Source organism: Pseudomonas sp. PDM22, assembly GCF_014851965.1.
Taxonomy (GTDB): Bacteria; Pseudomonadota; Gammaproteobacteria; order Pseudomonadales; family Pseudomonadaceae; genus Pseudomonas.
Genome location: NZ_JACVAR010000001.1, coordinates 665,853 through 777,889, shown reverse-complemented (window position 1 = coordinate 777,889; position 112,037 = coordinate 665,853). Strand labels below are relative to the sequence as shown.

Below are 112,037 nucleotides of genomic sequence, written 5' to 3'. Positions count from 1 at the left end.
CGTTCGTACCACCCGTGGCGACGATATCGATGCCGCCTGTGGTCAGCTGGTAGGCCAGGTGATGGACCGCACCCGCCGCAGCGAACGTTATATTGCCGTACGTCAGCTGGCGGCCGATGCCGACCAGACCGCGCCAGCTACCAACCGAAACTGAACTAGGGAGGATTCCGATGACCCTGCGCGCCGCGCTGTGCTTACTGTTGGCAACCGTGCTGACGGGTTGCGTGACGACTGGTAAACAGGATCCTCTGAAAACCGAGAAGGGCCGGGACGAGGCGCGTGACGCCTATATCCAGCTCGGTATCGGTTACCTGCAGATGGGCAACACCGAGCAGGCCAAGGTGCCGCTCCGCCAGGCCCTGGATCTCGACTCCTCCAGCGCCGATGCCCACGCTGCCCTGGCCGTGGTCTATCAGGTCGAGAAAGAGCCCAAGCTCGCCGAGAGCGAGTTTCGCAAGGCGTTGTCCTCGCGCTCGGGCGATGCGCGCATCCTGAACAACTACGCGGGCTTCCTGTTCGAGCAGAAGCGTTATCAGGAAGCCTACGACACCTACATGAAGGCCACCGAAGACGGCCTCTATTCCGAGCGTTCGCGCATCTTCGAGAACCTCGGCCTGGTGAGCATGAAGCTCAACAACCGCGCTCAGGCCAAGGAATACTTCGAGAAGGCCATTCGCCTGAACCGCAATTCGACGGGTGCGCTGCTCGAACTGGCTGACCTGACCTACCAGGACCGCGAGTACGTGCCGGCTCGCAGCTACTACGAGGAATACCTCAAGCGGGGCCCGCAGACTGCGCGCAGCCTGCTGCTGGGGATTCGACTGGCAAAGATCTACGACGACCGGGATACCGCTGCCAGCTACGGGCTGCAACTCAAGCGCCTGTATCCCGCTTCTCCTGAATACCAGGCATACCAGGCGGATAAATGATGAATACGTCGCAGTCCGATGTCATCGGCACGACCCGCGCCAACCCTGGCGAAACCCTGCGCCAGGCGCGCGAGAACAAGGGCTGGAGCACCGCTCAGGTCGCCGGCCAGCTGAACCTGACCGAGAACGCCCTGCGTTCGCTGGAGCAGGGCTCGTTCGAGCAGTTGCCGGGTCACACCTTCGCCCGTGGTTACATCCGTGCCTACGCCAAGCTGCTGGGTATGGACCAGGCCCAGATGGTCACCGCCTTCGATCAGTATACCGGCACCGACGCCACCGGCAGCAACGTCCAGGCACTCGGTCGCGTGGTCGAGCCGGTACGCCTGTCGCGCAACCTGCTGCGCCTGTTCAGTCTGGCGCTGCTGGCCGTGCTCATCGGGTTCGGCTACTTCTGGTGGCAGGAGCGTTCTGCGCGCCCGGCCGAGACCGGCAGCCTGAACATGGAGCACGTCGAGGTCGAGAGCGCCGACGGCACCACCGAAATCCATACCCTCGACGAGCCGGAAGACCAGGCTGTTGCCGAGGACCAGGCCAATACTCCGGCGCTTCCCAGCGAGCCCGCCGGCGACAACGGCAGCGCCGAGGCTCCGGCCGAAGGCACTCCACCGGTCGCTGCCAACCCGTCAGAACCGGGCTCCCCGGCCGTTGCCGAAACCGCTCCGGCCCAGGCTCCTGCAGTTCCGGCTCAGCAACCGGCTGCACAGCAGCCCGTCGCTCCGGCCAGCCCGGTTGCTCCGGTTGCCCCTGTGGCTCCGACCGAGGCGCCTGCCGCTCCGGTGGTCGCTTCTGCAGGGCAGGGCGTGGTCAAGGTTCAATTCAGCGCCGATTGCTGGACCCAGGTGACCGATGCCGACGGCAAGGTCGTCCTCGAGGGTCTCAAGCGCAAGGGTGATTCGCTGGAAGTCGCCGCCAAGGCGCCGGTCCAGCTGCGCCTGGGCTTCGCCCAGGGCGCCCAGGTCAGCTACAACGGCCAGCCGGTCGAAGTCACGCCGGCGCGCGGTGGCACCGCTCGCCTGAAGTTGGGTGGACAGTAAGATGCATTGCGACTCTCCGATCAAACGTCGCCTTTCCCGCAAGATCTGGGTAGGTAACGTGCCGGTGGGTGGGGATGCCCCCATCGCCGTGCAGAGCATGACCAACACCGATACCCTCGATGTGGCCGCCACCGTCGCCCAGATTCGTCGTCTGGAAGACGCAGGCGCGGACATTGTCCGTGTCTCCGTGCCGGACATGGACGCCGCCGAGGCGTTCGGCAAGATCAAGCAGCAGGTCAAGGTGCCGCTGGTTGCCGACATCCACTTCGACTACAAGATCGCCCTGCGCGTGGCCGAACTGGGCGTCGACTGCCTGCGCATCAACCCGGGCAACATAGGTCGTGAAGACCGCGTGAAGGCCGTGGTGGATGCCGCCCGCGAGCGCAATATCCCGATCCGCATCGGCGTCAACGCCGGTTCGCTGGAGAAGGACCTGCAGAAGAAGTACGGCGAGCCGACCCCTGAGGCGCTGCTGGAATCGGCCATGCGTCACGTCGATCACCTCGACCGCCTGGACTTCCAGAACTTCAAGGTCAGCGTGAAGGCCTCCGACGTGTTCATGGCCGTCGCCGCCTACCGCCTGCTGGCCAAGCAGATCGAACAACCCCTGCACCTGGGCATCACCGAAGCCGGTGGCCTGCGTTCGGGCACCGTGAAGTCGGCCGTCGGCCTGGGCATGCTGCTCGCCGAGGGCATCGGCGACACCATTCGCATCTCGCTGGCCGCCGACCCGGTGGAAGAGATCAAGGTCGGCTTCGACATCCTCAAGTCGCTGCGCCTGCGCTCCCGTGGCATCAACTTCATCGCCTGCCCGAGCTGCTCGCGGCAGAACTTCGATGTGGTCAAGACCATGAACGAGCTGGAGGGCCGCCTGGAGGACCTGCTGGTGCCGCTGGACGTTGCCGTGATCGGCTGCGTGGTCAACGGCCCGGGCGAAGCCAAGGAGGCCCACATCGGCCTCACCGGCGGCACGCCGAGCAACCTGATCTACATCGACGGCAAGCCGGCGCAGAAGCTGCAGAACGATAACCTGGTGGATGAGCTGGAACGGCTGATCCGCGAAAAAGCGGCCGAGAAGGCCGAGGCCGACGCCGCACTCATCGTGCGCGGCTGACCGCAACAAGGATCCTAAGTGAGCAAGTCCCTGCAAGCCATCCGTGGCATGAACGACATCCTGCCGGACCAGACCCCGGCCTGGCGCTATCTGGAACGCACCTTCGCCGGCCTGCTGGACCGCTACGGCTACAGCGAGATCCGCCTGCCGATCCTCGAGTTCACCGAACTCTTCGCCCGCGGCATCGGCGAAGGCACCGACGTGGTCGACAAGGAGATGTACACCTTCCTCGACCGCAACGGCGAATCCCTGACCATGCGTCCGGAAGGCACTGCGGGCTGCGTGCGCGCCGTGCTGGAGCATGGCCTGTCGGGCGGTGGCCAGGTACAGAAGCTGTGGTACACCGGCCCGATGTTCCGCTACGAGAAGCCGCAGAAAGGCCGCTACCGCCAGTTCCACCAGATCGGCGTTGAAGTCTTCAACCTGCCCGGCCCGGATATCGACGCCGAGCTGATCATCCTCACCTGGCGCCTGTGGCAGAAACTGGGCATGGCCGACGCCGTGACCCTGCAGCTGAACACCCTGGGTTCCAGTGAAGCCCGCGCGCGCTATCGCGACGACCTGGTGGCCTACCTGCAGGAACGCTTCGAGCAGCTGGACGAAGACAGCCAGCGCCGCATGACCACCAACCCGCTGCGCATTCTCGACAGCAAGGTCGAGAGCACCCAGGCCCTGCTGGTCGGCGCGCCGAGCCTGCACGACTACCTGGACGAAGAGTCGATCGCCCACTTCGAGGGCCTGAAGGCCCGCCTGGATGCGGTCGGCCTGCGCTACGAGATCAACCAGAAGCTGGTGCGTGGCCTGGACTACTACTGCCGCACCGCTTTCGAGTGGGTCACCGACAAGCTCGGCGCCCAGGGCACCGTCTGCGGTGGGGGCCGCTACGACGGCCTGGTCAGCCAGTTCGGCGGCAAGCCGACTCCGGGCGTGGGCTTCGCCATGGGCGTGGAACGCCTGGTGCTGCTGCTGGAAACCCTGGGTGTGGTGCCTGCCGAGCTTAACCGCCCGGCCGATCTCTACGTCTGCGCCTTCGGCGAGCCGGCGGAGCTGGCTGCGCTGACCCTGGCCGAACAGCTGCGCGAGGCCATTCCGGGCCTGCGCCTGCTGGTCAATGCCGGCGCCGGCAGCTTCAAGAGCCAGTTCAAGAAGGCCGACAAGAGCGGCGCACAGTTCGCAATGATTCTGGGTGACGACGAACTGGCCAACCGCGTGGTAGGTTTCAAGCCCCTGCGTGGCGAGGGCGAACAACAGAATATCGCCTGGGATGCTCTGCCCGAGCACCTGGCTGCCTGCCTCAAGCAGGCCTGAATCGAGCGGATAGGAGTATTGGGGTGAGTAACCGTACCGAAGAAGAACAGATCGCTGACATCAAGGACTGGTGGCAGCGTAACGGCATGCCCCTGCTGACCGGCGCCGCTCTGGCGCTGATCGTGGTGTTTGGCTGGCAGGCCTGGAAAAAGTATCAGAACAACCAGTCTCAGGGCGCCTCTATCATTTACCAGGCCCTGCTGGAAACCGCGCTGAACCCGGCCGGCAAGCCCGACACCGCCAAGGTCGCCGAGCTCGCTGGCAAGCTGAACACCGACTTCGCCGGCACTCCGTACGCCCAGTACGGCCGCCTGTTCGTCGCCAAGGTTGCGGTGGACAGCGGCAAGCTGGATGACGCCGTCCTCGAGCTCAAGGCCGTGGTCGACAAGCCGGTTGACGCCACCCTCGGCGAGCTGGCGCGCCAGCGCCTGGCACGTGTTCTGGCTGCCCAGGGCAAGGCCGAAGACGGTCTGAAGCTGCTCGACGGCAACGTCGACAAGGCCTACGTCGCCACTCGCGAAGAACTGCGCGGCGACCTGCTGCTGCAGCTCAAGCGCAACGATGACGCCCGTGTCGCCTACGAAAAGGCCAAGGCTGCCCTGCCGGAAGACGCCGCCGTTGGCGCCCTGCAGATGAAACTCGACGACCTGGCCAAGGGAGACGCCTGAGATGTTGCGTTGGAAACACGTTGCACTGCTGGCACTGACCCTGATGGCTGTGGGTTGCAGCAGCAATAGCAAGAAAGAACTGCCACCGGCCGAGCTGACCGATTTCAAGGAAGAGGTCCGCCTGGAGAAACAGTGGAGCCGTTCGGTCGGTGACGGCCAGGGCGACCTGTACAACCTGCTCGAGCCCGCCGTGGATGGCCAGACCATCTACGCCGCGTCTGCCGAAGGCCGCGTCATGGCCATGCAGCGCGAAACCGGCGAAGTGCTGTGGAAGAAAGACCTCGATCTGCCGATCTCCGGCGCCGTCGGTGTGGGCAGCGGCATGGTCCTGCTGGGTACCCTGCGTGGCGACGTGATCGCCCTGGATTCCGGTTCGGGCGAGCAAAAATGGCGCGCCAAGGTCACCAGCGAAGTGCTGGCTGCCCCGGCCACCAACGGTGACGTGGTGGTGGTGCAGACCCAGGACGACAAGCTGATCGGCTTCGACGCCTCCACCGGCAACCAGCGCTGGATCTACGAAGGCACCGTTCCGGTGCTGACCCTGCGCGGCACTGGCGCTCCGCTGATCGCGGGCCGTCTGGCCCTGGCCGGTCTGGCCAGCGGCAAGGTCGTTGCGGTGGACGTGGAGCGTGGCCTGCCGGTCTGGGAAGCGCGCGTTGCGATTCCTCAGGGCCGTTCCGAGCTGGACCGCGTCGTCGATATCGACGGCGGCCTGCTGCTGGTCGACAACGTTCTCTATGTCGCCAGCTACCAGGGCCGCGCTGCGGCGCTGGACGTAGGCACCGGCCGCGTACTCTGGCAGCGTGAAGCTTCCAGCTACGTCGGCGTCGCCGAAGGTACCGGCAGTGTGTTCATCAGCCAGTCCAGCGGCACCGTCGAAAGTCTCGATTCCCGTGGTTCGTCCTCGCTGTGGAGCAACGACGCCCTGGCTCGCCGCCAGCTGTCCGCTCCGGCCGTGCTGTCGAGCAACGTGGTCGTTGGTGACCTGGAAGGTTACGTGCACCTGCTGAGCCAGGTGGACGGTCGTTTCGTTGGCCGCGAGAAGGTCGACGGTGACGGCGTGCGGGTTCGCCCGCTGGTAGTCGGCAGCTGGATGTACGTGTTCGGCAACAGCGGTAAGCTGGCCGCCTACACGATTCGCTAAGCTGAGTGTTACTGCCGGCCGCTGCCGTGAAAAACGGCAGCGGCCGTCGTGTTTTCTGAAAATCAAATTTCCTGGAGAGCCGCATGGTTCCCGTAATAGCCCTGGTGGGCCGCCCGAACGTCGGCAAGTCCACCCTGTTCAACCGCCTGACCCGCACCCGCGACGCCATCGTCGCCGAGTACGCAGGTCTGACCCGAGACCGCCAGTACGGCGAGGCCAAGTGGCAGGGCAAGAAATTCATCGTCATCGATACCGGTGGAATTTCCGGTGACGAAGAGGGTATCGACGCCAAGATGGCCGAGCAGTCGCTGCAGGCCATCGAAGAGGCCGATGCCGTCCTGTTCATGGTCGACTCCCGCGCCGGCCTCACCGCCGCCGACGAGATGATCGGCGAGCACCTGCGCAAGAAGAACAAGCGTACCTACCTGGTGGCCAACAAGGTCGACACCGTCGATCCGGACATCGCCCGCGCCGAGTTCAGCCCGCTGGCCCTGGGGCATGCGATCCCGATCGCCGCCGCCCACGGCCGCGGCATCACCCAGATGCTCCAGGAAGCCCTGGGCGAGATGTTCGCTCCCGAGCCGGAAGCGCCGGAAGACAACGACCTGCCCGGCGAGATGGAAGAAGTCGCCGAAGGCGAGGAAGCCAAGCGCATTCCCGGCCCGAGCGAGAAGGATGGCATCAAGATCGCCATCATCGGTCGCCCCAACGTCGGCAAGTCCACGCTGGTGAACCGCATGCTCGGTGAAGAGCGGGTGATCGTCTACGACCAGGCCGGCACCACCCGCGACAGCATCTACATCCCCTTCGAGCGCAACGAAGAGAAGTACACCCTCATCGACACCGCCGGCGTGCGCCGCCGCGGCAAGATATTCGAGGCGGTGGAAAAGTTCTCCGTGGTGAAGACCCTGCAGGCGATCCAGGACGCCAACGTGGTCATCTTCGTCATGGACGCCCGCGAAGGTGTGGTCGAACACGACCTCAACCTGCTCGGCTTCGTGCTGGAGACCGGCCGCGCGCTGGTCATCGCGCTGAACAAGTGGGACGGCATGGAATCGGCCGAGCGCGACTACGTGAAGACCGAGCTCGAGCGCCGGCTGATGTTCGCCGACTTCGCCGACATCCACTTCATCTCCGCGCTGCACGGCACCGGCGTCGGCCACCTGTACAAGTCGGTGCAGGACTCCTTCCGTTCCGCCGTGACCCGCTGGCCCACCAGCAAGCTCACGCAGATCCTCGAGGACGCCATCCAGGTCCACCAGCCGCCGATGGTCAACGGCCGCCGCATCAAGCTGCGCTACGCGCACCTGGGTGGCGCCAACCCGCCGCTGATCGTGATCCACGGCAACCAGGTGGATGCGGTGCCCAAGGCCTATACCCGCTACCTGGAGAAGACCTTCCGTCGCGTGTTGAAGCTGGTCGGTACGCCGATCCGCATCGAGTACAAGGGCGGTGACAACCCGTTCGAGGGCAAGAAGACCCAGCTCACCGATCGCCAGGTCAACAAGAAGCGCCGCCTGATGTCGCACCACAAGAAGGCGGAGAAGAAGAAGAAGGACAAACGTAAATAACGTCTGTCAGGCTTTAGACCGCAAGCCGCAGGCGATAGAGTAGGGACTTCCTCTCATCGCCTGCAGCCTGTAGTCACGCCATGCTTACCAGCAAACTGCCGAATGTCGGCACCACCATCTTCACCCGCATGTCCCAGCTCGCCGCGCAAAGCGGAGCGCTGAATCTCTCCCAGGGCTTCCCGGACTTCCCCGGCCCCGCACCGCTGCTCGAAGCGGTCGTCCGCCATGTCATGGACGGGCATAACCAGTACAGCCCGATGACCGGCCTGCCGGCGCTGCGCGAACAGGTCGCGATCAAGGTCGCGAGCCTCTATGGCCGCAACGTCAGCGCCGACGCCGAAGTGACTATCGTCCCCGGCGCGACCGAAGGGATTTTCTGTGCGGTACAGGCGCTGATCCGCGCTGGCGACGAAGCCATCGTCCTCGACCCCTGCTACGACAGCTACGAGCCTTCGGTCGAACTGGCCGGCGGTCGTTGCGTACACGTCGCGCTGAGCCAGCCGGACTTCCGCATCGACTGGCAGCGCCTGGCCGATGCCATCACCCCGCGCACGCGCCTGATCTTCCTCAACAGCCCGCACAACCCCAGCGGTGCGCTGATCGACCGTGCCGACCTGGATCGCCTCGCCGAGCTGATCCGCGATCGCGAGATCTACGTGATCAGCGACGAGGTCTACGAGCACCTGATCTATGACGGCGTGCAGCACGCCAGCGTGCTGGCCCATGACGAACTGTATCCGCGCGCCTTCGTCATCAGCTCCTTTGGCAAGACTTACCATGTCACTGGCTGGAAGACCGGCTACGTGGTCGCGCCGCCGGCGCTGTCGGCGGAGATGCGCAAGATTCACCAGTACGTGAACTTCTGTGGCGTGACGCCGCTGCAATGGGCGCTGGCCGACTTCATGGCCGCGCATCCCGAGCACCTGCGCGAGCTGCCGGGTTTCTACCAGGCCAAGCGCGACCTGTTCTGCGACCTGCTGGAAGGCTCGCGTTTCACCTTCCAGCGTGCCGCCGGAACCTACTTCCAGGTGGTCGATTACTCGGCGATTCGCCCGGACCTTGATGATGTTGCCATGTCCGAATGGCTGACCACCGAACACGGCGTCGCCGCGATTCCGGTCTCGGTGTTCTACCAGCAGGCTCCGGCGGACGCGCGTCTGGTGCGCTTCTGCTTCGCCAAGAAAGAGGAGACGCTGCGCCAGGCAGCGGAACGACTATGCGCGATCTGACTCAACTGGCCGACCTCAAGCTCGCCCTCGTGCAGACCACCCTGGTCTGGCACGACGCCAAGGCCAACCGCGAGCGCTTCGAGGCGTTGCTGGAAAGCGCCCGTGGCGCAGACGTGGTGATCCTCCCGGAGATGTTCACCACCGGCTTTTCCATGGATTCCGAGGCGCTGGCCGAGGCGGAGGAGGGCGCGACCTACGCCTGGCTGCGCGAGCAGGCGGCCCGGCTCGATGCCGTGGTCTGTGGCAGCGTAATTATCCGCACCGCTGACGGAAGTCATCGCAACCGTTTGCTCTGGGCACGCCCGGACGGCGAGATGCAGCATTACGACAAGCGCCACCTGTTCCGCATGGCTGGCGAGCACAAGCACTACACGCCGGGCGACCAGCAGGTGCTGCTGGAATGGAAGGGCTGGCGGATTCGCCCGCTGGTCTGCTACGACCTGCGCTTCCCGGTCTGGAGCCGCGACGCGCAGGACACCGACCTGCTGCTCTATACCGCCAACTGGCCGGCTGCGCGCCGCCAGCATTGGAATCGCCTGCTGCCGGCCCGGGCTATCGAGAACCTCTGTTATGTCGCGGCGGTCAATCGCGTCGGTGAAGATGGCAAGGGCCACGCCTATTCCGGCGATAGCCAGGTGCTCGATTTCCAGGGAGACAACCTGCTGGCCGCCGGCAATGCCGACGGGGTCTTCCAGATTGCCCTGAGCGCAGCGGAGCTTGCGGCCTACCGCGAGCGATTCCCGGCAAACCTCGACGCCGACGAGTTCGATATCCGGGCGTAACGGATTTCCCTGGAGGGCGGGCTTTGGCGCGCTCCTGCAGGGAGTCTCCAAGTAGGATGGTGTGGAGCGAAGCGATACCCATCAATTGCAGCGCTGACAGCATGGGCATCGCTGCGCTCCACCCATCCTACGGTCAGTTTTCCCGTGACTTCCTCAGTAGGCGCTGGCGGTATCCAACCGCTGGATCGCCTCGTCACCGAGCTTCAGCTCCACCGCTGCGATCAGGTCGGGCAACTGCTCCAGCTTCGACGCACTGGCAATCGGCGCGGTGATGCTCGGGCGGGCCATCAGCCAGGCGAGTGCGACCTGGGTTGGCGTGGCATTCAGTTCGCCGGCCACTTCCTCCAGTGCATCGAGGATCGCGAAGCCGCGCTCGTTCATGAAGTTCTTCACCTTGTAGCCGCGTACGCTGCTCTTGCCCAGGTCGTCCTCGCGGCGGTACTTGCCGGTGAGGAAGCCGGCGGCCAGGGAGTAGAAATTGATCACGCCCAGGCCCAGTTGCTGCACCGTCGGCTCCAGCTGCGTCTCGTAGTTGGCGCGGTCGTAGAGGTTGTAGTTGGGCTGCAGGCTCTGGTACTGCGGCAGCTTCAAGCGGGTGCAGAGCTCGTGGGCTTCGCGCAGGCGCTTGGCGTCGAAGTTGGAGGCGCCGATCACCCGTACCTTGCCGCGCTCCACCGCCTCGGCGAAGGCACCCATGGTTTCCTCCAGCGAAGTGTGCGGGTCGTCGCAGTGGGACTGGTAGAGGTCGATGTAGTCGGTCTGCAGGCGCTTGAGCGAGCGCTCCAGTGCCTGCTCGATGTACACCGCCGACAGTCCCTTGTGGCCGTTGCCCATGTCCATGCCGACCTTGGTCGCGATGATCACCTGGTTGCGCTTGCCGGTCTTCTTCAGCCACTTGCCGATCAGGGTTTCCGACTCGCCGCCCTCGTGGCCTGGCACCCAGCGCGAGTAAACGTCGGCGGTGTCGATGCAGTTGAGCCCGGCGTCGAGCAGCGCGTCCAGCAAGCGAAACGAGGTCGCCTCGTCGGAGGACCAGCCGAACACATTGCCGCCGAAGACCAGCGCAGGAATCTTCAGGCCCGATTGTCCGAGTTCGCGTGTACGCATCTGCTTTGACTCCTCAGCGGGTGTGCGGGAACCCTCAGTGTAGACGTGCTGCCCGCCGCCGCGGGGCGGATTGGCCGGCAGCGGTACGCCAGCTGGTCTATCATGGCGGCCAGCCCAATTGCCGAGTGCCCGTCATGACCACGACTCCCTATCTGCTGGACCAGCTGGAAACCGCCGACATGCTGTTGATCGACGGTCTGCACGCCTGGCAGTTCGAGCTCAACGAGGCATTGCTGGACCAGGCCGACGCCGCTGCCCACGCCGACCAGCCCTTCGCCAGCGAAGACGTGGTGCTGCAGATCGAGTCCATCGATGGCCGCGACCGCCGCGAGTGGCGCTTCAGCTACAACCAGGTGATGGAGGCCAGCTATCAGGCCGAAGACGAGACCTGGCTGCTGCAGGCCGGCGACCAGCAGCACCGACTGTGCTGCCTTGGCGCAGTCGCCGCCAGCGGCGACGATGAGTAAGCGTCTCCTGACAACGAAGAAGGCCCCGCGAGGGGCCTTTTTCATTTCGGGTTTCAGAACGCCAGCGGGTAGCTGGTGATGAAGCGCACTTCGTCGTAGTCGCTGGCGTAGCTGCTGCGGACCGTGGAGGTGCGCACAAGGAACGACAGCGTCTTCAGCGGGCCGCTCTGAATGGTGTAGCCCACATCGGTATCGCGCTCGTATTCGTGGCCGTCGCTCTGGCCCGGTCGCGAGATGTCGGTGCCCTTGGTGTAGCGCGTCATCAGGGTCAGGCCCGGCACGCCGAGGCTGGCGAAGTCATAGTCGTAGCGCAGCTGGTAGGAGCGCTCCTGCGCCCAGAAGAAACCGCCATTGGTGACCCAGTTGACCAGGTACGGCTGTGGTGTGTTGCCCAGCAGCATGGGGAACATGTCTTCGCCAAGCATGCGCTGGTAGGTGGCCGAAAGCATGTGGCCGCCGTGCTTCACGCCGAGTCGCGCGCCATAGGCGCGGTTGTCGATGCGCCCGGCCAGCGCCTGCCCGGATTCCTCGTTGTGGAAGTAGCTCAGGGTGCCGAGCAGCGCAGTATTTTCGCCCACCGGCTGCTTGAAGTTGGCGCCGACGTAGTGCTGGTCGTAGATATCCTCGAGCTGGGCGAAGTAGTAACTGGTAGACAGGCCGGGCGTCCACTGCGCATCGACGCCGCCCAGATTCAGCTTGTTGCTGTCCTGGCTGGCGGGGCGGGTGGCCAGGTAGAACGACTCGCGGTCACTGGAGGCGCGGGTGCTGGTGTTCCAGAGTTGCGCGGCGGTGAACTTGAAGCGATCCGACTCCTTCGACTCCAGCATCACGCCCTGGAACGTCTGCGGCAGCACGCGCACGTCATCCTGGAAGATCACCGGCAGGCGCGGCTCCAGCAGGCCGACCTTCAGCGTGGTCTTCGAATAGCGCAGCTTGAGCGTGGCGCCGCCACGGCTGAAGTCATCCACCGGCTCACCCGTCGTGCGGTCGTAGGGCAGGTTGCTGTCGTTGCTGGTGCCGGCGCCGCCGTCGAGCTTCAGGGCGTAGAAACCGGTGAAGTCCACGCCGACACCGATGGTGCCTTCGCTGAAGCCGGAGCTGAAGCGCGCCAGCACGGCCTGGGACCAACTGCCGGCCTGGGATTGCGGGGCATTGTCCTGGCGATAGTCGCGCAGCATGTAGAAGTTGCGCAGGGTGGTGTCCAGGCGGCTGTCGTCGATCAGGTCGGCCTGCGCGCAGAGGGGCATCAGCGCGCTGCACAGCAGAGCACCGGTAATGCGATTACGGAACATCGTCATCTCCTGGGCGCCGTCCGCCGGGGCGCGTGGCTCCACGCCGGCGAACGGGCGTACGTCTTGTCGAGGCGGGCGCGATCAGTTCGCGGTGGCGGCGCTATCCAGCGGCACGGTTTCAGGCTGGGCCGTCTGCTCCTGGCCCAGGCTGCGACGGAAGTGCTTGCGCCCGTTGCCGAGCAGCCACAGGCAGAGCAGGCCAGCGAGGGTGACGATGATGCCGATGGACGAGCCGACGGCCTTCGGGTCCTTGAAGTAGTGGTCGGTAAGCAGCGCCACCAGGGTGGTGCCGACACCCAGGCCGATCAGGTTGGAGACCAGCAGGAACAGCGCCGACACCTGCGCGCGCAGGCGGTTGGGCGTGAGCACCTGCATGGCGGCCGCCGAGGTGGAGATGCAGAAGGCGCAGAAGAACATCGCCGGGCCCATCAGCAGCACCGACAGCTGCAGGCTGCTCGCTGTCACCGAACCGATGACGAAGGGAATGGTGCAGGCCACGCCGAGCATGCCGCTGATCATCGCGGCGTCGCTGCGCCCGCGCTTCTGCAGCACATCCACCAGCCAGCCGGCGCAGAACACCCCGGCGGTGTTGAGCACCAGCAGGATGCCGCCGAGGATGTAGCCCACCTCCAGCGGCGTCAGACCGTACTGGCGGATGTACATGGCCGGCGCCCAGCCCATCAGCGCGTACTGGCACATGGCGAAGAACGAGAAGCCGAGGTAGTGGCAGGTGAAGGTTGCGCGGTGGCGGCGCAGGAAGCGCAGGCCGTCGCCGATGGTCGCCTTGTGCTGCGGGTTCACCTCCTTGCGCGCCGGGTCGCGGATGGTCAGCGCGATCAGCAGCGCCACCAGCACGCCGGGCAGGCCGACGATGAAGAAGGCGATCTGCCAGGAGCGCACCTGGCCCAGCCAGCCCAGGTCGATGGCCGGCACGTCGCGCAGCGCCTCGATCACATAGCCGCCGACCAGGAAGGCCAGGCCGCCGCCGAGGAACGCCCCCATCGAGTACAGCCCCAGCGCGCGGCCGAGTTTCTCCCTGGGGAACAGGTCGGCGAGCATCGAGTAGGTTGCCGGCGTCAGCGCCGCTTCACCGACGCCCACGCTCATGCGCGCCAGGAACATCTGCAGGAAGTTCTTCGATAGCCCGCACGCGGCGGTGGCGATGCTCCAGAAGGCCACGCCGATGGCGATGATCTTCACCCGCGAGGAGCGGTCGGCGAGATAGGCGATGGGCAGGCCCATGAAGGCGTAGAACAGCGAGAAGGCCAGCCCGCTGAGCAGGCTGAACTGGGTATCGCTGATCTGCAGGTCGGCCTTGATCGGCTCGATCATCAGCGAAAGGATCTGCCGGTCAACGAACGAAAAGATGTACGCCACCATGCACAGCACGACGACATACCAGGAATAACGCGAATTACGGGCGGATTTCGGGTGGGATTGCGGGTTCACGGTTACTGGCTCCTGAAGCGGGTGAAGGCAGATGGCCAAGCACGTCGAGCTCGTTGTTGTTGTAGGTAACCAGGCGCCTCTGTACGCAAGGCAGGGGCAGCCGAATGTGTCTGATTGCGTGACACGGTTTTTTGTTTGCCTGCCGTTTTCACGGCAGTGCACGCAAGACTAGGGAAGGGGCGAGGCAGGGGTAATCGGGGCGAGTACCAGCATTGCGGAGACTGCCCCCTAGGGGACTAGGGGGAATCTTTAGGCGGGAATCAGAGCTCTACGCCCAGGACGTAGACCAGGAAGAACGAGACGACGAGGATCACCGCGACGACGGCAAGCAGGAACAGCAGGCTGATGCCGAATGCGCGCCAGTTCGAGCGCCACTGGCCGCCAGCAGCGAGGTGGCGCTCCACGGCGACGCCGAAGGTCTGCTTGGCGAGGTAGTACATGCCGACGACGCTGCCGACAGCGATGGGCGTACCGGATGTGTTTTCCGGCAGGAAGTAGCCGATGACGAAGATGGCGAGGGTCAAGCCGATGCCCATCAGCCAGATGTTGCGGGATTCGTGGCTGCGGCCGAGCGCCTTGAGGTTCTGCACAATGACCCAGGCGCCGGCCAGGGGCGTGCCAAAGAAGGTGGCGATGCCGACGGCGGCCAGGCGGTAGAGCGGCTCGCCCGTGGCGGTAGTTGCCGCGTCCTGGAGAACGGCAGCGGGAGTCTGGAAGGGGTTTTCCTGCGGCATGTCGCTCATGTTTTCGCTCCTTGAAAGAAACTGCCCCGGACGCGTGAGCGGCCGGGGCAGCGAGAGTTGCAGCTTAGCAGTGCGATCGCGGCTTACGCGGCTTTCGCGTGGCCCAGCGTCACGGCGCGGTTCAGGGCGCTGAACAGCGCACGGAAGCTCGCGGTGGTGATGTTTTCATCGATGCCGATGCCGTGCAGCGAACGACCACCCTCGACGCGCAGTTCGATATAGGCGGCCGCGCGGGCATTGGTGCCGGCGCCAATGGCGTGCTCGTTGTAGTCCATGATCTCGACGTCCACCGGCAGCGAGGCGACCAGGGCTTCCAGGGTGCCCTTGCCCTTGCCGTGCCAGCGATGCTGCTCGCCCTTGTGGGTCACGTCGATGTCGATGGCGCAGACACCGTTCTCTTCCTGCAGACGGTAGTTCTTCAGGCCGAACGGGGAGACGGCCTGCAGGTACTCGGTCTGCAGCAGGGTGTAGATCTGCTCGGCGGTCATCTCCAGGCCGAGACGGTCGGTCTCGTTCTGCACCACCTGGCTGAACTCGATCTGCATGCGACGCGGCAGGCTGATGCCGTACTCCTGCTCGAGCAGGAAGGTGATGCCGCCCTTGCCGGACTGGCTGTTCACACGGATCACCGCTTCGTAGCTGCGGCCGATGTCCGCCGGGTCGATCGGCAGGTACGGCACTTCCCACACGGCATCGTCCTTCTGCTGGGCGAAGCCCTTGCGGATGGCGTCCTGGTGGGAGCCGGAGAAGGCGGTGTGGACCAGGTCGCCGACGTAGGGGTGACGCGGGTGCACCGGAATCTGGTTGCACTCTTCCACCACCTTGCGCACGGCGTCGATGTCGGAGAAGTCCAGCTCGGGGTCGATGCCCTGGGTGTACATGTTCAGCGCCATGGTCACCAGGCAGAGGTTGCCGGTGCGCTCGCCGTTGCCGAACAGGCAGCCTTCGACGCGGTCGGCGCCGGCCATCAGGGCCAGTTCCGAAGCAGCCACGCCAGTACCACGGTCGTTGTGGGTGTGCAGGCTGAGCAATACGCTGTCGCGCTTGTTGATCTGGCGGCCGAACCACTCGATCTGGTCGGCGTAGTTGTTCGGGGTGGCGCACTCGACGGTGGCGGGCAGGTTGAGGATCAGGCGGTTGGCCGGGGTCGGCTGGAACACGTCGATCACCGCATTGCACACCTCGACGGCGAAATCGGTCTCGGTGGAGCTGAACACTTCCGGTGAGTACTCGAAGCCCCACTGGGTTTCCGGCGCGGCTTCGGCCAGGCGCTTGATGGTCTGGCCGGCGGCCACGGCGATGGCTTTCACGCCAGCCTTGTCCTGGTTGAAGACGATCTTGCGGAAGCTCGGTGCGCAGGCGTTGTAGTAGTGGACGATGGCCTTCTTCGCGCCCTTGAGGGACTCGAAGGTGCGCTCGATGAGGTCGTCGCGGGCCTGGGTCAGCACCTGGATGGTGACGTCATCGGGAATGTGGTCGTTCTCGATCAGCTCACGAACGAAGTCGAAGTCGGTCTGCGAGGCGGACGGGAAGCCCACTTCGATTTCCTTCAGGCCGACCTGAACCAGGCACTTGAAGAAGCGCATCTTCTTCTCGGCGTCCATCGGCTCGATCAGGGACTGGTTGCCGTCGCGCAGGTCGGTGGACAGCCAGATCGGCGCCTTGTCGATGATCTTGTCCGGCCAGGTGCGGTCGGGCAGGGTGATCTGGGTGAAGGCGCGGTATTTCTTCGACGGGTCTTTCAACATGCTCATGAGCGGAATCCTTGTTCTCTGCGGCCTGCGGGGCCTGCGCATAAAAATCTGAATGAGGCGGAACCGGGGGAGGGGGGCTCAGCCACGCAGTCGCGGGCTGACCAGGCGCAGGCAGGCGTGTTGGCGAAGCAGAATGAGGGTGTGTGCGGTTTTCATGAGTGCCAAGCTAAAGGCCTGGGAGACCAATGGCAAGCATTTGGAAAAATTTGGTAGGAATAGTCTTTCAAGGCTTTTTATCGATAATTAATTGTCGAGAATTGGCGTTTTAAGCAATTTATCCTGAGGCTTATCGCTGTGCTTAACTGATTCTGCGTCTTCGTGCCGCAGCGAAGCTTTATCACTCCGTGCGATCATTGCGCACCCGCCCCAGGTGGGAACTCTCCATCCGCAAGGACATTTCGTGACCCGTCGTACACGACAAGGCGTAGGCACCTGGCTGGCGTTGTTCGCCATGCTGATGATCTATGTCGGCCCACTGGTCTCCCAGTCGATGCCGATGGATCACGCCATGCCCATGGATCACGCCGTGTCCATGAGTGCTATGCCGATGGAGCATGGGAAGGCCATGTCCCACGACATGGCCGGCATGGAGGACATGCACTGCTCCGACAGCCAGCGTGCTGCGGACCATCATGCCGCCCCGGTTTCCCACGGCGAGCAGCCGCTCACCGCCGACGCCTTCATGGAGAAGTGCGGCTACTGCAGCCTGCTGATCCACAGCCCGCCGCTGACGCCGCCGCCGGTCGTGATCGACCACGGCCTGCCCGCCATCGGCGCGCCCGCCGCCCAGTTCGTCTCGTCCCGCATTCCCGCCTCGCCGGTCTTCCCCGGCGCCCGCTCCCGCGCACCCCCGTTCCTGATCGGCTGACCCGCAATCCCGATTCCCCGACCCCGGCGCGGATGCCTGCATTCGCTTGCGCGCCGTGCGAGTACGCGTGGAACGGGCGTCATCACCGATCATGGAATTCATGGAATGACCCGCATGCCCCTGCGCCGTCGGCAAACTGCCGTCGGCCTGCGCGCCCTGTGCGCGCTGACCGCCCTTGGCGGTTTCACTGCCGTCCCTGTGCTGGCCGAGGAAGAAGATCACTCGGCGCACGCCACCAATGCGTCGGTTACCGAACTGGCCCCCAGCGTCATCACCGCCGTGGCGCAGAGTTCGCCGCTGACCGTGGTCACCGACCCCAAGCAGCCACGCCAGCCGATCCCCGCCAGCGACGGCGCCGATTACCTCAAGACCATCCCTGGCTTCTCCGCCATCCGTAACGGCGGCACCAACGGCGACCCGGTGCTGCGCGGCATGTTCGGCTCGCGCCTGAACATCCTCACCAACGGCAGCACCATGCTCGGTGCCTGCCCGGCACGGATGGACGCGCCCACCTCCTATATCTCCCCGGAAACCTACGACAAGCTCACCGTGGTCAAGGGCCCGGAGACCGTGATCTGGGGCCCCGGTGCCTCGGCCGGGACCATCCGTTTCGACCGTGAGCCGGAGCGCTTCGGCGAGCTGGGCATGCGCGTCAACGGTAGCCTCACCGCCGGCTCCAACGGCCGCTTCGACCGCGTGCTGGACGCCGCCGCCGGTGGCCCCGAGGGCTACCTGCGTTTCACCGGCAACAAGTCGCAGTCCGATGACTACGAAGACGGCAGCGGCAACACCGTGCCCTCGCGCTGGAACAAGTGGAACGGCGACGTGGCCGTGGGCTGGACGCCGGACGCCGACACCCTGGTCGAACTCACCGCCGGCAAGGGCGATGGCGAGGCGCGCTACGCCGGGCGTGGCATGGACGGCTCGCAGTTCAAGCGCGAAAGCCTTGGCCTGCGCTTCGAGAAGTCCAACATCGGTGGCGTGCTCGACAAGCTGGAGGCGCAGGTCTACTACAACTACGCCGACCACGTGATGGACAACTACAGCCTGCGCACGCCCTCGGGCACCGGCATGATGGCCGGCCCCATGGCCTCCAACGTCGACCGCCGCACCCTCGGTGGACGCCTGGCCGCCACCTGGCGCTGGGACGACTTCAAGCTGATCACCGGCGTCGATGCACAGACCAACGAACACCGCGAACGCAGTGGCATGGGCATCAACACCTATGACGAGCAGCCGTGGGACAAGGACGCCGTGTTCCACAACTACGGCGCCTTCGGCGAGCTGACCTGGTACGCCGCCGACCGCGACCGGGTGATCACCGGCGCACGCCTGGACCGCGCCTCGGTCAAGGATTACCGGCAGAGCACCGGCTCGGGGATGATGGCGATGCCCAATCCCACCGCCGACGACACCCGCGCCGATACCCTGCCCAGCGGCTTCGCCCGCTACGAGCACGACCTGGCCGACACGCCGACCACCCTTTACGTCGGTCTGGGCCATGTGCAGCGCTTCCCTGACTACTGGGAGCTGTTCTCCCCGGACAAGGGCCCGACCGGCTCGGTCAACGCCTTCGACAGCATCAAGCCGGAGAAGACCACCCAGCTGGACTTTGGCGCGCAGTACGAGGACGAGAAGCTCAAGGCCTGGGCCTCGGGCTACGTCGGGGTGATCCGCGACTACATCCTGTTCGACTACATGCCCGGCGGCATGATGGGCCGCACCTCCCAGGCGCGGAACGTCGATGCCCGCATCATGGGTGGCGAACTGGGCGCAGCCTACGCGCTGACCAGCAACTGGACCGCTGACGGCACCCTGGCCTACGCCTGGGGCAAGAACACCACCGACGACACTGCGCTGCCGCAGATGCCGCCGCTGGAAGCGCGTTTCGGCCTGACCTACGAGGAAGGCGACTGGAGCGCCGGCGGACTCTGGCGCGTGGTCGCGCACCAGGGCCGGATCGCCGAGAACCAGGGCAACGTGGTCGGTTACGACTTCGATGAAAGCCCCGGCTTCGCCGTTTTCTCGCTCAATGGCGCATACAAGCTGAGCAAGAACCTCAAGGTCAGCACCGGCGTCGACAACCTGTTCGACAAGGACTACGCCGAGCACCTGAACCTGGCGGGCAACGCCGGCTTCGGTTACCCGGCCAACGATCCCGAATCGATCCACGAACCGGGACGTACGTTCTGGACCAAAGTGGACTTCTCGTTCTGAAGCCCGACCGGCCCCCGCCAGTCGGGGGCCTCCTTGCGTGAGGAGACCAACGAATGCAGAAGAAGACATTCGATTTCTACAACCTGGCCTGGCGCTGGCACTTCTATGCCGGGCTGTTCGTCGCGCCGTTCATGATCCTGCTGTCGATCACCGGGATCATCTACCTGTTCAAGCCGCAGCTCGACCCGCTGATGTACAGCGACCTGCTGCAGGTGAAGCCGGGTGAGGTGCGGCTGTCTGCCGACGAGCAACTGATGCACCTGCATCACCAGAACCCGCAGTTGCAGGTCAGCCAGTACCTGCCGGCGCCGGCCGCCGACCGCAGCGCGCAGTTCGTCGCGCAGCTGGATGGACGCGAGGTGAACGCCTTCGTCGATCCCTATAGCGGCAAGCTGCTCGGCGTGCAGGACGGCAAGTCCAACCTGCAGGCGATGGCCCGCGCGCTGCACGGCGAGCTGATGATCGGCACCGTCGGTGACCGGTTGATCGAGCTGGCTGCCGGCTGGGGCATCGTGCTGGTGGTGTCCGGCCTGTACCTGTGGTGGCCGCGCCAGCGTTCGCTGCGGGTGCTGCTGTGGCCGGACCTGTCGCGTCGCGGCCGCGCGCTGTGGCGCGAGGTGCACGTGGTGGTCGGCTTCTGGGGTTCGCTGCTGATGCTGTTCATGCTGCTCACCGGGATGACCTGGACCGGCTTCTGGGGCAAGACCTTCGCCGACGTGTGGAACCGCTTTCCGGCACCCATGTGGAACGAGGTGCCCAAGTCGGACCTGGAGGCGCGCACGCTCAATGACGCGCATCGCCAGACCATCCCCTGGGCCATGGAAAACACCCCGATGCCGATGTCCGGCGGCGCCCACGCCGAGCACATGGCTCACGGCTCCGGCGGTATGGCGATGCCGCAGATCAGTCTGCAGCAGGTGGTCGATACCGCCGACCAGGCTGGTGTGACGCCGGGCTACGCCATCGCCCTGCCCAAGGGCGAGCAGGGCGTGTTCACCGTTTCGGTGTTCGCTGACGACTCGCGCAACGACGCCACCCTGCACATCGACCAGTACACCGGCAAGGTACTCGCCGACGTGCGCTGGAAGGACTACGGGCTGGTGGCCAAGGGTGTCGAATCCGGCGTGATGCTGCACGAAGGCAAGATGTTCGGTCTGTTCAACCAGCTGCTCATGCTCGCTGTCTGCCTGATGATCCTGCTCAGCGCCGTCAGCGGCCTGTGGATCTGGTGGAAGCGCCGCCCGCAGGGTCGCCTTGGTGTGCCGCCGATGCCCCATGCGTTGCCGGTTTGGAAGGGCGGGGTGGCGATCATGGTCATCCTCGGCGTCGCCTTCCCGCTGGTGGGTGCGTCGCTGTTGCTGGTTTGGGCGCTGGACTGGGCGGTGCTGTCGCGGATCAAGCCGCGCAGCCCGGCCTTGAGTTGAGAGTTGCGGGTGGAACGTGCTTCCACCCTGACGCCTGCCGCGAGGCAGGCTATGCTGCGGCGCGATCATTGCGCCCGCGGCCCGATGGATTCCCGCCGCTGCGGCGGACCTGATCACAAGCCAACTGGAGTCTCGAACATGCGTAAAACCCTGCTTGCTTTCGCTGTCCTGCTGGGCTTCTCCGGCGCCGCCATGGCCCATGAATACGAGGCCGGCAACCTGCACATCGACCACCCCTGGTCGCTGCTGCTGCCGGCCAACTCGGTGAACGGCGCCGCCTACTTCATCGTGCAGAACCACGGCAAGGAGGCGGACCGCCTGCTCGGTGCCGACACCGACCGTGCTGCCAGCGCCGAGGTGCACCAGCACGTGGAGAAGGACGGCATGATGAAGATGGTGAAGGTCGAGGGCGTGGACATTCCCGCCGGCGGCAAGATCGTCTTCGCGCCCGGCCAGTACCACCTGATGCTGTTCGGCCTGAAGAAGCCGCTGGCCGACGACGAGCGCTTCCCGCTGACCCTGCATTTCCAGAAGGCCGGCGACGTGAAGGTCGAGGTCGCGGTGCAGAAGGAAGCTCCACTCTCTAAAGGAGCAGAGGGGGGCACCGACATGGGCCACGACATGCACGGCATGCAGATGAACTGATGAGCGACCGGCTCCTGCGCCCGCTGGTGTGGGCGCAAGACGGCGAGTGGCTGCTGGGTTTCGACGGCAGCTACTCGAGCGACTCTATCCTGCGGATCGAGAGCGCCGCCGATGGTTTCATCCTGCGCGAGGAGCGTCTGGCCGAGACGCAGACCAAGCGCTATCCCTTCGCCGACCTGAAGGACGACGTCACGGCGGCCGACTGGACCGCCGTGGTCGTCGACAAGGAAGGCGAGCGGCTGGGCTTTGCCATCGCCCGCTACGAAATCTGGAATCGCCGCGCGGTGCTGGACGACCTGTTCGTCCTCGCCGACGCGCGCGGCCAGGGCGTCGGCCGGCAATTGCTGGAAGGCTGCCTGGACTGGGCGCGCAGCACCGAGGCGCGCCACCTGTGGCTGGAAACCCAGAACCTCAACCTGCCGGCGGTGGGCTTCTACCGCTCCCGCGGCTTCGCCCTCAGCGGGCTGTCCACCGATCTCTACGACCCCGCGCAGGTGCTGCCCGGGGAGATGGCGCTGTTCTTCAGCTACCCGCTGGCCTGAGGGTCAGGCGCGTCTGCCGCGCCGCGAGGATCAGCACGAAGCCGATGCAGTAGGCCAGCACATCCAGCCAGTCCGGCGTGGCGCCGAGCACGATGCGCAGCGCGCGGTTGCCTATCTGCCAGTGGAAGGTCGCGGCGAGGTACTGGCCGAGCTCGATGATCAATCCACAGCCCAGCGCCGCAGCGGCCAGCCAGTGGGCAGGAGCATCGATAGCTGTGCGCAGCAGGCAGTACAGCCAGATCACCGCCAGCACGTCGCCGCCGAAGCCGCGCAACCAGCCGAGGTGCGCCCCGCCCGTGGCCAGCCAGGCCAGTACGGCGAACCAGAGCAGCGCGAAGAGGGCGCTGCGTCCATCGAAGCGAAGCCGCATCAGGGCTTGAACGCGCCGATGAAGATCGCCGGGTCGACGCGGGCGTCGTTCAGGCTGACGTTCCAGTGCATGTGCGGCCCGGTGGCGCGGCCGGTGGCGCCGACGCGGCCGACCACGCCGCCGCGCGGAACCGCATCGCCGACTTTCACGTCGATCTTCGACATATGGCAGAACATGCTGATGAAGCCCTGGCCGTGGTCGACGAACACGGTGTTGCCGTTGAAGAAGTAGTTGCCGATCAGGATCACCTTGCCGGCGGCCGGTGACTTGATCGGGGTGCCGGCGGGCACGGCGAAGTCCAGCCCGGAGTGCGGATTGCGCTCCTCGCCGTTGAAGAAGCGGCGCAGGCCGAAGGGGCTGGAGAGCGGGCCGTTGACCGGTTTGTCCAGCACCAGGTTGCTCGGCGTACCGGGGCTGAAGCTGCGGTAGGCGGCGGTCTGCTCGGCCAGCTCGCGGTTGATGCGCTTGAGGTCTTCGGGCAGCGGGTTCACCTGGCGGGTGTTCTTCAAGGTGATGCGCTGCTCCTTATAGTGCTTGTTGCCGACGCTGAAGCCGAGGTTGCGGCTGGCGCCTGACTGCTTCACGGCGATCTGCTGGCTGCCGGCCTTGGTGGTCAGCGGGATGCCGACGATGGCGATCCAGTCGCGGCCTTCTTCGCGTACCACCAGCACCGGTTTGCCCTGGTAGGTGGCGGTCGGCACGGCGGCGTCCTGGCCCAGCTGGACGACGGCGACGCCGCCGGGCACCGGCTTGTTCAGCGTGCGGCTGATGAAGCCTTCGGCGTGGGCGGTCAGGGTGAACAGGGCGGTGACGAGCAGGCAGGAAATTCGAAGCATGGCGCTATCCGTGGACGTGTCGGCGGATGAAGCGGGCAGTCTACACGGGCCGCTCCGGCGGGCGCGGCGATTTCGTCGAAAGCGGAATCCAGTTGTGCAGCAGACCAATCCAGGAGCACGAGCGTAGGGTGGGTGGAGCGCAGAGATACTCATCGATAACCCAGCTGCGCCATTGATGGGTATCGCTGCGCTCCACACCATCCTACAAAAGCAGCTGCTAGCGACGCAGGCCTTCGAGCTGCTGGCGCCACAGTTGTTCCAGCGACGGCACCTGCGCCGGGCCGTAGATGGCGTGGGGCTTGCCCAGGTGCGCGGCCCACAGCTGGTCGCCGTAGTCGTAGTGCCACCACTCGCTGGAGAGGTTGCTGAAGCCCGCCGCCAGCATGGCGTTGAACAGCATCCGGCGGTTGTCGCGCACACGGCGCAGGGCTCCGTCGGGCTGGGCAATCTCCTCGTAATGGCGGGTATAGGAGCGCGGCGTCGCCTCGTCGAACAGGCTGCCCATGTCCAGCCAGCGACCTTCGCTGTCGCACAGGGTCAGATCGATGGCGCCGCCGGTGAGGTGCGGGCTGGGCGACTCGGCGCGGGTGCTGGGCGGCGCGACGAACTCACGGGTGCGCCGGGTCAGCTCGCGGGGATCGGCGTCCGGCTCGTGCTGGCGGAGGATCTCGTAGAGCGTATCGTACAGGTGCTGCTGCACCGCGAAGGGCCGCCAGGCATCGAGGATCACCAGACGGATGCCATCGGGCAGCAGGCTCGCGGCGTGCAGCAGGCGCTCGAAGACTTCGGTACGCGCATAGCATTCCGGCTGCGCGTTCGGCACGCCGAGGCGGTGGTAGGCCGGCCACACCGCGAAGCCGGTGGCGATGCCCAGCGCCTGCAGCGGCTGGTCGCATTCGACGATGGGCACGCGGAAGGCCTCGGCCCAGTCCGGATCGGGTTGCGGCAGGATCGGCGCGAGCAGGTCGGTCATCGGCTATCAGTCCAGCAGGGAAAGGGTCACGGGGGCCTGGTGGTTGTCCTCCACCCGCACTTCCAGTTCACCGTCGCCCAGCTTGGCCTTGAGGCGCTGGCCGTTCTTCGTCTGCGCGGCGTTGCGGATGGCCTGGCCCTTGTCGTCCAGCAGGATGCTGTAGCCACGGCCGAGGGTCGCCAGCGGGCTGACGATGTGCAGCGTCTGCATCAGGCTGTCGAGGCGCTGGCGCTGTTCGCGCAGGATGGCGTTGGTGGCGCGGGGCAGACGGGCGCTGAGGTTGTCCAGGCGCTGGCGCAGCAGGGCCAGGTTGCGGCCGGGGTGCTGCGCGGCGAGGCGGGTGTCCAGTCGTGCGACGCGCTCGTGGCGAATCTGCAATTGGCGCTCGAAGGCGCGGCGCAGGCGCATGTCCAGGTCATCCAGGCGCTGGGATTGCTGGCGCAGGCGTTCGCCGGGGTGGCGCAGGCGCCGGGCGGTGCCTTCCAGGCGCAGGCGCTCGCGGGTCAGGCGGTCCTGGATGCGCAGGATCAGCCGGCGGCGCAGGCTGTCCAGGCGCTGCTGCAGATCGCCGCTGTGGGGCGCCAGCAACTCGGCGGCGGCCGAGGGCGTGGGCGCGCGCACGTCGGCGACGAAATCGCTGATGGAGACGTCGGTCTCATGGCCCACGGCGCTGACGATGGGCGTCACGCAATCGGCGATGGCGCGGGCCACCGGCTCCTCGTTGAAGCACCAGAGGTCTTCCAGCGAGCCGCCGCCACGGGCCAGGATCAGCGCATCGAAGCCCTGTGCGTCGGCCAGCTTCAAGGCTCGGACGATCTGCCCGATGGCCTCGCGGCCCTGCACGGCGGTGGGGATCAGGGTCAGCTCGACCTGCGGTGCGCGGCGGCGAAACACGCTGATGATGTCGCGGATCACCGCGCCAGTGGGTGAGCTGACGATGCCGATGCGCCGTGGGTGCGCGGGCAGTTCCTGCTTGCGCTCGGCGGCGATCAGGCCCTCGGCGGCGAGCTTTTCCTTCAGCGCCTCGAAGGCCAGGCGCAGCGCACCATCACCGGCCGGCTCGACGGTATCGGCGATCAGCTGGTAGTCGCCACGCCCTTCGAACAGCGAAACCTTGCCGCGCACCCGCACCGCGAGACCGTCGCGCAGGGCCTGGCGCACGCGCAGGGCGTTCTGCCGGAACAGCGCGCAGCGCACCTGGGCGTTGCTGTCCTTGAGGGTGAAGTACATGTGGCCGGACGCCGGTCGGGCGAGGTTGGAGATTTCGCCCTCGACCCAGACCTGCGGGAACACGTCCTCCAGCAGGTGGCGGGCGCGCTGGTTGAGCTGGCTGACGGTCAGAACCTCGCGGTCGAGGCCCAGCCGTTGGAAGGGATCTTTCTGCATGGCGAAGGATGATAAGCGGGCCTGCGGACAGGGGCCAGCGCGCGAGGTTCATAAAGGCTTCATTCAGATCGTCCGGTTGCGTTGAGCCCGACCCCCTGACTGAGATATAATGCCGCGCTTCCATTTTTCCCGATCGGGAGCCCCCGCCATGCTGCGCATCAGCCAAGAAGCCCTCACTTTCGACGACGTCCTCCTGATTCCAGGTTATTCGGAAGTCCTGCCCAAGGACGTGAGTCTCAAGACTCGCCTGACCCGTGGCATCGAACTGAACATCCCGCTGGTGTCCGCCGCGATGGATACCGTGACCGAAGCCCGCCTGGCCATCGCCATGGCCCAGGAAGGCGGCATCGGCATCATCCACAAGAACATGAGCATCGAGCAGCAGGCCGCCGAGGTCCGCAAGGTCAAGAAGCACGAGACCGCCATCGTTCGCGACCCGGTCACCGTGACCCCGTCGACCAAGATCATCGAGCTGCTGCAGATCGCCCGCGAATACGGCTTCTCCGGCTTCCCGGTGGTGGAAGAGGGTGAGCTGGTCGGTATCGTCACCGGTCGCGACCTGCGCGTGAAGCCGAACGTCGGCGACAGCGTGTCCGCGATCATGACCCCGAAGGAAAAGCTGGTCACCGCCCGCGAAGGCACGGCCCTGGAAGAGATCAAGGCCGCTCTCTACGAGAACCGCATCGAGAAGATGCTGGTGGTCGACGAGAAGTTCCGCCTGACCGGCCTGGTGACCTTCCGTGACATCGAGAAGGCCAAGACCTACCCGCTGGCTTCCAAGGACGACGAAGGCCGCCTGCGCGTCGGCGCAGCCGTCGGCACCGGCGCCGACACTGGCGAGCGCGTTTCCGCCCTGGTTGCCGCCGGCGTTGACGTCGTTGTCGTCGACACCGCCCACGGCCACTCCAAAGGCGTGATCGACCGCGTGCGCTGGGTGAAGGAAACCTTCCCGCAGGTACAGGTCATCGGCGGCAACATCGCCACCGGCGAAGCCGCCAAGGCACTGGCTGACGCCGGCGCCGACGCCGTGAAAGTCGGCATCGGCCCGGGCTCCATCTGCACCACCCGTATCGTCGCTGGCGTCGGTGTACCGCAGATCTCCGCCATCGCCAACGTCGCCGCAGCCCTGGAAGGCACCGGCGTTCCGCTGATCGCCGACGGCGGCATCCGCTTCTCCGGCGACCTGGCCAAGGCCATGGTGGCTGGCGCCTACTGCGTGATGATGGGTTCGATGTTCGCCGGTACCGAAGAAGCTCCGGGCGAGATCGAACTGTTCCAGGGCCGCTCCTACAAGTCTTACCGTGGCATGGGCTCGCTGGGCGCCATGGCCGGCTCCACCGGTTCCTCCGACCGCTACTTCCAGGACGCCTCTGCTGGCGCCGAGAAGCTGGTACCCGAAGGCATCGAGGGCCGCGTGCCCTATAAAGGCCAACTGACCGCCATCGTCCACCAGCTGATGGGTGGCCTGCGTGCCGCCATGGGCTACACCGGCAGCGCCGATATTCAGGACATGCGCACCAAGCCGCAGTTCGTGCGCATCACCGGCGCCGGCATGGCCGAGTCCCACGTCCACGATGTACAGATCACCAAGGAAGCCCCGAACTACCGCGTAGGTTGAGGGTTCTTCGGTAAATGAGTCGGACACGGGGCTGGTTGATACAGCCCCGTGTCGTTTAAGAATTTCGCTACGAGAGATGGCCATGGCCCAAGACATTCACGCTCACCGGATCCTGATCCTCGACTTCGGCTCCCAGTACACCCAGCTGATCGCCCGCCGCGTCCGCGAGATCGGCGTGTACTGCGAAATCCATCCGTTCGACATGAGCGACGACGACGTTCGCGCCTTCGCCCCGCGCGGCATCATCCTGGCCGGCGGCCCGGAGTCGGTGCACGAAGCCAACAGCCCGCGCGCGCCGCAGGCCGTGTTCGACCTGAAGGTGCCGCTGTTCGGCATCTGCTACGGCATGCAGACCATGGCCGAGCAGATGGGCGGCAAGGTACTGGGCTCTGACCTGCGCGAGTTCGGCTACGCCCGCGTCGACGTGGTCGGCAAGGCCCGCCTGCTGGACGGCATCGAAGATTGCGTCAGTGAAGACGGCGTATTCGGCCTCGACGTGTGGATGAGCCACGGCGACAAGGTCACCGAAATCCCGGCCGGCTTCCACATCCTCGCCAGCACCCCGAGCTGCCCGATCGCCGCCATGGCCGACGATGCCCGCGGCTACTACGGCGTGCAGTTCCACCCGGAAGTGACCCACACCAAGCAGGGCGGCCGCATCCTCTCCCGCTTCGTGCTGGACATCTGCGGCTGCGAAGCCCTGTGGACTCCGTCGAACATCGTCAACGATGCCATCGCCACCGTTCGCGCCCAGGTCGGCAACTCCAAGGTGCTGCTCGGCCTGTCCGGCGGTGTCGACTCCTCGGTGGTCGCGGCCCTGCTGCACAAGGCCATCGGCGACCAGCTGACCTGCGTCTTTGTCGACAACGGCCTGCTGCGCCTGCACGAAGGTGACCAGGTGATGGCCATGTTCGCCGAGAACATGGGCGTCAAGGTGATCCGCGCCAACGCCGAAGAGCTGTTCCTCGGCCGCCTGACTGGTGTCAGCGATCCGGAGCAGAAGCGCAAGATCATTGGCGGCAGCTTCATCGAAGTCTTCGATCAGGAAGCCACCAAGCTGCAGGACGTGAAGTTCCTCGCCCAGGGCACCATCTACCCCGACGTGATCGAGTCGGCCGGCGCCAAGACTGGCAAGGCCCACGTGATCAAGTCGCACCACAACGTCGGCGGCCTGCCCGAAGACATGCAGTTCGAACTGGTCGAGCCGCTGCGCGAGCTGTTCAAGGACGAAGTCCGCAAGATCGGCCTGGAGCTGGGCCTGCCCTACGACATGGTCTATCGCCACCCGTTCCCGGGCCCGGGCCTGGGCGTGCGCATCCTCGGCGAAGTGAAGAAGGAATACGCCGACCTGCTGCGTCGCGCGGACCACATCTTCATCGAAGAGCTGCGCAACTTCGACTGGTACCACAAGACCAGCCAGGCCTTCGTGGTGTTCCAGCCGGTGAAATCCGTCGGCGTGGTCGGTGATGGCCGTCGCTACGCCTGGGTTGTCGCCCTGCGCGCGGTGGAAACCATCGACTTCATGACCGCTCGCTGGGCGCACCTGCCTTACGAGCTGCTGGAGAAGGTCTCGAACCGCATCATCAACGAGATCGAAGGCATCTCCCGCGTCACCTACGACGTATCGAGCAAGCCGCCAGCCACCATCGAGTGGGAATGATCCAGCCCACTCTGCCTAGTGGTTGAGTGTTATTCCAGAACCCGCGCACTGTCGCGGGTTCTGTATTTTCAGTTTTCGACAGAAACGCAGATATCTTTGACGGTATCGGCTTCGCGCTCTCCTCAGGCCATCAGGGGCAATAGCAGCGCTCTCGGTATTGTGGTGTTCGGGCGATCTCGGAGGCGTGGCCGAACTTCGTGCAGAGATGCGAAGCAAATGCCTGGTTGGCACGCACAGGTGAGGCTAGAAAGGACTCCGCTCGTGCTGGTGAGGTCAGGCGCTAGTTGGGAGCGCTGCGGCGAGTAGGGCGACGGAGGTGACCTACATGGCCAGACTTCCGGCGGCGCCTGCAATTGACCCCGCGCCATTTCTGTGGACAGGAGGATGTGCTGATCGTTGAGTCCTCTCAGACAATCCTCGTGCATGACCAACCGGCGCCGAAGTCTGTAGCTGGAAGCCGATGCCCCAGAACTTCCAAAATTGATCATCGTGCTATAGGCTCGCCGCAAAAATCGGAACCTGCCGGGATAAGGCGAGATAAAGTGCGGAAAAATGAATTTTTCGGGAGATTGGAGGCGATGCGAGGAGTCGCTTCTATGTGCGTCGCCATATTCCACTCTCTCATCTGGATACCGATCTTCGAACAACTGACCGTCATCCTCCCCGTGTGGCAGGCGCGCGGCGCTGAAGCGGTCCTCTCCAAGATCCTGATCGGGCTGACGCATGGAACGCCTTGGGTAGATTTCTTCTTTGTCCTGAGTGGCTTTGTGCTGGCGAGGTCGATCGGCGATCGGCCCGTCTCCCTCGGTTCGTGGGGCAGTTTTGTGGCGCGTCGAGCCATCCGGATCATGCCGACGCTTTTTGTCGCGCTGGTGGTCATGTCTGCTTTGCTGTGGGTAAGAGCGGGGTTCGGACTATTCCCTGATGCCATCGACGGTTGGTATCCGGTCTTGCACAACGTTCGCGTGAGCTGGATGGACCTGCTGAATAGCGCAATGCTGCAGAACAACATGATCATTCCACCGGCGTGGAGCCTGAAGGTGGAAATGATCGCCGGTGCTGCCTTCCCCCTTGTCTATGTCGCCAGTCGCCGCCTCCCCGTCTCCTGCGTTGTTTTGCTGACTGCTATCTGGGCGGCGGCAGTTATTTCATTCCCGACATCGTCCAATGCTCTCAACTTCGGTTACATGTTCGTCGCCGGTATTGCTGCGGCACGTGCGGCACCAAGCGTCAGCCGGCTCTCAGCGCCGCTGCTCTCGATCTGCGCGGCAGTCGGGTTCATGCTGATCTGCATTCCACCCATCTTCTGGGGGGACTTTGGCGGCGTTCTGCATTCAGTGGCGACATGCGGGTCAGCACTGCTCGTCGCTGCCCTTGCCAATAGCCGGCCCGTTGCGGGCTTCGGCTGGCTGGATAGCCGTGCCGCTCGATTCCTTGGGCGCATCTCCTTCAGCTTCTACCTGCTGCACTTCGGGATCATGTACGGCACTGTGCTCGCGCTCACGCAGTATGTAGAGCATGACGTGATTCGTGCCTACCCGCTCGCCAGCCAGGTGTTGGTAGCTTTCCTGTCCATCACTATCGCCGTGCCGCTGTCATCACTGATGTACAGGTTCGTGGAGATGCCGAGTGTATTGGCGGGGAAATGGCTACTCGCCCGTAGTCGCCAAAGCCAATCGTTGGAGCCTTCGGTTCAATCAAGGTAACTGCCAGCATTGCATCGCGGACGATACTGTTGCTGGTATCGCGTTCAGTCTGTTTATATTTCTGTGTGTCAGGTAGTTAAATGTGCCGATGACCATCGAGTGGGAATGATCGGAGACGTTTAACGTTTCCTTAACGCAGAAGACGGCAATCTCGCCGCCTTCTGCAACAGGCGAGGGCGGGAATACCCGTCCTTGACCTGGCGCATGAGAGGCGTTTGCCTCTTCATGCAGAGTTGCTTCCTGCTTGCGTTTCAGCCGGCAGGACCGTGCAGCCGGCCGCAAGAGCCTGGCGCCAGGCGCGAAACGCGCCAACCTCCGTGATAGCCGATGGGGTCGCAAGTCCCTTGTTCTAGGAGTCTGGACCCATGTCGTTTACCCGTAGACAAGTACTCGGCGGCATCGCCGGCCTGGCCGTGCTCGGCCTGGGCGCCGGTGGCGCGCGCATCTGGCTGGCGCGCCCGGAAGTCGCCGCCGAGCACGATTACGAACTGATCGCCGCGCCGCTCGACCTGGAGCTGGTGCCCGGCCACAAGACCCCCGGCCTTGGCTATGGCGGCCAGGCTCCCGGCGTGGAAATCCGCGCGCGCCAGGGCGACTGGCTGCGGGTGCGCTTCACCAACAAGCTGGACGAGCCGACCACCATCCACTGGCACGGCATCCGCCTGCCCATCGAGATGGACGGCGTGCCCTACATCTCGCAGCCGCCGGTGCAGCCGGGCGAGAGCTTCGTCTACCAGTTCAAGACGCCGGACGCCGGCAGCTACTGGTATCACCCGCACCTGATGAGCAGCGAGCAGCTGGGCCGTGGCCTGGTCGGGCCGCTGATCATCGACGAGCGCGAGCCGAGCGAGTTCACCAGCGAGAAGATCCTCAACCTGAAGACCTGGCACGTGGACGAAGAGGGCAACTTCACCGCCTTCAGCGTTCCCCGCGAGGCCGCGCGCGAGGGCACCCGCGGGCGCCTGTCGACCATCAATGGCGAACGCACGCCGGTGATCGAGCTGCCGGCCGGTGAGATCGTCCGGGTGCGCATCCTCAACGTCGACAACACCGTGACCTACCGCCTCAACCTGCCGGACGCCGAGGCGAAGATCTACGCCATCGATGGCCATCCGGTGGAGCCGCGCGACTTCGGCAGGGGCCCCAACGACCAGTACTGGATCGGTCCGGGCATGCGCCTGGAGCTGGGCATCCGTGGCCCGGCGGAAAGCACGGAGCTCTCGCTGCGCAATGGTCCGGTACGCCTGGCGACCATCCGTGGCGTGGCCAACCCGAAAGCGCCGACCGCCAAGTGGCCGGCCCCGCTGCCGCGCAACCCGGTGGCCGAGCCGGACCTGAAGAACGCCGAGACCATCAACTTCAAGTTCGAGTGGGTCGGCGCCATGTCCGACTACTCCAAGGGCCAGTCGGCGCCTTCGCTGTGGCAGATCAACGGCGTGGCCTGGCAGGGTGGCGAGGAGCACAAGCACAACTCGCCGCCGCTGGCGAAGCTCAAGGAAGGCAGCAGCTATATCTTCGTGCTGCGCAACATGACCCAGTACCAGCACCCGATCCACCTGCACGGCATGGCCTTCAAGGTGCTGGATTCCGATCGTCGGGAGATCATCCCGTATTTCACCGATACCTACCTGCTGGGCAAGAATGAGACGGCACGCGTGGCGCTGGTGGCGGATAACCCCGGCCTGTGGATGTTCCACTGCCACGTGATCGATCACATGGAGACCGGGCTGATGGGAACCATCGCGGTGGGCGAGGCATGGTGCGGCTGACCAACAGCAAGGGGCACCCGACGGTGAAGGGGCTGGCGCCGGTCATCGACCGCAGCCGGGACATCCCCTTCATGCGCGAGGCCCTGGCGCTGGCCGAGCAGGGCGCGGCGCTGGGCGAAGTGCCGGTGGGCGCCGTGCTGGTGCTGGACGGGCAGGTCATCGGTCGCGGCTTCAACCAACCGATCACTTCCCACGATCCCAGTGCCCATGCCGAGATGGTCGCCATCCGCGAAGCTGCCGCTGCCGCGCAGAACTACCGCCTGCCCGGCAGTACGCTCTACGTGACCCTCGAACCCTGCAGCATGTGCGCCGGCCTGCTGGTGCACTCGCGCATTCAGCGCGTGGTGTTCGGTGCCACCGAGCCGAAGTCCGGCGTGGTGGTCAGTCGGGGTAACTTCTTCGAGCAGGACTTCCTGAACCACCGGGTGCTGGTGGAAGGCGGAGTGCTGGGGGAGGAGTGCAGCGCGATGCTCTCGGCGTTCTTCAAGGCGCGGCGTAGCAAAAGCTGAAGGTCGTAGGGGCGAGCTTGCTCGCGAACATCTCCGTGTCGCGGTACGAATGGCCAAGCGCCGGAGCTGACCTGTAGGAGCGAGCCATGCTCGCGATCGCGGGCAAGGCCCGCTCCTGCAATGGAAATGCCGATTTCAATCCGCGCGGGGCGTCAGAGCTTCTGATCCCGCCCATCGTCATCGTCGTTGGGCTTGGTCTTGTTCACGCCCGGCAGGTGCAGGCCGCTTTCGGCGAGCTGGCCGCCTTCCATCTGTGGCTGGGTCACCCAGGTGAGAATGTCGTAGTAGCGGCGCACGTTCTGTACGAAGTGCACGGTCTCCCCGCCGCGCGCGTAGCCGTAGCGCGTCTTGCGGTAGTACTGCTTCTGCGCCAGGCGCGGCAGCATCTTCTTTACGTCGAGCCACTTGTTCGGGTTCAGGCCTTCCTGCTCGGCCATCTTGCGAGCGTCGTCCAGGTGGGCGCCGCCGATGTTGTAGGCAGCCAGGGCGAACCACATGCGGTCCGGGTCCTTGATGCTGTCGGGCAGTTCGTCCTTGATCTGCACGTAGTACTTGCTGCCGCCCTGGATGCTCTGCTTCGGGTCCAGGCGGTTGGCCACACCCATGGCCTGGGCGGTGCGGTTGGTCAGCATCATCAGGCCGCGCACGCCGGTCTTGGAGGTCGCGTCGGGCTGCCACATGGATTCCTGGTAGCCGATGGCGGCCAGCAGGCGCCAGTCGGCCTCGAGCTTGGTGCCGCTCTGGCGGAAGTGCGGTTCGTACTTGGGCAGGCGCTGCTGCAGGTGCTGGGCGAAGGTGTAGGCACCGACATAGCCCAGGACGTCCACGTGGCCGTAGTAACGGTCCTTCAGGCGTTGCAGCAGGCCGTCCTGCTTGGCCTTGTCGAGGAAGGCGTTGACCTTCTCGATCAGGCTGTTGTCATCGCCGGCCGGCAGCGCCCAGGCCAGGCCCTTGGCATCGCCGAGGTCGAAGGCGACGCGCACATTGGGGAAGTACACCTGGTTCATCGCCAGTTCGTTGGAATCCACCAGCGTCAGGTCGATCTCGCCGACGTCAACCATGCGCAGCAGGTCGACCATCTCGTCGGCGTCGGATTCGCGGTATTCCAGCTTGGGGTACTGCTTCTTCAGTTCGGCCAGCTGCGAGGCATGGCTGCTGCCTTTCAACACGACGATGCGCTTGCCTACCAGGTCGTCGGGGCGGGTAGGACGCTGCGCGCCGTTGCGGTAGACGACCTGTGGGGTGACGTCGAGGTAGGAGTGCGAGTAGCGCACCTGGGTATCGCGCTCGCCGCCCGGCGTCAGGCCGGCGGCCGCCAGGTTCGGTCCGCCGTCGCGGCCGATGCGGTCATAGAGGTCGTCGATGTTGTCGGCGGTTTCGATCTGCAGCTGCACGCCCAGGCTGTCGGCGAAGCGCTTGGCCAGCTCGTACTCGAAGCCGGTATCGCCGTTGCGGTCCTGGAAGTAGGTGGCCGGACTGTTGCGGGTGATCACGCGCAGCACGCCGTCCTTCTGCACGCGCTCAAGGGCCGTCGGGGCTTTCGCCTCGCTACAGCCGGAAAGCAGCAGAAAGATACAGGTCGCCAAGATCCAGGCGGTGCAGCGCACACGGGACACAGTCAGGGCAAGCATCAGGGCAGTATACGCAAAGGCCGTTGTGCGCCATATCTCGACAGCTCGAAGCTTCTCTGCTAGCTGGGGCACCGTTCGTCGGCATTTTTCCAGCTGAAGGCCGCAGGGCCGGGATTTTTCCTAGGCCGCTCGAAGGCCTTCGAAGATGAATGGCGATTTCCGCCGGAGCAGCGGCAAGGAAGGTACTTGAAAGCTGCCGCCGGGCTGCGCTTTACGGTAGAATGCACGGCCTCTGTGGGCCGGCCCGTCCGGCCCCACACACTTCCCCGTCTCCAGAGGCTGTTCCGACAATGCTGATCCTGCGCGGTGCTCCCGCCCTTTCCGCTTTCCGCCACGGCAAACTGCTCGACCTGCTGACCCAGCATGTGCCCGCCGTCACCGGGCTGTATGCCGAGTTTGCGCACTTCGCCGAGGTCACCGGAGCCCTCAACGCCGAGGAAGAACAAGTCCTGGCGCGCCTGCTGAAATACGGTCCGAGCGTTCCCGTGCAGGAGCCCGCCGGCCGCCTGTTCCTGGTTCTCCCGCGCTTCGGCACCATCTCGCCCTGGTCGAGCAAGGCCTCTGACATCGCCCGCAACTGCGGCCTGGCGAAGATCGAGCGCCTTGAGCGCGGCATCGCCTACTACGTCACCGGCGAGCTGAGCGAGGCCGACGCGCAAGCCGTCGCCGCCCGCCTGCACGACCGCATGACCCAGCTGGTGCTGAACCAACTGGAAGAAGCTTCGGCCCTGTTCAGCCACGCCCAGCCCAAGCCGCTGACCGTGGTCGACATCCTCGCCGGCGGTCGCGCCGCGCTGGAGAAGGCCAACCTCGAGCTGGGCCTGGCCCTGGCCGACGACGAGATCGACTACCTGGTGAAGAGCTTCGTCGAGATGGGCCGCAACCCGCATGACGTCGAGCTGATGATGTTCGCCCAGGCCAACTCCGAACACTGCCGCCACAAGATCTTCAACGCCAGTTGGGACATCGACGGCCAGGCTCAGGACAAGAGCCTGTTCGGCATGATCAAGAACACCTATGAAATGCACCGCGAAGGCGTGCTGTCCGCTTACAAGGACAACGCCGCGGTCATGAAGGGCTATGTCGCCGGCCGCTTCTACCCGAACGCCGAGACCCGCCAGTACGGCGCCAGCGAAGAGCCGGTGCACATCCTGATGAAGGTGGAGACCCACAACCACCCGACCGCCATCGCTCCCTTCCCCGGCGCCTCCACCGGCTCCGGCGGCGAGATCCGCGACGAAGGCGCAACCGGTCGTGGCGCCAAGCCCAAGGCCGGCCTGGTCGGCTTCACCGTCTCCAACCTGAACATCCCCGGTTTCGAGCAGCCCTGGGAAGTGCCCTACGGCAAGCCCGAGCGCATCGTCACCCCGCTGGACATCATGATCGAAGGCCCGCTGGGCGGCGCCGCGTTCAACAACGAATTCGGCCGCCCGAACCTGGCCGGCTACTTCCGTACCTTCGAGCAGGCCATCGCCACCCCGCGTGGTGAGGAAGTCCGCGGTTACCACAAGCCGATCATGATCGCCGGCGGCCTGGGCAACATCCGCGAAGACCACGTGCAGAAGGGCGAGATCTCGGTCGGCGCCAAGCTGATCGTGCTCGGCGGCCCGGCCATGCTGATCGGCCTGGGCGGCGGCGCCGCTTCCTCCATGGCCACCGGCGCTTCCGCCGCTGACCTGGACTTCGCTTCGGTGCAGCGCGAGAACCCGGAAATGGAGCGCCGTTGCCAGGAGGTCATCGACCGCTGCTGGCAGATGGGCGAGAACAACCCGATCAAGTTCATCCACGACGTGGGCGCGGGCGGCATCTCCAACGCCCTGCCGGAACTGATCAACGACGGCGGCCGTGGCGGCCGCTTCGAACTGCGCAACGTGCCCAATGACGAGCCGGGCATGAGCCCGCTGGAAATCTGGTGCAACGAGTCGCAGGAACGCTACGTGATGTCGGTGGATGCCGCCGACTTCGAGACCTTCAAGGCCATCTGCGAGCGCGAGCGCTGCCCGTTCGCCGTGGTCGGCGAAGCCACCGAAGAGCTGCAGCTGACCGTCGCCGACAGCCACTTCGGCAACAAGCCGGTGGACATGCCGCTCGAAGTGCTGCTCGGCAAGCCGCCGCGCATGCACCGTTCGGTCACCCGCGAAGCCGAACTGGGCGATGACTTCGCCGCCGCCGGCCTGGACCTCACCGAGTCCACCGAGCGCGTGCTGCGTCACCCGGCCGTGGCCAGCAAGAACTTCCTGATCACCATCGGCGACCGCACCATCACCGGCCTGGTTGCCCGCGACCAGCTGGTCGGCCCGTGGCAGGTCCCGGTGGCCGATTGCGCCGTCACCGCCACCAGCTTCGACGTCTACACCGGTGAAGCCATGGCCATGGGCGAGCGTACTCCGCTGGCCGTGATCGACGCCCCGGCCTCCGGCCGCATGGCGATCGGCGAGACCATCACCAACCTGGCCGCCGCGAGCATCGACAAGATTTCCGAGATCAAGCTCTCCGCCAACTGGATGGCCGCTGCCGGCCACCCGGGCGAGGACGCGCGTCTGTATGACACCGTCAAGGCGGTCGGCATGGAGCTGTGCCCGGCGCTGGGCATCACCATCCCGGTGGGCAAGGACTCCATGTCCATGAAGACCCGCTGGCAGGATGGCGACGCCGAGAAGAGCGTCACCTCGCCGATGTCGCTGATCATCTCCGGTTTCGCCCCGGTCAATGACGTGCGCAAGACCCTGACCCCGCAGCTGCGCCTGGACAAGGGTGAGAGCGACCTGATCGTCATCGACCTCGGCCGCGGCAAGAACCGCATGGGTGGCTCGATCCTCGCCCAGGTCAACGGCCAGATCGGCCGCGCCGCTCCGGACGTCGACGACGCCGAAGACCTGAAAGCCTTCTTCGCCGTGATCCAGGGCCTGAACGCCGACGGCCACCTGCTGGCCTACCACGACCGTTCCGACGGCGGCCTGATGGCCACCGTGGTCGAAATGGCCTTCGCCGGTCACTGCGGCCTGGACCTGAACCTCGACGCGCTGGCCGACAGCCGTGACGAGCTGACTGCCGCCCTGTTCAACGAAGAGCTGGGCGCGGTGATTCAGGTGCGCTCCGCCGCCACCCCGGAAGTGCTGGCCCAGTTCAGTGCCGCCGGCCTGGAAGACTGCGTCGCGGTCATCGGCCAGCCGGCCAGTGGCGCCGACATCGAGCTGTCCTTCAATGGCGAGCGCGTCTTCAATGCCCAGCGCCGCAACCTGCAGCGCATCTGGAGCGAAACCAGCTACCGCATCCAGCGCATGCGTGACAACGCCGACTGCGCCGACCAGGAATTCGACGGCCTGCTGGAAGAAGACAATCCCGGCCTGTCGGTGAAACTGAGCTTCGACGTCAACGACAACATCGCCGCGCCCTACATCAAGAAAGGCGTGCGTCCGCAGATCGCCATCCTGCGCGAGCAGGGCGTCAACGGTCAGGTGGAAATGGCCGCGGCCTTCGACCGCGCCGGCTTTGCCGCCGTCGACGTGCACATGAGCGATATCCTCTCCGGTCGCGTCAGCCTGGAGCAGTTCAAGGGCCTGGTGGCCTGCGGCGGCTTCTCCTACGGCGACGTACTGGGCGCCGGCGAAGGCTGGGCCAAGTCGATCCTGTTCAACGCCCGTGCCCGCGATGGCTTCCAGGCCTTCTTCGAGCGCAAGGACAGCTTCGCCCTCGGCGTGTGCAACGGTTGCCAGATGATGTCCAACCTGCACGAGCTGATCCCCGGCACCGAGTTCTGGCCGCACTTCGTGCGCAACCGTTCCGAGCAGTTCGAAGCGCGCGTGGCGATGGTCCAGGTACAGGAATCGCAGTCGATCTTCCTGCAGGGCATGGCCGGTTCGCGCATGCCGATCGCCATCGCCCACGGCGAAGGCCATGCGGAGTTCGAGAGCGAGGAGGCGCTGCTGGAGTCCGATCTGTCCGGCACCGTGGCCCTGCGTTTCGTCGACAACCTGGGCAAGGTCACCGAGAGCTACCCGGCCAACCCGAACGGCTCGCCGCGTGGCATCACCGGCCTGACCAGCCGTGACGGCCGCGTCACCATCATGATGCCGCACCCTGAGCGTGTGTTCCGCGCGGTGCAGAACTCCTGGCGTCCGGACGAGTGGGAAGAAGACGGCGGCTGGATGCGCATGTTCCGCAACGCCCGCGTCTGGGTCGGCTGAGTCCGGTCTGATGCGACACGGGAAAGGGGAAAGCTTCGGCTTTCCCCTTTTTCTTTGTCCGGCCATCGAGGAGGGGCGCGTTGACTGACGACGAGAGGCTTCCTGAGGTTCGCGCAGTCACGCCGGGACAGGTCCTGCACCTGTGCCGCTGCGGGCAGTGCGCCAGCCTGCCGGATGCCGCGGCGAGTTGTACCGACTCGCTGGAACTGACGGTCGGGCGCGAGCGACATCTGTTGCTGTGCTGTTGCGGACTGTCGGCGAACTTGCCGTTCTGCGACGGCTCCCACGCCCCGGCGGCGCCAGGTCTGAAAGAGCGCTGGCGGCGCTTCACCGGTCGGAGAGCTCGAAGTCCGTCACAGATTTCGTACAAAGCCGTTCCCTGGCGAACAAGCCCGGAACCGGACGGTCGAACTTCCACGATGACCTGCAAGTCATAAGAGGCAAAGTGCCACTATTTGTGGCAGGATTTGTCACCCGTGGCGCTCTTTGTCACGGCTGTGTCCCTGTTTCGATCGGAGCCTCCGATGTACAAACTGTGTTTCTACGTTCCGGAAAGCCATCTGGAACCGGTCAAGAAAGCGGTGTTCGCCGCCGGTGCAGGACGCATCGGTGCCTATGACAGCTGTTGCTGGCAGGCGCTCGGACAGGGACAGTTTCGCCCCTTGCAGGGCAGCAACCCCTACATCGGCCAGGCCGGCAGCGTCGAGCAGGTCGCCGAATGGAAGGTGGAGATGGTGGTGGCCGACGAGTTGATCCATGACTCGGTAAAGGCCCTCAAGCAGGCCCACCCGTACGAGACGCCGGCCTTCGAGGTCTGGCGGCTATCGGACATGGTCTTCTGACCCCAAAAAAGGCGCCCGCAGGCGCCTTTTTTCATGCTCAGCCATCAGCCGCGCAGGCGGTCGAAGGACTGCCCCAACGCCCCCGCACGAACCCCGACCAACAGGTGATAGACGCCTTCGGCGACCTGGCTGACGCCCTGGCAACCCAGTTCGGCGAGACGACCTTGCTGCAACTGCTCAGCGTTCTTCACCGCCACCCGCAAGCGTGTCAGCGCGACGGTCTCCACACTGCGCAGGTTGTCCTGGCCGCCCAGCGCCTGCAGCCATTCGCCAGCTTCCCGGGACGAGACGAGCTCTACCGGCGGCGGGGCCGAATCCTCGCTGATGGATGGGGCTGCACTCTCCTGCAGGACGCCTGCCGGCAGTGCGCGACGGATCTCGTCGGCGATGCTGTCGGCTTCCGGGCCGACCACCACCTGCAGGCTGCCGGCTTTGCCGGGGCGCACCACGGCCATGGCGCCCAACGCCTTGAGCTGTGCGTCCGAGGCCTTGTTGCGGTCCGTCAGCTTCAGGCGCAGGCGGGTGGTGCAGGCATCCACCACTTCCAGGTTGGCGGCACCGCCCAGCGCTTTGATGAAGGCAGGGGCGCGCTGTTCGGAGGGGCTGGAAACCGTCTCGCCGTCGGTGTTCTCGTCGATCTCCTCGCGGCCGGGCGTCTTCAGCTGGAAGCGCCGGATGCAGAAGTCGAACACGAAGTAGTAGGCGGCGGCGTAGCACAGGCCCAGCGGCCAGAGCATCCAGCCGTTGGTGGACTTGCCCCAGCCCAGCGCCAGGTCGATGGCGCCGCCGGAGAAGGTGAAGCCCAGGCGGATGTTCAGCAGGTCGGTGATGGCCATCGACAGCCCGGTCAGCAGCGCGTGCAACAGGTACAGCAGCGGAGCCAGGAACATGAAGGCGAACTCGATGGGCTCGGTCACGCCGGTGAGGAAGGCGGTCAGCGCCATCGACAGCAGCAGGCCGCCGACCAGCTTGCGTCGCTCCGGGCGGGCGTTGCGGTACATCGCCAGGCACGCCGCCGGCAGGCCGAACATCATCACCGGGAACATGCCGGCCATGAACTGGCCGCCCTTCGGATCGCCGGCGAAGTAGCGGGCGAGGTCGCCGGTGATCTGCCGGCCGGTCTCAGGGTCGGTGAAGGCGCCGAAGACGAACCACATCAGGTTGTTGAGGATGTGGTGCAGGCCGGTGACGATCAGCAGGCGGTTGAGCACGCCGAAGGCGAAGGCGCCGAGGCTGCCGCTGCCCACCAGCAGGTTGCCGAGGTCGTCGATGACCTGCTGGATGGGCGGCCAGATCAGCCCGAACAGCACGCCCAGGCCCAGTGCGGCGAGGCCGGTGACGATGGGCACGAAGCGCCGGCCGCCGAAGAACGCCAGGTACTGCGGCAGGGCGATGTCCTTGAAGCGGTTGTACAGCGCGCCGGCCACCAGGCCGCTGATGATCCCTGAGAGCACGCCCATGTTGATGCCGGGATCGATGGCGTTGAGCGTCGACATCATCACCAGGTAGCCCACGGCGCCCGCCAGGCCGGCGGTGCCGTTGTTGTCGCGGGCGAAGCCGACGGAGATGCCGATCGCGAAGATCAGCGCCAAGTTGGCGAAGATCGCATTGCCGGCATCGTGGATCAGCAGGATGTTCAGCAGGTCCTTGTCGCCCAGGCGCAGCAGCAGGCCGGCGATCGGCAGGATGGCGATCGGCAGCATCAGGGCGCGGCCCAGGCGCTGCAGGGTTTCGATGAAGCCGCCGTACAACTGCGCGAGCAGCTGGCGCGGGCCTTGTGCGGTCTGGATCAGCTCAGTGGTCATGGTGGGACTCCGATTCTTGTTCTGGGGCGTCAGGGCTGCGGCCACAGGCGTGTGCAGGCTTCCCGCACGGCTCGGGCGCTGCCCAGGGCCAGCAGTTCCTGGCTGCGCTGGCGGCAGTCCTCGGCGTCGAGTTCGCGGACTCGCGCCTTGATCTCGCCTACCAGGCCGGGGCTCACCGAGAGCTCCTGCACGCCCAGGCCGATCAACACCGGCGTGGCCAGCACTTCGCTGGCGAGCGCGCCGCAGACGCCGACCCAGCGGCCATGGCGGGCGGCGCCGGCGCAGGTCTGGGAGATCAGCCGCAGCAGGGCCGGATGCAGTGCATCGATGCGCGCGGCGAGCCCGGCATGGCAGCGGTCCATGGCCAGGGTGTACTGCGAAAGGTCGTTGGTGCCGATGGAGAGGAAGTCGGCGTGTTCGGCCAGTTGGTCGGCCAAAAGGGCGGCGGAGGGTACCTCGATCATCACGCCCAGTTCGGGGCGTTGCTCGATGCCCAGTTCCTGCGCCAACTGGTCCAGGCGCTGGCGGATGGCGATCAGCTCCTCCACTTCGCTGACCATGGGCAGCAGCACGCGGCAGCGGTGCAGCGGCGAGACCTGCAACAGTGCGCGCAACTGCTGGTCGAGCAGTTGCGGCAGTGCCTGGCCGAGGCGGATACCGCGCAGGCCCAGGGCCGGATTTTCCTCGGCGGGCAGCGGCAGGTAGGCGAGGTGCTTGTCGCCGCCGACATCGATGGTGCGGATGATCACCCGCCGCTCGCCCATGGCGTCCAGCACGTCCTGGTAGGCGCGCTGCTGTTCCTGCTCGTTCGGCGCCTGCTGGCGGTCGAGAAAGAGGAACTCGGTACGCAGCAGGCCGACGCCGTCGGCTCCGGCGACGAAGGCTTCGGCCGCTTCTTCCGGGTTGGCGACGTTGGCGCCGACCTCGATGGACTTGCAGTCGCGGGTCACGGCCGGTTGCTGGGCCTGCACGCGCTGGCGTTCGCGGGTCTGCTCGCGTTGTTCACGCTGGGCCGCGACCTGGGCGATCCGTTCGGCGCTGGGGCTGTATTCCAGTCGGCCATGATCGGCATCCAGCACCAGCGTTCGGCCTTCTTCCAGTTCCAGCACTTGCGGGCCGAGGGCGACTACGCAGGGCAGGCCCTTGGCGCGGGCAAGGATGGCGACATGGGAGGTGGCGCCGCCTTCGGCCATGCACAGGCCGGCAGCGCCGGCACGCACCAGCGGGCCGAGGTCGGACGGGGTGATTTCATGGGCGGCTACCAGGCTGCCGGCCGGGACCGGCTGTTCGCCCTCTTTGCCGAGGAGGACGCGCAGCACGCGCTTCTCCAGGTCACGCAGGTCGTTGGCGCGCTCGGCCAGCAGCGGGTTGCCCAGCGCCAGCAGAATGCCGCATTGCGTCTGCACGGCGCGGCTCCAGGCGTGGGCGGCGCTGATGCGCTGGTCGATCAGCAGGTCGGCGGCATCCAGCAGGCCGGGGTCTTCGAGCAGGGCGAGGTGGGCGGAGAAGATCGCTTCCTCGTCTGCGTGACCTTGTTTCCCGGCCTGTTGCAGCGTGGTGCGAACGTCATCGCGAACATGCTCCAGTGCCTGATCCAGTGCGCGGTGCTGTTCGTCCGGTCGGGAATCTCCGGTGTCCTGCGGGAGCTGGATGGTGCCCAGGCGCACCAGCGGGCCGCTGGCCAAGCCAGGGGCTGCGCAGACGCCGCCCAGTACGCCGGGTTCGTCCGCGCCCCGCGGTGCAGATACCGGGATGGCGGCGATGGGAAGGGGATGAGGTTCGCCATCGGCGGTGCCCAGGGTTTTCAGCAGGGCGTGGAGCGCCGCTTCGCTGTCCTGGCCGCGGCAGATCACTTCCACTTCGTCCTGCTCGGCGACGCCCAGGCCCATGACCCCGACCAGGCTGTCGATGCTGGCGCTGCGCCCGCCGACATGCAGTTCGGCGCGGCTGGAGAACTCCTGGGCGGTCTTGCGCAGCAGGGCGGCGGGGCGGGCGTGGAGACCGCCGCGCAGCGCCACGCGGACGCGGCCACGGGTTTCACTGCCGCCAGCGTGCTGTTCGTTGGCCACGGGTGCCGTAGCGGTCCGGCTGAGTTGCAGCAGCGGCGCGCCGACGTCCACCGAAGTGGTGGTCAGCGGGCGCAGCTCGTAGCCTTCGCCATTGGTGACGATCAGTACGGTAATCAGGCTCCTGCTGCCGCGCGCTACCTTGTCCAGGTCGAAGCGCAGCAGCGGTTGACCTTCGCTGACCCGCTCACCTTCCCGCACCAGCGCTTCGAAACCCTCGCCCTGCAGCTGGACGGTGTCCAGGCCCAGGTGCAACAGCAGCTCGGCACCGTTGTCGGCCTTCAGGGTCACGGCATGGCGGGTACGGGCGAGGTGCATGACCACACCGGCGCAGGGCGCGTGCAGGCAGTCGTTCAGCGGGTCGATGGCGATCCCATCACCCATGGCACCGCTGGAAAACACCGGATCGGGGACCCGGCTGAGCGGCATCACGGGCCCGCTCAGGGGGGCTTTGAGGGCCAGATTGTTGTTGTTCATGGTGGCTGCGCTCAGTGGGTGCGGGTGACCTTGCTCAGGTGCCGCGGCTGGTCCGGGTTCATGCCGCGTGCTTCGGACAAGCTGGCGGCCATGACGTAGAAGCTCTGGATCGCCAGGATCGGGTCCAGCGCCGGGTGGGCGGCGGTTACGAGCGGCAGGTCACGCCCGGCGACATCGTCCGGGGCGGCCAGCAGGACGCGCGCGCCACGCTGGCGCATGTCCTCGGCCAGGGCCAGCAGGCCGGCCTGCTCGGGGCCGCGCGGGGCGAGGATGAGCAGCGGGTAGTGCTCGTCCACCAGGGCCATCGGGCCGTGGCGGACTTCGGCGCTGCTGAAGGCCTCGGCCTGGATCGCCGAGGTTTCCTTGAATTTCAGCGCGGCCTCCTGGGCCACGGCGAAGCCGGTACCGCGACCGATCACCATCAGCCGCTCGCCGTCGCGCAGGGCTTCGACGGCTGGCGTCCAGTCGAGCGCCGCGGCGCGCCGGAGGTCGGCGGCAAGCCCGGCTCCCGCTTCGAGCAGCGCCTGGTCGCGCTGCCAATGGGCCAGCAGACGGGTGGACGCGCTGAGGGTGGCGATGAAGCTCTTGGTGGCGGCGACACTGCGTTCGGGGCCGGCACACAGCGGCACGGTGAACTCGGCGGCAGCTTGCAGCGGGGAGTTCTCGGCGTTCACCAGGGCAACGCTGAGGGCGCCGCGCTCGCGCAGGCGGCTCAGGGTGTCGACCAGGTCGGGGCTCTGGCCGGACTGGGAGAAGGCGAAGGCGACCTGGCCGTCCACCTGCAGCGGCGCCTGACGCAAAGTCACCACCGACATCGGCAGCGAGGCCACCGGCAGGCCGGCATGCTGCATGGTCAGGTAGGCGAAGTAGCTGGCGGCATGGTCGGAGCTGCCACGGGCGACCGTCATCGCCAGCTTCGGTGCGACAGCGCGCAGGCGCTCGCCGAGCTCCGGCAGGCTGCGGTCCAGTACGGTGAGCTGGCGCGCAACCACGTCGGCGGCGGACAGTGCTTCTTCAAGCATCAGCGAGGTCAAACTGGTCTCCTTCGACCCAGACGGTCTCGAGGGTCAGGGAACGGTCCAGGCGCACGATGTCGGCCCAGGCTCCGGGGGTGAGGCGACCACGCTCGGCCAGCCCCAGGTAATCGGCGGGGAACTGCGAGAGACGCTGGGAGGCCTCGGCGATGGGCAGGCCGATCTTCACCAGGTTGCGCAGCGCCTGATCCATGGTCAGCGTGCTGCCGGCCAGGGTGCCGTCGGGCAGGCGTACGCCGCCCAGGCACTTGGTGACGGTGTGGCTGCCCAGCTTGTATTCGCCGTCGGGCATGCCGGCGGCGGCGGTGGAGTCGGTCACGCAGTACAGGCACGGGATCGAGCGCAGGGCGACCTTGATCGCGCCGGGGTGCACGTGCAGCAGGTCGGGAATCAGCTCGGCGAACCGCGCGTGGGCCAATGCGGCGCCGACCATGCCGGGTTCGCGGTGGTGCAGGCCGGTCATGGCGTTGTACAGGTGAGTGAAGCTGGTGGCGCCGGCCTCCATGGCGGCCACGCCATCCTCGTAGCTGCCCAGCGTGTGGCCGATCTGCAGGCGCACGCCGCGCTCGACCAGTGCGCTGATCAGCGGCAGGTGGCCGGCGATTTCCGGGGCGATGGTGATGACCCGGATAGGCGCAAGGCGCAGGAACTCATCCACTTCGTCGAGCGCGGCGGCATGGGCGAAGTTGGGTTGCGCACCGAGCTTGCCGGAGTTGATGAACGGGCCTTCCAGGTGCACGCCCAGCACGCGTGCGGCCTTGCCGCGTGGAGCCTGGCAGTAGTCGCCCAGCGCGCCGAGCACGCCGGCGATCTCGTCCCGCGGCGCCGTCATGGTGGTGGCGAGCAGCGAAGTGGTACCGAAGCGCAGGTGCGTGCGGGCAATGGCGGCAAAGGCGCTGGCGCCTTCCATGATGTCGTGGCCGCCGCCGCCGTGGACATGCAGGTCGATGAAGCCGGGCAGCAGGTAGGGCAGGTCGTTGTGCGAGGGATCGCCGAGCGAGCCTTCGATACGCTGGATGCGGCCTTCCTGCAGGTGCAGGTGGCCCACGATCCAGCCCTGGGGGGTGAGGATGTTGCCTTCGAGCATCGGAGTCTTCCCGGGTCAGCGCCGCAGTTCGGCGACGAAGTCGTAGTAGTCGTTGCGGCAGTAGGTGTCGGTCAGCTCGATGGCGGTGTTGTCTTCGAGGTAGCCGATACGGGTCATCAGCAGCATCGCGGTACCGGGCCGGATGCCCACCAGCGCGGCTTCCTCGACGGAGGCGTTGACCGCCTGCACGTGTTGCAGGGCGCGGACCACCGGGCGGCCGATGGCGTCCAGGTGGGCATAGAGGGAGTCGCCGACCGTCGCCGGGTCGCCGAGCAGGCGCGCCGGCAGGCTGCTCTGTTCGATGGCCATGACCACGCCGTCGGCCTTGCGCAGGCGCTTCATGCGCACGACCTTCTCGGTCGGCGACAGGCCCAGGCGGAGCACTTCTTCGTGGGTCGGCAGGCTGATCTCGCGTTCCAGCCAGGTGGAACTGGGGGTGAAGCCCTTGAGGCGGAGCATTTCGCTGAAGCTGGAGAGGCGCGACAGCGGCTGCTCAAGGCGCGGCGTGATGAAGGTGCCGGAGCCCTGGATGCGGTGCACCAGCCCCTGCTCCAGCAGGACCTCCAGCGCCTTGCGCGCGGTGACCCGTGACAGACCCAGGTATTCGCTGAGGTGGCGCTCGGAAGGCAGGGCCTCCTCGGCGCGCCAGTGGCCGGCGTGGATGGCGGTCTCCAGGCTGCGGGCCAGCTGCAGGTAGAGCGGGGTGGACAGGGTCTCGTCCGGCCGCAGTGCCTGCAGGCGTTGCTCGGCGCTGATCTGGGTGGGCTGGCGGGTCATGATCGGCTCGTTGGCGAGGTAGTGGAATTTACGCTAATACCACTTAGATACCACGTCAACGCCACCTCGCCGATCACCAGGCGTCAGCCGACGAACTGCAGCCCCCGTCGCAATCGGCGAAAAGTCTGCAGAGTGGATGGAGAAAGGCTTGCGCAGGTCGGAAGCAGTGCCGGCCGCACAACGAAAAACGCCGCCAGGGCAGGACCGTGGCGGCGTTTCAGACGAGCACTGGTATCAGTGTGGTCGCGTCAGGGGCGGATCTCGATCAGCGTGCCGTCCTTGACCAGACTCCAGACCTCGCGCATGTCGGCGTTGGTCATGGCGATGCAGCCATTGGTCCAGTCCAGGGTCGAGAAGTACCACTCCGGGTAGTCGTCATCCATCGGCGTGCCATGGATCATGATCATGCCGCCGGGCGACAGGCTCTTTTCCCGCGCCTTGGCCACGTCGCGGGCATTGGGGTAGGAGATGTGCATGGAGAGGTTGTACTTGTCGCTGGTCTTGCGCCAGTCGACCCAGTAGAAGCCTTCCGGCGTGCGGTTGTCGCCCTCGGCCAGCTTCGGCCCCTGCGGGCGCTTGCCCAGGGACACGCGATAGCTCTTGAGAACCTTGCCGTTGCTGATGAGGTTCAGTTTGCGCTCGGACTTGAGCACGAGAATCTTGTCGATACGACCGTCGAGCGTGGGCATCGCGTTGGCATGCGAGAACGCTGCGAAGGTCAGACAAAGTACGGCAATCAACCAGCGCATCGAGTGGTGTTCCCCGGTAGTTCCTAAAGCCTTAGAGGCGGTATATGAGCTTATTAGTTCTTTTTCTGTGCAAGCATTGGGAGAATCCCTTCATTGCGTATCGGGAAGTTCTGAACGATCCGATCCGTCAGGAAATATTCTAAGGTACGGCCCACGGTGGGGAAAGCCAGCTCGTCCCACGGAATGTCGGATTCTTCGAAGAGTTGTACCTCCAGGCTTTCCTCGCCCGCGGAGAAGTCCAGGTCGGCCAGCTCCGCGCGGAAGAAGATATAAACCTGGCTGATATGCGGCAGATCAAAGACCGTATAAAGCTGCAGGCCGTGGACGCGGGCATTGGCCTCTTCGAGGGTCTCGCGGGCGGCGGCCTGTTCCAGGGTCTCGCCGTTCTCCATGAAGCCTGCCGGCAGCGTCCAGAAGCCCTGGCGCGGCTGAATGGCGCGGCGGCAGAGGAGGATCCTGCCCTCCCAGACCGGCAGGCAGCCGGCGACGATGCGCGGGTTCTGGTAATGCACGGTCTGGCACTGGTCGCAGACGAAGCGCGGGCGGTTGTCGCCGCAGGGGATGCGCAGGCTCACGCTGGCGCCGCACTGGCTGCAGAATTTCATGCCGCTTCCTTGTTATTGAATGGAACAATCTTGCGCGCTGCGCGGTGCGCCCAGCAAGGGGCGGGGGTTGGGCAGGGGCGTCTTTCGTGCCATGATCCTTCAATTAGAAGAATCGGCCCCCGCAGGATGTTCGGCATGCTGGACCAGCTGCGCCAACGCATACAGACGCACACGCCAAGCGACCTTGAAACGGACCACAGCTTCCCGGAAGCGGCGGTCCTGCTCCCCATCACTCCCCAGGAAGAGCTCGTGCTCACCCTGCGCGCGACCGGGCTTTCGACCCATAGCGGCGAAGTCGCCTTCCCCGGTGGACGTCGCGACCCGGAGGACGTGGACCTGATCCACACCGCCCTGCGCGAGGCCCACGAGGAAATCGCCCTGCCACCGGGACTGGTGGAGGTCGTCGGGCCGTTGAGCACCCTGGTGTCGCGGCACGGTATCCTGGTCAAGCCATTCGTCGGCTTCGTCCCCGATTTCGTGGAGTACCGCCCCAACGACGGCGAGATCGACGCCGTGTTCAAGGTGCCGCTGGAGTTCTTCCGCGGCGACCCGCGGGAAACCACCCACCGCATCGATTATTTCGGCCGCAGCTGGTACGTCCCGAGCTATCTGTTCGAGGGGTACAAGATCTGGGGCCTGTCCGCGATCATGCTGGTCGAGCTGCTGAACCTGCTGTACGACGCTCGCATCGACCTGCACCAGCCGCCGTCGAAGTTCATCAAGCTGAGCTGAGAACCGATAATCAAGAGCGGCCCCCGCCTGAGGAGAAACCCATGAAGTACCGCCTGGGCTCGTCCCGAGTCGAAACCCATCCGGAAAGCTGGATCGCCCCCAACGCCATGGTGGTCGGCAAGGTGCGTCTCGATGCCGGCGCCAGCGTGTGGTTCAACGCCGTGCTGCGCGGCGACAACGAGCTGATCCACATCGGCGAGCACAGCAACGTGCAGGACGGCACCGTCATGCACACTGACATGGGCTTCCCGCTGACCCTGGGCAAAGGCGTGACCATCGGCCACAACGCCATGCTGCACGGCTGCACCGTGGGTGATTACAGCCTCATCGGCATCAACGCGGTGATCCTCAACGGCGCGAAGATCGGCAAGTACTGCATCATCGGCGCCAACGCGCTGATCCCCGAGGGCAAGGAAATTCCCGACGGCTCCCTGGTCATGGGTTCCCCCGGCAAGGTGGTGCGCGAGCTGACCGAGCCGCAAAAGAAGATGCTCGAAGCCAGCGCCGCCCATTACGTCCACAACGCGCAGCGCTACGCCCGCGACCTGGCCGAGCAGGAAGATGACTGAAGAACGTCCCGTCGCCTCGCCCTGCGTGCACGTCTGCGCGCTGGACGACGCCGACATCTGTCTGGGCTGCCAGCGCAGCGCCGCCGAAATCACCCGCTGGGGCCTGATGGACAACGCCGAGCGCCGCGAGGTGCTGAAGCGTTGCGACCAGCGCGCCCGCGAGCAGGGCGTACTGGTCTAGAACCGCCACGCCCGAACGTTTTCCCGTTTCGAACTTTCCCTTCCCGAGGTTTCCCGCAATGCCCCGTATTGGAACTCCCCTGTCGCCGAGCGCGACCCGCGTACTGCTCTGTGGCTCCGGCGAGCTGGGCAAGGAAGTGGCGATCGAGCTGCAGCGCCTGGGCTGTGAAGTGATCGCCGTCGACCGCTACGAGAACGCGCCGGCGATGCAGGTCGCGCACCGCAGCCACGTGATCAGCATGCTCGACGGTGTCGCCCTGCGCGCGGTGATCGAGCAGGAAAAGCCGCACTACATCGTGCCGGAGATCGAAGCCATCGCCACTGCGACCCTGGTCGAGCTGGAGAACGAAGGCTACACCGTCATCCCCACCGCCCGTGCCGCTCAGCTGACCATGAACCGCGAGGGCATCCGCCGCCTGGCCGCCGAAGAGCTGGGTCTGCCGACCTCGCCCTACCACTTCGCCGACACCTACGAGGACTACGCCGCTGGTGTCGCCGCCGTGGGCTATCCGTGCGTGGTGAAGCCGATCATGAGCTCCTCGGGCAAGGGCCAGAGCGTGCTCAAGTCCGACGCCGACCTGAAGACCGCCTGGGATTACGCCCAGGAAGGCGGCCGCGCCGGCAAGGGCCGCGTCATCGTCGAAGGCTTCATCGACTTCGACTACGAAATCACCCTGCTGACCGTCCGCCACATCGGCGGCACCACCTTCTGCGCACCCATCGGCCACCGCCAGGTGAAGGGCGACTACCACGAGTCCTGGCAGCCCCAGGCGATGAGCCCGAAGGCGCTCGCCGAGTCCGAGCGCGTGGCCAGGTCGGTCACCGAAGCCCTCGGCGGTCGTGGCCTGTTCGGCGTCGAGCTGTTCGTGAAAGGCGATGAAGTGTGGTTCAGCGAAGTCTCCCCGCGCCCTCACGATACCGGCCTGGTCACTCTTATTTCCCAGGACCTCTCCGAGTTCGCCCTGCACGCCCGTGCCATCCTCGGCCTGCCGATCCCGGTGATCCGCCAACTGGGCGACTCCGCCTCGGCGGTGATCCTGGTGGAAGGCAAGTCGCAGCAGGTGTCCTTCGGCAACCTCGGCGCCGCGCTGAGCGAGCCGGACACTGCGCTGCGCCTGTTCGGCAAGCCGGAAGTGGACGGCCAGCGCCGCATGGGCGTCGCCCTGGCGCGCGACGAATCGATCGACGCCGCGCGCGCCAAGGCCACTCGTTCGGCCCAGGCGGTCAAAGTCGAGCTGTGAGCCGCTGGGCGGGGCTGATGTGGTGGGCAGCGGCGTTGCCGCTGCTGCCGCTGGCCCTGCCCATGGCCGTGCGTACGCGGCGCACGGCCTTGCGCCTGGCACCCGCCGCCGGCGTCTGCGAAGGCATCGCAGGGGCGGAACTTGCCGGCGACCCCTTTCGTCTGTTGCTGCTGGGTGAATCCACCGTCGCCGGTGTTGGCGCGTCCTGCCTGGATTTCGCGTTGGCCGGCCGGCTGGCCCTGGCGCTCTCCGCTCGTCTCCAGCGGCCCGTCGCCTGGCGTGCGGTGGGGGAGAACGGCATCACCGCCGGCGAAGCCTGCGAACGCCTGCTGCCGTTGGTAGTCGCAGAAGACTACGACCTCGTGGCGCTGGTCTTCGGCGTCAACGACACCACGCACTTCAGCTCTCGCCAGCGTTGGCAGGCCTCCCTCGGGCAATTGATCGAGCACTTCCGTCGCCGCGGCGCGCGGGTGGTGTGCACGGCGGTGCCGCCGTTGCAGCACTTCACGGCCTTGCCCTGGTTGTTGCGGCAGTTGCTGGGGTGGCGCGCGATGCTGCTGGATCGCCAGCTCAGTGCTCTGGCGCTGGCGCAGGGGGCGGGCTATTGCGGGGTGAGCCTGGAGATGCAGCCGCAGTTCCTCGCCATCGATGGCTATCACCCGTCGGCGCTGGGCTACCAGGTCTGGGGCGAGCATCTGGCGGAGTGGCTGGTTGCCCAACGCTGACCCTGTAGGAGCGGGCCACGCCCGCGAACCGCTGGCAGGGCCAGCGTTGGCGCCAGGTTCCATCATCACCGGGAACAACGGATTCCGCTGCCTTGGCAGCCGAATCCGTTTCCGGTTATCCGCTGGTTACCGGCTCAGCGGATATCGTTCAGGTCAGCCTCGCGGGTCTCGCGCAGGCACAGCACGGCCAGCAGGCTGAGTGCTGCCGCGACCGACACGTAACCGCCCACCCAGCTCAATCCACCCATGCCAACCAGTTTCTGCGCGATGTACGGCGCCACCGAGGCACCGAGGATGCCACCCAGGTTGTAGGCCGCGGAAGCGCCGGTGTAGCGCACGTGGGTCGGGAAGAGTTCCGGTAGGAGTGCGCCCATGGGGGCGAATGTCACGCCCATGAGGAACAGTTCCAGCGACAGGAACACGGCCACTTCCACCGACGAACCCTGGCTCAGCAGCGGCTCCATGGCGAAGCCCGAGGCGATGGCGGCGAGGGTGCCGACGATCAGCACCGGCTTGCGCCCGAAGCGGTCGCTCAGCCAGGCGGAGACCGGCGTGGCGGCGGCCATGAAGAGCACGGCAATGCACAGCAGGCCGAGGAAGTCCTCGCGGCTGTAGCCCAGGGTACTGACGCCGTAGCTCAGCGAGAACACCGTGGAGATGTAGAAGAGGGCGTAACACACCACCATCGCCAGGGCGCCCAGCAGGGTCGGCCGCCAGTGTTTGCTCAGCAGTTCGGCGATCGGCAGGCTGGAGCGCTCGTGGCGTTCCATGGCCTTGGCGAACACTGGCGTTTCTACCAGCTTCAGGCGCACGTACAGGCCGACCAAGACCAGCACGGCACTGAGCACGAACGGGATGCGCCAGCCCCAGGAACGGAACTGTTCTTCGCTGAGGAACATGGCCAGGCAGAGGAACAGGCCGTTGGCGGCGAGAAAGCCGATCGACGGGCCCATCTGCGGGAACATGCCGAACCAGGCGCGGCGGCCCTTGGGCGCGTTTTCCGTGGCCAGCAGCGCCGCGCCGCCCCATTCGCCACCCAGCCCGAGGCCCTGGCCGAAGCGCAGCACGCAGAGCAGGATCGGCGCCCAGGCGCCAATGCTGTCGTAGCCCGGCAGCAGGCCGATCAGGGTGGTAGAAATGCCCATCAGCAGCAGCGAGGCCACCAGGGTCGATTTGCGCCCGATGCGATCGCCGAAGTGGCCGAACAGCGCCGAGCCCAGCGGGCGGGCAAGGAAGGCGATACCGAAAGTGATGAAGGCGCTGAGCGCCTGGGCGGTGCCGGAGGTCTGCGGGAAGAACACCGGGCCGATCACCAGCGCGGCGGCGGTGGCGTAGACGTAGAAGTCGTAGAACTCGATGGCGGTGCCGATGAAGCTGGCGACCGCGACGCGGGTGGTGGAGTTGGTCTGTTCGGCCGGTTGTGCGGCTTCGAGGGTGGCGCTGGTCATACGGGGATTATCCCTGGCAGTCACGGCTGGCGACGACTCTCTGGTCGTGTCCAGCGTCATAGGAGGCATCGCCATGGCGCGAGTGCGAGCGCGGCCCGGGATCGGGGCAGGGTGGGCGCGGCTCGCGGCGGGTCAGGGCGAGGCCGGCTGCTTCGCAAGGCAACGACGCGGGTCGAGGCTCGGCGGGGCGTGCGATTGACTGGCCGGCGCGGCGTCGCGGGTAACGGCGGGCGCAGGCGGGAGGCTGGGTAAGCCGTCCGGATTATAGGGGCGGGCGGGGCGGCTCAGGCAAGCTCGTCGGTGTAGGGAGCTTCCCTGGGCGGCGCGCCGGGCAACCAGGCGCGCACGCTTTTCACCCGGTTTTCGCCGGACTGGAGGATTTCCAGGCGGTAGCGGCCGATCTTCAGGCACACCGCGCAGTCGGGTATCTGCTCCAGCGCTTCGGTGACCAGGCCGTTGAGGGTCTTGGGTCCGTCGCTGGGCAGTTGCCAGCCCAGGGCGCGGTTGACGTCGCGCAGGTTGGCCGAGCCGTCGATGACGTAGGTGCCGTCAGCCTGGGGATGGATGTCCGGGTTGCGCAGGGTGTTCTGGTTGCTGAACTCGCCGACGATTTCTTCGAGGATGTCTTCCAGGGTGATGATGCCGATCACCTCGCCGTACTCGTCGACGACGATGCCGATGCGCCGCTTCTGCTTCTGGAAATTGATCAGCTGGGTCGACAGCGGCGTGCTCTCGGGCACGAAGTAGGGCTCCAGGCACGCGGCCTTGAGGCTTTCCTTGGTCAACTGGTTGTGGGTCAGCAGGCGGGCGATCTGGCGCATGTGCACCACGCCCTCGACCTGGTTGATGTCGTTGCGGAACACAGGCAGGCGGGTGTGGGTGGTGTTGCGCAGCTGGCCGATGATGGTTTCCAGCTCGTCGTCCAGGTCGATGCCCTGGACTTCGTTGCGCGGCACCATCAGGTCGTTCACCGTGATCTTTTCCAGGTCGAGGATGCTCAGCAGCATGTCCTGGCGGTTGTTGGTGAGCTTCTCGCTGGAGTCGGTGACCACGCTGCGCAGCTCGTCATTGCTCAGCGGCTTGTTGCCGCGCTGGGTCGGGTCGAGGCCGCCCAGGCGCAGCAGGAGGTTGCTGATGCCGGTCATCAGCCAGAGCAGCGGGCTGAACAGCTTCTGCATCCAGATCAGCGGCAGGCTGGCAGGGAAGGCGACGCGCTCGGGGCGCAGGGCGGCGTAGGTCTTGGGGGTGATCTCGCCGAAGATCAGCAGGATCAGCGTCAGTGCCACGGTGGCAATGGCCACGCCGGCCTCGCCCCACAGGCGCAGGGCCAGCAGGGTCGCCAGGGACGAGGCGATGATGTTGACGAAGTTGTTGCCGATCAGGATGGTGCCCAGCAGCCGGTCGGTGCGCAGCAGCAGCCAGCTGGTGCGTCGTGCGCCGCGGTTGCCCTTCTTGGACAGGTGGCGCAGGCGGTAGCGATCGAGGCTGAGCATGCCGGTCTCGACGCTGGAGAAGAACGCCGAGCAGAGGATCAGGAAGACCAGCAGGCCGATCAGGTAGCCGGGGTGGATCTCTTCCATGCGCGCAGGTCCTTCAGCGGCGCTCGGGCGCCGCCGTTAGCGTCAGATGTGCAGGATGAATTCCTTGACCAGCTTGCTGCCGAAGTAGGCCAGCATCAGCAGGCAGAAACCCGCGAGGGTCCAGCGGATCGCCTTGTGGCCGCGCCAGCCGAGCTGGTGGCGGCCCCACAGCAGTACGCCGAATACCACCCAGGCGAAGCAGGAGAGGATGGTCTTGTGCGCCAGGTGCTGGGCGAACAGGTTGTCGACGAACAGCCAGCCGGAAATCAGCGACAGCGAGAGCAGCGACCAGCCGCCCCAGAGGAAGCCGAAGAGCAGGCTTTCCATGGTCTGCAGCGGCGGGAAGTTGCGGATCAGGCCCGACGGGTGCTTGTGCTTGAGCTGATGGTCCTGAACCAGCAGGAGCAGCGCCTGGACCACGGCGATGGTCAGCAGGCCATAGGCCAGGATCGACAGCAGGATGTGGGCGAGGATGCCGGGCTGCTCGTTGATCGGCTCGATGGTGCCGTGGGGCATCAGCACGGCCAGCAGGGTGGTCAGCGCGCCGAGCGGATAAAGGAAGATCAGCAGGTTGTGCACCGGGATGCGCAGGCACGCCAGCAGGGTCAGTGCGGTAACCGCGGCGGAGATCAGGCTGGCGGCGTTGAAGAAGTCCAGCGCCAGGCCCGCGGGCGTCAGCAGCTCCTGGCTCAGGCTGTACGCCTGGCAGAGCAGGGCGACCAGGCCCAGCAGGAGGAGCAGCGGTTTCTGCGGCGGGTTGCGGCGGGCCAGGCTTGCACCCTGGTAGGCGGTGGTGCCGATATAAAGGACGGCGGCGATCAGGCTGGGCAGCAGAGGTTGCATAAGTCCTTGGAACAGTCCTTCGAAAGGGGACCCCGAAAGGTCGTGAGTTTGGCACAGATCGCCCGCGCCTAGAAAGCGGCTGAGAACAGTTCGCTTCTGGCCTGCGAAGCGGTCCGTCACATCGGGATCATCGGCGGTGTTGGCGTTGGCCGCACTTGGTTATAATCGGCGGCTTGCTGACAAGCCAAACCCTGGTCCGACCGGGCCTGATTAGGAACGCGCATGTTCGAAAACCTTACAGATCGCCTCTCGCAAACGCTGCGCCACGTCACCGGCAAGGCCAAGCTGACCGAGGACAACATCAAGGACACGCTCCGCGAAGTGCGGATGGCCCTGCTGGAAGCCGACGTGGCCCTGCCGGTGGTCAAGGACTTCGTCGCCAAGATCAAGGATCGCGCGGTCGGTACCGAAGTTTCCAAGAGCCTGACCCCGGGCCAGGCCTTCGTGAAGATCGTCCAGGCCGAGCTGGTCGAGCTGATGGGCGCGGCCAACGAGGACCTCGACCTTGCTGCCGCTCCGCCGGCGGTCATCCTGATGGCCGGCCTGCAGGGCGCGGGCAAGACCACCACTGCCGGCAAGCTGGCGCGCTTCCTTAAAGAGCGCAAGAAGAAGTCCGTGCTGCTGGTATCCGCCGACGTCTATCGCCCGGCAGCGATCAAGCAGTTGGAAACCCTGGCCAACGATCTGGACGTGACCTTCTTCCCGTCCGACACCAGCCAGAAGCCGGTCGCCATCGCCGAAGCGGCGATCCGCGAAGCCAAGCTGAAGTTCATCGACGTGGTGATCGTCGACACCGCCGGCCGTCTGCACATCGACGCCGACATGATGGACGAGATCAAGCAGGTCCATGCGGCGATCAAGCCGGTGGAAACCCTGTTCGTGGTCGACGCCATGACCGGCCAGGACGCCGCCAACACCGCCAAGGCCTTCAATGATGCGCTGCCGCTGACCGGCGTGGTGCTGACCAAGGTCGATGGCGACGCCCGCGGCGGTGCCGCGCTGTCCGTGCGCGCCATCACTGGCAAGCCGATCAAGTTCCTCGGCATGGGCGAGAAGAGCGAAGCGCTCGATCCGTTCCACCCCGATCGCGTGGCCTCGCGCATCCTTGGCATGGGTGACGTGCTCAGCCTGATCGAGCAGGCCGAGCAGAGCATGGACCGCGAGAAGGCCGAGAAACTCGCGAAGAAGATCAAGAAGGGCAAGGGCTTCGACCTGGAAGACTTCCGCGATCAGCTGCAACAGATGAAGAACATGGGCGGCCTGGGCAGCCTCATGGACAAGCTGCCGATGCTCGGCGGCGTCAACCTGTCGCAGATGGGCAACGCGCAGAACGCGGCGGAGAAGCAGTTCAAGCAGATGGAGGCGATCATCAACTCCATGACTCCTGCCGAGCGCCGTGATCCGGAAGTGATCAGCGGCTCGCGCAAGCGCCGCATCGCCATGGGTTCGGGTACCCAGGTGCAGGACGTTGGTCGCCTCATCAAGCAGCACAAGCAGATGCAGAAGATGATGAAGAAGGTCACCGCCAAGGGCGGCATGGCCAAGATGATGCGCGGCATGGGGAGCATGTTCCCCGGCGGCATGCCCAAGATGTGAGGCCAGACGGCTCGCCGCCTGGCGGGCCGGACGCGCTGCGGCTTGCGGCGCGTGGCTTTAGCTCATAGAATATGCGGCCTTTCGGGCTATGTGCCCGAGGGCTGCATTTCTTTTTTGCAAGCAAACCATAGGAACAACGTACGCATGGTAACCATTCGTCTGGCTCGTGGCGGCTCCAAGAAGCGCCCGTTCTATCACCTGACCGTGACCAACAGCCGCAACGCTCGTGACGGCCGTTTCGTCGAGCGCGTCGGCTTCTTCAACCCCGTCGCCACTGGCGCTGAGCTCAAGTTCTCGGTCAACCAGGAGCGTCTGAACTACTGGCTGAGCCAAGGCGCTCAACCGTCTGAGCGTGTTGCTCAGCTGATCAAGGAAGCCGCCAAGGCTGCCTGAGATCGATGAACACGAATACTGCTCCCGCCGAGGAGATGGTTGTTCTCGGCAAGATCGTATCGGTGCACGGTATTCGTGGTGAGGTGAAGGTGTATTCCTTTACCGATCCGTTGGACAACCTGCTGGACTATCGCCGCTGGACGCTCAAGCGTGGCAACGAGGTTCGACAGGCTGAGCTGGTTCAAGGTCGCGTGCAGGGCAATGTCCTGGTCGCGAAGCTGAAGGGACTGGATGATCGCGAGATCGCCCGCACCTTCGCTGAATTCGAAATCCTGGTTCCGCGCAGCGAGCTGCCGGTGCTGGACGATGGCGAGTTCTACTGGAGCCAGTTGGAAGGTCTCAAGGTGATCGACCAGAACGGGCAACTGTTCGGGATTCTCGACCACATGCTGGAGACCGGCGCCAACGATGTGATGGTAGTCAAGCCCTGCGCAGGCAGCCTGGACGACCGTGAACGCCTGCTCCCGTATACGGATCAGTGCGTGCAATCGGTGGACCTGGAAGCCGGCGAGATGCGGGTGGACTGGGACGCGGACTTCTAACCCTTGTGGATGAGAGCCCTCAGCCGATGTGGATAGGAGTGATCAGCATCTTTCCGGAGATGTTTCGCGCCATCAGCGACTATGGCATCACGAGTCGCGCGGTCAAGCAGGAGCTGATTCAGCTGCAGTGCTTCAACCCGCGAAGCAACACCGAGGACCGTCACCAGACGGTGGACGACAGGCCTTTCGGCGGTGGTCCCGGCATGGTGATGAAAATCAAGCCGCTAGAAGGCGCACTGGGCGATGCCCGGCAAGCCGCAGGCGGACCGGCGAAGGTGATCTACCTCTCGCCGCAAGGTCGCAAGCTCACGCAGGCGGCCGTGAAAGAGCTGGCGAACGAGGAACGACTGATCCTGATCGCCGGGCGTTACGAAGGCATCGACGAGCGCTTCATTGAAGAGCATGTCGATGAGGAATGGTCAGTTGGCGATTATGTCCTGTCCGGGGGTGAGCTTCCGGCCATGGTGCTGATTGACGCGGTCACGCGGTTGTTGCCCGGTGCACTGGGCCACGTGGACTCCGCCGAGGAGGACTCCTTCACGGATGGCCTGCTCGACTGTCCGCACTACACCCGACCTGAGGTGTACGCAGACAAACGTGTTCCTGAGGTGCTGCTCAGCGGCAACCACGAACACATCCGGCGCTGGCGTTTGCAGCAGTCCTTAGGCAGGACCTGGGAACGACGTGCCGATCTTCTGGATTGCCGCTCGCTTTCTGGAGAAGAGAAAAAGCTGCTGGAGGAATACATCCGCCAGCGGAACGATAGTTAACGTATCGATGGCCCGCGCCGAGCGCAGGTCTTAGGAGCACGAAATGACCAACAAGATCATTCAGCAGATCGAAGCTGAACAGATGAGCAAAGAGATTCCGGCGTTCGCCCCCGGCGACACCGTAATCGTCCAGGTTAAAGTGAAGGAAGGCGACCGTCAGCGTCTGCAGGCCTTCGAAGGCGTTGTCATCGGCAAGCGTAACCGCGGCCTGAACAGTGCTTTCACCGTTCGCAAGATCTCCAACGGCGTAGGCGTAGAGCGTACCTTCCAGACCTACAGCCCGCTGGTTGACAGCATCTCCGTCAAGCGTCGCGGCGACGTGCGCAAGGCCAAGCTGTACTACCTCCGCGAACTGTCCGGCAAGGCAGCTCGTATCAAGGAAAAACTGGCCTAATTCGCCGGTTGTTCCCGAAAAAAGCAGCCCACGGGCTGCTTTTTTCTTGCCCGGATTTTTCCTCCCGTAATCCGGCGTTCCTCCTGCCTTCGTCAGCGCATTAGAAGCACAACATCCGCAGTACCGGCAGCCACCCTCATTGCATCAGGTAGCAGTGGCATGAGCCCCAGAGAACAGGAAATCCTCCGTCGTACGGAGCTTTCCGAAACCCGCGTGACCAAGGCGATCTTCCCGCCCACCACCAACCACCACAACACCCTGTTCGGCGGCACCGCCCTGGCCTGGATGGACGAAGTCTCGTTCATCGCCGCGACGCGCTTCTGCCGTCTGCCGCTGGTGACCGTGTCCACCGACCGCATCGACTTCAAGCACCCGATTCCCGCCGGCTCCATCGTCGAGCTGATCGGCCGGGTAGTGAAGGTCGGCAACACCAGCCTGAAGGTCGAGGTGGAAGTGTTCGTCGAGAGCATGTCCGCCGACGGCCGCGAGAAGGCCATCCACGGGCTCTTCAGCTTCGTCGCCATCGACGACGAGAAGCGTCCGGTGCCGGTCCTGCCCGGCTTCGAGGCCTGAAACGCAAGAAGGCGCCCGCGGGCACCTTCTTGCGTGATGGCTTGCCTTCAGTGACGCAGGCTGATCTTCAGCGAGGCCTGGGACAGGTCGATGTTCTGCAGGCTCAGGCTGCCCATGCTCTGGGTCTTGGGTGCGCCGGCGACGCGGATGTTGTCGAAGCGTACCTCGCCGATGGAGCTGGGCAGGCGCACGTTGATCGAGCCATCCGGGTTCAGGGACGAGGAAGCGTGCGCGGTGTCGTACTGCACGTCATGCAGCGAGGTCTCGGCATCGAGGCTGTCGACCACCGGCATCACCAGGCGCGACAGCTGCTTGATGGCGCCGACGCCATCGCCGCTCTCGGCGCTGACCAGCAGGCTCTGCAGGGTGTCGTCGAAGCCCTGGGCGCTGACGTCGCTCATCTCGCGGTCGCTCAGCGGCTTGAGGCCCTTGGGGGCTTCGTGGCGGGTGATGCTCGTCGGCGCCTGGCGCTGCACGTCGGCGCTGGCCAGCTGGAACGGGCTGAGCAGGGCGGCGACCAATGTCGCCGCCAGGCGCAGGTTGTTCTGCTTCTTCAGCGCGCGGCCGAGCTGGCGCTCGCTGATCCAGCCCTGCTGGATCAGGGTTTCGCCCAGGCGCAGTCCGTTGGTGAGCTGGAGCTGGATGGCCTTATCCAGCTGATGGGAGGTGATCAGGCCCTTGGTGACAAGGATCTGACCGAGACGGGAGTTCTGTTGGCTAGGCATGGCATGGGCTTCGTGGGGCGCTATGATGGCTAGGTGCAATCATTGTCTTTCGGACACATTCTGTCACCAGCCTAAAGATAGGCTGACATGGCCGGTCGTCAGGTTGTCAGCGCCTGCACGGTGTCGTTCCTACTCACGGCGGTCTCCGCCTCTTCTTCGATCAGCGCGATCACCGTCCAGCCACTGGCAGGGGCAAGCGGTTGCTCGGGGCTGGCTATGTGCAGCCGGCCACTGGGGTCACGGGCGAACAACAGCAGGGCACGCTGGCCATGTTGCGCCTGGTATTCGTCCCAGCCGAAGTTGTCGCTGAGCAGCGTCGAGCGGACTTCCGCGCCGCGGGCGATCAGCCCGGCCATCTGCGGGTAGGTGACGAGGCTCTGGCCCAGCGGATGACCGCGATGGCGGTCGCTGACCCGGTGCTTCTCGCTGCGACGGCTGTCCTGGCTGGAGGGCAGGATGAAGCGGTGGCGGGGGCTGAACTCGTGGCGGAAGCTCATGCACATCAGCGCGTTCAGTTCGGCGTTGGGCGACAGCGCCAGCAGGTGGCCCAGGCCGATCAGGTCGAGATGGGCCTCCGCGTGCTGCGAGGCGGGGTTGCCGAAGTAGGTCGGCAGGTGCTCCATGCGTGCCGCGCGGGTGTTCTCCCAGCTGGAGTCGGTGAGCAGCACCTTCACCCCGGCATTCTGCAGGCCGGTACCGACTGCGCGGGCCACGGGGTTGGCGCCGATGATGAGGAACCCGGTAGGCACCGGCTCGGCCACCTTCAGCAGGCGCGCCAGGGGGCGGGCGGTGGCGCTTTGCAGGATCACCGTGCCGATGATCACCAGGAAGGTCAGCGGCACCAGCACGCCGGCCTGGGCGTGGCCGGCTTCCTGCAAACGAATCGCGAAGATCGCCGAGACTGCCGCTGCGACGATGCCGCGCGGGGCTATCCAACTGAGCAGTGCGCGCTCGCGCCAGTTGAGTGATGAGCCTGCGGTGGAAACCAGTACGTTCAGCGGTCGGGCGACGAACTGGATCAGCGCCAGTACCAGCAGGGCGATCGGACCCAGCCCCAGCAGTGCCGAGAGGTCCAGTCGCGCGGCGAGCAGCACGAAGAGGCCGGAGATCAGCAGCACGCTGAGGTTCTCCTTGAAGTGCAGGATCTGCCGGACGTCGACGCCCTTCATGTTGGCCAGGCGCAGGCCCATGACGGTCACCGCCAGCAGCCCGGATTCGGACATCAGCGTGTTGGAGAGCACGAACAGGCCCAGCACCACGGACAGCGACGCCAGGTTGTGCAGGTAATCCGGCAGCCAGTGGCGGCGCAGCGCCACGCCCAGTGTCTGGCCGCCCAGCAGGCCGGCAACGATGCCGGTGCCGATCACGCTGAAGAAGGTCAGCAGGCTGTCGGTCCAGCCCGAGCCACTGTCACTGGCGGCGATGAAGGTGTAGACCACCACCGCGAGCAGGGCGCCGATGGGGTCGATGACGATGCCTTCCCAGCGCAGGATGTTGGCAATGGTGGCGTTGGGACGCACCACGCGCAGCATGGGTACGATCACTGTCGGACCTGTGACCAGGGTGAGGGTGCCGAACAGCAGCGCCATCTCCCAGGTGAAGTCCAGCAGATAGTGGGTCGCCAGGGCGATCACGCCCCAGGTGAGCAGGGCGCCGACGGTGACCATGCGCCGCACCACCGTGCCGATTTCCTTCCACTCGTCCAGGTGCAGAGTCAGGCTGCCCTCGAACAGCACGAGGGCGACCGCCAGCGACACCAGCGGAAACAGCAGTGGGCCGAACAGCATCTCCGGCGATAGCAGGTGAAGGACTGGCCCCACCAGGATGCCGGTCAGCAGCAGGAACAGGATCGCCGGCAGGCGAAGTCGCCAGGCCAGCCACTGGCTGGCGAGGGAGGCGGCGCCGATACCGGCGAGGGCGTAGTAGGTGCTGTGTTCATCCATGGAGCGACGACATCCTGCGCAAGAGTGGTGAGGGCAATACGGGATATGAAAGACTACCCGCGCCACATTTTCCTTTGCTATGGCCTGAAATGACCCCGGTTTCACATTTGCTGATCGATCGCTTCCTCGATGCCCTCTGGCTGGAGAAGGGCCTGTCCGACAACACCCGCAGTGCCTATGGCAGCGACCTTGCGCTGTTCAATGGCTGGCTCGGCGAGCACGGCGTTGCACTGGAGTCCGCCGGGCGCGACGTGATCCTCGATCACCTGGCCTGGCGTCTGGGCGAGGGCTACAAGGCCCGTTCCACGGCGCGTTTCCTGTCCGGGCTGCGCGGTTTCTACCGCTATTGCCTGCGCGAGGGCCTGATCGCCGAAGACCCGACGCTGCTGGTGGAGTTGCCGCAACTGGGCAAGCCGCTACCCAAGTCGCTGTCGGAATCGGATGTGGAAGCCTTGCTCGCGGCGCCCGAGACCGACGATCCGCTCGGCCTGCGTGACCGCACCATGCTGGAGGTGCTCTACGCCTGCGGCCTGCGCGTGAGCGAGCTGGTCGGCCTGACCCTGGAGCAGGTGAACCTGCGTCAGGGCGTGGTACGCGTGCTCGGCAAGGGCAGCAAGGAGCGCCTGGTGCCGCTGGGCGAGGAGGCGATCCGCTGGATCGAACGCTACGTGCGCGAGGCCCGTGGCGACCTGCTGGCCGGGCGGCCGAGCGACGTGCTGTTCCCCAGCCTGCGCGGCGAGCAGATGACCCGCCAGACTTTCTGGCACCGCATCAAGCTCCACGCGAAGGTGGCCGGTATCGGCAAGAGCCTGTCGCCGCACACCCTGCGCCACGCCTTCGCCACCCATCTGCTCAATCACGGCGCCGACCTGCGTGTGGTGCAGATGCTGCTGGGGCACAGCGACCTCTCCACCACGCAGATCTACACGCACATTGCCCGTGCCCGTCTGCAGGACCTGCATGCCCAGCACCACCCGCGTGGGTGAGTGGCGCTGGCAACGCATGCGTTGCCCCGCGAACGACCGGCCATGGATGGCCGGGCCGGGGCTGAACCTGGGCAGGTCGTCTCGACAGGGATGTCTACACCTTGTTCGATCTTTGCGGACCAGGCCTTAACCGCTACTCCCGCCGAAGCTTCCCGCTACAGCCTTTGGCTCGGTCTTGTCGGTCCGGTGTGATAGTCTTCGCCGACTGACATCAGGAGCTTTCCATGCGTTTGTCCCGACTTCTGACTGCCGCGGCTTTTGGCCTCGTCAGCACCCTCGCTCTGGCGGCCGAGCCGGACCAGGCGATCCGCACCACCCTGCAGTCCCTGCAGCCTGACCTGCCCATCGAGAACATCTCCAAGGGCCCCCTGGAAGGCATCTACCAGGTGCAGCTCAAGGGCGGTCGCATTCTCTATGCCAGCGCCGACGGCCAGTTCGTCGTACAGGGCAACATCTACCAGGTGAAGGACGGCAAGCCGACCAACCTGACCGAGAAGGCCGAGAGCGCGGGTGTGGCCAAGACCATCAACGCCATCGCCGCCAAGGACATGGTGGTGTTCCCGGCCAAGGGCGAAACCAAGGCGCACATCACCGTCTTCACCGACACCACCTGCCCGTACTGCCAGAAGCTGCACGCCGAAGTGCCGGAACTGCAGAAGCGCGGCATCGAAGTGCGCTACCTGGCCTTCCCGCGCCAGGGCCCGAACTCGCCGGGTGATGCCCAGCTCCAGGCCGTGTGGTGCTCCAAGGACCGTCAGGCGGCCATGAGCGACATGTTCCACGAGAAGGAAGTGAAGGCCGCCAAGTGCGAAAACCCGGTGGACGCGCAGTTCGCCCTGGGTCAGATGGTCGGTGTGCAGGGCACCCCGGCGATCATCCTCGCCGATGGCACCCTGCTGCCGGGCTACCAGCCGGCCGGCCAGATCGCCAAGCTGGCTCTGGAAGCCAAGTAAGCCGCGGCTTGCGCACTGATTGACTAATGCGGAACCGCTTCGTAATGTTCGGTTCCTTTTGACTAGGGAACAGGCAGTCCGCCTGTTCTGACATGGTGCCTGCTCCCATGCCCGCCTCGTTGCGGGCATCGGCGTCTCAGGCACCCCGATGCTGTAATCATGGGGAGTTTCAGCGTGAAACCGGTGAAAGTGGGAATCTGTGGGTTGGGGACCGTCGGTGGCGGTACCTTCAATGTACTCAAACGCAACGCCGAGGAGATTGCCCGCCGTGCCGGGCGTGGTATCGAGGTTGCGCAGATTGCCGCCCGTCGCCCCAATCCGAAGTGTGAAACCGGCAGTACCCCCATTACTGCCGACATCTTCGACGTGGCGAACAACCCGGAAATCGACGTGGTCATCGAGCTGATCGGTGGCTACACCCTGGCCCATGAGCTGGTGCTCAAGGCCATCGAGAACGGCAAGCACGTGGTCACCGCCAACAAGGCGCTGATCGCCGTGCACGGCAACGAAATCTTCGCCAAGGCCCGCGAAAAGGGCGTCATCGTCGCCTTCGAGGCCGCGGTGGCCGGCGGCATCCCGGTGATCAAGGCGATCCGCGAGGGCCTGGCCGCCAACCGCATCAACTGGCTGGCCGGCATCATCAACGGCACCGGCAACTTCATCCTCACCGAAATGCGTGAGAAGGGCCGCGCCTTCGCCGACGTGCTCAAGGAAGCCCAGGCGCTGGGCTACGCCGAAGCCGACCCGACCTTCGACGTCGAAGGCATCGATGCCGCGCACAAGCTGACCATCCTGGCGTCCATCGCCTTCGGCATTCCGCTGCAGTTCGACAAGGCCTACACCGAAGGCATCACTCAGCTGACCACCGCCGACGTGAACTACGCCGAGGCCCTGGGCTATCGCATCAAGCACCTGGGCGTCGCCCGCCGTACCGACAAGGGTATCGAGCTGCGCGTACACCCGACCCTGATTCCGGCCGACCGCCTGATCGCCAACGTGAACGGCGTGATGAACGCGGTCATGGTCAACGGCGATGCCGCGGGTTCCACGCTGTTCTACGGCGCTGGCGCCGGCATGGAGCCCACCGCTTCCTCGGTGGTCGCCGACCTGGTGGACGTGGTTCGCGCCATGACCGCCGACCCGGAGAACCGCGTGCCGCACCTGGCCTTCCAGCCGGACTCGCTCTCCGACCACCCGATCCTGCCGATCGACGCCTGCGAAAGCGCCTATTACCTGCGCATCCAGGCCAAGGACCATCCGGGCGTACTGGCCCAGGTGGCGACCATCCTCTCCGAGCGCGGCATCAACATCGAATCGATCATGCAGATGGAAGTCGAAGAGCATGACGGTCTGGTGCCGATGATCCTGGTTACCCACCGCGTGCTCGAGTCCCGCATCATCGAAGCCATCGCCGCGCTGGAAGCGCTGGATGACGTCGTCGGCAATGTCGTACGCATCCGCGTCGAACAACTGAATTAATCGGGCTGCAGGCCATGGGCGGCAGGCGGCAGGCGAAACAGCCAGAAGCCTGAGGCCCGAGGCCTGAAGCCAAAACCGAAGGTTTTGAACATGCGCTACATCAGTACCCGCGGCCAGGCGCCCGCGCTGAACTTCGAAGACGTCCTGCTCGCCGGCCTCGCCAGCGATGGCGGCCTCTACGTGCCGGAAAACCTGCCGCGCTTCACCGTCGAAGAGATCGCCTCCTGGGCCGGCCTGCCGTACCACGAACTGGCCTTCCGCGTGATGCGCCCGTTCGTTGCCGGCAGCATCTCCGACGCCGACTTCAAGAAGATCCTCGAAGAGACTTACGGTGTCTTCGCCCACAACGCCGTGGCGCCGCTGCGCCAGCTCAACGGCAACGAGTGGGTGCTGGAGCTGTTCCACGGCCCGACCCTGGCCTTCAAGGACTTCGCCCTGCAACTGCTCGGCCGCCTGCTCGACCACGTGCTGACCAAGCGCGGCGAGCGCGTGGTGATCATGGGCGCCACCTCCGGCGACACCGGCTCGGCGGCCATCGAAGGCTGCAAGGCCTGCGAGAACGTCGACATCTTCATCATGCACCCGCACAACCGTGTGTCCGAGGTGCAGCGCCGTCAGATGACTACCATCCTCGGCGAGAACATCCACAACATCGCCATCGAAGGCAACTTCGACGACTGCCAGGAGATGGTCAAGGCCAGCTTCGCCGACCAGGGCTTCCTGAAAGGCACCCGTCTGGTGGCGGTGAACTCGATCAACTGGGCGCGGATCATGGCCCAGATCGTCTACTACTTCCACGCTGCCCTGCAGCTCGGCGCACCGGCCCGCTCCGTGGCCTTCTCGGTGCCCACCGGCAACTTCGGCGACATCTTCGCCGGCTACCTGGCGCGCAACATGGGCCTGCCGGTCAGCCAGCTGATCGTCGCGACCAACCGCAACGACATCCTGCACCGCTTCATGTCCGGCAACCGCTACGACAAGGACACCCTGCACGCGTCGCTGTCGCCGTCCATGGACATCATGGTCTCGTCCAACTTCGAGCGCCTGCTGTTCGACCTGCACGGCCGCAACGGCAAGGCTGTCGCCGAGCTGATGGACAACTTCAAGGCCACCGGCAAGCTGGCCGTCGAGGATGACCGCTGGACCGAAGCGCGGCGCCTGTTCGATTCGCTGGCGGTGAGCGACGAGGAAACCTGCGAGACCATCGCCCAGGTCTTCGCCGAGTCCGGCGAGCTGCTGGACCCGCACACCGCCATCGGCGTACGTGCCGCTCGCGAGTGCCGTCGCAGCCTGGCCGTGCCCATGGTCACCCTGGGTACCGCGCATCCGGTCAAGTTCCCGGAAGCCGTGGAGAAGGCCGGCATCGAGGCTGTTCCGGCACTGCCGGCGCACCTGACCGACCTGTTCCAGCGTGAAGAACGTTGCACCGTGCTGCCGAACGAACTGGCCAAGGTCCAGGCCTTCGTCAGCGCCCACGGCAACCGCGGCAAACCGCTCTAAAGCGCGGATCGCCGTTCGAAGAAGCCCGCCTCCTGGCGGGCTTTTTCATGGCCGCGAATCGGCCTTTGGAGCATTCGCGAAACATGCCGTCATGACCAACGGTACTGACAACGGCGAACTTTATCGCCGATCGTGCGGTCTTTTTCTGCGTGTTTTTCATTTCGCAACAAGGAGATACGACATGGACCGGCTGAGCGCCCTGCTGACCGAGACCTTCGCTCCCTACGCTCCCTCCCTGGGCCCGGCACGCCCCGATGGCGGCCGTATTCTGACCCTCACCAACGACGATGGAGACGTAATTCTGCGGCGTGTCATCGAAGGCCAGCACCTGGCCGACCATGAGCAGAGCGAAGAGGCGGTGCAGACCATTCGCCGCGACCTGCTGATCTCCGAAGGCCGCATGGAGGACGATGTCGTTTCCCAGTTACGCCAGCGTGCGCAGGTGCTGAGCTACGGCACCTGATCGACCTTGCAACGAAAGCGCCGCCCAATGGGCGGCGTTTTCGTTTCCGGGCCTATAACTTGCCCAGGTACTTCAGGCGTGAGCGGATGCCGCCCGTGGTGCGGCCATGTTCACGGGCGATGGCGGCCACGGTCTCCCCGGCCTCGAAGCGCTGCAGCAGCACTGCCTCCTCTTCCGCCTGCCAGGGTTTGCCGGCCTGCTGGGGCAGGGCGCGCGGCTTCGGGGCAGGCGTTTCCAGTGCGTGGATGGCGTGGAACAGGGCGCGGATCACTTCCGGTGTCTGGCAGGGATCGTCGACGGCCAGGGGGGAGTTGTGGCGCGGGTCGATGCCCTGGGCGAGCTTGCGCAGCACAGCGAGGGTGTCGGCGAGATGGTCAGCGTTCATGGCAGCTCTCCTGGTTGTATCCGCAGATGCTTGGTGAGCCCTGATCGATTGTCTGTCGGATGCAGCGGGAGATGCGGCAGAAATGGCGGAGCCGCTGTAGGAGCAAGCTCGCTCCTACAAGAACGGTGCGGATCGCTCGCCAATAAAAAACGGCCCCGAAGGGCCGTTTCTCATCGCAGCGGGAAGGATCAGCCGCCGAGGTACGCGTCGCGCACCTTGGGGTTCACCAGCAGGTTGGCGCCGGTGTCCTGCATGACGATGCGACCGTTCTCCAGCACATAGCCGCGGTCGGCGAGCTTGAGCGCCTGGTTGGCGTTCTGCTCGACGAGGAAGACGGTCACGCCTTCCTGGCGCAGCTGTTCGACGATGTCGAAGATCTGCTGGATGATGATCGGCGCCAGGCCCAGCGACGGCTCGTCGAGCAGCAGCAGCTTGGGCTTGCTCATCAGCGCACGGCCGATGGCGAGCATCTGCTGTTCGCCGCCGGACATGGTGCCGCCGCGCTGGTTGAAACGCTCCTTCAGCCGCGGGAAGAGACCCAGGACCTTGTCCATCTGCTCCTGGTAGTCACCCTTGCTGGTGAAGAAGCCGCCCATGGCGAGGTTCTCTTCCACGGTCAGGCGGGCGAACACGCGACGGCCTTCGGGCACGACGGCGATGCTCTTGCGCATGATCACGGAGGACTCCTTGCCGACCAGCTCTTCGCCCATGTAGGTGATGCTGCCGGAGGAGGCGCGCGGCGAGCCGCACAGGGTCATCAGCAGGGTCGACTTGCCGGCGCCGTTGGCGCCGATCAGGGTGACGATCTCACCCTGCTGGACTTCCATGCTGACGTCGTGCAGCGCCTGGATCTTGCCGTAGAAGGTGGAAACCTTGTCGAACTTCAGCATGACTCAGGACTCCCCCAGATAGGCTTTGATCACATCCGGGTTGCCGCGGATTTCCTCCGGGGTGCCGTCCGCCAGCGGGGTACCCTGGTTGATCACGTAGATGTGGTCGGAAATGCTCATCACCAGCTTCATGTCGTGCTCGATGAGCAGGACAGTGACGCCGTGCTCGGAGCGCAGCATGGCGATCAGCGCCTTGAGGTCCTCGGTTTCCCGCGGGTTCAGGCCGGCCGCCGGCTCGTCCAGCATCAGCAGCTGCGGACGGGTCATCATGCAGCGGGCGATCTCCAGGCGGCGCTGCTGGCCGTAGGCGAGGGTGCCCGCCGGACGGTTGGCGATGTCCTTGAGGTTGACGATTTCCAGCCAGTGGGAGGCGTAGTCCAGGGCCTCGGCTTCCGCGCGACGGAAGGCCGGGGTCTTGAGCAGGCCGGCGAGGAAGTTGGTGTTGATGTGCCGGTGTTGCGCCACCAGCAGGTTCTCCACCGCGGTCATCTCCTTGAACAGACGTACGTTCTGGAAGGTCCGCACCACGCCCTTGTGGGCGATCTTGTGACCCGGCAGGCCCTGGATGGGCTCGCCGCGCAGCAGGATTTCGCCGCCGGTGGGCGCGTAGAAGCCGGTCAGGCAGTTGAACACGGTGGTCTTGCCGGCGCCGTTGGGGCCGATCATCGAGATCACCTGTTTCTCCTGGACCTTCAGGGCGACGTTGTTGACGGCCAGCAGCCCGCCGAAGCGCATGGTGAGGCCGGCTACTTCAAGAATCGGTCGGCTCATTTTCGCAACTCCAGGTGCGGGCGCTGCATGGGCAGAAGCCCCTGCGGACGCCAGATCATCATCAGCACCATGAGGGCGCCGAACATCAGCATGCGGTACTCGCTGAACTCACGCATCAGTTCGGGCAGCAAGATCATCACCACGGCGGCCAGGATGACGCCGAGCTGGGAACCCATGCCACCCAGCACCACGATGGCGAGGATGATGGCCGATTCGATGAAGGTGAACGACTCCGGTGTGACCAGGCCCTGGCGCGCGGCGAAGAAGCTGCCGGCGAAACCGGCGAAGCAGGCGCCGAGGGTGAAGGCGGAGAGCTTGATCAGCGTCGGGTTCAGACCCAGCGCGCGGCAGGCGATCTCGTCTTCGCGCAGGGCTTCCCAGGCGCGGCCCAGAGGCATGCGCAGCAGACGGTTGATCACGAACAGGACCAGCAGCACCAGCAGCAGCGCGACCAGGTAGAGGAACACGACCTTGTAGTTCGAGTTGTAGGCGATGCCGAAGAACTCGTGGAAGGTCTGCATTCCCTCGGGGGCGCGGCGCTCGAAAGTGAGGCCGAACAGCGTCGGCTTCTCGATGTTGCTGATGCCGTTGGGGCCGCCGGTGAGCCAGGTCATGTTGCGCAGCAGGATGCGGATGATCTCGCCGAAGCCCAGGGTCACGATCGCGAGGTAGTCACCGCGCAACCTCAACACCGGGAAGCCGAGGATGAAGCCGAAGAACGCGGCCATCAGGCCGGCGATCGGCAGGCACACCCAGAAGCCCAGGCCGTAGTAGTGCGACAGCAGCGCGTAGCTGTAGGCGCCCACGGCGTAGAAGCCGACGTAGCCGAGGTCGAGCAGGCCGGCCAGGCCCACGACGATGTTCAGGCCCAGGCCCAGCAGAACGTAGATCAGGATCAGGGTGGCGATGTCCACCGCGCCGCGCGAGCCGAAGAACGGCCAGGCTAGGGCGACGAGAATCAGCACCATGATGATCTTGCGTTGCACGGAGGCGTGGGTCAGACGTTCGGCCAGCTTGGTGTGCGGGTGCGACAGCGCCTGTTTCACGCTGCCGCCGAAGGCGAAGCGATCACGCACCAGTTGCCAGACGAACATCAGCACGGCGCAGGCGGCGATGGTCCACAGGCGGGCAGGGCTGACGTTCTCCAGCTGCAGGCCGATGCCGATCACGCTGAGCTTGATGCCCAGCACCGGATAGGCGACGGCCATCACCAGCAGGGCGCTGAAGAAGGCGGTCTTGAGTTTCTGGCTCATACCTTTTCCACCTCCGGGCGACCGAGCAGGCCAGTGGGGCGGAAGAGCAGCACGAGCACCAACAGGGTGAACGCCACCACGTCCTTGTACTGGTCACCGAACACGTCGGCGCCAAAGGCTTCGGCAACGCCCAGCACCAGGCCGCCGAGCATGGCGCCCGGAATGCTGCCAATGCCACCCAGCACCGCGGCGGTGAACGCCTTGATGCCGGCGAGGAAGCCGATATGCGGGTTGATCACGCCATACTGCAGGCCCAGCAGCACCGCGGCCACGGCGGCCAGGGTGGCGCCGATGACGAAGGTCAGGGCGATGATGTTGTTGGTGTTGATGCCCAGCAGGTTGGCCATCTTCAGGTCTTCCGCGCAGGCACGACAGGCGCGCCCCAGGCGGGAGCGGGAAATGAACATGGACAGGCCGTACATGGTCAGCAGGGTGACGATGAAGATCAGCACCTGCATGTACGAGATGGTCACGCCGGTCATCTCGTCCGCGCCGATGATGAAGTTGCCCGGCAGCAGGTTGGGGATTGCCTTGTCCTTGGAATCCTGGGCCAGCAGAACCTCGTTCTGCAGGAAGATCGACATGCCGATCGCGGAGATCAGCGGAATCAGCCGGTTGCTTCCACGCAGGGGCCGATAGGCGATCCGTTCGATGGTGTAGCCGTAGGCGCTGGTGACGATGATCGCCGCGGCGAAGGTGCAGATGATAACGACAGGGAGACTAACGATCCCCATCATGGCCAGCCCCGTGATCACGATGAAGGCTACGTACGAGCCAATCATGTACACCTCGCCATGGGCGAAGTTGATCATGCCGATGATGCCGTAGACCATGGTGTAGCCGATGGCGATCAGGGCATAGGTGCTGCCGACGGTGAGGCCGTTGATCAGCTGTTGCAGGTAGTGATAGAGCTCAGGCATTACCTAACTCCTCGGGCGTCGCGTGAAGCGGCGCTTGTGGCGCGACGGACCCCCGGAATACTCGGATAAACAAAGCCCACTGCGTGGGCAGTGGGCTTTGTGTGGCGGCGGGTGGCTTACTTGGCTTCGGTCTTGGTGCCGTCCTTGTGCCACTGGTAGACCACGAAGTTGAAGTTCTTCAGGTCGCCCTTCTCGTCGAAGCCCAGGTCACCGGTGGGAGTCGCGAAGGTGTTGGCGCGCAGAGCGGCTGCCACCTTGTCGGTGTCTTCGCTGCCGGCTTTCTTGATGCCTTCGGCGATGACCTGGACGGCGGCGTAGGCCGGGAACACGAACGGACCGCTCGGGTCTTCGTTCTTGGCCTTGAAGGCGTCAACCAGGGCCTGGTTCTTCGGATCCTGGTCGAAGGACTTCGGCAGGGTCACGTAGAGGCCTTCGGAAGCCGGGCCGGCGATGGCGGAGATCTCTTTGTTACCCACGCCTTCCGGGCCCATGAAGCCGACTTTCAGGCCTTTCTCGGAAGCCTGGCGCAGGATCAGGCCCAGCTCCGGGTGGTAGCCGCCGTAGTAGACGAAGTCGACCTTGGCCTGCTTGAGCTTGGCGATCATCGCGGAGAAGTCCTTGTCGCCGGCGTTGATGCCTTCGAACAGGGCGACCTTGATGCCAGCGTCTTCCAGGGTCTTCTTCACGGCAGTGGCGATGCCTTCGCCGTACTGCTGCTTGTCGTGGATCACGGCCACGGTCTTGGGCTTGATGTGCTCGGCGATGAACTTGCCGGCGGTCGGGCCCTGCAGGCTGTCCAGACCGATGGTGCGGAAGATCAGCTTGTAGCCACGGGAAGTGATGTCCGGGCTGGTGGAAGCGGCGGTGATCATCATCACGCCTTCGTCTTCGTAGATGTCCGAAGCCGGTTGAGTGGAGCTGGAGCACAGGTGGCCAACGACGAACTTGACGCCATCGTTGACGATCTTGTTGGCAACGGCCACGGCTTGTTTCGGATCGCAAGCGTCGTCGTAGACCACGCCTTCGAGTTGCTTGCCGTCGACGCCGCCGGCCTTGTTGATCTGCTCAATGGCCATCTTCGCGCCAATGAACTGCATCTCCCCATACTGGGCGACTGCGCCGGTCACCGGGCCGGCCAGAGCAATCTTGATGGTGTCGGCGGCCATGGAGAAGCTGGCAACGCCGGCCAGGGCCATGGCGGTGAACAGCTGGGAAAGACGCTGAGTACCCTTTTTCATAATGCTCCACTCTTCTTGTGTTTTCGTTTTTGTAGTCCTGGTCGCCAGCGGCTCACCGGACCGGGATTGCCCCGGACAGACCCACCGGCAACTGTACCGGTACAGTGTAGAGTGCCGCCGGACCGCTTGAAAAGCGGGTGGCGGGCAGCCGATTGTGGGCATGTCGCAAGATTGAAACAAACGTACAGAAAAACGGCGCTGTATGACTTTTCCTTGTGGGTTTCCGTCACCAGCGAAAACGCCGTCCGAACCTTGCCTGGCGCGGTCCCGGCGCTATCATGGCGCCGTTCGTTTACCAGGTGAGATTCATGACTGAACAAGCTAGCACCCTCTATGCCAAGTTGCTTGGCGAAACCGCGAAGATTTCCTGGCAGGAGCTCGCGCCCTTCTTCGCCCGCGGCAACCTGCTCAAGGTCGCGGCTTGCGCCGATCTGGTGGAGGTCGCGATGGGCGTGGCCGAGGACGACCGGACCAAGGTTGCCGCCTGGCTGGCCAGTGGTGATCTGAGCAAGGTCGACGAAAAGCTGGCGCAGGACTTCCACGACCGTGACCCGGAACTCTGGGCGGTGGTGATTGCGCCCTGGGTGTTGGTTCAAGAAAGAGTTCGAAAAGAGTCCGTGCACTGACGCAGGGCGATTTCCAATTCGAAAAGGCCGGCTAGACTGTCGGGATTCCATAGAAGGAGATTCGCCATGTTCGAACCGGGCCATCTGCATCTCCAGTCCCTGCCGGGGCTGGGGCAGCAGGAGATTGACGCTCACATCAACTATGAAGTCCGCAAGGATGTGGAAAAGGGCACCATCGTCCACTTCACCATGAAGGGCGAAATCGACGGTAATTCCTTTACCGAAGAGTGGGACATGCCCAAGGAGCAGGCCTTCAACTTTGCCAGCGATGCCACCCGCATTGCGCAGAAGCATGGCCTGCATCCACGGTTCGGCTCGATGGTGCGCAACCACAAGGAGTACGACGCGATGTTCGAGGACATCCGCCAGAAACTCGGCACCAACCCTGGCGACCCGATCGACCTGGACAAGGTCATCCACGGCGATTCGTAAGCGACGCATTCAAAGAAAAGCCCGGCCATGTGCCGGGCTTTTTGTTGTGCGTCATCTGCCACAGAACTCAGTGGCTCACCCAGCGCTGCCGCGCCCAGGCGCTGAGGCTGTCGACGCACAGCACCAGCAGCAGCATGGCGATGATCACTGTGGCCGCCTGGGCCTGCTGGAACAGGCTGAGGCTGAAATACAGCATCTGCCCCAGGCCGCCTGCACCGACGAAGCCGAGCACGCTGGCCATGCGGATGTTGTTCTCCCAGCGATAGAGCATGTACGCCACCAACTGCGGCCAGACCGCCGGAAGAGTGCCGTAGGCGAAGGCGGCGACGCGTCCGCCGCCGGCCAGGCGCACGGCTTCCGCCGGGGCGGTCGGGGTATTTTCCAGCGCCTCGGCGAACAGCCGGCCGAGCACGCCGCCGGTGTGCAGCGCCAGCGCGAGCGTGCCGGCGTTCGGGCCGAGCCCGGCGGCCAGCACCATCAGCGCGCCCCAGACCAGCTCCGGCACCGCGCGCAGGGCATTCAGGAACAGCCGCGACAGGCTCTGGGCGATACGCCCGAAACGCCCGGCCGCCGGCAGCGCGAGCAACATGCCCAGCAGTGCCGCGAGCAGGGTGCCGATGGCGGACATCGCCAGGGTTTCCAGGGCGCCGCGACCGACTGCCGTGAGGTGCGTGGCGCTCAGGTCCGGCGCGAGGAAGTCGCGGCCGTAGTCGAGCATCTGGCCGAGGCCGCGCGCGTCGAACAGCCCGCCGGTGTCCATCTCCAGGTAGGCGAAGGATGCGCCGATGGCGAGCAGGATCAGCAGCAGCCAGCCCAGGCTGCGCAGCAGGCCGGTCATTCGAGCCTCCCGCGCAGGAAGCGGCTGAGCAGGTCGGCGCCCAGCACCAGCACCAGGAACATCAGCAGGATGCTCGCCACCTCGCCGCCGGCGAACATGCGCAGCGACAGGTCGATCTGCTGGCCGAGACCGCCGGCGCCGACGAAGCCCATCACCACCGAGGCGCGGATCGCGCATTCCCAGCGGTAGACGGTGTAGGAGATGAGTTCCGGCGCGGCCGAGGGCAGTACGCCATAGGCGAAGGCCTGCAGCCGCGAACCGCCGCCCAGCAACAGGGCGCGGGTCGGGCGCGGGTCCACCGATTCGAAGATTTCCGCGTAGACCTTGCCGAGCATGCCGCCATAGGTGATGGCGATGGCCAGCACGCCAGCGGTGGGGCCCAGACCCACGGCGCGGACGAACAGCAGCGCCCAGACGATTTCCGGCACGCTGCGCAGCACGATGAGCAACCCGCGCACTGGCCAGCGCAGCGCCCGCGCCCACCAGGCCGGCAGGCCACCGCGGGGCAGGGCGGAGATCGACAGCGCGCGGGTCGCCAGCAGTGCGGCAGGGAAGGCGATCAGCCAGGCCAGCGCCATGCCGGCAGTGGCGATGGCCAGGGTTTCCAGGGTGGCGCGGCCGAGCAGGGCGAGGAATTCCTCGTCATGGGCCGGCGGCCAGAAGCCGCCGAGGAAGTTGGCCATGGTCCGCGCGTTGTCGCCGCTGAACAGGCCGGCGATATCCAGCTCGGACAGGCGCAGGCCCGGCCACAGCAACGCCAGGGCAAGCAGGGTGAGCAGCAGGCGCGGCAACGCTGCCGGGTCGCGCGGCGGGCTCCTGGAAAGTGCGGGGTTCAGCATCGCGGAATCTGCACCACCAGCGGTTTGCCCACCGGCGAGGAAGTTTCCTGCTGGCCGAGTTGCTCGTTGGCGTAGAGGGCGCGCAGGTCCTCGGGAGTGACGTTCTCCGCCGCCTTGTCGAAGGCGATGCGTCCGTCGCGTACGCCGACGATACGCGGGAAGTGCTCCAGCGCCAGGTCCACCGCATGCAGGCTGGCCAGCAGCGTCACGCCACGGTTCTGCGCTTCACGGGTGAGTACGCCGAGGGTATGGCCGGCGAGCACCGGGTCCATGGCCGAGACGGGTTCATCGGCCAGCAGCACTTCGGCCTGCTGGTACAGCGCACGGGCGATGCCGACCCGTTGCAACTGTCCGCCCGAGAGCTGGTCGCAGCGTTCGAAGAGCTTGTCGCCCAGGTCCAGGCGCTGCAGTTCGCTGCGGGCGCCGGCGCTGTCGACGGGGTAGAGCAGGCTGGCCAGGCTTTTCCACAGCGGCCACTGGCCGAGGCGGCCGGCGAGCACGGCGGTGACCACCCGCTGGCGCGGTGGCAGCGGCGGAGCCTGGTGCACCAGGGCAATGCGCGAGCGCAGGCGCTGGCGCGCAGGACCACTCAGCGCCCAGGGCTGGGTGCCGAGCAGGTCGAAACTGCCGGCAGCGGGCTTCAGTGCAGTGGCGAGGATGCGCAGCAGGGTGGTCTTGCCCGCACCCGACGGGCCGATGATCGCCACCCGTTCACCGGCAGCGACGCTGAGGTCGATACCGGCGAGCGAGCGCTGGCCGTTGGCGTGGATGTGCTCCACGCCGGTCAGTTTCAGGGTCACTTCAGCAGGCCGGCGGCGCGCGCCGATTCCTCGATGCCCTTGTAGTTTTCCGGCTTGGTGTCGATGAAACGGCTGGCCGCCTGCAGGTCGAGGATTTCCTTGTCGCGCGGTTTGCTCGGGTCGAGGGCGAGGAAAGCCTTCTTGATCTTCTCCGCCAGCGCGGGGTCGAGGTTGCCGCGCACGGTCCAGTTGTAGTCGTAGTAGGTCGGGGTAGTGGCGAAGACCTTCACCTTGCTGGTGTCGACCTTGCCGCTGTCCACCAGCTTCTGCCAGACCGAGGCGTTGAGCACGCCGGCGTCGACCTTGCCGGCCTGGACCCAGGCCACGGTGGCGTCGTGAGCGCCGGAGTAGGCGACGCGGGAGAAGAACTGCTCGGGCACCACGCCGTCCTTCTGCATGAAGTAGCGCGGCATCAGGCTGCCGGAGGTGGACGACACGGAACCGAAGGCGAAGGTCTTGCCCTTGAGGTCCTGGATCGATTTCACGTTCGGGTCGGCAGTGATGAATTTGCTGGTGAACTGCTGGTCCTGCTCGCGCTGTACCAGCGGGATAGCGTTGCCGGTCTTCAGGCGCGCCTGGACGAAGGTGAAGCCGCCCAGCCAGGCCATGTCGAGGCGATCCGAAGCCAGGGCTTCGACCACGCCGGCATAGTCGGACACCGGGATGAACTTCACCGGCATGCCCAGTTGCTCTTCCAGATAGGCACCCAGCGGCTTGAACTTGCGCAGCAGTTCGGTGGGGGCTTCATCGGGAATGGCCGAGACTTTCAGTTCTTTCGGGGTGTCGGCGTGGGCGAAAACGGCGGACAGGGACAGGGCAAAACCGGCGGCGAGCGCCAGGGAGCGTTTCAGCATGGGGAGAGTTCTCCGGTTCAATGGCGGAAAAAACTCCGGGAGTATAGTGGCGGCGAGCCTGTTTGGCAGCTGGCACGTCGTCCGCCGGGTCAACTTCGCGCCTGTTAGAATGCCGCCTCCCCGTGCCCGTCCTGCTGTCGAACTGGAGATCACCCCATGTCGTCCCCTTTGCCATCCCTCGCTTTTGCCGGTCTCGGCCTGATGGGGGTACCCATGACGCGCCGCCTGCTCGCCGCGGGCTACCCGCTGGCCGTGTGGAACCGCTCCGCCGGCAAGCGCGAGCTGCTGGCCGCCGAAGGCGCCACGGCCGTTGAAACGCCCGCGCAGCTTTGCGCCGACGCCGAAGTGGTGATGCTCTGCCTGGCCGATACCGCCGCCGTGCGCGAAGTGGTGTTCGGCGCTGGTGGCATCGTGGAAGGCGCCCGCGCCGGCCAGGTGCTGGTGGACTTCTCCAGTCTCGAACCGGCCGCCACCCGCGAGATGGCCGCCGAGCTTGCAGCACGCACCGGCATGCGCTGGGTCGATGCGCCGGTTTCCGGCGGCACGCCGGGTGCCGAGGCCGGCACCCTGGCGATCATGGCCGGCGGCCGTGTCGAGGATATCGAGCGCGTACGGCCGATCCTCGCCCACCTCGGCCAGCGCCTGACGCGCATGGGCGATGTCGGCGCAGGCCAGGTGACCAAGGTGTGCAACCAGATGATCGTCGCCTGCAACGCCTTGGTGATCGCCGAAGTGGTGGCGCTGGCGGAGCAGTCCGGCGTCGATGCCAGGCTGATCGCCCCGGCCCTGGCCGGCGGTTTCGCCGATTCCAAGCCCTTGCAGATTCTTGCCCCGCAGATGGCCGAGAGCCGCTTCGAGCCGGTGAAGTGGCACGTGCGCACACTGCTCAAGGACCTGGATACCGCCGTCAGGCTGTCCCGCGAGGAAGGCTCGGCCACGCCCATGAGCGGCCTTGCCGCGCAGCTGATGCGCCTGCATGGCAGCCAGGGCAATCTCGAACGCGACCCGGCTACCCTGGTCGAGCAATACCGTCAGTCAAAGGAATTCCCCGCATGAAACTCTGCGCCAACCTGTCCCTGCTGTTCACCGAAGTCCCGCTGCTGCAGCGTATCGACGCCGCCGCCAAGGCCGGTTTCGAGGGCGTGGAGATCCAGTTTCCCTACGACGTCCCCGCGCAGGACCTGAAAGCCGCACTGGACGAAGCCGGCCTGCCGCTGGTGCTGATCAACCTGCCGGCCGGTGACCTGATGCAGGGCGGTCCCGGCATCGCCGCCGTACCGGAGCGTGCGGCGGAGTTCGAAGCGGCGCTGGCCAAGGCGCTGGACTATGCGCGCATCGTCAAGCCGCAGCACATCAACGTGCTGGCCGGCCGGCTGGTCGAGGGGCAGGAGCGCGAGGTCGCGCTGCAGACCCTCGCCGAGCGCCTGCGCGCCACCTGCGATGCCTTCGCCGGCAGCGGCACCGACGTGCTGATGGAAGCCATCAACTGCCACGACATGAAGGACTTCCTGCTCAACACCCCCGAGCACCTGCAGGACATGCTCGAGCGCGTGGCGCGGGAGAACCTGCGCGCGCAGCTGGACCTCTACCACATGGCGCGCATGGGCCTGGAACTGGTGGATTGCATCTACGCGCTGATGGGCCAGATCGGCCACGTGCAGTTCGCCGACTACCCCGAGCGCGGTGAGCCGGGCTCGGGCGAGATGGAGTTCGCAGTACCGCTGCAGGTGCTCGACGATGTCGGCTACGAAGGCTGGCTGGGCGCCGAGTACCGCCCCACCGGCACCACTGCCGACTCCCTGCGCTGGCTGCCGCGCTGGCGCGCCGGCAAGTTCGACTTCTGAGCCTGGATCACGGGCCTCAGGCCTGGCTGCGCAGCAGCGCCGAGTCGCTGTCCTCGCGGTAGGCGTCGAGGAACTCCACCAGCGCGGAGAGGGGCAGGGGCCGGCTGAACAGGTAGCCCTGGGCGAGCTCGCAATGGTTGTCGCGCAGGAACGCCAGTTGCTGCGCGTGCTCCACGCCCTCGGCGATCACCTTAAGGTGCAGCTTCTGCGCCATGGCGATGATGGCCTGGGCGATCTCGCTGTCACGCCGTGATTGCGGCACGTCGCGGATGAAGGAACGGTCCACCTTCAGCGCATCCAGCGGCAGCTGGCGCAGGTAGGACAGGGACGAATAGCCGGTGCCGAAGTCGTCGATGGACAGGCTCACGCCCAGGTCGCGCAGGCGATTGAGCAGCGGGATGGCCTGGCTGATGTTGGACATCACGGCGTTCTCGGTGACTTCCATCTCCAGGTAGCGGGCGGCGAGGCCGGTGTCGGCGAGAGTCTGCTGGACCTCATCGACCAGCCCTTCGCGGCCCAGGTTGCTGGCGCAGCAGTTCACCGCCACCCGCAGGTCCTTGTAGCCGAGGTCGTGCAGGCGGCGCAGGTCCTCGCAGGCGCGGCGCAGCACCCAGGCATCCAGCGCGCCGATCAGCCCGTTGGCGGTCGCCAGCCCGATGAAGCGATCCGGTGCCAGCAGGCCGTGGGTCGGGTGCTTCCAGCGCACCAGGGCTTCGAGCTGCTCCACTTCGCCGTGGTCGATGCGCAGGATGGGTTGGTAGTAGAGCACCAGTTCGTCGTCCCACAGTGCCTTGCGCAACTCCTCTTCCAGCTGCAGTTCCTGGGTCGCCTTGGTTTTCAGGTGCGGACTGAAGAAATGCGTGGCATTGCGGCCGTTGCCCTTGGACTGGTACAGGGCGAGGTCGGCGTGCTTGAGCAGTTCCTCGGGCTGCTCGCTGTCGTTGGGGAACAGGCTGATGCCGACGCTCATGGTCATCACCAGGCTGCGCCCGGCGATGCTGATCGGCTCCTTCATGCGTTGCATCAGGCGCTGGGCGAGGATGCGCGCTTCGTGATCCTCGCCAAGGTCCGCGAGGATGCAGAACTCGTCGCCACCAAAGCGCGCCAGCAGGTCGGTGCTGCGCAGTGCGCTGCGGATGCGCTCGGAGACGATGCACAGCAGTTCGTCGCCAGCGGCATGGCCGAGGGAGTCGTTGACCCGCTTGAAGTGGTCCAGGTCCAGCAGGATGACTGCCATGCCCTGGCCCTTCTGCCGGTTGCGTTGCAGGCGGGCCTCGAACTCGTCGTTGAGCGCGTTGCGGTTATGCAGGCCGGTGAGGCCGTCGAAGCGCGCCAGTTTCTGCAGCGAGGCGTTGGCACTGTCCAGCTGGTTGAGCAGGGCGTTGACCCGGCTCAGCTCGCTCACCTTGCTTTCCAGGCTGTCCTCGATCCAGGCCGCCCAGAGCCCGGCCAGCACCACGGCCAGCGCCAGCAGGCCGACCATCAGGCCGAGCTGGATGGCGTTGTTGCGCCCCAGGTCCGCCACCGGCGCTACCCAGCTGGGCAGGGTCAGGGTCAGTGCGGCCATGCCGGTGAAGTGCATGCTGGAAATGGCGCCGCCCAGCAGCAGGCTGGCGAGGATCTGGTAGATCCACTGGCGGCCTGCCGGCTGGCGATTGAGCACCGGTGCCAGCACCAGGGCGACGAAGGCCACCAGCACGGCCATCAGCACCGAGAGGGTGACCAGCAGCGGATCGTAGTGCTGCATCGGTGGTGACTCGATGGCGGCCATGCCGGTGTAGTGCATGCCGGCGATGCTGGCGCCGATGCAGCAGGCGGCCAGCAGGTACTGCAGCGGGCTCAGCCCGGCGTGGGCGAGCAGGCGCATGGCAACCACGCAGATGGCGATGGCAATGAGCAGCGAAAGCAGGGTCAGGCCGCCGGCGAAATGCAGTGGCACCGAAGCGTGGAAGGCCAGCATGGAGACGAAGTGCATCGACCAGATGCCGCTGCCCAGGCAGATGCCGCCGACCCACTGCCAGCGGTGTGCGTGTTGCGGAGCCCGGACCATCCGCGCGGTGATGTTCAGCGCGACGAAGCTGGCGACGCAGGCGATCAGGATGGCCAGCAGGACCAGTCCGGGGTTGTGTGAACACTCCAGCAGCACAGCATCGGGTAAGGCGTCCTGGTGCCAGTCCATGGGCGGGATGCTCCGGATGTCGGGGGAGGAGGCAGATTGATATCACTTTGCTTCAAGTCTAGGAAGCCCGGGTGACGCTGCAAGGAACTCGTTGAATTTTCGGCGCAATGCCGGGAGGCGCGCGACGTACGGTAGTACCAAGTGTCCAGCCGATCTCGGTTCCGACCGCCGACCGGAAGCTTGTAGCCAACTTGACACTTTTTTGACTAACTGCCCGCTAGAGTTGCGCCGCCGGCCGGCAGGGTCGGCCATCCCATTTCCTATCCGACTCTCGATGTAAGGAGTGCGCTCGATGTCCGAGGGCAAGCGCCGCCTCTTCCCCCAGGTCAGTTCCGCGCGGCTGGTCCTGATGTTCTCGCTGGCACTGGTGCTGTTCTACAACTTCGCCACCTGGCGGGCGCTGAACAGCCTGGTGCCCATGGAGGGCCTGTGGGGCGTGGCGTTCTTCGCCTCGTTCGGCTTCTTCCTGTGGGCGGCCTTCACCCTGCTGCTGACCCTGGTGTCGTTCCGCCCGCTGCTCAAGCCGGCATTGACCCTGGTGGCGCTGGTGTCCGCGGCCGCGGCGTACTTCATGAATTCCTACGGTGTCGTGATCGATACCGTGATGGTGCAGAACGTCGTCGAGACCAACCCCGGCGAAGCCGCCGCCTTGTTCAGTGCACGCATGTTCGGCTACCTGCTGGTGCTCGGCGTGCTCCCGGCAGCGATCATCTGGCTGACACCGGTGCGCTACAGCCCGTTCTTCCGTGGCCTGCTGAACAAGGTGCTGGTGATCTTCGGCTGCCTGGTGGTGGTCGCCGTCTGCGTGGGGGCGTTCTATTCCACCTACGCCCCGGTGTTCCGCCAGGAAGAGAAGCTGACCCACTTCATCAACCCGACCAACTACATCTACGCGGTGAGCAAGTTCACCAAGCAGCGCCTGGGCATCAAGGAAAACCTGGTGGTGCAGCCCATCGGCGAGGACGCAGTGATGCCGCGCAAGGTGAGTGCCGATGGCCGCAAGTCGCTGATGATCTTCGTGGTTGGCGAAACCGCCCGCGCGGACCACTTCTCCCTCAACGGCTACGCCCGCGACACCAACCCGGAACTGAAGAAACTCGACATCCTCAACTTCACCAACGTCAGCTCCTGCGGCACTTCCACCGCGGTGTCGGTGCCCTGCATGTTCTCCAGGTTCCCCCGCGAGGACTACAGCGACAAGAAGGGCAAGACCAACCAGGGGCTGCTGGACATCCTCCAGCGCGTCGGCGTGTCGGTGCTCTGGCTGGACAACAACAGCGACTGCAAGGGCACCTGCCTGCGCGTGCCCAATCGCGATATTCCGAAGGACCAGCCGGGCCCGTTCTGCGACGGCAAGAACTGCCTGGACGAAGCCCTGCTGCAGAACCTGCAGGCCTACATCGATGGCCTGAAGGACAACGCCATCATTGTCCTGCACGCCGACGGCAGCCACGGCCCGGAATACTACGAGCGCTATCCCAAGTCGCTGGAGCGCTTCACCCCGGTGTGCCGCACCAACCAGCTGGGCAGTTGCAGCAGCGAGGAACTGGTGAACGTCTACGACAACACCATCCTCTACACCGATTTCTTCCTGTCCAGGGTGGTCGAGTTGCTCAAGCAGAACCAGGAGCGCTTCGACACCTCGATGGTCTATGTCTCGGACCACGGTGAGTCGCTGGGCGAGAATGGCGTCTACCTGCATGCCGCGCCCTATGCTATCGCCCCGAAGGCGCAGACCCACGTGCCCATGGTGATGTGGTTCGGCAGCGGTGCGCTGGGCGGCATGGGCGTGGATCGCGGTTGCCTGGAGAAGAAGGCCGACGGCGCCGAGCTGAGCCACGACAACCTGTTCCACTCGGTGCTCGGTCTTTACGGCGTGCACACCAGCCTGTACCAGCCGGACCTGGATATCTTCCACTCCTGCAGGCGCGACATGACTGCCGCGCAATGACTTGAGGGCCGGCCTGAACGGCGGCCATGAAAAAGGCCCTGCGGCTCTCGCCGCAGGGCCTTTTGTCTTTGCGTGGGCTGTTACTTCTCGCGAACCAGCAGCACCGGGCGGTTGCTGACGCGCAGCAGGCCTTCGGCCACGCTGCCCAGCATCAGCCGGCGCACGCCACGGCGGCCGTGGGTGCCCATGACGATGATGTCGGCCTTGGAAGCTTCGGCCTCGACCTCGATGCGCTCGGCGATCTCTTCGCTGGCGCGTTCCTGGCAGACCCGCTCGAAGCTGGTTTTCACCGGGAACTCGGCGACCTTGTCCTTCGCCTTGGCGAGGATGTCATCGGCAGCCTTCAGCGCGGCTTCGCGCAGCGGCTCCGGGTTGTAATACACGGCGTAGTCGGGCAGATGGCGCAGCGGGCTGTCGACGATGGTGATGACCCGCAGCTCGCCGCCGCTCAGTTGGGCCAGCTTGGCCGCTTCGACCAGGGCACGGTCGGAAACCGGGCTGCCGTCCACCGCTACCAGAATGCGCTCGTACATGATGTGTTCCCTCAATGAGTGGCTTGGTAAGGAAACTCTATCCCCCCATGGGCGAGATTCCCTTGCGCAGCGTCAATGGTAGTCGGTGTGTCCGATCGTGCCGGGAATAGAGCGGCGTAACGGGGTGTTTCGAAGTCGGCCGGTGCACCGGCCAGGCATGAAAAAAGCCGCCACCGGTTGCCCGATGGCGGCTTCTTCATGACGCGATGGCGGGGATCAGCCAGCGACCAGCACGCGGATCGCTTCCAGGCGCAGGGAGGCCTTGTCCAGCAGCGCCAGGCTGTCGTCGCGCTGCTTGCGCAGGGCGTCCAGCTCGCTGTCGCGGACGCTGGGGTTGACGGCCTTGAGCGCGGTTAGACGCGCCAGTTCCTCGTCCAGGGTCGCGGTCAGCTGCTGGCGGGCCGCTTCGACGCGCTCGGCATGGCGCGGGGTGATCTTGGTCTCGGCCTGGGCGAACTGCTTGGCCAGTACATCACGCTGCGCCTGCACGAACTTGTTGGCGCTGGCGCGCGGCACGCTTTCCAGCTGGTCGTTCAGGGTCTCGAAGGAGACACGCGAGGACAGGTCGTTGCCGTTGGCGTCCATCAGGCAGCGCAGCGCCACCGGCGGCAGGAAGCGGCCCAGCTGCAGCTTGCGCGGCGCCACGGCTTCGCTGACGAACAGGAGCTCCAGCAGCACGGTGCCGGGCTTGAGCGCCTTGTTCTTGATCAGCGCCACCGAGGTGTTGCCCAGCGAGCCGGACAGCACCAGGTCCATGCCGCCCTGCACCATGGGGTGTTCCCAGGTGAGGAACTGCATGTCTTCGCGGGCCAGGGCCTGGGCGCGGTCGTAGGTGACGGTCACGCCTTCGTCGTCGCCCAGCGGGAAGCTGGCGTCGAGCATCTTCTCGCTCGGGCGCAGGATCAGCGCGTTCTCGGAGTGGTCCTCGCTGTCGATGCCGTAGGTGTCGAACAGGCGCTCCATGTAGATCGGCAGGGCGAACTGGTCGTCCTGCTCCTCGATTTCTTCCACCAGCGCCTCGCCCTCGCCGGCGCCACCGGAGTTCAGCTCCAGCAGGCGGTCGCGGCCGTTGTGCATCTCGGCTTCCAGCGCTTCGCGGGCGGCGGTGCCTTCGGCCAGCAGGGCCTCGAAGGCGTCGTCGTCGCCGCCGTCCAGCAGTTCCACCAGGCGCGGGCCGAAGCGATGCTGCAGGGCGTTGCCGGTGGGGCAGGTGTTGAGGAAGGCGTTGAGCGCCTGGTGGTACCACTGGAACAGGCGTTCCTGCGGGCTGTTCTCCAGGTGCGGCACGTGGATCTGGATGGTGTGCTTCTGGCCGATCCGGTCGAGGCGGCCGATGCGCTGCTCCAGCTGGTCCGGGTGGGCCGGCAGGTCGAACAGCACCAGGTGATGGGCGAACTGGAAGTTGCGGCCTTCGCTGCCGATTTCCGAACAGATCAGCACCTGCGCGCCGAATTCTTCATCGGCGAAGTAGGCGGCGGAGCGGTCGCGCTCGAGGATGCTCATGCCCTCGTGGAACGCGCTGGCCGGGATGCCGGACTTCACGCGCAGCGCGTCGCCCAGGTCCAGGGCGGTCTCGGCGTGGGCGCAGATCACCAGCACCTTGTACTGCTTGAGCATCTTCAGGGTGTCGATCAGCCAGTCGACGCGCGGGTCGAAGCGCCACCAGCGGGCGTTCTCGTCGCCGTCCTCGGCCTGTGCCTGGAAGCTGACTTCCGGGTAGAGGTCCGGGTGCTCGCCCAGCGGCAGTTCCATGTACTCGATCGGGTTGGTCAGCACATAGGGATGCAGCTGGCGCTCCGGGAAGCCCTGCACGGCGGCGCGGGTGTTGCGGAACAGCACGCGGCCGGTGCCGTGGCGGTCGAGCAGTTCGCGTACCAGGCGGGCGCGGGCATCTTCATTGCCGGCCTCGACGCTGGCCAGCAGCTCGTCGCCCGCGCTGCCGAGGAAGCCATGGATGGCCTGGCGAGCGGCGGGGGAGAGGCTGCCCTGGTCCACCAGTTCCTGCACCGCTTCGGCGACCGGGCGGTACTGGGTGCTTTCGGTGCGGAAGGCTTCCAGATCGTGGAAGCGGTCCGGGTCGAGCAGGCGCAGACGGGCGAAGTGGCTGTCCAGGCCGAGCTGTTCCGGGGTCGCGGTGAGCAGCAGCACGCCGGGAATGACCTGGGAGAGTTGCTCGACCAGCTGGTATTCGGCGCTGGCCTGTTCCGGGTGCCACACGAGGTGGTGGGCTTCGTCGACCACCAGCAGGTCCCACTCGGCGGCGAACAGCGCGTCCTGGGCCTTCTCGTCCTCGCGCAGCCACTCCAGTGCCACCAGGGCCAGCTGGGTGTCTTCGAAGGGGTTGCTGGCATCGCTCTCGACGAAACGCTCGCGGTCGAACAGGGCGACTTCCAGGTTGAAGCGCCGGCGCATTTCCACCAGCCACTGGTGCTGCAGGTTTTCCGGCACCAGGATCAGTACGCGACTGGCGCGGCCGGAGAGCAGTTGGCGATGGATCACCAGGCCCGCTTCGATGGTCTTGCCCAGGCCCACTTCGTCGGCCAGCAGGACGCGCGGCGCCATGCGGTCGGCGACTTCGCGGGCGATGTGCAACTGGTGCGCGATGGGTTGCGCGCGGGCGCCGCCCAGGCCCCAGAGCGAGGACTGCAGCAGGCGGGTGCGGTGTTCCAGGGTGTGGTAGCGCAGGCCGAACCAGGACATCGGGTCGATCTGCCCGGCGAACAGGCGGTCGCTGGCCAGGCGGAACTGGATGAAGTTCGACAGCTGGGTTTCCGGGACGGTGTGCTGCTCGTTCTGCGCGGTGATGCCGTGGTAGATCAGCAGGCCGTCGATCTCGTCCACTTCGCGGACGGTCATCTTCCAGCCTTCGAAATGGGTGATCTGATCGCCCGGGGCGAAGCGCACACGGGTCAGCGGCGCATTGCGCTCGGCGTACTGGCGGGTATCACCGGTGGCGGGATAGAGCACCGTGAGCATGCGGCCGTCCAGCGCCAGGATGGTCCCCAGGCCGAGTTCCGCTTCACTGTCGCTGATCCAGCGTTGACCGGGTTGATACTGCGCCATGGACACCTCCCAAAAAAAGCCGGCTATGGTACCGGAACGCGCAGCGTTCAGCGATGGCCGTCGGCACCTCCGGTCGCCCGAATCATCGGCAAGAGCAGTTGGAGGCACGCACTCATCGCGAATCGTGGAAAGTGTAGCGAGGCGCACTCAAGTCTGTAGTGCTCCGGCCGATAGCCTGACCAGAGGACTTGTCAGCGCACTTCTCCACAGGGCTTGCCCCCAGGAACACTCGATGCTGCCGCCCATTCCCCATAGTCTGGCACCCGTCACTGCCCAGCAGGACGTGCCCAAGCCGCGACCGGATGTCGCCCCGGTGACTCCGCCTGCCCCCAGCGCGGGCAATGCCGGCGTGGAACTGGAGCGTCGCCCTGACGAACAGGCGCTGCGCGAGGAATACCAGCGCCGGCGCAAGCGTCGCCAGCTCGCCGATGGCACGCCCGAGGGCGAGGCGCTGGAGGAACTGGAGGAAGTCGAGGAACTGGGCGAAGACGTACAGGCCGCCCAGCGCAAGGGACTGTGGATCGATGTCGAGGTCTGACCCGGCGGCGGAGTAGACTGGCCCATCGCTGAGTACCCGAGCTTTCCATGCTGTTCGACGACGCCCCGATCCTTCTCCCCGATGCCGAACTGCGCCTGGTCCCCGACTGGTGCCCGCCGTCGCGCGCGGCCCAGTGGCTGGAGCAATTGCTCGAACAGACGCCCTGGGAACAGACCGTCGTGCACCTGCACGGGCGCGATTACCCGGTGCCGCGCCTGGTCAACTGGTACGGCGATCCCGAGGCTTTCTATACCTATTCCGGCCAGACCCACGCGCCGCTGCCCTGGACGCCGCTGCTGGCGGAAATCCGCTCGGCGGTGGAACAGGCCGCCGGCCAGCGTTTCAACGGCGTGCTGCTCAACTACTACCGCGACGGCCAGGACTCCATGGGCTGGCACAGCGACGACGAGCCGGAACTGGGGCGCAACCCGGTGGTGGCCTCGCTGAACCTTGGCGGTACGCGGCGCTTCGATCTGCGGCGCAAGGGGCGAAACACAATCGAACACTCCATCGAGTTGTCCGGCGGATCGCTGCTGGTCATGTCCGGCGCGACACAGCATTATTGGCAACATCAGGTTGCCAAGACGCGCCGTCCGGTTGCTCCGCGCCTGAATCTGACTTTCCGCCTGGTGCATGCCCTGCCATGAGCAACGACGACAAGCTGATCGACTTCACCGCCGAGCGCGACAAGCGCATCCACGACGTGCACGAAAAGCGTCTGCAGGACGTGCGCAAGGCCTTCGAGCAGGCGCTGCCGCTGGGCAAGCCGCGCAAGAAGGGCAAGAGCAAGCCGAAGAAACGCTGATTTATCCCCTCCCAGGGCCGCAAGGCCCCGCTCTGCGCGGCTTCCCGCCGCACCCGACACCCTCCGGAACTTGACCTGCGTCAGTGCTCCGGCCCTCCCCGCAAAGCGCCCTGTCGACCATTGATCCAGGTCAATTGGTCCCGCCCGGCCGCCGGTAATCTGCACACATCCCCAGACGATGTAGGCAACAGGAGGCCAGCATCATGTTCATCGACGAAGTGGTTCTCGCAGGCGTCCTTACCGTTGGCCTCATGGTTCTGTTCTTCGGTGGGGTCGGAATTTTCATCTGGAAGGACAGCCACAAGAAGGGCTGATCCTTACGGATACACAGAGCACGCAAGGCACTTCGGGCGACTTAGGTCGCCCGTTTTTTTTGCCTCGACGAAAGTCGGGATGACATATTGTTAGCTTGCTAATAATATTATCGACAACGATCCTGTCATCCCCGTTGCCGACTATCTTTAAGCGATAGATCCGGACCCTTTCGAGAGACCGCGTGCGACCTACGCTACAGGCATTCCTCGCGCCGGATACGCTGGCGCTGAAATTCGCGATCAAGACCCTCCTGGCCGGCGGCCTGGCGCTCTGGTGCGCCTTCCGTTTCGACCTGGAGCAGCCGCAGTGGGCGCTGATGACGGTGTTCATCGTGTCCCAGCCGTTGTCGGGGATGGTCGTGGCCAAGGGCATCTTCCGCCTGATCGGGACCCTGATCGGCACGGTCATGTCGGTGGTGATGCTCGCGCTGTTCGCCCAGACGCCCTGGCTGTTCCTGCTGGCCATTTCGCTCTGGCTCGGCCTCTGTACCGCCGCCTCCACCTCCCTGCGCAACCACGTGTCCTACGCCTTCGTACTATCGGGCTACACCGTGGCGATCATCGGCCTGCCTGCAATCAGCCACCCGCTGGACGTCTTCGACCAGGCCGTGGCGCGCAGTACGGAAATCTGCCTGGGGATTCTCTGCGCCTCGGCGGTCAGTGCCATCCTCTGGCCGCGACGCGTCGAGGCCAACCTGGACAAGCAGGCCTACGCTACCTGGCTCACCGGCATGCAGGCCGCGCGCAGCGAGATCGATGCCGACGCGCGGCAGATCAAGGGCCTGTTGCAGGCGCTGGGCAAGATCGTCGAAGTCGATGTGCAGCGTGACCACGCCTGGTTCGAGGGTTACCGCGGGCGGATGCGTTCGCGTGCGCTGCGGATTCTTTCCCGCGACCTGCTCAGCCTGCTGCGCACTGCGCGTGGAGTGGCCCGCCAGCGCAGCGTGCTGGATGCCGAGGACCGCGCGCGCCTGCAACCCTGGTTCGAGGAACTGCGCGCCACCCTGGAGGACCCGCAGGTCGACGCCATGCGCTCGCTGCAGGAACGGTTGCAGGAGGCCGGCCTGGACGAAAGCTACTCCAACGACCTGCGCTACTGCCTGACCCGCTGCGCGCTGCTGCTGCTCAAGGCGCTGAATTCGGAGAAGACGATGCGCGCGGTGGCGGACGGGCGGGTGGACGATGTCGCCACCGGCACCCTGTCCTGGCACCGCGACTGGCTCATGGCGTTGTTCTATGGCCTGCGCAGCGCGCTGGCGCTGTTGGGCATGTCGGCCTTCTGGATGGCCACCGCCTGGCCGGCGGCTACCGGCGGCATGCTGCTGGCGGCGGTGATCTGCAGCCTGTTCGCCAACCGCGACAACGCCGTCACCATCGGCCTGGGCTTCCTGCGCGGCATCCTCTACGCGATTCCGGCGGCCGCCATCGTCAGCCAATGGCTGCTGCCACAGTGGAACGGCTTCCCGCTGCTCTGCCTGGCGCTGGGCGTGCCGCTGTTCTTTGCGCTGCTGGGCATGGCCACGCCGGCGCTGGCGGGTACGGCGACGTCCTTCTCGATCCATTTCATCACCCTGGTGGCGCCGAGCAACGTGATGAAGTACGACCTGGCCAACCTGCTCAATTCGGCGCAGGGCATCGTCATCGGCGTGGGTTTCGCCGTGCTGGTGTTCCGTCTGCTCACCCTGCCGGCGGACTGGCTCAACCGGCGGCTGATCCAGGCTACCTGCGAAGACCTCGGGCGCCTGACCCGGCGGCCGCTGGCCGAAGCCGAGAGCTGGTTCGGCGGGCGCATGGCGGACCGCCTGATCCGCCTGGCGCGGCACTACACCCTGTTGCCGAAGGAGGAGCAGCGGCGCTGGCAGGATGGTCTGCTGGCGCTCGATCTGGGCAATGAACTGATCCACCTGCGCTCCTGCCTCAGCGGCGCCCAGGGGCAGTTGCGCAAACGCCGTGACCAGTTCCTCGGCGCGCTGGGCAGCGTACTCGAGAAAGGGCCCGGAGACGGGCGTGAGCAGCGCCTGGAGAGCCTCTGCCCGCCGCTGGAGGAAGCCCTTGCGCATGACCTGCAGGGCGACAACGAACCCAACCGCCTGGCCCGTGCCGCGCTGGCGCAATTGCGCCATACCTGGCGCCAGTGGTGCCGTCTGGAGGACGCCGATGGGACTGCATGAGTTCGGCTGGGGCGGGGTGTTCCTCAGCCCGCTGTTCATCTATGCGGTGCTTGCGCTGGGCCTGACGGTCGTATTGCGCCTGCTGCTGCAGGCCACCCCCTTCGGGCGCTGGATCTGGCACGAGGCGCTGTTCGACTGCGCGTTGTTCGTGCTGATTCTCTGCGCCATCACCTGGGCGCTCAGCGCAGCGCCTTGAGAGGAGAAGTTGTATGCGCGGATACCTTCGCGTAACCGTCACCATCGTCCTGGTCATTGCCGCCGTCCTGGCCGGCACCTGGCTGTGGCGCTACTACATGCTGTCGCCGTGGACCCGCGATGCGCGCGTGCGTGCCGACGTCGTGGTGATTGCACCGGACGTCTCCGGCTGGGTCACCGACCTCGCCGTGCAGGACAACCAGCAGGTCAAGGCCGGCGACCTGATCATGCGCATCGACCACGAGCGCTACGCGGCGAACCTGGAGCAGGCCAAGGCCCTGGCCGAGACCCGGCACCAGCAGTACCTGCTGCGCGTGAGCGAGGCTTCGCGGCGCAGCAAGCTGGGCATCGCGGCGATCAGCGCGGAGGACAAGGAAACCGCGCAGATCAACGCTTCCATCGCCAAGAGCGAGTACGACGAGGCACAGGCCCAGGTGCGCCTGGCGCAACTGAACCTGACCCGCAGCGAGATGCGCGCCCCGCGCGACGGGCAGATCACCAACCTGCGGCTGGCCCAGGGCAACTATGTGCAGGCCGGCCAGGCGATGATGGCGCTGGTGGACCAGAAGTCCTTCTATGTCACCGCCTACTTCGAGGAAACCAAGCTGCCCGGCATTCGCATCGGCCAGCCGGCGCGGGTGGTGCTGATGAGTGGCGATATCGCCATCGACGGCACCGTGGAAAGCATCAGCAGCGGCATTACCGACCGCAACGCGATCCCCGACAGCCAGTTGCTGGCCAACGTCGAACCGACCTTCAACTGGGTGCGCCTGGCCCAGCGCATCCCGGTGCGTATCCACCTCGACAAGGTGCCCGAGGGCGTACACCTGAGCGCCGGCATGACCGCCAGCGTCACCGTAAAACCGTGAACGGGGCGTCTGCCCGCTCGCGCTGAAGCCAGCAGGACAAGGCCGCGCAGAAGATCGACGCGGTGACCAGCGAGACGCCCACCCACGGCGTCCAGGCGATGCCGGCCAGGCTGATCACCGCACCGCCCAGCGCCGCGCCGAGGGCCACGCCCAGGTGCATCGCCGAAGTGTTCAGCGCCACCCCGGCGCTGCCGCTGGCCGGATCGCTGGCCAGCAGGTAGCTCTGCACCGCCGGCGAGATCATCCAGCTGATGGTGCTCCAGACCATCAGTGCGCTAAGCAGCAGCCACGGGCGGCCGAGGCTCAGCGGGATCGCCAGCATCGCCAGGCCGAACAGCACCGGTACCAGCAGCAGCGCGCGGCGATGGCCGAGGCGATCGCTCAGCCAACCGCCCAGATAGCCGCCACCGATGGCCGCCAGGCCGATCAGCAGCAGCGTGAGCGCGATGCCCTGGTTGTCGGTGATCCCGGCAACCTGCTGGAACCACGGGGTGATGTAGGCGAACAGGGTGAAGTGCCCGCCCAGCAGCAGGATCGATACCAGTTGTGCCAGGTTCAGCGCCGGATTGCGCAACTGGCGCCGGTAGGCCGCGCCATTGGCCGGGCTACCCAGTGTGCGGCGGGGCAGGGCGATCCGCAGCAGCGCGGCCAGCGGCAGCGAGTAGAAGGCGATGGCGGCGAAGATCCAGCGCCAGCCGAACCAGTCATTGACCAGCACGCCGGCCGGCACGCCGAACACCAGCGAACCGCTGATGCCCATGAAGATCAGGCCGATGGCGCGCCCGCGCTGGGCCGGCGGCGCCAGCTCCACCGCCAGCAGGCTGGCCTGCATGATCAGCAGCCCGCAGCAGGCGGCCATGCCGATGCGCATCAGCAGCAGCGAAACATAGCCGGGACTCAGCGCAGCGCCCGCGTTGAATGCGGCGAATATCAGCAGGGTGATGACCAGCAGCCGACGGCAGTCGGCGCCACGGGTGAGCCAGCCGAGCAACGGCGCGGCGATGGCGAAGCTCAGGGAGAACAGGCTGGTGAGCTGCCCGGCGAGGCTGAGGGAGACGTGCAGGTCGGCGGCGAGCGAGGGCAGGATGCCGGTGAGGATGGCCTCGGCGAGGCCCGCGGCGAAGGTGCAGAGGGACAGCAAAAGCAGTCGAAGGTCCATGGCGGCTCCGATTCCCGGTGAGGGGTTTCGGGCACGAAGCCTTCGGTTATCCCAAGTGGATGTGGTGTGACGGGGGCAGGGTAGTCGAGCAGGAAACTGTATACAAGTTTCCGGGGCCGGATGGCCGGCCCCGGAACGCGCCTCAGCCGATGGTGATCGGCGGCAGGGCGGGCAGTTCGATGTTGAGCTTCTCGGTCGGCGCCATGACTTCGGCCTCGCCTTTGACCACCGCCTTGCCGTCCTGGTTGAGCACGGTAGTGCTGATGCGCACGCGGTTCTTCGGCAGCTTTTCCAGCACTTCCAGTTCTACTGTCAGTTCGTCGCCGAGCTTCACCGGGCGGGTGAAGCTCAGGTTCTGGCCGAGGTAGATGGTGCCCGGGCCGGGCAGGGTGGTGGCGATCGCCGCGCTGATCAGTGCCCCGGTGAGCATGCCGTGGGCGATGCGCTCCTTGAACTGGGTGGTGGCGGCGTACTCGGCGTCCAGGTGTACCGGGTTGCGGTCGCCGGAGACCTCGGCGAACAGCTGGATGTCACGCTCGGTGACGCTGCGCTGGAAGTTGGCCTTCTGGCCGACTTCGAGTTCTTCGTAAGGGACGTTCTGTACGGCAGTCATAGGGGCTCCTCGGTTCTCTCGACCTGCGGGACGGGGCAGTGCGCCGCCAGCCAGTCGATCAGGTTGCGGGTGACCTCGTCGCGGTTGCTCTCGTTGAACAACTCGTGGCGAGCGTCGGGATAAATCTTCAGTTGGACGTCACGAACCCCGGCCCGGGTCATCGCCTGGGCGAGATCGTTCAGGCGCTTGCCCTGGCTTACGGGGTCGCGCTCGCCGCCGATCACCAGCACCGGCAGGTCGCTGCGGATGCGCGACAGGTGCTCGACGGGCGTTATATCCGCCAGACCGCCGAGCAGGTCCACCCATAGCTGGTTGCTGCAGCGGAAGCCGCAGAGCGGATCGGCGACGTATTTGTCGACTTCAACGGGGTCGCGGCTGAGCCAGTCAAAGGCCGTGCGGTTGGGTTTGAAGGCCTTGTTGAACGAGCCGAAGGACAGGAAGTCGATCAGCGCGCTGCGCCCCAGCGGGCCCTGGCGCCAGCGCTCGAAGCGGGCGATGACGCGGGCGCTGTTGTACAGCGCCACCGGCTGGTAGTTGGAGCCGGACAGCACTGCCGCCGTCACGCTGGCGCTGTGTTGCATCAGGTAGGCGCTGCCGATGTAGCTGCCCATGCTGTGGCCGAGCAGGATGATCGGCAGGTCCGGGTGTTCCTCGCGCACATGCTGGTTCAGCGTGTGCAGGTCGCCGATCACCTTGCCCCAGCCGCCGCGGTCGGCGTAGTGGCCCAATTCGCCGTTCTCGGCGGTGCGGCCATGGCCGCGCTGGTCGATGGCGTAGAGGTGGTAGCCGGCTGCGTTCAGCGCAAACCCCAGGCGCTCGTAGCGGCCGGCGTGCTCGGCCATGCCGTGGGACAGCATCAGGGCGCCGCGGGACGGGCCTTCCGGCGCCCAGTGGCGGGTGTAGAGCGGGGTCTCGTCGCTGGCGGCAAGCCAGTAGGCGGCGTAGGGCATGGGGTCCATCCTGTTTCTTGTTCGTCGATTCTTATTGGAATGGGGCCATGGAGCGGGCCAGACGGGGCGATTCTGCCACGCCGGGACATCTTCTGTATGGATTGCCGACAGCACCCGGCTATTGTCGTGTAAGTCCCGTCCTAGGCGGCCGTCGGCTCTATCCCGCGCCATGCCGGGATGGTGGCGCAAGATTCACGCAGTCTATGACGCCGCCTGGAGTCTTTGCGATGACCAAAGGAACTGCTAGCTTCCGTCGAATGACCGCAATGACGGTTCGGTTTCGCTCAGGTATGAGGACAAGAATAAATGCAACCTGATTTCTGGAACGACAAACGCCCGGCCGGCGTGCCCAGCGACATTGACCTGACCGCCTACAAATCGGTGGTGGAAGTCTTCGAGCGCTCCTGCAAGAAATTCGCCGACCGTCCGGCCTTCAGCAACATGGGCGTGACCCTGACCTACGCCGAGCTGGACCGCCTGTCCGCCGCCTTCGGCGCCTACCTGCAGAAGCACACCGACCTCAAGCCCGGCGACCGCATCGCCGTGCAGATGCCGAACATCCTGCAATACCCCATCGCCGTGTTCGGCGCCCTGCGCGCCGGCCTCATCGTGGTCAACACCAACCCGCTCTACACCGCCCGCGAAATGCGCCACCAGTTCAAGGATTCCGGCGCCCGTGCGCTGGTCTACGTGAACCTGTTCGGCAAGCTGGTGCAGGAAGTGCTGCCCGATACCGGCATCGAATACCTGATCGAGGCGCAGATGGGCGACCTGCAGCCCGCGCTCAAGGGCCTGCTGGTCAATACCGTGGTCAAGCACGTGAAGAAGATGGTGCCGGAGTACAACCTGCCCCAGGCCGTCTCCTTCAAGGCCGCCCTGCGCCAGGGCCGTGGCCATGGCCTGCAGCCGGTCAAGGTCGGCCTGGAAGACATCGCGGTGCTGCAGTACACCGGCGGCACCACCGGCGTGGCCAAGGGCGCCATGCTCACCCACGGCAACCTGGTGGCGAACATGCAGCAGGTGCACGCCTGCCTGCAGCAGCATGGCCCGGACGGCAAGCCGCTGATGCAGGTCGGCAACGAGGTGATGATCGCGCCGCTGCCGCTGTACCACATCTATGCCTTCACCGCGAACTGCATGTGCATGATGGTCAACGGCAACCACAACGTGCTGATCAGCAACCCGCGCGACATTCCCGGCTTCATCAAGGAGCTGAAGAAGTGGCGCTTCTCCGCGCTGCTGGGCCTGAACACCCTGTTCGTCGCGCTGATGGATCGCCCGGAGTTCAAGGAACTGGACTTCTCCAACCTGAAGGTCACCAACTCCGGCGGCACCGCGCTGGTCACCGCCACCGCCGAGCGCTGGAAAGCCACTACCGGTTGCACCGTGGTGGAAGGCTACGGCCTCACCGAAACTTCCCCGGTGGTCAGCACCAACCCCTACGGTGATGCCGCGCGCCTGGGCACCGTCGGCCTGCCGGTGCCGGGCACCGCGCTGAAAGTCATCGACGACGACGGCAACGACGTCGGTCTGGGCGAGCGCGGCGAGCTGTGCGTGAAGGGCCCGCAGGTCATGAAAGGCTACTGGCAGCGCCCGGACGCCACCGCCGAGGTGCTGGACGCCGAAGGCTGGCTACGCACCGGCGACATCGCGGTGATCGATCCGGACGGTTTCACCCGCATCGTCGACCGCAAGAAGGACCTGATCATCGTCTCCGGCTTCAACGTCTATCCCAACGAGATCGAGGACGTGGTCATGGCCCACCCGAAAGTCGCCAACTGCGCGGCCGTCGGCGTGCCGGACGAGAAGTCCGGCGAGGCGGTGAAGCTGTTCGTGGTGGCCCGCGAGGGCGGTGTGACCGTCGAAGAGCTCAAGGCCTACTGCAAGGAAAACTTCACCGGCTACAAGGTGCCCAAGCACATCGTGCTCAAGGACGCCCTGCCGATGACCCCGGTGGGCAAGATCCTGCGCCGCGAGCTGCGCGAAACCGCCTGAAGCGAGCGTGAATGAAAAAGGGGGCTGATCCTGGATCAGCCCCCTTTTTTATTGCCGGTTGTCAGCCTGGGCTGGTCAACCGCCGCAGCCGCCACAGCAACCTTCCTTCTTGCGGAGGATCTCGTAGAGGTCGTCCTTGAGCTGCAGCTTCTGCTTCTTCAGCGCCTCGATGGTGTCGTGGGAGGCAGGGGTGATGCCGGCTTCCATGTTCTTGATCTCCTGGTCGAGATCGTTGTGGCTATGGAAGAGCTTGGCGAAATGCGGGTCTTCGGCTTTCAGGCGGGTAATCTTTTCGCGGTATTCGGGAAACATGAGGGTTCTCCAGGAGAGTGCACCAGCACTTTGCGAGATCCCGCCCCGGAGAGTGTTGAGGCAGATCATTGAAGACGCCGCGAGGAGCTGCGCGAAATCGCCTGATCGAACTCCGACGATATACCCTGTCGCGGCGACCGGTCCGAGGAGCACTTTCCGATCTTTTTTCCGGTTTCATTTCTCTGAAATCCACTTTGTCGGACAATCCAACAAGGCTGCGAGCCTTCTGGCACGGGCTTTTCCGACGAGTGGAGTGTTGGTGACCGGAAAGCCTGTCTCTGGTCATTTTTCTTACTGACAAGGCTGTGTTTGGTGCTGGTCGCTGTTTCTCAAAGCTGCTAATCTCGGCCCGCTTTTCGCTCCCCGAGCAGGGGAAAGCGACATAAACACAACAAAGAACCGCGAACGCGGTAAAGATGAGCTGTTGCTTAGGAGTGGGCTTCCATGACCGACAATTTCTGGAAGGACAAATACCCAGTGGGGATCGCTGCCGAGATCAACGCTGACCAGTACCCGAACATCCTCGCGGTACTCAAAGAATCCTGCCAACGTTTTGCAGACAAGCCTGCCTTCAGCAACCTGGGCAAGACCCTGACCTACGGTGAGATGTACAAGCTCTCCGGGGACTTCGCCGCCTACCTGCAACAGAACACCGATCTCAAGCCCGGCGACCGCATCGCCGTGCAGCTGCCCAACGTGCTCCAGTACCCGGTCGTGGTCTTCGGCGCCATGCGCGCCGGCCTGGTCGTGGTCAACACCAACCCGCTGTACACCGCGCGGGAAATGGAACACCAGTTCAACGACTCCGGCGCCAAGGCGCTGGTGTGCCTGGCGAACATGGCGCACCTGGCCGAGGAAGTGCTGCCCAAGACCGGCATCCGCAACGTCATCGTCACCGAAGTGGGTGACATGCTGCCGCCGCTCAAGCGCTTCATCGTCAATTTCGTGGTCAGGAACATCAAGAAGATGGTTCCGGCCTACAACATCCCCAATGCGCAGAAACTCACCGATGTCCTGGCCAAGGGCCGTGGCAAGGCGGTGAAGGAAGTCTCGCCGCACAACGACGACGTCGCCGTGCTGCAGTACACCGGTGGCACCACCGGCGTGGCCAAGGGCGCGATGCTGACCCACCGCAACCTGGTCGCCAACATGCTGCAGTGCAAGGCACTGATGGGCGCCAACCTCAACGAAGGTTGCGAGATCCTCATCACCCCGCTGCCGCTGTACCACATCTACGCCTTCACCTTCCATTGCATGGCGATGATGCTCACCGGCAACCACAACATCCTGGTGACCAACCCGCGCGACCTGGCCAGCATGGTCAAGGAACTCTCGCAGTGGAAGTTCACCGGCTTCGTCGGCCTGAACACCCTGTTCGTCGGCCTGTGCAACAACGAAGGCTTCCGCAAGCTGGACTTCTCCGCACTGAAGCTGACCCTCTCCGGCGGCATGGCCCTGCAACAGGCCGCTGCCGAGCGCTGGAAGGACGTCACCGGCTGTGCCATCTGCGAAGGTTACGGCATGACCGAAACCAGCCCGGTGGTCTCGGTGAACCCGTTCCAGAACATCCAGATCGGCACCATCGGCATCCCGGTTCCGTCGACCCAGTGCAAGGTCATCAGCGATGACGGCCAGGACCTGCCGCTGGGCGAGCGCGGCGAGCTGTGCGTCAAGGGCCCGCAGGTGATGAAGGGCTACTGGCAGCGCCAGGAAGCCACCGACGAGATCCTCGACAAGGACGGCTGGCTGCGTACCGGCGATATCGCGATCATCCAGGAAGACGGCTACATGCGTATCGTCGACCGCAAGAAGGACATGATCCTGGTGTCGGGCTTCAACGTTTACCCCAACGAGCTGGAAGACGTGCTCGCCACCCTGCCGGGCGTGCTGCAGTGCGCCGCCATCGGCATCCCGGACGAGAAGTCCGGCGAGGCGATCAAGGTCTTCGTGGTGTCCAAGCCGGGCGTCACCCTGACCAAGGAGCAAGTCATGCAGCACATGCACGACAACCTCACCGGTTACAAGCGTCCCAAGTCCGTGGAGTTCCGCGACAGCCTGCCGACCACCAACGTCGGCAAGATCCTGCGCCGCGAATTGCGCGACGAAGAGCTCAAGAAGATCAGGGCTTAAGCCGATATACAAGAAACCCGCCGCAAGGCGGGTTTTTTGATGGGGCAAGGAAGCCATGTCCCTTATCTGCCTGAGGTGAACGCCTTGAACACTGCCCTCCGTTTGCGCGCCAAGGTCCTGCTCCTGGCCATCGTGCCGATCCTCCTCCTGACCCTGCTGTTGTGCGCCATTTCCACTGTTGCCCTGAAGCAGCTGGCGAGCCAGCAGGAAGCGCAGATCCGCGAGAACCTCACCCAGGACCGCGAAGCCCAGTTGAAGAACTTCGTCGACGTGGCGCTGGCCGCCGTCGGCCCGGTCTACCAGGCCGCCACTCAGGGTGATGCCCAGGCGCGCGAACAGGGCATCGCGATCCTCAAGCGCCTCGAGTACGGCAAGGGCGGCTACTTCTGGGGCTACGACACCCGCTCCGTGCGCGTCTTCCAGGGCACCAGCGACGAGCGTCTGGGCGAGGACTTCAGCACCTATCGCGATCCCAATGGCGTCTACGCCATCCGCGAGCTGGTGGCGGCGGGTCAGAGTGGCCAGCATTACGTGCGCTACAGCTTCACGCTGCCGGGCGGCAACGCCATCGTGCCGAAGATCGGCTATGCCCACTTCCTGCCCAAGTGGAATTTGGTGTTCGGCACCTCGCTGAACCTCGACGACGTCGAGCGTGAAGTGAAGGAGGCCGGCGCCGCCTTCGACGCCAAGATCGACAACCTGCTGCTGCTCATGGGCGGCGCGGCGCTGGCGCTGCTGGTGGTGATCGGCGTGCTCGCCGGGCTGTTCAGCCGCACCATCGTCCAGCCTATCGTGCAGGTGCGCAACAACCTCGACGACATGGCCGCCGGAGACGGCAACCTGACTCACCGCCTGAACCTCGGTCGCCATGACGAGCTGGGCGAGCTGGCCGGCTCGTTCAACCGTTTCGTCGAGAAGATCCATGTACTGGTCCAGCAGGTCGCCGGTACCACACAGCAGTTGTCCGGGCTGGTGGGCGACGTGGCCCAGCAGGCGCAGCGCTCCGAACGCGCGATGGATGGCCAGCGCCACGAGACCGACCAGGTTGCCACCGCCATCAACGAGATGACCGCCGCCGCCCAGGAAGTGGCGCGCAGCGCGCAGCAGGCGGCCGACGCGGCACAGCAGACCGACCGTGAAGGCCAGGCGGCCAAGCGAGAAGTGGACCTGTGCGTCGCGCAGATCAACGACCTGGCGGGCGAGGTGCGCAGCAGCAGCGACTCCCTCGACACCCTGCGCCAGGACGTTCAGGGCATTGTCGGCGTGCTGGAAGTGATCCGCTCCATTGCCGAGCAGACCAACCTGCTGGCGCTCAACGCCGCCATCGAAGCGGCCCGTGCCGGCGAGGCCGGACGTGGTTTCGCCGTGGTCGCCGACGAAGTCCGCGCCCTGGCCAGCCGCACCCAGCAGAGCACCGGGGAAATCCAGCAGATGATCGACCGTCTGCGCGGCACCACGGAAGGCTCGGTGAGCGCCATGCAGCGCGCCAGCGACATGGCCGAGCGCACCCGTGGCCAGGCCAACCAGGCCGGCCAGTCGCTGGACGCCATCGCCCAACTGATCGGCACCATCAACTCGATGAACGCGCAGATCGCCAGCGCCGCCGAGGAGCAGACCGCGGTGGCCGAGGAGATCAACCGCAGCGTCCACCAGATTGCCGGGGGCGTGGACAGCGTGGCGGATGATGCCGCCAAGGGCGCGCGCACCGCGACCGAGCTGAACGGGCTGGGAGAGCGCCTGCGCCAGTTGGTCGGCCAGTTCCGCATCTGATCCGGCGGGGCGCAACGCCCCGCCAATCCGGGTCGCCAAGCATTCGGCATGGCGGCCCGTGCCGGTCTTTTGCGACAATTCACGAATTGTCGCCATGACAGCCCATTCCAGGGACCGGCTCCGCACCTGCTCGCGCCGCTCCCGCCTGATGCCCGCGAAGCCGATGACCACAGACAGTACGCCGACCCCCGAACAGCTCCTGCAGCGCATGGATCACGCGATGATCCGCGACCGCCATCGCCTGCGCCGGCAGCTCCACGAGCTGCGCAAGCACCCCGACGAGGCCAAGCTCGCCCAGTGGGCCGAGCGCTTCCAGGCCTCCTGCGCCAAGGCCGAGGCGCGTCGCGCGAGCATCCCGAAGATACGCTACGACGACAGCCTGCCCATCGCCGCCAAGCGCGACGAGATCAAGGCCGCGCTGGAAAAGAGCCAGGTGGTGGTGATCGCCGGCGAGACCGGCTCGGGCAAGACCACCCAGCTGCCGAAGATCTGCCTGGAGCTGGGCCGTGGCACCCATGGCCTGATCGGCCACACCCAGCCGCGCCGGCTGGCCGCGCGCAGCGTGGCGACCCGTGTTGCCGAGGAGATCGGCACGCCGTTGGGTTCGCTGGTTGGCTACCAGGTGCGTTTCGAAGACCAGAGCGACGACAGCACGCTGATCAAGCTGATGACCGACGGCATCCTGCTGGCCGAGACCCAGCATGACCGTTACCTCGAGCGCTACGACACGATCATCGTCGACGAAGCCCACGAACGCAGCCTGAACATCGACTTCCTGCTCGGCTTCCTGAAAACCCTGCTGCACCGCCGGCCGGACCTGAAGCTGATCATCACGTCGGCGACCATCGACCTGGAACGCTTCTCCAAACACTTTGGCGATGCGCCCATCGTCGAGGTCTCGGGGCGCACCTACCCGGTGGAAACCTGGTACCGCCCGCTGGCGGCGGAAGTAGACGAGGACGGCGAAGCGCTGTTCGACGACCTCTCCGTGGACCAGGGCATCCTCCGCGCGCTGGACGAGATCGCCGCCCACGAGCGCGAAATCGGCAAGCGCCCCGGCGACGTGCTGGTGTTCCTCCCCGGCGAGCGCGAGATTCGCGACGCCGCCGACATGCTGCGCAAGGCCAACCTGCGCCACACCGAAGTGCTGCCGCTCTATGCGCGGCTGACGCCGGCCGAGCAGCAGAAGATCTTCGCGCCCATGCCGGGGCGCAAGATCGTGCTCGCCACCAACGTCGCGGAAACCTCGCTGACGGTACCGGGCATCCGCTATGTGATCGACAGCGGCACCGCGCGGATCAGCCGCTACAGCTACCGCGCCAAGGTCCAGCGCCTGCCCATCGAAGCCGTCTCGCAGGCCAGCGCCAACCAGCGCAAGGGCCGTTGCGGCCGGGTCGAGCCGGGCATCTGCGTGCGCCTGTACAGCGAGGAAGACTTCAACGGCCGCCCGGCCTTCACCGATCCGGAAATCCTGCGCACCAACCTCGCGGCGGTGATCCTGCAGATGCTCCACCTGCGCCTGGGCGACATCGAGGCCTTCCCCTTCATCGAGCCGCCGGATGGCAAGGCGATCAACGACGGCTTCACCCTGCTGCAGGAACTCTCGGCAGTGAACCGCGAGGGCCAGCTGACGCCGCTGGGCCGCCAGCTGGCGCGCCTGCCCATCGACCCACGGCTGGGGCGCATGCTGCTGGAAGCGGCGCAACTGGGCAGTCTGCCCGAAGTGCTCACCGTGGCCAGCGCGCTGTCCGTGCAGGACCCGCGCGAGCGGCCGATGGACCGCCAGCAGGCCGCCGACCAGGCCCACGCGCAGTGGAAGGACCCGGACTCGGACTTCGCGGCGCTGATCAACCTCTGGCGCGGCTTCGAGGAGCAGCGCCAGGCGCTGGGCTCCAACCCGCTGCGCAACTGGTGCCGGAAGAACTTCCTGAATTATCTGCGCCTTCGCGAATGGCGCGATGCGCACCGCCAGCTGACGCTGATCTGCCGCGAACTGCAGCTGCCCTTCGGCTCCAAATCTGACGGCGCCCAGCGCAAGAGCGAGCCCGCTCGCGCGCAGGCCACGCAGCACGACAACCGTGGCCGTCAGCCGGTCGCCAAGGCGGACGAGCCGAAGGCCCGTGACATCGACTACGCCGCCGTGCACAAGGCGATCCTCTCCGGCCTGCTCAGCCAGATCGGCCAGAAGGCGGAGGAGGGCGACTACCTCGGCGCGCGCCAGCGGCGCTTCTGGATTCACCCCTCCAGCGTGATCGGTCGCAAGAAGCCGCAATGGATCATGGCCGCCGAGCTGGTGGAAACCACCAAGCTGTTCGCCCGCATGGTGGCGAAGATCGAGCCGGACTGGCTGGAGCCGCTGGCCGGGCACCTGGTGAAGAAGAACTATCTGGAGCCGCACTGGGAAAAACGCCGTGGCCAGGTGGTGGCCTATGAGCAGGTCACCCTCTACGGCCTGATCATCATCGGCCGCCGCCCGGTGAACTACGGCCCGATCGACGCGCCGGTGTCCCGCGAGATGTTCATCCGCGAGGCGCTGGTACGCGGCGAGATCAACAGCCGCGCCAAGTGCCTGTCGGCCAACCGCCAGTTGCTGGAGAAGCTCGACGAGCTGGAAGCCAAGGCGCGCCGGCGCGACATCCTGGCCGACGAGGAAACCCTGTTCGCCTACTACGACGAGCGCTTGCCGGCGGACATCTACCAGTCCGCCAGCTTCGAGAAGTGGTACGAACGCGAGCACAAGCAGCAGCCGGACCTGCTGATCATGCGCGAGGAGGACGTCCTCGCCCGTGACGCCAGCGAAGTCACCGCCGGCCTCTACCCGGACCGCCTGCGCCTGGGCGACCTGCAGCTGCCGCTCACCTATCACTTCGAGCCCGGCCATGTGCGTGACGGCGTGACCGTGCGCGTGCCGGCGCCGCTGCTGCCGCAGTTGCCCGCCGAACGCCTGGAGTGGCTGGTGCCGGGGCTGCTGGAGGCCAAGTGCATCGAGCTGGTGCGCAGCCTGCCGAAGGCGATCCGCAAGAACTTCGTGCCGGTGCCGGACTTCGTCCGCGCCGCGCTGGGCAAGATGGTCTTCGCCGAGGGCGGGTTGTCCGAATCCCTGGGCCGCGAACTGCAGCGCATGACCGGCAGCCGCGTACCGGAAGAAGCCTGGGCGGAGGCCGAGACCCAGGTGGAAAGCCACCTGCGGATGAACATTGAAGTGGTCGACGCCCGTGGCAAGTTCCTCGGCGAAGGCCGCGATCTGGCCGAGCTCACCGCGCGCTTCGCCGAGGCCAGCCAGGCCGCGCTGGCGATCCCGCAGGCGGACAAACCGCAGAAGCCGGTGGAAGCCAAGGGCTTTGGCGAAGTCGCCGAGAAGCTCCAGCAGAAGGTCGCCGGGCTGTCGATGACGGTCTACCCGGCGCTGGTGGAAGAAGCCGGCGTGGTGAAGGAAAACCGCTTCCCGACCCAGGCCGAAGCCGACTACCAGCACCGCCGCGCCCTGCAGCGCCTGCTCCTGCAACAGCTCGCCGAGCCAGCCAAGTTCCTGCGCAGCAAGCTGCCGGGGCAGACCGACATGGGCCTGCTCTACCGCGAGCTGGGCCGCGTCGAGTCACTGGTGGAGGACATCCTGCTGGCCAGCCTGGACAGCGCCATTCTCGACGGCGAAAGCAACCTGCCGCGCGATGGCGCCGGGCTTGCGTCGCTGGCCGAGAAGAAGCGAGGCGCCTGGACCGAGCACGCCGAGCGCATCGCCCGCTTGACCCTGGAAATCCTCAAGCTCTGGCATGGCCTGCAGAAGCGCTTCAAGGGCAAGGTCGACCTCGCCATGACGGTGCCGCTGAACGATGTGAAGGGGCAGTTGGCCAAGCTGGTCTACCCCGGCTTCGTCCGCGACACGCCGCTGGAATGGCTGAAGGAATACCCGCGCTACCTGAAAGCGATCGAGCAACGTCTGGACAAGGTCGCCGGTCAGGTCCAGCGCGACCGCGTGTGGAGTGGCGAGATGGCCGGTTACTGGGAGCAGTACTCGGCGCGCGTGGCCAAGCATGCCCAGGAAGGCAAGCGCGACCCGGAACTGGTGATGTACCGCTGGATGCTGGAGGAATACCGCGTCTCGCTGTTCGCCCAGCAACTGGGGACGAAGGTGCCGGTGTCGGACAAGCGCCTGTCGAAGCAGTGGAGCCAGGTCGAGGCTTGAGCTGCGGAGTCGCCTGTAGGAGCGGGCCATGCCCGCGATTCGCGCGCATGGCCCGCTCCTGCAGGAAATATTCCGAGGTCAGTCGCGCTTGGGGATGTTCAGCCCGCGCTGTACCGCCGGCCGTGCGAGGAATTTCTCCAGCACACGCTTCACGTTCTGGAAGTGGTCGAAGCCCACCAGGTCGCCTGCTTCATAGAAGCCGACCAGGTTGCGAATCCACGGGAACGTGGCGATGTCGGCGATGGTGTAGCGTTCGCCCATGATCCAGTCGCGGCCTTCGAGGTGGCGGTCGAGTACGGCCAGCAGGCGCTTGGACTCGTCCACGTAGCGCTGCAGCGGGCGCTTGTCCTCGTAGTCCTTGCCGGCGAATTTGTTGAAGAAGCCGATCTGGCCGAACATCGGGCCGATCCCGCCCATCTGGAACATCAGCCATTGCAGGGTTTCATAGCGGCCGCTGGCGCCGGGGGCGATCAGCGAGTCGGTCTTGTCGGCGAGGTAGACCAGGATCGCGCCGGACTCGAACAGCGCCAGGGGTTTTCCGTCCGGGCCGTTGGGGTCGAGGATCGCCGGGATCTTGTTGTTCGGGTTCAGCGAGAGAAATTCCGGGGACATCTGGTCGTTCCGCTCGAAGCTGACCAGGTGCGGCTCGTAGGGCAGGCCAAGCTCTTCCAGCATGATCGATACCTTCACGCCGTTGGGCGTGGGCAGCGAGTACAGCTGCAGGTGGTCAGGGTGTTCGGCGGGCCATTTGCGGGTGATGGGGAACGCGGAAAGGTCTGACATGCATACTCCGGTCAGGTGAGCGGGATCTTGAGTCGGCCTTCAGGATAGCCCTCTGCGTGGCCACGGTCATGACCCGCGCGCGACAAACCGGTATGGTGCGGGCCCATAGACAAGCAACCGGCCCCCGATGCGGTCACCAGACAAGGAACCCAGCATGAGCCTGCAAGGCACTTACGATCCGCAGAACATCTTCGCCCAGATCATTCGCGGCGAGGCTCCCTGCTTCAAGCTGTACGAGGACGACGACGTGCTTGCCTTCCTCGATCTGTTCCCGCAGTCCTACGGCCACGCCCTGGTGATTCCGAAGAATTCTCCGGCGCGCAACATCCTCGAAGTCGACCCCGATGCGTTGGCCAAGGTAATGCGCGTGGTGCAGCGCCTGACCGGTGTGATCGTCGAAGAGCTCAACCCCGATGGCGTGCAGGTCGCCCAGTTCAACGGCGCGCCGGCCGGGCAGACGGTGTTCCACATCCACGTGCACATCGTCCCCCGCTATGCCGGCGAGGGCCTGGGGATCCACGCGGCGAACAAGGCCGATACGGCGGAGCTGGAGAAGCTGCAGGCGCGCCTCGTTGCCCGCCTGAACGGCTGAGGCGCACCTGTGCCGGCGGTTACTCGACTGCCGGCTTGATGTCGAAACCGGTGCGGTTGTCGCTGACGATGCGGAAGGCGTTGTTGCCGCCCGGCTCGAGCGGCACCAGCAGTTCACGGCGCAGCATGGCCTTGCTGCACAGGCCGTCGCCGTCCTTGTCGCCGATGATGCCGACCACGTGCTTGCCCACCGGTACGTGGAAGCTGGCCGACTCACCCTTGCCGATGCGCGCGGCGATTTCATGGTCGATGGTGAGGGCGACGAAGCAGCCGCCGCCGATGTAGCCCACGTCGCGGGTGACATCGACCTTGACGCTGTCCTTGCCCGGTTGCTGGTAGGCCAGCAGGCGGTCAGTGGGGACGGGTTGGACTTCATCGCTCTGGTACGAAGCACAGCCGGAAAGCGCGAGCAGGGACAGGACGGCAAGGATCGAACGCATAGACTTCCTCCATGGACAATGCAGCCTAGGCTAGCCCATCCGACCGGTTTCCGTCGGCTGGGCTACGCACCGTAGGAAATTGGAGTAGTCTTCAGCACATGTGATTCGGGCTGGAGTGCCCGATTGCCGCCATTCAGGCCGATCCGCCGGGCGGTCGAGCCAAGGAGCAGGGCTGATGCACCGCAACAGCGATCCCGACCATCTGTTCGACTCCAGTGCCGGACCTACCGGGCTGGAGGAGGCAGACCATCGCCTGCTGATGCGGCTGATCTTCGGTTGCACCGGGGCGACCCTGGGGTTGTTCTCGATCCTGCAGTACCTCGCCGGCAATCTCTGGCTGGCTGGCGCCGAACTGGTCACCTGCGGGCTGCTGCTGTGGGCGGCGCACCGGCTGCAGCGTGTGCGTCGGCTGGTGCCGTGGATCATCGCCTACCTGTTGCCGACCTTCTGTTTCATCCTCTACATCATCGTCATGCCCAACGCCTCGGCCTCGGCCTTCGTCTGGGTCTATCTGATGCCGGTGATGGCCTACCTGCTGCTGGGCAAGTGGCGTGGCTTCCTGCTCGCCGTGCCGTTCATGCTGATCGCCACGCTGATGTACCTGCATGCGAACCACCTGCGTCTGGATGCACCGGGGCTGATCGACATCGGCAACGGCATCTTCTGTGGCGTGCTGGTGATTGCCTTCATGCACGTCTATGAAGAGCGCCGCGCTGCCGCCTACAAGCAACTGCGGCACCTGGCGCTGACCGATGCGCTGACCGGCGTGGCCAGCCGCGAGAGCTTCCAGCGTGCGCTGAGGCGCTGCATCCAGGAGGCGGCCCGCTATGAGACGCGGCTGGTGCTGGTGGTGCTGGATGTCGATCACTTCAAGAACATCAACGACCAGTGGGGCCACGATGCCGGCGACAAGGCCTTGCAGCACCTGTGCAACCGACTGCGCCACCGCCTGCGCGCCACCGACCTGATCGGCCGGCTGGGCGGCGAGGAGTTCGGCCTGCTGCTGCCCTTCACCGATCGCTTCGACGCCAAGCCGCTGGTGGAATCCCTGCGCCGCGACATCGACGAGGCACCGCTGATGTACCACGGGGAGCGCATCGAGATTTCCGCCACCTTCGGCCTCGCCGAGTGGCCGGGCGACGGTCTGGATGCCGATGAACTCTACCGCTGCACCGACCGCCGCCTGTATCGCGGCAAGGCCGAGGGGCGCAATCGGCTGGTCTACAGCGACCCGGCCTGAGTCCGCTTCGCCGCCAGCGGCTCGGTGAGGCGCGCATAGGCCGTGCGCACCTGGCGCGCCATCTTCCGTTCCACCCATTCGTAGCTCAGCCAGGACAGCAGCAGGATCGCCGGTACGGCGACGCTCAGCGTCTGATAGGGCGTCAGGCCCAGCCGCTCATGCAGCCAGTAGGCGGCCAGCCAGAGCACGATCACGTGCAGCAGGTACACCGAATAGGACCAGTCGCCCAGCGCATGCAGCACTTTGCTGCGCTCGAACAGCGGCTCCAGTGCCACACACGCGGCCAGCAGCGTGGCGGCAGGCAGGCCCCAGATCAGCAGGCGCCAGGGATGATCGGCGGGGAACGCCGCGATGGTCGTCACCGCCACGGCAGCCATCAGCAGGGCCAGTGGCCGGGGCAGGTTCAGCCAGCCGCGCCGGTACAGCGCCGCCAGGCCCAGGCCGAGGAGAAACTCGAAGATGATCGGATTTCGGTAGAAGTTGCTGAGCCAGGGTTCGCGCGCCAGCACTTGCGCCACCAGCAGCACCAGCGCGGTCACCAGCCAGGGGCGCCAGCGCTCGGCAACCAGGAAGGAGAGGGCGAACAGGCCGTAGAAAAGCATCTCGAAATTCAGCGTCCAGCCCACCGGCAGCACCGGGTACAGACCGAAACCACCGGGGTTTTCGCTGGGGATGAACAGCAGCGAGAGCAGCAGCGATTTGCCGCCGACGCCGTAGATCGGCATCACGTCGGCGAAGGCATAGATGATCAGGGCGGTGATCGCCGTGTACAGCCAGTAGGCCGGGGCGACACGGGCCAGGCGCTGGACCAGGAAGGTCACTGGCGACATCGGCCGGCCGGCGCTGGAGAGGTGGATCACGAAGCCGCTGAGGACGAAGAAGATGTCCACCCCGACCTGGCCGCGGGTGGAGAGGAGCTTGCCGCCGAGGCTGTCGGCGCGGAAGTCGAAGAACACTTGCATGAAGTGATGGAACACCACCAGCCAGGCGGCCAGTGCCCGCAGTGCCTGAAGCGAAACCAGCATGGGTGGGCGAGTCCTCCGTCGGTGGATAAAAGAAAGGGGCGCGACTTTGCGCGCCCCTTTCCTCGACAGTCAGGTGTCGCCGATCGTTCACCGGGCCTGCTGGACGGTCGCGGCCAGCATCGCCGGTTCACGTTCCAGACGCAGGCACAGCAGCGCCGTGATGATGGCTGCCACCGGCAGCATGGCGCCGACCCAGGGCAGCGCGGCGAGGCCGGGCCCGTGGTCGATGGTCATGCCGCCAAGCCAGGCACCCAGGGCGTTACCCAGGTTGAAGGCGGCGATGTTGAAGCTGGCCGCGACACTCTGGCCGGCGCCGTGGGCCTTCTCCAGCACCCACATCTGCAGAGGCGGCACGGTGGCGAACCCGGCGGCGCCGAGCAGGGCGATGAAGATCACCACGGCAATCCGGTTCTCCAGCGCGAAGCTCATCAGGCCCATGACCACCGCCAGCGCGACCAGGCTGCCGAGCAGGGCGGGCACCAGTTTGCGGTCGGCGAGTTTGCCGCCCAGCAGGTTGCCCAGCACCAGGCCGCCGCCGAACACCAGCAGCACCGGCGACACCGCACTTTCGGAGAAGCCGGCGAGGCGGGTCAGCAGCGGCGACACATAGCTGAACACGGTGAACACACCGCCGAAGCCGAGCACGGTGGTCAGCAGGCCGAGCAGCACGGCCGGGCGCTTCAGCACGCGGAAGTCATCACGCAGGTTGCCGGCGGCCGGCGGTGCGCTGTGGCGCGGCAGGTAGATCGCCAGGATCGCCAGGGCCAACAGGCCAATGCCGGTCACCACCCAGAAGGCCGCACGCCAGCCATAGAGCTGACCGAGCCAGGTGCCCAGCGGCACGCCGAGGATGGTGGCGACGGTGAGGCCGGTGAACATCAGCGCGATGGCCGAGGCGCGGCGTTCGGCCGGCACCAGGCTGGTGGCGACCACCGAACCGACGCCGAAGAAGGTGCCATGGGCGAAGGAGGTCAGCACCCGCGCGGCCATCAGCGTGGCGTAATCCGGCGCCAGGGCACAGGCGAGGTTGCCGAGGGTGAAGATCACCATCAGCCCGAGCAGGGTGCGGCGTTGCGGCCAGCGCGCGGTGAGGGCAGTGAGCAGTGGCGCGCCGAGCACTACGCCCAGCGCGTAGCCGGAAATCAGCAGGCCGGCGGCGGAGATGGACACGCCGAAATCATGGCCGACTTCCAGCAGCAATCCCATGATCACGAATTCGGTAACGCCGATGCCAAAGGCACCGGCGGTCAAGGCGTACAAGGCAATGGGCACGTGGGCTCTCCCGGATGATTCGTAGAATGGCCGCCACCTTATCCCCGTGCGTATTGCTGATATAGACTGCTTGTAAGCAAATCACCTGTGAATTGAATTCAATATGGCCCGCCCTGACGTCAACCGCTTCGGCGAAATGGAAGTGTTCATCCGCGTGGTGGAAACCGGCGGTTTTACTGCCGCCGCGCAGCAGTGCGGGATGACGCCCTCGGCAGTGAGCAAGCTGGTGGCGCGCCTGGAGGATCGCCTCGGCGCGCGGCTGTTCAACCGCTCCACCCGACGTCAGCAGCTCACGGCTGAAGGCTCGGCGTTCTACGAGCGCAGCCTGCGCATCCTTGCCGATCTGGATGAAGCCGAGCGCGAGGCTTCGGTCAGTGCCGAGCCGCAGGGCAGGGTGCGCATCAGTTGCAACCTGCCGGTGGGTCGGCAGTTCCTGATCCCGGCGCTGCCGCTGTTCTTCGAGCGCTATCCGGGCGTCAGTCTCGACCTGCAACTGACCGATGAAGTGGTGGACCTGCTGGAAGTGCGTGCTGATGTCGCCGTGCGCAGCGGCCCACTGCGGGACTCGCGGTTGGTGGCGCGTTCGCTGGGGGAGTCCGGACACAAGATTGTCGCCGCGCCCGAGTATCTGGCGCGGCACGCTGCGCCGCAGCATCCGCGCGAGCTGGGCGAGCACAACTGCGTGGGTTTCAGCTACCGGCGTGTCGAGCCGGACTGGCCATTCCTGGACAAGCCGGCGGATGCCCCCGAGCCCAGCGGCAACCTGCTGGCCAGCGACGGCGACAGCGTGCGTCATCTGGCGCTGGCCGGGCTGGGGCTGGCGCGGCTGGCAGAATTCCAGGTACGCGAGGATATCGCTGCCGGACGGCTGGTGGCGGTGCTGGAGGACTTCAATCCTGGCGACCGCAAACCCATGCACGCGCTCTACCTGGGCAAGCCGGGCCACCTGCCGGCGCGGGTGCGCGCGGTGCTCGACTTCCTCGCCGAGCACGTGCGCATCGACTGACTCAGGCGGCTTCGAGCAATGCCAGGGTATCGGCCGCGCCCATCATCTTCGCCGCGGCCAGCGCCGTCAGGCCGCTGGCGTCGCGGGCCTCGCGGTCGGCGCCGTGTTCCAGCAGGCAGCGGACGATCTCCGGGCGATTGAACATGGCTGCCATCATCAGCGCGGTCTTGCCGTCGGGCGATGCTCCTTCGACCTGTGCGCCCCGGCTGAGCAGCAGGCGAACCATCTCCAGATCGCCCTTGAAGGCGGCC

Annotated in this window: 103 protein-coding genes and 1 pseudogene (2 of these 104 cut by a window edge); 60 read left to right on the top strand and 44 right to left on the bottom strand. The window is 65.6% G+C overall.

Going from position 1 to position 112,037, the window contains the following annotated elements:
* From rlmN to IB255_RS03765, 10 genes are all read left to right on the top strand, one after another.
* A protein-coding gene (rlmN, locus tag IB255_RS03810; RefSeq protein WP_081515973.1) for a 23S rRNA (adenine(2503)-C(2))-methyltransferase RlmN crosses the window boundary here: on the top strand, positions 1 to 154 show its 3' end. It extends 995 nt beyond the left edge of the window; the window shows 154 of its 1,149 coding nt (coding positions 996-1,149); the start codon falls outside the window, past its left edge; it ends in the stop codon at positions 152 to 154.
* Positions 155 to 170: 16 nt separating this feature from the next.
* Entirely contained in the window at positions 171 to 929 is a 759-nt protein-coding gene (gene pilW / locus IB255_RS03805; protein ID WP_081515971.1) for a type IV pilus biogenesis/stability protein PilW, read from the top strand.
* Positions 926 to 1,963 (top strand): helix-turn-helix domain-containing protein, encoded by a 1,038-nt coding sequence (locus IB255_RS03800; protein ID WP_081515969.1) that lies wholly within the window; start codon positions 926 to 928, stop codon positions 1,961 to 1,963. The genes pilW and IB255_RS03800 overlap by 4 nt, the downstream gene beginning before the upstream one ends.
* A gap of 1 nt (position 1,964) precedes the next feature.
* Complete coding sequence (gene ispG / locus IB255_RS03795) at positions 1,965 to 3,077, top strand: flavodoxin-dependent (E)-4-hydroxy-3-methylbut-2-enyl-diphosphate synthase (protein WP_192209819.1); 1,113 nt, start codon at positions 1,965 to 1,967, stop codon at positions 3,075 to 3,077.
* Positions 3,078 to 3,095: 18 nt separating this feature from the next.
* Positions 3,096 to 4,385, top strand: coding sequence for a histidine--tRNA ligase (gene hisS / locus IB255_RS03790; RefSeq protein ID WP_081515967.1), 1,290 nt, complete (start codon positions 3,096 to 3,098; stop codon positions 4,383 to 4,385).
* 23 nt (positions 4,386 to 4,408) lie between these two features.
* Positions 4,409 to 5,053, top strand: coding sequence for a YfgM family protein (locus IB255_RS03785; protein WP_081515965.1), 645 nt, complete (start codon positions 4,409 to 4,411; stop codon positions 5,051 to 5,053).
* A 1-nt stretch (position 5,054) separates the two neighbouring features.
* Positions 5,055 to 6,197, top strand: coding sequence for an outer membrane protein assembly factor BamB (gene bamB, locus IB255_RS03780; RefSeq protein ID WP_081515963.1), 1,143 nt, complete (start codon positions 5,055 to 5,057; stop codon positions 6,195 to 6,197).
* 83 nt (positions 6,198 to 6,280) lie between these two features.
* Complete coding sequence (gene der / locus IB255_RS03775) at positions 6,281 to 7,768, top strand: ribosome biogenesis GTPase Der (protein WP_081515961.1); 1,488 nt, start codon at positions 6,281 to 6,283, stop codon at positions 7,766 to 7,768.
* Between the two features lie 80 nt (positions 7,769 to 7,848).
* The gene (locus tag IB255_RS03770; protein ID WP_081515959.1) at positions 7,849 to 8,997 is read left to right on the top strand and encodes a pyridoxal phosphate-dependent aminotransferase; all 1,149 of its coding nucleotides are present in this window, start codon (positions 7,849 to 7,851) and stop codon (positions 8,995 to 8,997) included.
* On the top strand, positions 8,985 to 9,779 hold the full coding sequence (locus tag IB255_RS03765) for an amidohydrolase (RefSeq protein WP_081515957.1): 795 nt from the start codon (positions 8,985 to 8,987) through the stop codon (positions 9,777 to 9,779). The genes IB255_RS03770 and IB255_RS03765 overlap by 13 nt, the downstream gene beginning before the upstream one ends.
* Before the next feature lie 153 nt (positions 9,780 to 9,932).
* Here IB255_RS03765 and IB255_RS03760 read toward each other — a convergent pair whose 3' ends face one another.
* Entirely contained in the window at positions 9,933 to 10,886 is a 954-nt protein-coding gene (locus IB255_RS03760; protein WP_081515955.1) for an aldo/keto reductase, read from the bottom strand.
* Between the two features lie 134 nt (positions 10,887 to 11,020).
* Between IB255_RS03760 and IB255_RS03755 the strand changes: the two genes are divergently transcribed.
* Positions 11,021 to 11,353: a DUF5629 family protein gene (locus IB255_RS03755; protein ID WP_081515953.1), complete on the top strand. Its 333-nt coding sequence runs from the start codon at positions 11,021 to 11,023 to the stop codon at positions 11,351 to 11,353.
* A gap of 53 nt (positions 11,354 to 11,406) precedes the next feature.
* Here IB255_RS03755 and IB255_RS03750 read toward each other — a convergent pair whose 3' ends face one another.
* The 4 genes from IB255_RS03750 to leuA form a co-directional block, all read right to left on the bottom strand.
* Positions 11,407 to 12,645 carry an OprD family porin gene (locus IB255_RS03750; RefSeq protein ID WP_081515951.1) on the bottom strand — a complete coding sequence of 413 codons (1,239 nt, stop codon included), beginning with the start codon at positions 12,643 to 12,645 and terminating at the stop codon, positions 11,407 to 11,409.
* A gap of 81 nt (positions 12,646 to 12,726) precedes the next feature.
* Entirely contained in the window at positions 12,727 to 14,094 is a 1,368-nt protein-coding gene (locus IB255_RS03745) for a spinster family MFS transporter (protein ID WP_081515949.1), read from the bottom strand.
* A 260-nt stretch (positions 14,095 to 14,354) separates the two neighbouring features.
* The gene (locus IB255_RS03740; RefSeq protein ID WP_081515947.1) at positions 14,355 to 14,837 is read right to left on the bottom strand and encodes a hypothetical protein; all 483 of its coding nucleotides are present in this window, start codon (positions 14,835 to 14,837) and stop codon (positions 14,355 to 14,357) included.
* A gap of 83 nt (positions 14,838 to 14,920) precedes the next feature.
* Positions 14,921 to 16,591, bottom strand: a complete 1,671-nt coding sequence (gene leuA / locus IB255_RS03735; RefSeq protein ID WP_081515945.1) for a 2-isopropylmalate synthase — start codon at positions 16,589 to 16,591, stop codon at positions 14,921 to 14,923.
* A gap of 400 nt (positions 16,592 to 16,991) precedes the next feature.
* Here leuA and IB255_RS03730 point away from each other — a divergent pair, with 400 nt between their 5' ends.
* The 5 genes from IB255_RS03730 (at position 16,992) to IB255_RS03710 (ending at position 22,287) form a co-directional block, all read left to right on the top strand.
* Positions 16,992 to 17,459, top strand: coding sequence for a DUF2946 domain-containing protein (locus tag IB255_RS03730; RefSeq protein ID WP_081515942.1), 468 nt, complete (start codon positions 16,992 to 16,994; stop codon positions 17,457 to 17,459).
* Between the two features lie 105 nt (positions 17,460 to 17,564).
* Positions 17,565 to 19,676, top strand: coding sequence for a TonB-dependent copper receptor (locus IB255_RS03725; RefSeq protein WP_139791469.1), 2,112 nt, complete (start codon positions 17,565 to 17,567; stop codon positions 19,674 to 19,676).
* A gap of 53 nt (positions 19,677 to 19,729) precedes the next feature.
* Positions 19,730 to 21,100 carry a PepSY-associated TM helix domain-containing protein gene (locus tag IB255_RS03720; protein ID WP_192209818.1) on the top strand — a complete coding sequence of 457 codons (1,371 nt, stop codon included), beginning with the start codon at positions 19,730 to 19,732 and terminating at the stop codon, positions 21,098 to 21,100.
* A gap of 138 nt (positions 21,101 to 21,238) precedes the next feature.
* On the top strand, positions 21,239 to 21,745 hold the full coding sequence (locus tag IB255_RS03715) for a copper chaperone PCu(A)C (protein ID WP_192209817.1): 507 nt from the start codon (positions 21,239 to 21,241) through the stop codon (positions 21,743 to 21,745).
* Positions 21,745 to 22,287 carry a GNAT family N-acetyltransferase gene (locus IB255_RS03710; RefSeq protein ID WP_192209816.1) on the top strand — a complete coding sequence of 181 codons (543 nt, stop codon included), beginning with the start codon at positions 21,745 to 21,747 and terminating at the stop codon, positions 22,285 to 22,287. Before IB255_RS03715 ends, IB255_RS03710 begins: the two co-directional genes overlap by 1 nt.
* On the opposite strand, the gene IB255_RS03705 is transcribed toward IB255_RS03710, so the two are convergent.
* The 4 genes from IB255_RS03705 to xseA form a co-directional block, all read right to left on the bottom strand.
* Positions 22,268 to 22,657, bottom strand: coding sequence for a DUF2809 domain-containing protein (locus IB255_RS03705; RefSeq protein WP_192209815.1), 390 nt, complete (start codon positions 22,655 to 22,657; stop codon positions 22,268 to 22,270). The two genes, IB255_RS03710 and IB255_RS03705, sit on opposite strands and share 20 nt — an antisense overlap.
* On the bottom strand, positions 22,657 to 23,493 hold the full coding sequence (locus IB255_RS03700) for a M23 family metallopeptidase (RefSeq protein WP_151188080.1): 837 nt from the start codon (positions 23,491 to 23,493) through the stop codon (positions 22,657 to 22,659). Before IB255_RS03700 ends, IB255_RS03705 begins: the two co-directional genes overlap by 1 nt.
* A 217-nt stretch (positions 23,494 to 23,710) precedes the next feature.
* Positions 23,711 to 24,466, bottom strand: coding sequence for a M15 family metallopeptidase (locus IB255_RS03695; RefSeq protein ID WP_192209814.1), 756 nt, complete (start codon positions 24,464 to 24,466; stop codon positions 23,711 to 23,713).
* A 6-nt stretch (positions 24,467 to 24,472) separates the two neighbouring features.
* Positions 24,473 to 25,852 carry an exodeoxyribonuclease VII large subunit gene (gene xseA, locus IB255_RS03690; RefSeq protein ID WP_192209813.1) on the bottom strand — a complete coding sequence of 460 codons (1,380 nt, stop codon included), beginning with the start codon at positions 25,850 to 25,852 and terminating at the stop codon, positions 24,473 to 24,475.
* Between the two features lie 148 nt (positions 25,853 to 26,000).
* On the opposite strand from xseA, the gene guaB reads away from it, so the two are divergent.
* The 5 genes from guaB (at position 26,001) to tadA (ending at position 33,114) form a co-directional block, all read left to right on the top strand.
* The gene (gene guaB / locus IB255_RS03685) at positions 26,001 to 27,470 is read left to right on the top strand and encodes an IMP dehydrogenase (protein ID WP_081515933.1); all 1,470 of its coding nucleotides are present in this window, start codon (positions 26,001 to 26,003) and stop codon (positions 27,468 to 27,470) included.
* An 82-nt stretch (positions 27,471 to 27,552) separates the two neighbouring features.
* Positions 27,553 to 29,130, top strand: coding sequence for a glutamine-hydrolyzing GMP synthase (gene guaA / locus IB255_RS03680; RefSeq protein ID WP_151188078.1), 1,578 nt, complete (start codon positions 27,553 to 27,555; stop codon positions 29,128 to 29,130).
* 578 nt (positions 29,131 to 29,708) lie between these two features.
* Positions 29,709 to 30,836, top strand: a complete 1,128-nt coding sequence (locus IB255_RS03675; RefSeq protein WP_081515931.1) for an acyltransferase family protein — start codon at positions 29,709 to 29,711, stop codon at positions 30,834 to 30,836.
* A 365-nt stretch (positions 30,837 to 31,201) separates the two neighbouring features.
* The gene (locus IB255_RS03670; protein WP_192209812.1) at positions 31,202 to 32,605 is read left to right on the top strand and encodes a multicopper oxidase family protein; all 1,404 of its coding nucleotides are present in this window, start codon (positions 31,202 to 31,204) and stop codon (positions 32,603 to 32,605) included.
* Complete coding sequence (gene tadA, locus IB255_RS03665) at positions 32,593 to 33,114, top strand: tRNA adenosine(34) deaminase TadA (RefSeq protein WP_151188076.1); 522 nt, start codon at positions 32,593 to 32,595, stop codon at positions 33,112 to 33,114. The genes IB255_RS03670 and tadA overlap by 13 nt, the downstream gene beginning before the upstream one ends.
* Positions 33,115 to 33,266: 152 nt before the next feature.
* Here the strand turns inward: tadA and mltF are convergent, their stop codons facing one another.
* Entirely contained in the window at positions 33,267 to 34,745 is a 1,479-nt protein-coding gene (gene mltF, locus IB255_RS03660) for a membrane-bound lytic murein transglycosylase MltF (RefSeq protein ID WP_138215416.1), read from the bottom strand.
* Positions 34,746 to 35,035: 290 nt separating this feature from the next.
* Here mltF and purL point away from each other — a divergent pair, with 290 nt between their 5' ends.
* The 3 genes from purL (at position 35,036) to IB255_RS03645 (ending at position 39,774) form a co-directional block, all read left to right on the top strand.
* Positions 35,036 to 38,932: a phosphoribosylformylglycinamidine synthase gene (purL, locus tag IB255_RS03655; RefSeq protein ID WP_081515927.1), complete on the top strand. Its 3,897-nt coding sequence runs from the start codon at positions 35,036 to 35,038 to the stop codon at positions 38,930 to 38,932.
* Between the two features lie 80 nt (positions 38,933 to 39,012).
* Positions 39,013 to 39,369, top strand: a complete 357-nt coding sequence (locus IB255_RS03650) for a CDGSH iron-sulfur domain-containing protein (RefSeq protein WP_139791468.1) — start codon at positions 39,013 to 39,015, stop codon at positions 39,367 to 39,369.
* An 87-nt stretch (positions 39,370 to 39,456) separates the two neighbouring features.
* Positions 39,457 to 39,774 (top strand): YqfO family protein, encoded by a 318-nt coding sequence (locus tag IB255_RS03645; RefSeq protein WP_045210478.1) that lies wholly within the window; start codon positions 39,457 to 39,459, stop codon positions 39,772 to 39,774.
* Between the two features lie 44 nt (positions 39,775 to 39,818).
* Here the strand turns inward: IB255_RS03645 and nagE are convergent, their stop codons facing one another.
* The 7 genes from nagE to IB255_RS03610 form a co-directional block, all read right to left on the bottom strand.
* Positions 39,819 to 41,477, bottom strand: a complete 1,659-nt coding sequence (gene nagE / locus IB255_RS03640; protein WP_412548108.1) for an N-acetylglucosamine-specific PTS transporter subunit IIBC — start codon at positions 41,475 to 41,477, stop codon at positions 39,819 to 39,821.
* Between the two features lie 131 nt (positions 41,478 to 41,608).
* On the bottom strand, positions 41,609 to 44,122 hold the full coding sequence (ptsP, locus tag IB255_RS03635; RefSeq protein WP_192209811.1) for a phosphoenolpyruvate--protein phosphotransferase: 2,514 nt from the start codon (positions 44,120 to 44,122) through the stop codon (positions 41,609 to 41,611).
* An 11-nt stretch (positions 44,123 to 44,133) separates the two neighbouring features.
* Positions 44,134 to 45,156: an SIS domain-containing protein gene (locus tag IB255_RS03630; protein WP_192209810.1), complete on the bottom strand. Its 1,023-nt coding sequence runs from the start codon at positions 45,154 to 45,156 to the stop codon at positions 44,134 to 44,136.
* On the bottom strand, positions 45,137 to 46,243 hold the full coding sequence (gene nagA / locus IB255_RS03625; protein WP_192209809.1) for an N-acetylglucosamine-6-phosphate deacetylase: 1,107 nt from the start codon (positions 46,241 to 46,243) through the stop codon (positions 45,137 to 45,139). The genes IB255_RS03630 and nagA overlap by 20 nt, the downstream gene beginning before the upstream one ends.
* A 15-nt stretch (positions 46,244 to 46,258) precedes the next feature.
* Positions 46,259 to 47,020 carry a GntR family transcriptional regulator gene (locus IB255_RS03620; RefSeq protein WP_192209808.1) on the bottom strand — a complete coding sequence of 254 codons (762 nt, stop codon included), beginning with the start codon at positions 47,018 to 47,020 and terminating at the stop codon, positions 46,259 to 46,261.
* Between the two features lie 248 nt (positions 47,021 to 47,268).
* Positions 47,269 to 47,769, bottom strand: a complete 501-nt coding sequence (locus IB255_RS03615) for a L,D-transpeptidase family protein (protein ID WP_081515923.1) — start codon at positions 47,767 to 47,769, stop codon at positions 47,269 to 47,271.
* A 53-nt stretch (positions 47,770 to 47,822) separates the two neighbouring features.
* Positions 47,823 to 48,374, bottom strand: coding sequence for an NUDIX hydrolase (locus tag IB255_RS03610; protein WP_192209807.1), 552 nt, complete (start codon positions 48,372 to 48,374; stop codon positions 47,823 to 47,825).
* 135 nt (positions 48,375 to 48,509) lie between these two features.
* On the opposite strand from IB255_RS03610, the gene IB255_RS03605 reads away from it, so the two are divergent.
* From IB255_RS03605 to IB255_RS03585, 5 genes are read left to right on the top strand one after another with little or no spacing between them, the layout of a single operon-like run.
* The gene (locus IB255_RS03605; RefSeq protein ID WP_081516425.1) at positions 48,510 to 49,106 is read left to right on the top strand and encodes an NUDIX hydrolase; all 597 of its coding nucleotides are present in this window, start codon (positions 48,510 to 48,512) and stop codon (positions 49,104 to 49,106) included.
* 41 nt (positions 49,107 to 49,147) lie between these two features.
* Positions 49,148 to 49,675 carry a gamma carbonic anhydrase family protein gene (locus tag IB255_RS03600; RefSeq protein ID WP_151188070.1) on the top strand — a complete coding sequence of 176 codons (528 nt, stop codon included), beginning with the start codon at positions 49,148 to 49,150 and terminating at the stop codon, positions 49,673 to 49,675.
* Positions 49,668 to 49,856 (top strand): DUF1289 domain-containing protein, encoded by a 189-nt coding sequence (locus tag IB255_RS03595; RefSeq protein WP_081515920.1) that lies wholly within the window; start codon positions 49,668 to 49,670, stop codon positions 49,854 to 49,856. The genes IB255_RS03600 and IB255_RS03595 overlap by 8 nt, the downstream gene beginning before the upstream one ends.
* Before the next feature lie 58 nt (positions 49,857 to 49,914).
* A complete protein-coding gene (purT, locus tag IB255_RS03590) occupies positions 49,915 to 51,096 on the top strand; it encodes a formate-dependent phosphoribosylglycinamide formyltransferase (RefSeq protein ID WP_081515919.1) in 1,182 nt (393 codons plus the stop codon).
* Positions 51,093 to 51,821 (top strand): SGNH/GDSL hydrolase family protein, encoded by a 729-nt coding sequence (locus IB255_RS03585; RefSeq protein WP_081515918.1) that lies wholly within the window; start codon positions 51,093 to 51,095, stop codon positions 51,819 to 51,821. The genes purT and IB255_RS03585 overlap by 4 nt, the downstream gene beginning before the upstream one ends.
* 134 nt (positions 51,822 to 51,955) lie before the next feature.
* Here the strand turns inward: IB255_RS03585 and IB255_RS03580 are convergent, their stop codons facing one another.
* From IB255_RS03580 to IB255_RS03570, 3 genes are all read right to left on the bottom strand, one after another.
* Positions 51,956 to 53,269: an MFS transporter gene (locus IB255_RS03580; RefSeq protein ID WP_151188068.1), complete on the bottom strand. Its 1,314-nt coding sequence runs from the start codon at positions 53,267 to 53,269 to the stop codon at positions 51,956 to 51,958.
* A gap of 284 nt (positions 53,270 to 53,553) precedes the next feature.
* Positions 53,554 to 54,849 (bottom strand): HlyC/CorC family transporter, encoded by a 1,296-nt coding sequence (locus IB255_RS03575; RefSeq protein ID WP_081515916.1) that lies wholly within the window; start codon positions 54,847 to 54,849, stop codon positions 53,554 to 53,556.
* 42 nt (positions 54,850 to 54,891) lie between these two features.
* Positions 54,892 to 55,692 carry an inner membrane protein YpjD gene (locus IB255_RS03570; protein WP_081515915.1) on the bottom strand — a complete coding sequence of 267 codons (801 nt, stop codon included), beginning with the start codon at positions 55,690 to 55,692 and terminating at the stop codon, positions 54,892 to 54,894.
* Between the two features lie 222 nt (positions 55,693 to 55,914).
* Here IB255_RS03570 and ffh point away from each other — a divergent pair, with 222 nt between their 5' ends.
* From ffh to IB255_RS03540, 6 genes are all read left to right on the top strand, one after another.
* Positions 55,915 to 57,288, top strand: a complete 1,374-nt coding sequence (gene ffh / locus IB255_RS03565) for a signal recognition particle protein (RefSeq protein WP_081515914.1) — start codon at positions 55,915 to 55,917, stop codon at positions 57,286 to 57,288.
* Between the two features lie 144 nt (positions 57,289 to 57,432).
* Entirely contained in the window at positions 57,433 to 57,681 is a 249-nt protein-coding gene (gene rpsP, locus IB255_RS03560; RefSeq protein ID WP_081515913.1) for a 30S ribosomal protein S16, read from the top strand.
* Positions 57,682 to 57,686: 5 nt separating this feature from the next.
* A complete protein-coding gene (gene rimM / locus IB255_RS03555; RefSeq protein ID WP_081515912.1) occupies positions 57,687 to 58,223 on the top strand; it encodes a ribosome maturation factor RimM in 537 nt (178 codons plus the stop codon).
* A 26-nt stretch (positions 58,224 to 58,249) separates the two neighbouring features.
* Entirely contained in the window at positions 58,250 to 58,993 is a 744-nt protein-coding gene (gene trmD / locus IB255_RS03550) for a tRNA (guanosine(37)-N1)-methyltransferase TrmD (RefSeq protein ID WP_152225264.1), read from the top strand.
* 43 nt (positions 58,994 to 59,036) lie between these two features.
* Complete coding sequence (rplS, locus tag IB255_RS03545) at positions 59,037 to 59,387, top strand: 50S ribosomal protein L19 (RefSeq protein ID WP_017522234.1); 351 nt, start codon at positions 59,037 to 59,039, stop codon at positions 59,385 to 59,387.
* Between the two features lie 159 nt (positions 59,388 to 59,546).
* Positions 59,547 to 59,960 (top strand): acyl-CoA thioesterase, encoded by a 414-nt coding sequence (locus IB255_RS03540; RefSeq protein ID WP_026079396.1) that lies wholly within the window; start codon positions 59,547 to 59,549, stop codon positions 59,958 to 59,960.
* A gap of 47 nt (positions 59,961 to 60,007) precedes the next feature.
* Here the strand turns inward: IB255_RS03540 and IB255_RS03535 are convergent, their stop codons facing one another.
* Positions 60,008 to 60,685, bottom strand: a complete 678-nt coding sequence (locus IB255_RS03535) for a hypothetical protein (RefSeq protein ID WP_081515911.1) — start codon at positions 60,683 to 60,685, stop codon at positions 60,008 to 60,010.
* 98 nt (positions 60,686 to 60,783) lie between these two features.
* Positions 60,784 to 62,628 (bottom strand): cation:proton antiporter, encoded by a 1,845-nt coding sequence (locus tag IB255_RS03530; protein WP_192209806.1) that lies wholly within the window; start codon positions 62,626 to 62,628, stop codon positions 60,784 to 60,786.
* Positions 62,629 to 62,717: 89 nt separating this feature from the next.
* Here IB255_RS03530 and xerD point away from each other — a divergent pair, with 89 nt between their 5' ends.
* The 5 genes from xerD to IB255_RS03505 all read left to right on the top strand — a co-directional run bounded on the left by xerD (position 62,718) and on the right by IB255_RS03505 (position 68,009).
* Complete coding sequence (gene xerD, locus IB255_RS03525) at positions 62,718 to 63,614, top strand: site-specific tyrosine recombinase XerD (protein WP_081515909.1); 897 nt, start codon at positions 62,718 to 62,720, stop codon at positions 63,612 to 63,614.
* 224 nt (positions 63,615 to 63,838) lie between these two features.
* The gene (locus tag IB255_RS03520; protein WP_081515907.1) at positions 63,839 to 64,567 is read left to right on the top strand and encodes a disulfide isomerase DsbC N-terminal domain-containing protein; all 729 of its coding nucleotides are present in this window, start codon (positions 63,839 to 63,841) and stop codon (positions 64,565 to 64,567) included.
* A 174-nt stretch (positions 64,568 to 64,741) separates the two neighbouring features.
* Positions 64,742 to 66,046 (top strand): homoserine dehydrogenase, encoded by a 1,305-nt coding sequence (locus tag IB255_RS03515; protein ID WP_024766890.1) that lies wholly within the window; start codon positions 64,742 to 64,744, stop codon positions 66,044 to 66,046.
* A gap of 90 nt (positions 66,047 to 66,136) precedes the next feature.
* Positions 66,137 to 67,546 carry a threonine synthase gene (gene thrC / locus IB255_RS03510; RefSeq protein ID WP_081515905.1) on the top strand — a complete coding sequence of 470 codons (1,410 nt, stop codon included), beginning with the start codon at positions 66,137 to 66,139 and terminating at the stop codon, positions 67,544 to 67,546.
* A 181-nt stretch (positions 67,547 to 67,727) separates the two neighbouring features.
* The gene (locus IB255_RS03505) at positions 67,728 to 68,009 is read left to right on the top strand and encodes a DUF3509 domain-containing protein (RefSeq protein WP_081515903.1); all 282 of its coding nucleotides are present in this window, start codon (positions 67,728 to 67,730) and stop codon (positions 68,007 to 68,009) included.
* Positions 68,010 to 68,061: 52 nt separating this feature from the next.
* On the opposite strand, the gene IB255_RS03500 is transcribed toward IB255_RS03505, so the two are convergent.
* The 6 genes from IB255_RS03500 to IB255_RS03475 all read right to left on the bottom strand — a co-directional run bounded on the left by IB255_RS03500 (position 68,062) and on the right by IB255_RS03475 (position 73,466).
* Positions 68,062 to 68,394, bottom strand: coding sequence for a hypothetical protein (locus IB255_RS03500; protein WP_081515901.1), 333 nt, complete (start codon positions 68,392 to 68,394; stop codon positions 68,062 to 68,064).
* 188 nt (positions 68,395 to 68,582) lie between these two features.
* On the bottom strand, positions 68,583 to 69,284 hold the full coding sequence (locus IB255_RS03495; RefSeq protein WP_045210454.1) for an ABC transporter ATP-binding protein: 702 nt from the start codon (positions 69,282 to 69,284) through the stop codon (positions 68,583 to 68,585).
* A gap of 3 nt (positions 69,285 to 69,287) precedes the next feature.
* Complete coding sequence (gene livG / locus IB255_RS03490) at positions 69,288 to 70,055, bottom strand: high-affinity branched-chain amino acid ABC transporter ATP-binding protein LivG (RefSeq protein ID WP_081515899.1); 768 nt, start codon at positions 70,053 to 70,055, stop codon at positions 69,288 to 69,290.
* Complete coding sequence (locus IB255_RS03485; RefSeq protein WP_081515897.1) at positions 70,052 to 71,308, bottom strand: high-affinity branched-chain amino acid ABC transporter permease LivM; 1,257 nt, start codon at positions 71,306 to 71,308, stop codon at positions 70,052 to 70,054. Before IB255_RS03485 ends, livG begins: the two co-directional genes overlap by 4 nt.
* Complete coding sequence (livH, locus tag IB255_RS03480) at positions 71,305 to 72,228, bottom strand: high-affinity branched-chain amino acid ABC transporter permease LivH (protein ID WP_081515895.1); 924 nt, start codon at positions 72,226 to 72,228, stop codon at positions 71,305 to 71,307. Before livH ends, IB255_RS03485 begins: the two co-directional genes overlap by 4 nt.
* A 116-nt stretch (positions 72,229 to 72,344) precedes the next feature.
* Positions 72,345 to 73,466, bottom strand: coding sequence for a branched-chain amino acid ABC transporter substrate-binding protein (locus IB255_RS03475; RefSeq protein WP_081515893.1), 1,122 nt, complete (start codon positions 73,464 to 73,466; stop codon positions 72,345 to 72,347).
* A 308-nt stretch (positions 73,467 to 73,774) separates the two neighbouring features.
* Here IB255_RS03475 and IB255_RS03470 point away from each other — a divergent pair, with 308 nt between their 5' ends.
* Positions 73,775 to 74,092 carry a DUF2288 domain-containing protein gene (locus IB255_RS03470; protein WP_081515892.1) on the top strand — a complete coding sequence of 106 codons (318 nt, stop codon included), beginning with the start codon at positions 73,775 to 73,777 and terminating at the stop codon, positions 74,090 to 74,092.
* Between the two features lie 66 nt (positions 74,093 to 74,158).
* Positions 74,159 to 74,524, top strand: coding sequence for a DUF5064 family protein (locus IB255_RS03465; protein WP_081515890.1), 366 nt, complete (start codon positions 74,159 to 74,161; stop codon positions 74,522 to 74,524).
* A 67-nt stretch (positions 74,525 to 74,591) separates the two neighbouring features.
* On the opposite strand, the gene phnE is transcribed toward IB255_RS03465, so the two are convergent.
* The 4 genes from phnE to IB255_RS03445 are packed head-to-tail and all read right to left on the bottom strand — an operon-like array spanning position 74,592 to position 77,855.
* Entirely contained in the window at positions 74,592 to 75,362 is a 771-nt protein-coding gene (gene phnE, locus IB255_RS03460) for a phosphonate ABC transporter, permease protein PhnE (RefSeq protein WP_081515888.1), read from the bottom strand.
* Positions 75,359 to 76,201 (bottom strand): PhnE/PtxC family ABC transporter permease, encoded by an 843-nt coding sequence (locus IB255_RS03455; RefSeq protein WP_192209805.1) that lies wholly within the window; start codon positions 76,199 to 76,201, stop codon positions 75,359 to 75,361. The genes phnE and IB255_RS03455 overlap by 4 nt, the downstream gene beginning before the upstream one ends.
* Positions 76,195 to 77,001, bottom strand: coding sequence for a phosphonate ABC transporter ATP-binding protein (locus tag IB255_RS03450; protein ID WP_192209804.1), 807 nt, complete (start codon positions 76,999 to 77,001; stop codon positions 76,195 to 76,197). Before IB255_RS03450 ends, IB255_RS03455 begins: the two co-directional genes overlap by 7 nt.
* Positions 76,998 to 77,855 carry a putative selenate ABC transporter substrate-binding protein gene (locus tag IB255_RS03445; protein ID WP_192209803.1) on the bottom strand — a complete coding sequence of 286 codons (858 nt, stop codon included), beginning with the start codon at positions 77,853 to 77,855 and terminating at the stop codon, positions 76,998 to 77,000. Before IB255_RS03445 ends, IB255_RS03450 begins: the two co-directional genes overlap by 4 nt.
* 156 nt (positions 77,856 to 78,011) lie before the next feature.
* On the opposite strand from IB255_RS03445, the gene IB255_RS03440 reads away from it, so the two are divergent.
* Positions 78,012 to 78,911, top strand: coding sequence for an NAD(P)-dependent oxidoreductase (locus IB255_RS03440; protein WP_081515881.1), 900 nt, complete (start codon positions 78,012 to 78,014; stop codon positions 78,909 to 78,911).
* Positions 78,908 to 79,699, top strand: a complete 792-nt coding sequence (locus IB255_RS03435; protein ID WP_081515880.1) for a hydroxypyruvate isomerase family protein — start codon at positions 78,908 to 78,910, stop codon at positions 79,697 to 79,699. The genes IB255_RS03440 and IB255_RS03435 overlap by 4 nt, the downstream gene beginning before the upstream one ends.
* 16 nt (positions 79,700 to 79,715) lie before the next feature.
* Here IB255_RS03435 and IB255_RS03430 read toward each other — a convergent pair whose 3' ends face one another.
* Positions 79,716 to 81,878 carry a putative bifunctional diguanylate cyclase/phosphodiesterase gene (locus IB255_RS03430; RefSeq protein ID WP_081515878.1) on the bottom strand — a complete coding sequence of 721 codons (2,163 nt, stop codon included), beginning with the start codon at positions 81,876 to 81,878 and terminating at the stop codon, positions 79,716 to 79,718.
* A 292-nt stretch (positions 81,879 to 82,170) separates the two neighbouring features.
* Between IB255_RS03430 and IB255_RS03425 the strand changes: the two genes are divergently transcribed.
* Positions 82,171 to 83,829: a phosphoethanolamine transferase gene (locus tag IB255_RS03425; protein ID WP_081515876.1), complete on the top strand. Its 1,659-nt coding sequence runs from the start codon at positions 82,171 to 82,173 to the stop codon at positions 83,827 to 83,829.
* 80 nt (positions 83,830 to 83,909) lie between these two features.
* Here IB255_RS03425 and IB255_RS03420 read toward each other — a convergent pair whose 3' ends face one another.
* A complete protein-coding gene (locus IB255_RS03420) occupies positions 83,910 to 84,362 on the bottom strand; it encodes a universal stress protein (RefSeq protein ID WP_081515874.1) in 453 nt (150 codons plus the stop codon).
* A 216-nt stretch (positions 84,363 to 84,578) separates the two neighbouring features.
* Complete coding sequence (gene rapA / locus IB255_RS03415; RefSeq protein ID WP_177429470.1) at positions 84,579 to 87,431, bottom strand: RNA polymerase-associated protein RapA; 2,853 nt, start codon at positions 87,429 to 87,431, stop codon at positions 84,579 to 84,581.
* A gap of 226 nt (positions 87,432 to 87,657) precedes the next feature.
* Here rapA and IB255_RS03410 point away from each other — a divergent pair, with 226 nt between their 5' ends.
* The 7 genes from IB255_RS03410 to IB255_RS03385 all read left to right on the top strand — a co-directional run bounded on the left by IB255_RS03410 (position 87,658) and on the right by IB255_RS03385 (position 92,317).
* Complete coding sequence (locus tag IB255_RS03410) at positions 87,658 to 87,963, top strand: aspartate-semialdehyde dehydrogenase (protein ID WP_081515872.1); 306 nt, start codon at positions 87,658 to 87,660, stop codon at positions 87,961 to 87,963.
* Between the two features lie 47 nt (positions 87,964 to 88,010).
* Positions 88,011 to 88,610 (top strand): alpha-ketoglutarate-dependent dioxygenase AlkB family protein, encoded by a 600-nt coding sequence (locus IB255_RS03405; RefSeq protein ID WP_081515870.1) that lies wholly within the window; start codon positions 88,011 to 88,013, stop codon positions 88,608 to 88,610.
* Positions 88,607 to 88,768, top strand: a complete 162-nt coding sequence (locus IB255_RS03400; protein WP_088419735.1) for a hypothetical protein — start codon at positions 88,607 to 88,609, stop codon at positions 88,766 to 88,768. The genes IB255_RS03405 and IB255_RS03400 overlap by 4 nt, the downstream gene beginning before the upstream one ends.
* A 203-nt stretch (positions 88,769 to 88,971) precedes the next feature.
* Positions 88,972 to 89,082, top strand: coding sequence for a cytochrome c oxidase subunit CcoM (gene ccoM / locus IB255_RS31035; RefSeq protein WP_277873429.1), 111 nt, complete (start codon positions 88,972 to 88,974; stop codon positions 89,080 to 89,082).
* A gap of 182 nt (positions 89,083 to 89,264) precedes the next feature.
* Entirely contained in the window at positions 89,265 to 91,253 is a 1,989-nt protein-coding gene (locus IB255_RS03395) for an FUSC family protein (RefSeq protein WP_081515868.1), read from the top strand.
* The gene (locus tag IB255_RS03390; RefSeq protein WP_037010214.1) at positions 91,240 to 91,449 is read left to right on the top strand and encodes a DUF1656 domain-containing protein; all 210 of its coding nucleotides are present in this window, start codon (positions 91,240 to 91,242) and stop codon (positions 91,447 to 91,449) included. Before IB255_RS03395 ends, IB255_RS03390 begins: the two co-directional genes overlap by 14 nt.
* Before the next feature lie 13 nt (positions 91,450 to 91,462).
* Positions 91,463 to 92,317 carry an HlyD family secretion protein gene (locus tag IB255_RS03385; RefSeq protein WP_081515867.1) on the top strand — a complete coding sequence of 285 codons (855 nt, stop codon included), beginning with the start codon at positions 91,463 to 91,465 and terminating at the stop codon, positions 92,315 to 92,317.
* On the opposite strand, the gene IB255_RS03380 is transcribed toward IB255_RS03385, so the two are convergent.
* The 3 genes from IB255_RS03380 to IB255_RS03370 all read right to left on the bottom strand — a co-directional run bounded on the left by IB255_RS03380 (position 92,301) and on the right by IB255_RS03370 (position 95,039).
* Positions 92,301 to 93,476: an MFS transporter gene (locus IB255_RS03380; protein WP_081515865.1), complete on the bottom strand. Its 1,176-nt coding sequence runs from the start codon at positions 93,474 to 93,476 to the stop codon at positions 92,301 to 92,303. The genes IB255_RS03385 and IB255_RS03380 overlap by 17 nt on opposite strands.
* Before the next feature lie 142 nt (positions 93,477 to 93,618).
* Entirely contained in the window at positions 93,619 to 94,089 is a 471-nt protein-coding gene (locus IB255_RS03375; RefSeq protein ID WP_081515863.1) for a MaoC family dehydratase, read from the bottom strand.
* The gene (locus tag IB255_RS03370; RefSeq protein ID WP_081515861.1) at positions 94,086 to 95,039 is read right to left on the bottom strand and encodes an alpha/beta hydrolase; all 954 of its coding nucleotides are present in this window, start codon (positions 95,037 to 95,039) and stop codon (positions 94,086 to 94,088) included. The genes IB255_RS03375 and IB255_RS03370 overlap by 4 nt, the downstream gene beginning before the upstream one ends.
* 306 nt (positions 95,040 to 95,345) lie before the next feature.
* Between IB255_RS03370 and fadD2 the strand changes: the two genes are divergently transcribed.
* Positions 95,346 to 97,034 (top strand): long-chain-fatty-acid--CoA ligase FadD2, encoded by a 1,689-nt coding sequence (gene fadD2, locus IB255_RS03365; protein WP_081515859.1) that lies wholly within the window; start codon positions 95,346 to 95,348, stop codon positions 97,032 to 97,034.
* Between the two features lie 75 nt (positions 97,035 to 97,109).
* Here fadD2 and IB255_RS03360 read toward each other — a convergent pair whose 3' ends face one another.
* Positions 97,110 to 97,346 carry a YdcH family protein gene (locus tag IB255_RS03360; RefSeq protein ID WP_017522197.1) on the bottom strand — a complete coding sequence of 79 codons (237 nt, stop codon included), beginning with the start codon at positions 97,344 to 97,346 and terminating at the stop codon, positions 97,110 to 97,112.
* A gap of 444 nt (positions 97,347 to 97,790) precedes the next feature.
* Here IB255_RS03360 and fadD1 point away from each other — a divergent pair, with 444 nt between their 5' ends.
* The 4 genes and pseudogenes from fadD1 to hrpA all read left to right on the top strand — a co-directional run bounded on the left by fadD1 (position 97,791) and on the right by hrpA (position 105,429).
* Positions 97,791 to 99,476 carry a long-chain-fatty-acid--CoA ligase FadD1 gene (gene fadD1 / locus IB255_RS03355; RefSeq protein WP_081515857.1) on the top strand — a complete coding sequence of 562 codons (1,686 nt, stop codon included), beginning with the start codon at positions 97,791 to 97,793 and terminating at the stop codon, positions 99,474 to 99,476.
* 39 nt (positions 99,477 to 99,515) lie between these two features.
* A pseudogene (locus IB255_RS31160) lies at positions 99,516 to 100,388 on the top strand (cache domain-containing protein); the annotation flags it as partial.
* Between the two features lie 102 nt (positions 100,389 to 100,490).
* On the top strand, positions 100,491 to 101,246 hold the full coding sequence (locus tag IB255_RS31155; protein WP_412548107.1) for a methyl-accepting chemotaxis protein: 756 nt from the start codon (positions 100,491 to 100,493) through the stop codon (positions 101,244 to 101,246).
* 163 nt (positions 101,247 to 101,409) lie between these two features.
* A complete protein-coding gene (gene hrpA, locus IB255_RS03345) occupies positions 101,410 to 105,429 on the top strand; it encodes an ATP-dependent RNA helicase HrpA (protein WP_081516423.1) in 4,020 nt (1,339 codons plus the stop codon).
* Between the two features lie 78 nt (positions 105,430 to 105,507).
* On the opposite strand, the gene IB255_RS03340 is transcribed toward hrpA, so the two are convergent.
* Positions 105,508 to 106,212, bottom strand: coding sequence for a glutathione S-transferase N-terminal domain-containing protein (locus tag IB255_RS03340; protein WP_081515856.1), 705 nt, complete (start codon positions 106,210 to 106,212; stop codon positions 105,508 to 105,510).
* Positions 106,213 to 106,366: 154 nt separating this feature from the next.
* On the opposite strand from IB255_RS03340, the gene IB255_RS03335 reads away from it, so the two are divergent.
* Complete coding sequence (locus tag IB255_RS03335; protein ID WP_081515854.1) at positions 106,367 to 106,804, top strand: HIT family protein; 438 nt, start codon at positions 106,367 to 106,369, stop codon at positions 106,802 to 106,804.
* A 19-nt stretch (positions 106,805 to 106,823) separates the two neighbouring features.
* Here IB255_RS03335 and IB255_RS03330 read toward each other — a convergent pair whose 3' ends face one another.
* A complete protein-coding gene (locus IB255_RS03330; protein ID WP_081515852.1) occupies positions 106,824 to 107,243 on the bottom strand; it encodes a 3-isopropylmalate dehydratase in 420 nt (139 codons plus the stop codon).
* Positions 107,244 to 107,418: 175 nt separating this feature from the next.
* Between IB255_RS03330 and IB255_RS03325 the strand changes: the two genes are divergently transcribed.
* The gene (locus IB255_RS03325; RefSeq protein WP_081515850.1) at positions 107,419 to 108,483 is read left to right on the top strand and encodes a GGDEF domain-containing protein; all 1,065 of its coding nucleotides are present in this window, start codon (positions 107,419 to 107,421) and stop codon (positions 108,481 to 108,483) included.
* On the opposite strand, the gene IB255_RS03320 is transcribed toward IB255_RS03325, so the two are convergent.
* Both IB255_RS03320 and IB255_RS03315 read right to left on the bottom strand, forming a co-directional pair.
* Positions 108,465 to 109,508, bottom strand: a complete 1,044-nt coding sequence (locus tag IB255_RS03320; RefSeq protein ID WP_192209802.1) for an acyltransferase family protein — start codon at positions 109,506 to 109,508, stop codon at positions 108,465 to 108,467. The two genes, IB255_RS03325 and IB255_RS03320, sit on opposite strands and share 19 nt — an antisense overlap.
* 87 nt (positions 109,509 to 109,595) lie before the next feature.
* On the bottom strand, positions 109,596 to 110,780 hold the full coding sequence (locus tag IB255_RS03315; RefSeq protein ID WP_081515847.1) for an MFS transporter: 1,185 nt from the start codon (positions 110,778 to 110,780) through the stop codon (positions 109,596 to 109,598).
* A 103-nt stretch (positions 110,781 to 110,883) separates the two neighbouring features.
* Here IB255_RS03315 and IB255_RS03310 point away from each other — a divergent pair, with 103 nt between their 5' ends.
* A complete protein-coding gene (locus tag IB255_RS03310) occupies positions 110,884 to 111,786 on the top strand; it encodes a LysR family transcriptional regulator (RefSeq protein ID WP_081515845.1) in 903 nt (300 codons plus the stop codon).
* A 1-nt stretch (position 111,787) separates the two neighbouring features.
* Here IB255_RS03310 and IB255_RS03305 read toward each other — a convergent pair whose 3' ends face one another.
* Positions 111,788 to 112,037, bottom strand: partial view of an ankyrin repeat domain-containing protein gene (locus tag IB255_RS03305; RefSeq protein ID WP_081515843.1) — the 3' portion only. It continues 263 nt past the right edge of the window; the window shows 250 of its 513 coding nt (coding positions 264-513); the start codon falls outside the window, past its right edge; it ends in the stop codon at positions 111,788 to 111,790.

Excerpts from the sequence above, each read along its gene's own strand:
- pilW (WP_081515971.1), top strand. The coding sequence starts at position 171 with ATGACCCTGCGCGCCGCGCTGTGCTTACTGTTGGCAACCGTGCTGACG.
- IB255_RS03800 (WP_081515969.1), top strand. The coding sequence starts at position 926 with ATGATGAATACGTCGCAGTCCGATGTCATCGGCACGACCCGCGCCAAC.
- ispG (WP_192209819.1), top strand. The coding sequence starts at position 1,965 with ATGCATTGCGACTCTCCGATCAAACGTCGCCTTTCCCGCAAGATCTGG.
- bamB (WP_081515963.1), top strand. The coding sequence starts at position 5,055 with ATGTTGCGTTGGAAACACGTTGCACTGCTGGCACTGACCCTGATGGCT.
- der (WP_081515961.1), top strand. The coding sequence starts at position 6,281 with ATGGTTCCCGTAATAGCCCTGGTGGGCCGCCCGAACGTCGGCAAGTCC.
- IB255_RS03770 (WP_081515959.1), top strand. The coding sequence starts at position 7,849 with ATGCTTACCAGCAAACTGCCGAATGTCGGCACCACCATCTTCACCCGC.
- IB255_RS03765 (WP_081515957.1), top strand. The coding sequence starts at position 8,985 with ATGCGCGATCTGACTCAACTGGCCGACCTCAAGCTCGCCCTCGTGCAG.
- IB255_RS03760 (WP_081515955.1), bottom strand. The coding sequence starts at position 10,886 with ATGCGTACACGCGAACTCGGACAATCGGGCCTGAAGATTCCTGCGCTG.
- IB255_RS03755 (WP_081515953.1), top strand. The coding sequence starts at position 11,021 with ATGACCACGACTCCCTATCTGCTGGACCAGCTGGAAACCGCCGACATG.
- IB255_RS03750 (WP_081515951.1), bottom strand. The coding sequence starts at position 12,645 with ATGTTCCGTAATCGCATTACCGGTGCTCTGCTGTGCAGCGCGCTGATG.
- IB255_RS03740 (WP_081515947.1), bottom strand. The coding sequence starts at position 14,837 with ATGAGCGACATGCCGCAGGAAAACCCCTTCCAGACTCCCGCTGCCGTT.
- leuA (WP_081515945.1), bottom strand. The coding sequence starts at position 16,591 with ATGAGCATGTTGAAAGACCCGTCGAAGAAATACCGCGCCTTCACCCAG.
- IB255_RS03725 (WP_139791469.1), top strand. The coding sequence starts at position 17,565 with ATGACCCGCATGCCCCTGCGCCGTCGGCAAACTGCCGTCGGCCTGCGC.
- IB255_RS03720 (WP_192209818.1), top strand. The coding sequence starts at position 19,730 with ATGCAGAAGAAGACATTCGATTTCTACAACCTGGCCTGGCGCTGGCAC.
- IB255_RS03715 (WP_192209817.1), top strand. The coding sequence starts at position 21,239 with ATGCGTAAAACCCTGCTTGCTTTCGCTGTCCTGCTGGGCTTCTCCGGC.
- IB255_RS03710 (WP_192209816.1), top strand. The coding sequence starts at position 21,745 with ATGAGCGACCGGCTCCTGCGCCCGCTGGTGTGGGCGCAAGACGGCGAG.
- IB255_RS03705 (WP_192209815.1), bottom strand. The coding sequence starts at position 22,657 with ATGCGGCTTCGCTTCGATGGACGCAGCGCCCTCTTCGCGCTGCTCTGG.
- IB255_RS03700 (WP_151188080.1), bottom strand. The coding sequence starts at position 23,493 with ATGCTTCGAATTTCCTGCCTGCTCGTCACCGCCCTGTTCACCCTGACC.
- IB255_RS03695 (WP_192209814.1), bottom strand. The coding sequence starts at position 24,466 with ATGACCGACCTGCTCGCGCCGATCCTGCCGCAACCCGATCCGGACTGG.
- xseA (WP_192209813.1), bottom strand. The coding sequence starts at position 25,852 with ATGCAGAAAGATCCCTTCCAACGGCTGGGCCTCGACCGCGAGGTTCTG.
- guaB (WP_081515933.1), top strand. The coding sequence starts at position 26,001 with ATGCTGCGCATCAGCCAAGAAGCCCTCACTTTCGACGACGTCCTCCTG.
- guaA (WP_151188078.1), top strand. The coding sequence starts at position 27,553 with ATGGCCCAAGACATTCACGCTCACCGGATCCTGATCCTCGACTTCGGC.
- IB255_RS03675 (WP_081515931.1), top strand. The coding sequence starts at position 29,709 with ATGCGAGGAGTCGCTTCTATGTGCGTCGCCATATTCCACTCTCTCATC.
- IB255_RS03670 (WP_192209812.1), top strand. The coding sequence starts at position 31,202 with ATGTCGTTTACCCGTAGACAAGTACTCGGCGGCATCGCCGGCCTGGCC.
- tadA (WP_151188076.1), top strand. The coding sequence starts at position 32,593 with ATGGTGCGGCTGACCAACAGCAAGGGGCACCCGACGGTGAAGGGGCTG.
- mltF (WP_138215416.1), bottom strand. The coding sequence starts at position 34,745 with ATGCTTGCCCTGACTGTGTCCCGTGTGCGCTGCACCGCCTGGATCTTG.
- purL (WP_081515927.1), top strand. The coding sequence starts at position 35,036 with ATGCTGATCCTGCGCGGTGCTCCCGCCCTTTCCGCTTTCCGCCACGGC.
- IB255_RS03645 (WP_045210478.1), top strand. The coding sequence starts at position 39,457 with ATGTACAAACTGTGTTTCTACGTTCCGGAAAGCCATCTGGAACCGGTC.
- nagE (WP_412548108.1), bottom strand. The coding sequence starts at position 41,477 with ATGCTGCCGATCGCCATCCTGCCGATCGCCGGCCTGCTGCTGCGCCTG.
- ptsP (WP_192209811.1), bottom strand. The coding sequence starts at position 44,122 with ATGAACAACAACAATCTGGCCCTCAAAGCCCCCCTGAGCGGGCCCGTG.
- nagA (WP_192209809.1), bottom strand. The coding sequence starts at position 46,243 with ATGCTCGAAGGCAACATCCTCACCCCCCAGGGCTGGATCGTGGGCCAC.
- IB255_RS03620 (WP_192209808.1), bottom strand. The coding sequence starts at position 47,020 with ATGACCCGCCAGCCCACCCAGATCAGCGCCGAGCAACGCCTGCAGGCA.
- IB255_RS03615 (WP_081515923.1), bottom strand. The coding sequence starts at position 47,769 with ATGCGCTGGTTGATTGCCGTACTTTGTCTGACCTTCGCAGCGTTCTCG.
- IB255_RS03610 (WP_192209807.1), bottom strand. The coding sequence starts at position 48,374 with ATGAAATTCTGCAGCCAGTGCGGCGCCAGCGTGAGCCTGCGCATCCCC.
- IB255_RS03605 (WP_081516425.1), top strand. The coding sequence starts at position 48,510 with ATGCTGGACCAGCTGCGCCAACGCATACAGACGCACACGCCAAGCGAC.
- IB255_RS03600 (WP_151188070.1), top strand. The coding sequence starts at position 49,148 with ATGAAGTACCGCCTGGGCTCGTCCCGAGTCGAAACCCATCCGGAAAGC.
- IB255_RS03595 (WP_081515920.1), top strand. The coding sequence starts at position 49,668 with ATGACTGAAGAACGTCCCGTCGCCTCGCCCTGCGTGCACGTCTGCGCG.
- purT (WP_081515919.1), top strand. The coding sequence starts at position 49,915 with ATGCCCCGTATTGGAACTCCCCTGTCGCCGAGCGCGACCCGCGTACTG.
- IB255_RS03580 (WP_151188068.1), bottom strand. The coding sequence starts at position 53,269 with ATGACCAGCGCCACCCTCGAAGCCGCACAACCGGCCGAACAGACCAAC.
- IB255_RS03575 (WP_081515916.1), bottom strand. The coding sequence starts at position 54,849 with ATGGAAGAGATCCACCCCGGCTACCTGATCGGCCTGCTGGTCTTCCTG.
- IB255_RS03570 (WP_081515915.1), bottom strand. The coding sequence starts at position 55,692 with ATGCAACCTCTGCTGCCCAGCCTGATCGCCGCCGTCCTTTATATCGGC.
- ffh (WP_081515914.1), top strand. The coding sequence starts at position 55,915 with ATGTTCGAAAACCTTACAGATCGCCTCTCGCAAACGCTGCGCCACGTC.
- rpsP (WP_081515913.1), top strand. The coding sequence starts at position 57,433 with ATGGTAACCATTCGTCTGGCTCGTGGCGGCTCCAAGAAGCGCCCGTTC.
- rimM (WP_081515912.1), top strand. The coding sequence starts at position 57,687 with ATGAACACGAATACTGCTCCCGCCGAGGAGATGGTTGTTCTCGGCAAG.
- trmD (WP_152225264.1), top strand. The coding sequence starts at position 58,250 with ATGTGGATAGGAGTGATCAGCATCTTTCCGGAGATGTTTCGCGCCATC.
- rplS (WP_017522234.1), top strand. The coding sequence starts at position 59,037 with ATGACCAACAAGATCATTCAGCAGATCGAAGCTGAACAGATGAGCAAA.
- IB255_RS03540 (WP_026079396.1), top strand. The coding sequence starts at position 59,547 with ATGAGCCCCAGAGAACAGGAAATCCTCCGTCGTACGGAGCTTTCCGAA.
- IB255_RS03535 (WP_081515911.1), bottom strand. The coding sequence starts at position 60,685 with ATGCCTAGCCAACAGAACTCCCGTCTCGGTCAGATCCTTGTCACCAAG.
- IB255_RS03530 (WP_192209806.1), bottom strand. The coding sequence starts at position 62,628 with ATGGATGAACACAGCACCTACTACGCCCTCGCCGGTATCGGCGCCGCC.
- xerD (WP_081515909.1), top strand. The coding sequence starts at position 62,718 with ATGACCCCGGTTTCACATTTGCTGATCGATCGCTTCCTCGATGCCCTC.
- IB255_RS03520 (WP_081515907.1), top strand. The coding sequence starts at position 63,839 with ATGCGTTTGTCCCGACTTCTGACTGCCGCGGCTTTTGGCCTCGTCAGC.
- thrC (WP_081515905.1), top strand. The coding sequence starts at position 66,137 with ATGCGCTACATCAGTACCCGCGGCCAGGCGCCCGCGCTGAACTTCGAA.
- IB255_RS03505 (WP_081515903.1), top strand. The coding sequence starts at position 67,728 with ATGGACCGGCTGAGCGCCCTGCTGACCGAGACCTTCGCTCCCTACGCT.
- IB255_RS03500 (WP_081515901.1), bottom strand. The coding sequence starts at position 68,394 with ATGAACGCTGACCATCTCGCCGACACCCTCGCTGTGCTGCGCAAGCTC.
- IB255_RS03495 (WP_045210454.1), bottom strand. The coding sequence starts at position 69,284 with ATGCTGAAGTTCGACAAGGTTTCCACCTTCTACGGCAAGATCCAGGCG.
- livG (WP_081515899.1), bottom strand. The coding sequence starts at position 70,055 with ATGAGCCGACCGATTCTTGAAGTAGCCGGCCTCACCATGCGCTTCGGC.
- IB255_RS03485 (WP_081515897.1), bottom strand. The coding sequence starts at position 71,308 with ATGAGCCAGAAACTCAAGACCGCCTTCTTCAGCGCCCTGCTGGTGATG.
- livH (WP_081515895.1), bottom strand. The coding sequence starts at position 72,228 with ATGCCTGAGCTCTATCACTACCTGCAACAGCTGATCAACGGCCTCACC.
- IB255_RS03475 (WP_081515893.1), bottom strand. The coding sequence starts at position 73,466 with ATGAAAAAGGGTACTCAGCGTCTTTCCCAGCTGTTCACCGCCATGGCC.
- IB255_RS03470 (WP_081515892.1), top strand. The coding sequence starts at position 73,775 with ATGACTGAACAAGCTAGCACCCTCTATGCCAAGTTGCTTGGCGAAACC.
- IB255_RS03465 (WP_081515890.1), top strand. The coding sequence starts at position 74,159 with ATGTTCGAACCGGGCCATCTGCATCTCCAGTCCCTGCCGGGGCTGGGG.
- phnE (WP_081515888.1), bottom strand. The coding sequence starts at position 75,362 with ATGACCGGCCTGCTGCGCAGCCTGGGCTGGCTGCTGCTGATCCTGCTC.
- IB255_RS03455 (WP_192209805.1), bottom strand. The coding sequence starts at position 76,201 with ATGCTGAACCCCGCACTTTCCAGGAGCCCGCCGCGCGACCCGGCAGCG.
- IB255_RS03445 (WP_192209803.1), bottom strand. The coding sequence starts at position 77,855 with ATGCTGAAACGCTCCCTGGCGCTCGCCGCCGGTTTTGCCCTGTCCCTG.
- IB255_RS03440 (WP_081515881.1), top strand. The coding sequence starts at position 78,012 with ATGTCGTCCCCTTTGCCATCCCTCGCTTTTGCCGGTCTCGGCCTGATG.
- IB255_RS03435 (WP_081515880.1), top strand. The coding sequence starts at position 78,908 with ATGAAACTCTGCGCCAACCTGTCCCTGCTGTTCACCGAAGTCCCGCTG.
- IB255_RS03430 (WP_081515878.1), bottom strand. The coding sequence starts at position 81,878 with ATGGACTGGCACCAGGACGCCTTACCCGATGCTGTGCTGCTGGAGTGT.
- IB255_RS03425 (WP_081515876.1), top strand. The coding sequence starts at position 82,171 with ATGTCCGAGGGCAAGCGCCGCCTCTTCCCCCAGGTCAGTTCCGCGCGG.
- IB255_RS03420 (WP_081515874.1), bottom strand. The coding sequence starts at position 84,362 with ATGTACGAGCGCATTCTGGTAGCGGTGGACGGCAGCCCGGTTTCCGAC.
- IB255_RS03410 (WP_081515872.1), top strand. The coding sequence starts at position 87,658 with ATGCTGCCGCCCATTCCCCATAGTCTGGCACCCGTCACTGCCCAGCAG.
- IB255_RS03405 (WP_081515870.1), top strand. The coding sequence starts at position 88,011 with ATGCTGTTCGACGACGCCCCGATCCTTCTCCCCGATGCCGAACTGCGC.
- IB255_RS03400 (WP_088419735.1), top strand. The coding sequence starts at position 88,607 with ATGAGCAACGACGACAAGCTGATCGACTTCACCGCCGAGCGCGACAAG.
- ccoM (WP_277873429.1), top strand. The coding sequence starts at position 88,972 with ATGTTCATCGACGAAGTGGTTCTCGCAGGCGTCCTTACCGTTGGCCTC.
- IB255_RS03390 (WP_037010214.1), top strand. The coding sequence starts at position 91,240 with ATGGGACTGCATGAGTTCGGCTGGGGCGGGGTGTTCCTCAGCCCGCTG.
- IB255_RS03385 (WP_081515867.1), top strand. The coding sequence starts at position 91,463 with ATGCGCGGATACCTTCGCGTAACCGTCACCATCGTCCTGGTCATTGCC.
- IB255_RS03380 (WP_081515865.1), bottom strand. The coding sequence starts at position 93,476 with ATGGACCTTCGACTGCTTTTGCTGTCCCTCTGCACCTTCGCCGCGGGC.
- IB255_RS03375 (WP_081515863.1), bottom strand. The coding sequence starts at position 94,089 with ATGACTGCCGTACAGAACGTCCCTTACGAAGAACTCGAAGTCGGCCAG.
- IB255_RS03370 (WP_081515861.1), bottom strand. The coding sequence starts at position 95,039 with ATGCCCTACGCCGCCTACTGGCTTGCCGCCAGCGACGAGACCCCGCTC.
- fadD2 (WP_081515859.1), top strand. The coding sequence starts at position 95,346 with ATGCAACCTGATTTCTGGAACGACAAACGCCCGGCCGGCGTGCCCAGC.
- IB255_RS03360 (WP_017522197.1), bottom strand. The coding sequence starts at position 97,346 with ATGTTTCCCGAATACCGCGAAAAGATTACCCGCCTGAAAGCCGAAGAC.
- fadD1 (WP_081515857.1), top strand. The coding sequence starts at position 97,791 with ATGACCGACAATTTCTGGAAGGACAAATACCCAGTGGGGATCGCTGCC.
- IB255_RS31155 (WP_412548107.1), top strand. The coding sequence starts at position 100,491 with ATGGATGGCCAGCGCCACGAGACCGACCAGGTTGCCACCGCCATCAAC.
- hrpA (WP_081516423.1), top strand. The coding sequence starts at position 101,410 with ATGACCACAGACAGTACGCCGACCCCCGAACAGCTCCTGCAGCGCATG.
- IB255_RS03340 (WP_081515856.1), bottom strand. The coding sequence starts at position 106,212 with ATGTCAGACCTTTCCGCGTTCCCCATCACCCGCAAATGGCCCGCCGAA.
- IB255_RS03335 (WP_081515854.1), top strand. The coding sequence starts at position 106,367 with ATGAGCCTGCAAGGCACTTACGATCCGCAGAACATCTTCGCCCAGATC.
- IB255_RS03330 (WP_081515852.1), bottom strand. The coding sequence starts at position 107,243 with ATGCGTTCGATCCTTGCCGTCCTGTCCCTGCTCGCGCTTTCCGGCTGT.
- IB255_RS03325 (WP_081515850.1), top strand. The coding sequence starts at position 107,419 with ATGCACCGCAACAGCGATCCCGACCATCTGTTCGACTCCAGTGCCGGA.
- IB255_RS03320 (WP_192209802.1), bottom strand. The coding sequence starts at position 109,508 with ATGCTGGTTTCGCTTCAGGCACTGCGGGCACTGGCCGCCTGGCTGGTG.
- IB255_RS03310 (WP_081515845.1), top strand. The coding sequence starts at position 110,884 with ATGGCCCGCCCTGACGTCAACCGCTTCGGCGAAATGGAAGTGTTCATC.